The sequence below is a fragment of the Alsobacter sp. SYSU BS001988 genome (assembly GCF_054796215.1).
On the sequence record NZ_JBTAMK010000015.1, the window covers coordinates 1 to 112556 of the forward strand.

Consider the following 112556-nt stretch of genomic DNA (forward strand, 5'->3'; position numbering starts at 1 on the left):
CCGGCCGAGGTCGTGTTCCCGTCGGGCGAACGCACGGCGCTGGAATACATGATCCATCCTCTCAAGGAGGCGTTCGCCAAGGGCTTCCGCGAGCGTTGATTTCGGGGTGAGGGTCGAGTACCCACACCAGGAACCCGGGTGATCGGCCCGCGGCGGGACACCGGACACGCGATGCGCATAGCCCTTGTCACGACCCAAGTGCCCTTCGTGACGGGGGGAGCCGAGCTCCTTGCGCGTTCGCTCCGGAACCAACTCGTCCAGTACGGCCACAAGGCCGAGATCGTTTCCCTGCCGTTCAAGTGGTTTCGACCTGTGACGAGTGGGATTCGGGCGTCAGCGACCATGGGAGCCGCCGGCTCCAGCGCTCCAACAACGGTTGGTCCGAGGCGGTGTACCCGCGCCCTCCCCTGGCCGAGCGCCACGAGTGCAGGGGCTATGGCAACTAAAGGATCTCGGACTCGAGGCTCCGGACGACCTGAGCCGGTTCTTCGACCTGGGCCCGAGCTACGAGGCGTCCGAAGCGCCGCGAGGTCCGCTGCGGACGTCTCCCCCGCCGCGACGGCGCGAGAGGCGGACGCCAGCCCCTCCGCGTCGGGCTCCCTCTTCAGGATCGTCGCGTAGATGGCGCGCCCCAGCGCGGCCGCGTGGTCCGGGGCGAGCATTTTCATCTCCGCAGGCATGCGGTGTTCACTGCCGGGGCGCGCCCAAGCGCGTCCGTCGTCGTTGAGCCGGACCACAATTGGACCGTCGCGCGGACGCCACCCCACCCGGATCACGCGGGAGCTTAGGACGGGGTTTACCATGATGCGCTAGGATCTTGCGCATGTTGAGAGTGCTCATGCGCGTAGTGACCGCCCTGTCCCGCCTTCCGCGTTTCGTCGCCCGCGTTCTCGTCGAGTTGGGCCGCGAGCAGTATCCGGCCGCGATGGCGGTCGACTTCCCCGGCCGGGGTGCTGGGAGCGTCCCGTCGGGCGTCGTCATCGCCAGCCGCTTCGAGGCTCGCCCCTGCGACGAGACCCGCGCGGCGGGGCAGGCGCAGGGCTGAGCTCCGCCACGGGATCGCCGTCCTTCGCCGCTACCCGATCCCGATGAGGCTCACGCATCATCGTCGGACGGCGTCGCTCGCTTTCATCGCGGTTCTGCTGGCGCGCGCCGCGCCCGCGGCCGAGGGCAACTGGCTCCTGGATGGCCGCTGGGTGAGGGAGCCCCTCCCCCGCCAGCAGGAGCAGACGGGCGACATCAACCCCGCCGGCCTGGAGTTCTCGGCGGAGTCGGTGGTCATCCGCGCGCCACCGCTTCAACCGCCCTTGCCCGACATGCGGCTGGAAGCCCGGTAGGAAATCGCGGGAGACAGGATCACGGTGCGCCTCTCGGGCCCGGCGGGAGCCCTGTCGGCCATGGAGTTCAAGCCCACGGGCGACGGCCGCGCCGTGGACACGGCCGTCTACGCTTATCGACGATGCGGCGGGCCGACGAGTTGAACCGTCCCGCCGCCCAGCCCAGCGTCACGCTTACGCTGTTCTCCCAGAATTCGAGGCGTCCTTACGTTGAAATTTTTTGATAACGGTCAATATTTTTGTGACTGCGGCGCCATCCGGTCCAACAATTGCGCATTCTCCCTGAAGAGCAGCGTTCGCGGCGGCGTCGAGACCTTGATCCTTCCGGTCCAGCAGGCGATGTGAGCCCATGGACGGAACCAGTCTCGCCTCGGCGCGCGCTTGGCGCAGCCTGCTCCAGACGTCGGCGACGGTCTTTTCGCTGGGCCTGGTGCTGCTCAGCCTGTTCCTTCTGACCTTCGACCCCTACAGCTCCGGCCTGCTGCGCGCCAAGCCGATCGCGCTGCAGGACGAGAACCGCCGCTTCTCCTACCCGCAGGTGGTGCGGGCCCACATGTTCGATAGCGCCGTCATCGGTACGTCCACGATCCGTCTGCTCAAGCCGGACCGGCTGGACGCCGCCTTCGGGGCGCACACGCTCAATCTGGGGATGAACGCCGCCACGCCCTGGGAGCAATCCAAGGTCGCGGACCTGTTCCTGCGCGAGACCCCGCGGCCGAAGCTGGTGATCGTCGGCCTCGACCCCCACTGGTGCTCGCCGGAGGCGACCCTGCCGTCGCGGCGGCTCACCGCGATGGCCTTCCCGGAAAGCTTCTACGACGACGACCCCTGGAACGACTGGGGCTATCTGTTCAACCTGCGCACGGTGAAGATGTCGTGGCGGCTGGCCATGAACTACCTGCGCAAGAAGCCCAAGCAGATCATCTCGCTCAACGGATACGACGTTTTCACGCCGGACGAAGCCAAATATGACGCGGCCCGCGCCCACGGCCACATCGTGTCGGAGGCCCGCTTCGCGGTGTCCGACATGAACGCTCCGCAGGAGCGCTTCGACCCGAAGGAGTTCACGTTCCCGGCCCTGCCCTGGCTCGAGCAGATTCTGGCACGGACGCCGGACAGCACGACGAAATTCGTGCTGTTTCCTCCCGCCCCCTCGGTCCTGCTCGCCAAGCCGGACAGCCGAACCGGAGCGCTGCTGGACGCCTGCAAGGCCAAGGTCGCCGAGATCGGAGCGACGCATGGGGCCACCGTGGTCGACTTCCGCTATCCGAACCCGGTGACGGACGACGAGACCAATTTCTGGGACAGCGTGCATTACCGCCTGCCCATCGCCGACCGGATCACCGACGCTCTCGCAGCCGCCCGCGCCACGGGCCAGAGCGACCCGGGCGGCTTCTACCGCGTGCTGGCGGCGCCCGGCCGGCGTTCGGAAAAGCCGGAAGGCTGAACGATCGACGGGCCGCGAGGTTCCCCAAAGGCAGAGCGGTAGGCCGGACATCCCACGGTCCACACGCCCTCGGCGTCCCTGGGCCCGGGGATGGGCGACTCCATCCCGGCGCGGAACTCCGGCGCGCTGAGATAACGGGATTCGAAGTCGGCCTGGATGATGTCGCCCGGGCTCGGGCTCCAGCCCGCGAGGTGGAGGGCAAGCCCGTTCAGGACGATCAGGGACGCTGGCATGGACATGGCTCGCCTCCGATCCATGCACTCTAGTCCGTGCTCCCAACCGGGAACGTGCGCCCGCTCACATCCCGCAGACGTCCGGATTGGCGATCGCCTCCCGGCGCGTGGTTCACCCGCCGCCGGACGGAGCGCCGTATCGCAAGCCGTCCATGAGCAGGCGCACGAGGCGGCGGGACCTGTCCCGCCATTCGGGCCCTTCCGAGGCCGAGTAGATGCTCGACAGCGCGTGCAGGACGTCGGCGCTGTCGGCGTCCTGCCGGATCGCGCCCGCCGCCACGGCCCGCTCGACCAGGGTCTTCAGCGCCAGCGGGATGACGCCGGAGGTCTCGGCGAAGAGCGGCGAATCCGACTCGTAGAGGATCTTGAGGCTCTCATGCATGCCGCGCTTGGCCGCGATGTAGTCGACGAAGCGCTGCATCCAGAGCGACAGGGCCTCGTCGGGCCGGTGCTCGCGGAGCAACTCGACCGCGGCGTCGCGCATGGCGGCGACCTCGCGGCGATAGACCACCTCGATCAGGGCCTCGCGGTTGGGAAAGTGGCGATACAGGGTGCCGATGCCGACGCCCGCCTGGCGCGCGATGGATTCCAGCGAGCTGTCCACGCCCTGCGAGGCGAAGACCCGGGTGGCGGTCTCGACCAGCCGGTCGCGATTGCGCCTGGCGTCGGAGCGCAGCCTCTTGCCTCCCCCGCCGCCCGGGCGGTCGCCATGGTCCATGCTCACGTCCGAGGGCCTCCCCTGATGGCGTTGTCCGATCTTCTGGATTCGACTGTCAAGGCGGCTTCGCCGAGGCTGGCCAGGGTCGGCGCCAGCACCTATGACTCGGCCATGACCGGCGCCGGACGCCACAGCATCAGACGAGGTCGCCTTGGCCGAGCTTGAAACCGTCGTGAAGGAGATCGTCGACGAGATGAAGCGGCGGGACGACCGCGGCGTCGTCGCGTCCTACATCCCCGAACTCGCCCGCGTCGACCCGGGCGCGTTCGGGATGGCGGTGATCGACGCGGAGGGAAATCTCTTCGAGGGAGGCGACAGCGACACGGCGTTCTCGATCCAGAGCATCTCCAAGGTGTTCACCCTGACGCTGGCGCTCGGCATGATCGGCGACATGCTGTGGCGGCGCGTGGGACGCGAACCCTCGGGAACGCCGTTCAACTCCATCGTGCAGCTGGAGAGCGAGCGCGGGATCCCGCGCAATCCCTTCATCAACGCCGGCGCGATCGCGGTGACGGACGTGATCCTCTCCGGCCACAAGCCGCGCGAGGCGCTGGGCGAAATCCTGCGGTTCATGCGGTTCCTGACCGACGATCCGAGCATCGTGATCGACGAGGCCGTCGCGGCCTCCGAACAGAGGACGGGCTTCCGCAACCGGGCGCTGGCCAACTACATGAAATCTTTCGGGGTGCTCGACAATCCCGTCGACTACACCCTGGGCGTCTATTTCCACCATTGCGCCATCGCGATGTCGTGCCGGCAGCTCGCGGCCGCAGGCCGCTTCCTGGCCCATCTGGGCCGCAGCCCGGTCACCGGCCACGCCGTGGTCCGGCCGGAACGGGCGAGGCGCATCAACGCCCTGATGCTGACCTGCGGCCACTACGACGGGTCGGGAGAATTCGCGTACCGGGTCGGCCTGCCCGGCAAGAGCGGCGTCGGCGGAGGCATCCTGGCGGTCGCGCCGGGGAAGGCCTCCATCGCGGTGTGGTCGCCCGGACTGGACGTCTCGGGCAATTCCCATCTCGGCCGGATCGCGCTGGAGACGCTGACGCGGCGGATGGGATGGTCGATCTTCGGGGCCTGAGGCCAGCCGGCTCACTTGCGCGGGGGCTGCTCGGAGTCGCGAAGCGCCGCCTCGTGATACCAGGCGCCGACATCCACCTCGGGAGAACGCGCCCCCTCATGCAGGAAGGCCGGCTTGCGGACAGGCCGTTGCTCGCCGGACTTCGACCTGGAAGGGAACGGGTAGATCTTGGCCGACTCGCGGCGGGGCTGCTCGGACATCGTGGGCCTCATCGGTGAAAGCTTGGCGGACACGCGTTAGGCAACGTCGGAGTGTAGCAGACGTTGCGCACACTTTCCCCCTTGTGCCTCCCCGTTCGGCTCTCGCTGCCGAATTATTCGGCGTGGATGCACAAACCTTGTGCAGCTAGGCCGTGACGGCCCGGCGGTCTCACGGCTCTCGCGGCCCCGCGCTCGCCTGAAGGCCTCCGACCCGACCGCTTTTCGCTCGTCCGGGCCGCGATTCGCGCCTGGAGAGCGGGTCCGGGCGCGCCTGCGGCGGTGCCGGGCTGGCATGCAAAATGCTTTCTCCGGACGAGCCCGAAGCGACGCCCTGCGCGGCGGGTCGCCAAAGATCTTGGGCGCCTCGGTGCTTTCATCAGAGCGGGTGAGACGGAAGCGATGACAAAATACAAGCTTGAGTACATTTGGCTGGATGGCTACACGCCCGTGCCGAACATCCGGGGCAAGACCCAGATCAAGGACTATGACAGCTTCCCCACCCTGGAGCAGCTGCCGCTCTGGGGCTTCGACGGGAGCTCGACGATGCAGGCTGAGGGCCGGAGCTCCGACTGCGTGCTCAAGCCCGTCCGCGTCGTCCCCGACAGCCAGCGCATCAACGGCGCGATCGTGCTGTGCGAAGTGATGATGCCGGACGGAAAGACCCCGCATCCGTCCAACAAGCGCGCGACCATCCTGGACGACGAAGGCGCCTGGTTCGGCTTCGAGCAGGAGTACTTCTTCTACAAGAACGGCCGTCCGCTCGGCTTCCCGGAGACCGGCTACCCCGCGCCGCAGGGGCCGTATTACACCGGCGTCGGCTACAGCAAGGTCGGCGACGTGGCGCGCAAGATCGTCGAGGAGCATCTCGACATCTGCCTGGCGGCCGGCCTGAACCACGAGGGCATCAACGCCGAGGTGGCCAAGGGCCAGTGGGAGTTCCAGATCTTCGGGAAAGGCTCCAAGCGGGCCGCCGACGAGATGTGGATCGCCCGCTACCTGCTCGAGCGCCTGACCGAGAAATACGGCATCGACATCGAGTATCACTGCAAGCCCCTCGGCGACACCGACTGGAACGGCTCGGGCATGCACGCCAACTTCTCGACCGCCTATATGCGCGAGACGGGCGGCAAGGACTATTTCGAGCGTCTCATGGCGGCCTTCGAGGCGGCCCGCGAGGATCACATCGCCGTCTATGGACCGGACAACCACATGCGCCTCACCGGCAAGCATGAGACCCAGTCCATCCACCAGTTCAGCTACGGCGTGGCCGATCGCGGCGCTTCGATCCGCGTCCCGCACAGCTTCGTCAACAACGGCTACAAGGGCTATCTGGAGGATCGCCGCCCGAACTCCCAGGGCGACCCCTACCAGATCGCTTCCCAGATCCTAACGACCATCTCGTCCGTGCCTCTCGCCGCCTCCGCGGCGGCCTGAACCACGCAGACGACCACGAACGACGGCGCGGCGCGGGGGCATGCTCCCGCGCCGTTTCGCATGGGGCCCCGCCAAGCGCTCCGCCGCTGCGCGCCGCCCTACGGAGTATTCCGGAGATCGCAATTTCTGCGTGCATCGGCCGTGACATCGCAGCCCGGCTGGACCAAGCTCGCGCCTTCAGCTGACCGGGGGCGGGCGCATCGCACATGAATGACCAGACGATCGACACGGCTCCAGGGGCCGCTCCGCCGGCCGAATCGGAGGTCGCCCAGCTCGTCAGCGAAATCACCAAGCGCCTGACCTACTCGCTCGGCAAGGACCCGAGCGTCGCCCAGAACCATGATTGGCTCACGGCCAGCATCCTGGCCTTGCGCGACCGGATCATCGACGTGTGGCGGCGCTCCACCAAGGAGAGCTACGCCCACGGCCGCAAGCGCGTCTATTACCTGTCGCTCGAGTTCCTGATCGGCCGCTCCTTCGCGGACGCGCTCAGCAACCTGCAGATGACCGAAACGATGCGGCAGGCCCTGGCGCAGCTGGGCGTCGATCTCGACGCGATCGAGCCCATCGAGCCGGACGCGGCCCTCGGCAATGGCGGCCTCGGCCGGCTGGCGGCCTGCTACATGGAGAGCACGGCCACCACCGGCGTCCCCTGCCTGGGCTATGGCATCCGCTACGATCACGGGCTGTTCAAGCAGCAGATCATCGACGGCCATCAGGTGGAGTCGCCCGAGGATTGGCTGTCCTTCCGCAATCCATGGGAGTTCGAGCGCCGCGAGAGCGCCTACCAGATCGGCTTCGGCGGTTCCTGCGCGGCCGTCAACGGCTCGGCGCAGGTGCAATGGACGCCGGGCGAGCGCGTGTTCGCCGTCGCCTATGACACGCCGGTGATCGGATGGCGCAGCTCCGGGGCCAGCACCCTGCGGCTGTGGCGCGCGCAGGCCGTCCACCCTCTCCACCTGGAGATGTTCAACACCGGCGATCACATGGGCGCGCTGACCGAGCGCTATCGCGCCGAAGCGATCTCGAACGTGCTCTATCCGAGCGACACGAGCCCCGCCGGGCAGGAACTGCGCCTGCGGCAGGAATATTTCTTCACCTCGGCGTCGCTGCAGGACCTGCTTCGCCGTCACCTGAAGCAGTTCAAGGATGTGCGGCTGCTTCCCGACAAGGTGGCCATCCAGCTCAACGACACGCATCCGGCCCTGGCCGTCGCCGAACTGATGCGGCTCCTGATCGACGACCACCAGCTCGACTGGAGCGAGGCCTGGTCGATCACCAGCGGGGCCATCTCCTACACGAACCACACGCTCCTGCCGGAGGCGCTGGAAACCTGGCCGGTGTCGCTGGTCGAGCGGCTCCTGCCGCGCCACATGCAGATCATTTTCGCCATCAACGCCCAGTTCCTGGATCTCGTGCGGCGGTCCGACGAGCATCATGCGGCCGATCTCGCATCCCTGTCCCTGATCGACGAGCAGCATGGGCGGCGGGTGCGCATGAGCCACCTGGCCTTCGTCGGCTCCCACACGGTCAACGGCGTTTCGGCCCTGCACACCAACCTGATGCGCCAGACCGTGTTCGCGCCGCTGCACAAGATCTACCCGCAGCGGATCACCAACGTGACCAACGGCATCACGCCGAGGCGATGGCTGTTCGGCGCGAACCCGAAGCTCACGGCCCTCCTCAGCGACGTAATCGGCGAGGACGTGACCGACGACATCTCGCGCCTGTCCAGGGCGCTGCCTCACGCCAAGGATGCGGCGTTCCAGGAGCGCTTCGCGGACATCCGCCGGCTGAACAAGGAGCGCCTGGCGCGGACCATCAAGCAGGAGCTGGGGCTCACGGTCGACCCCACGATGCTGTTCGACGCGCAGATCAAGCGCATCCACGAATACAAGCGGCAGTTCCTCAACATCCTGGAGACGATCGCCCTCTACGACGCGATCCGGGCCGAGCCCTACCGGGACTGGACGCCCCGGCTGAAGATCTTCGCCGGGAAAGCGGCGTCGACCTATCATTCGGCCAAGCTGATCATCAACCTGATCAACGACGTCGCGTCCGTGGTGAACAACGACATCACCACCCGGGACCGGCTGAAGGTGGTGTTCCTGCCCAACTACAATGTCAGCCTGGCCGAGCTGGTGATCCCCGCCTCGGACCTGTCCGAGCAGATCTCGACGGCCGGCATGGAGGCCTCCGGCACGGGCAACATGAAGTTCGCGCTGAACGGCGCGGTGACCATCGGCACGCTGGACGGCGCCAATGTGGAGATCCGCGAGAGGGTGGGCGAGGATAACATCTTCGTCTTCGGCAAAACGTCGGCCGAGGTCGCGCGCGAGCGGGAGGCGCCTCGCGCGGCCGAAGAGGTCATCGCCGAGACGCCCTATCTGGCGGACGTCCTCGAGGCGGTCGCGACCGGCGCCTTCTCGCCCTCCGACCGCAACCGCTACGCCGGCCTGATGGCCGATCTGCGCCGGGACGACAGGTTCATGGTGCTGAACGATTTCAGGTCCTACCGGGACGCCCAGCGCCGGGTCTCCGAGCGGTGGCTCGACCGTCGCGCCTGGTGGGAGACGTCGATCACCAACACCGCCCATTGCAGCTGGTTCAGCTCGGACCGGGCGGTGGGCGAATATGCGGAGCGGATCTGGCGGATCCCGCCCCGAGAGGCGAAGCCGGCCTGACGCGTCGGCTCGCCGCCGGCCGCGCAGGGAGGGTTGGCCGATCCTGCGCGACGTTCAGCGCGAGGCCAACTCGGCCAGCCCCTTGCCGATGCTCACCAGCGCGATGAGGCCGAGGCTGACCACGGACGCCCATCGGTGAAGCGAGGCCGTGCTGCGCCGGAACGCCTTCTGGCCGAGCCAGGTCCCGAGCACCATGACGGGCAGTCCGGCGACGGCGAGGCGCGCGGATTGGCGATCGAAGAGGCCGATCGCGGCCGCGCTGGCGATGGCCAGCATGGACGTGGCCAGGAAGAAGACCAGCAGCGAAGCGCGCGCCGCGGCGCGCTGGATCGGCGCGGACATGTAGTAGGCCACCGCGGGCGGCCCGGGCATCGCGGCGACGCCGTTGAAGAGCCCGGCCAGCAGCCCCGCCGTGGCCGTCACGAGCCTGCCCGGCATGGCCGCGAGGGCGAAGCCCCGCCCCAGCACGACCACCGCGCCCATGGTGATCAGGCCGATGGCGATCCTGGCCGCGGGGGCCGATATGGCGTGCAGCGTGAGCACGCCGACCGGAGATCCCAGCGCAGCGCCGAGGGAGAGCCAGCGCAGCGACGGCCAGTGGCATTCCTGCGAGGCCTTGCGCAGATCCACGAGGCCGCCCAGCAATTGCAGGCCCAACGCCACCGGGACCGCCTGCGCCGGGGCCATCGTCATCCCGAGCATCGGCACGGCGGCCAGCGCGAAGCCGAATCCGGTGAAGCCGCGCAGCAAGGCGGCCAGGAAGACGGCCCCGCCGGCCCAGGCGAGGGTGGCCGGCGCCAATGCGAGCGTGGCGAACCAGCCCTGCGGGTCCCATCCGGCGAACGGCATCGGCTCCACGATCTCACGGCTGCGCGTCGGCCCGGCGCGCGCCGCATCCGCATCGCACGCCCGCGGCGGCGCGCCAAGTCCGACGGGCTGGGCCTCGGGTCAGGCGGGCATAAGTCGGGGCGTCGCGGCGTCGAGAGTCGTCCTGAACCGGGCGAGCATCTCCTCGATCTCCGAACAGGTGATGACCAGCGGCGGCGTGAAGGCGATGCGGTCGCCGATGGCGCGAACGATGAGGCCGGCCTTCTGGCACTCGTCCTGGACCACGAGGCCGGCCTTGGCGGCGGGCGCGAAGGGCGTCCGGCTGGCCTTGTCGGCCATCAGCTCCACTCCGGCGATCAGGCCGACGCCGCGGGCGCGTAGATCTTGAGCGTTTCGAGGGCCACCGCGCAGGCGACCGGGTGACCGCCATAGGTGAAGCCGTGCCCGAAGGTCCCGAGCTTGCCGGATTGGTCCAGCATCGCCTGGTAGATCTTGTCGGAGATCATCAGCGCCGAGATGGGCTGGTCGGCGGCCGACAGCGCCTTGGCGCAGGACACCAGGTCGGGCTGGCGGCCGCAAATCTCACAGTACTACATCGCGCCGGTCCGGCCGAAGCCGCAGTTCACCTCGTCGGCGATGAAGAGGCTGTTTGGCGCGCCCTGCGGGCGGCGGTCGAAGTATGAGTGCTGGAGCCCGCCCGCGTGATCCAGATCGGAATTCGGGCCTGAAAACGCTCGATAGGTGAGCGTTCAGTTTATCGTCCGGCATGCACGTGGTCACGATGGAGGAGTTCGACGACAAAGGCTGGGCCTTTGCGGCGCAGAGTCGCGGCGGGTCGTCAGCGCCGGTTCGGCCTACCTGTCCTATACAGACGATGCGGGAGCGCAGCGGTAATCCGCGCCCTGGGCGAGTTCAACTTCGTCGACCCGGACCGCGTGGAGGTCTCGGCCCTTCGACCATGGCTCGCTCACCTCGCTGACCGGCTCCGCGATCCTGTTCGAGATCCTGTGCGTGCTGGCCCCCGCACGGGCGGCCCGGATGGCGAGAGAGGAAAAAGGCCCCGACAGGGTGAACCACCCCTTCGAAAACACAACCGACTACAACTCTCCAACGCTTTGTTCAGTGTTGCGTCGGATGGTGAGGAGGGTCCGATCGGATTGGTGCTCGCCGTGGCTGCCACGAGACAGAAGAAGGACGGCGGCGCGGTCGTTGTCACCGCAAAGGGCGTCGATGGGCTGATGGCGTCCGTCGGGATCGACCAGGCGACGCTGATGAAGACGCAGGCGCTGCGCCAGGTCGCGATCGACCATGTCGAGAGAGCCGCCTCAGCCTATTGCGACCACATCGACCAGAATGTGCCCGACATGGGCGCGATCGTCCGCGCGCACCGGGCGTCGATGATCGCGACCGAGCGGCGGCACCTCGAGATCCTGTTCTCGGGGACGCTCGGATCCGACTATCTCGACGCCCTCAACGAGGCCACCGCCACCGAATTCGCCGAGGCGCTGGGGGCCCGGACGCGGCTGGGCACCATCGTGAGGCTGGTGGGTCCCCTGTTCGCCGAGATCAGGCGCAGCCATCGCCTCTCGCCGCGGCGGGCCGTCGATCAGTGCGAAGCGCTGATGAAGCTTCTTCTGGCCGACGCCCTTGCGGCGACCGTGACGCACCAGCGCGCGGAGCGCTGGAACCTGTCGGCGCGCAAGCAGAATCTGGAGGAGGCCGCGGCCGCCCTGCAAGGGCAGATCCAGTCCCTGGCGGACGGATTGCGCCACGCGGCGACCGTGCTGCGGACAGCGGCGAAGGCCAACTCGGCCGGCAGCAGGCTGGCCGGCCATCAGGCCGAAACCGCCGAGGAAGCCTCGCGCGAATGCGCCAGGCGAATCGCCGGCGCGGCCGCCGCCACGCAGGATTTCGCTCAGGCGTTGCGCCGGGTGGAGGAAGAGACCCAGCAGTCGCGGGACATCGCCGGAATGGCCGTCGCGAATTCGGCGGAGGTCACGATGGGCATCGCCAAGCTCGCGGACGCCACCCGCCGGATCGGCTCTATCGTGACGTCGATCCAGGAGATCGCGACGAAGACTAACCTCCTGGCCCTGAACGCGACGATCGAGGCGGCGCGGGCGGGCTCGGCCGGGCGCGGGTTCGGCGTGGTGGCCGGCGAGGTGAAGACGCTCGCCCAGCAGACCGCCAAGGCCACCGACGACATCGCCACCCAGATCGCTGCGGTCCAGAGCGCGGCGGACGACTGCGCGTCCTTCGTCGAGGCGATCACCGACACCATCGGGCGCCTGGACAGGTCGTCCGCCACCATCGCCGAGACGGTGCGGACACAGTCGCTCACGACAGCGGCCATCGTGTCCTCTGCGCAGTATGTCGCCACCCAGGCCCAGGCGGGGCTGACCTCCACCCAGGAATCGCGGACCGCGATCCTGGCCGTCTCAGAGCGGTCGGCGGACCTCGACGACGCGGCCCAGCAGGTCGAACTCGCGGCCACGCAGATCACCAATCTTGTGGATCGTTGCTTGGAAGACATCCAAGCGATCTAGCGCAAACGCCCGGACCAAAACACCGCTGCGCCTGCGACGCGACCTTCGCCGACCGATCGTTCACCTTCATCGGCGCCTTTGGGTCCTGCGGGCTTTACCGCAGGGCGTAAGCGCCGTCCGTCTCACGTCAAAGCGCGTCAGGACGCCGGAGCCAGCGCGCCTTGGGCGGCTTCGAGGGCGGAGCGGGCCCAGGTGACGGAGTGGGAATCGGCGCGCATGACGCTCACCTGCGCGCTGGCGCTCAGGGCGAGGGACACGATCCGCTGGACGTCCGCGGCGGTGCGGTCGGTGACGGCGACCCAGGTGTTGGCCGGAGCGGCGCGCAGCGCCCCGATCCTCTCCATCTGAGCGGCCACGAAAGTCTCGGTGATGCGGTCGTCAGGAGTTATACTGATGAGTGCTGTCGCCACTGTGGTCATTCCGCGTTAAAGGCATGCGAAATTAACCATGCCGGACTACGCGTCACTGGGCCGAGCGAAGTTATTCAAGCTATCCACAGGCCGAGCCGAAAGTTTTCGTCGCCGACGATTCCGCTTGCATCAGCGCGAGCTTTGCTGTCGCGCCGGCGTCCTGGTCGGCCCGCGCCGATCCCGCGGACCGGCCGAAGGTCAGTGGATGCCGTCCCAGGTCTGCTCATCGGCCAGGGCGGCCTCTTTCAGCTCGCGCTCGACCTTCGCGCGTAAGACCAGGATCTGGGTGGTGAGCCACTCGCCGCGCTCGACCAGGCTCATGCTGGCCCATTCCTCGTCGGACGCGGCGATGCCGGCCGACAGCAGTTCGGACCGGAACGCGTCGAACAGCTGGCCTTCCTGACCCGGCGCCGTCACGAGCCTCAGCGGCGATTCAGATTGAGCGTCCACGACTTCGCCCTCTTAGCTTGAGCTAAGCGTTTCTGCTTCAAATGCGGTGGGCAGTCAAGCTTATGCTGATGCGTCACTTAGCAGGCAATTAAGTTCAGTCTGTGCAAGTGACGGCGCAGCTAATTGGACGCCGTCGCCTCTGGCCGCGACTTGCATTCCTTCACCATGCCGTCGAATCCCCGATAAGTCTTGGTCTGGGGATTGTAGCTCTTGTAGTTGGCGCAGCCCAGCGACCCACGCCCGCCGGACGGCGCAACGGCCGGCTGAGCCTCCGCGGCTGGCGCCCAGATCTCCGCACTGGCCATCTCGGGCTGCGCCTCAGGCGCGAGAGCGGGACGCGCGGCGACGGTCGGGGCCGACGTCTGGGGCCCGATGGTCGGGACGGCCGGCGGAAGCTGCAGGGGCTTGCCGGTCTGCAGCGCCGGCTGCACCAGCACGTTGCGCGGGCCCGAACGGGCGGCGTCAGGCGCGTTCGCCGAGGGGGCGGCGACCGGCGCGGCTGCGGCGATCGGCTGAGGCCTCGGCGCAGGGATCGAGGGAGCCCGAGCGTCGAGCGCCCGGAAACCGACGACGAGAACGATCCCGAACGCCACGGGGGTCAGCAAAAAACGCAGCATCAGCGACTCCTTCATCGCGCGTGTTGTCTCATATGGCGCAATCTGCGGGAAAAATCGCCTACGCCGCTGCAGCCTTAGGGGGTGCGGTTCAGGCCACCCTCTGGGGCGCCTGCGTCCCCTCGGCCGGCCTCGGCTCGCCGCAAATCTCGGCGACCTCCTGAGCGTTGAGCGTCTCCCGCTCGAGCAGGGCTTCGCACAGCCGCTCCAGCAGGTCCCGCCGGTCCTCGACGATGGCCCGGGCGGCCCTGTAGGCGTCCGCCACGATGTTGCGGACCTCCTCGCGGGCGAAGGCCGGCAGTTCTCCGGCGGCGAGCTCGACGCGCGCCATGCCGAGCTTGGGGCTCATGCCCCACTCCGCCACCATGCGGGTGGCGAGGTCGGTGGCGTGGGCGATGTCGGACGCGGCGCCGGTGGTCACCTTGTCGGGACCGAAGACCGCCTCCTCGGCGGCGCGGCCGCCCATGGCGACGACGAGATCGGCGCGCAGCTTGTCGAGCGGCACGCAGATGCGGTCCCTCTCCGGCAGGCGCAGCACCATGCCGAGCGCGCCGCCATGGGGCACGATCGTAGCCGATTGCACCCGGTCGGCCGCCGGCAGGAGGGTCGCGCACAGGGCGTGGCCGGCCTCGTGGACGGCCACCAGGCGCCGTTCCTCGTCGTCCAGCACCAGGCTGCGCCGCTCCAGGCCCATCAGCAGCTTCTTGCGCGCGCCTTCGAAATGCGCGGCGGTGACGAGGCTGGCGCCGTCGCGCGCCGCCAGCACGGCGGCCTCGTTCACCAGGTTGGCGAGGTCCGCCCCGGAGAAGCCCGGCGTCCCCCGCGCGATGGTCTGGAGGTCGACATCGGCGGCGAAAGGCTTGCTGGCCGAATGAACGGCCAGGATCGCCTCGCGCCCGGCGATGAGCGGCAGGCCGACATGGACCTGACGGTCGAACCGGCCCGGCCGCAGCAGCGCCGGATCGAGCACGTCCACCCGGTTCGTCGCGCCGACCACGATGACCCCGGTGGAAGCTTCGAAGCCGTCCATCTCCACCAGCAGCTGATTGAGCGTGGTGTCGTATTCGCGGTCCGCGGCCGAGGCTCCCGCCCCGCGCTTCTTGCCGATGGAATCGAGCTCGTCGATGAACAGGATGCAGGGCGCGCGGCGGCGCGCCTCCCGGAACAGGCGCGCGACGCGGTTCTTCGACATGCCGACGAGAGCGGCGGAGAATTCGCTTCCCGCGACCGCCATGAAGGCGACGCCCGCCTCCCCCGCCAGGGCGCGGGCCAGCAGAGTCTTGCCGGTCCCGGGCGGGCCGACGAGCAGAACCCCATGGGGCGGACGGGCGCCGACCCGCGCGAAGGCGGCCGGGTCCTTGAGGAAGGTGACGATCTCGGCCACTTCGGCCTTCGGCTCGTCCTGCCCGGCGACGTCGCTGAAGCGGCTCGAGACCGACTTGACGACGGCGGGCCAGGACAGCCGACCACGCAGGTCGAGCTGCAGCGCCATCACGACCGCGACAGCGCCCATCAGGAGAGCGGAGGCGACCGCGCCGAGAACGCCGAGCAGGTCGCCGTCGTGACGGGTGAGGTCCACATCGACGCCGGCGCCGGCCAGACGGTCGAGGAAGGCCGAATCCAGAAGGCCGGTCGGCAGGCGGACGAAGGCCGTCGCGCCGCTTTTCTCCACCACCGAGAGGCCTCCGTCGCTGACGGAAACCTTGGCCAGAACCCCGTCCGCCATGGCGCGCGAGAAGCCTGAATAGGACATCTCGGCCGGCTGGGTCCGGAGCGACCATGCGGCGGCTCCGGCGAGGGCGAGGGCGGCCAACAGAACGGCGGCCAGCGTGCGCGCATGGCGATGAGCGCGCCTGCGCAGAAGAGTGAGCGATCGGATCAAGATGCGTCCAGGTCCATGCGTCGGGGGGCGCGACCCGCGTTCTTCACGCGGCTCGCCTGGCGACTGCAAAAACCATGTCACGCCGGGAGAGGCTAGTCCGGCTCTTTACGAAGGCGAAAGGACGCAGCCCGAGCGGACGAAAAACCGATGGGGCGAGGCCTCTCCGGGGCGGAGGCCCCGGAGCCGGGCCCGCGGCCACGCGCTTCAGCGCAATCCAAAAAACGCCAACACGGCGAGAACCACCACGACCAGCCCGACCAGATAGATGATGTTGTTCATGTCGTCCTCCTTCACGCCCCGGAGCTGAAACATTCTCGATGACGGTTTGGTTCAACCCGGCCGCGCCGCAGGCGCGATCGTCGGGACGGCCGGCACCCGCCCAACCTGAAAAAAAGCGCGCCTTATCAAAGGGCCCTTGCAGTCGCGCCCCTGCTGGCCCACCCTTCGCGCCCGAAACCGATCGCGACCCGGCCGGGCGCTTTCGCGCTCCTTCCCCGGCGGTCATCGCCGCAGCTCTCCAGACAAGGCGCATCCCGTGGACCAGACCGCCGCAGCCGACCCCGCCACGATCGACAGCCTCCTCGACCGGGCCGGGACCGGGCCGTTCCAGGCGCGCCTCCTGGGCGTTTTCGGACTGGTCTGGGCGGCGGACGCCATGCAGGTGCTGGCTGTCGGCATCACCGCGCCGAGCGTGGCGGCCTCCTTCGGGTTGACCATCCCGGCCGCTCTGCAGGCCGGGACGGCGTTCTTCCTCGGCATGTTCATCGGCGCGCCGGCCTTCGGCGCCCTGGCGGACAGGATCGGGCGCCGCAACGTCCTGATCGCGACCGTGGGCCTCGACGCCGTGGCGGGGCTGCTCACGGCCTTCGCGCCCAGCTTCGCGGCGCTTGTCGTCCTGCGTTTCGTGACCGGGCTCGCCGTCGGCGGCACGCTTCCGGTCGACTACGCCATGATGGCGGAGGTGCTTCCGGCCAAGAGGCGCGGCCGATGGCTCGTCGGCCTGGAGGGTTTCTGGGCCGTCGGCACCGTCGCGGTTGCTCTGGCCGCGTGGGCGGCGACGTCGGGGGGCGCGGCCGAACCCTGGCGCTGGATCTTCGCGGCGGCGGGCCTTCCGGCGCTGATCGGCATCGGCCTGCGGTTCTGGACGCCCGAATCGCCGTTCTATCTCCTGAAGGCCGGCCGATCCGACGAGGCCAAGGCCGTGCTCAACCGCATCCTGCTGGCCAATGGACGGCCGGCCTTTTCGGGACGGCTCGACGGCGCGGCCTCGCCGCGGATCGGCTTCGCCGGCCTGCTCACCGGCGACCACCGGCGGCGTACGATCGCCGTCCTGGCCACATGGCTCCTGGTGTCGGTGGCCTATTACGGCGTCTTCACCTGGCTCCCGGGGCGCCTGACCGGCCAGGGCTTCGGCTTCGTCAGGGGCTACGGCTTTCTCGTCCTGCTCGCGCTGGCGCAGATCCCGGGCTATGCGCTGGCGGCGGTCGGGGTGGAGGTCTGGGGCCGTCGCCCCACCCTCATCGGGTTCCTGCTCCTCAGCGCGGCGGCTTGCGCGGCCTTCGTCCTCGCCTCCGACGCGACGGCCATCGCGGCCGCCTTGCTCGTGCTCAGCTTCGCGCTTCTGGGCAGCTGGGGCGCGCTCTACGCCTATACGCCCGAGCTCTACCCCACTGCGGCGCGCGCCTCCGGCATGGGTCTCGCCGGCGCGGCGGCCCGGCTGGGCGGCCTTCTGGCGCCGTCGGCGCTCGCGCCCGTGATCGCGATGGGCTTCGAGCCCGCCATGGGGATCTTCGCCGTCCTGCTCATAGGCGCCGCGGGCGCCACCGCCATGATCCCCAGCGAGACGCGCGGGACGCCGCTGGCCTGATCGGGCCGCGCCCGCGCGCCCGCCGGCCGGACCGGGAACTCTGGACCGTGGCCCTCGTTGCTTTCGCAAGCAACCAGAGGAGACGTTCCATGCGGATGAGCTTGTTTGCGGCGCTGTCCGCTGCCGCCCTCTTGGCGGTTCCGTCCGCCGCCCATGCGGTGAAGCGCTCCACCGTGGTCGGCGCCGGCGCGGGCGCGGTCGCCGGCGGCGCGGTGGCGGGACCGGCCGGAGCGGTCGCGGGCGGCGTCGTCGGCGGATATGCGGGATCGCGCTATCACCGGCACAGGCGCGCCGTTCGCCACCGCTGAGCGGGCGCGGCGCTCAGGCCGTTCGGGACGAACCGCTCTTGGGCAGGAACCACGCCAGCAGGCCCACCGCCGGTAGGAACGCGCAGATCCGGTAAACCGCGTCGATCCCGACGCGGTCCGCCACCTCGCCCAGGATGGCGGCCGCCAGGCCGCCGAGGCCGAAGCTCAAGCCGTAGAACAGGCCTCCGATGAGCCCGACGCGGCCGGGCGCCAGGTCCATGGCGTAGATCAGGATGCTGGCGAAGGCGCTCGACATGATCAGGTTGATCACGACGGTGAGGACGCCCGTCCAGAACAGATTCGCATAGGGCAGCATGAGCGCGAAGGGCAGCGCGCCCAGGATCGAGAACCAGATCACGCGGTTGCGGCCCACCCTGTCGCCGATCATCCCGCCGCCCAGCGCGCCGGCGGCGGCGGAGGCCAGGAACAGGAACAGCATTAGCTGCGAGGTCTGGACGGTCACGCCGAAGCGGTCGATCAGATAGAACGTATAGAAGGACGAGAAGCTGGAAGTGTAGGCGTTCTTGGAGAAGAGCAGCACGACCAGGATGGTCATCGCCCAGAGGATGCGCCCGCGCGAGAGCGCCGGCTGCAGGAGAGGCGCCGAGGTCCTGGCCGCCGCGGGGCGGGCTCTGCGGCTCTGCTCGTGGCGCTGCGTCGTCCACACCATCAGGCCCATGGCGACGAGGGCCGCGACCGAGAACCAGGCGATGCTCCCCTGCCCCCGCGGCACGATGACGAAGGCCGCCAGCAGCGGCCCCAGGGCGCTGCCGGTCTGGCCTCCGACCTGAAAGATGCCCTGCGCGAGGCCGTGCTGTCCTCCGGACGCCGTCCGGGCCATGCGGGTCGCTTCGGGATGGAAGATCGACGATCCGAGCCCGACGCAGGCGGCGGCCGCCAGCAGATGCGGATAGCTTCCCGCGAAGGCGAGCCCGATCAGTCCCACCAGCGTGAATCCCATGCCCACCACCATCGAGTGCGGCATGGGGCGCCGGTCCGTGTAGTGGCCCACCAGCGGCTGGAACAGGGACGCGGTGATCTGGAAGGTCAGCGTGATCAGGCCGATCTGGCCGAAGTCGAGGCGATAGGCCGCCTTGATGATCGGGTAGACTGCCGGGATCAGCGACTGGATCAGGTCGTTGAGCAGGTGCGTGGCGCTGAGCGCAACCAGCACGGGCAGGACGGCGCGATGGGAGACGGCGGGCTGGCTTGCGGCGGTCACGATTCGGCTTTTCGGAAAGGACCGGATGCCGGCTGGCGCCCGGTGGGAGGACACGGCCCTTCAGCCATATCCTCTCCGGCGATCCGAGAAAAGCGCTCGCGCGCCGAAAGGCGTCCGAGGCTCAGGCGGCCTTGCCGACCGGCTCGGCTTCGGCCGCGTCCATGGCGCGCATATAGGTGTCGAGCAGGGAGTCGCGCTCGTCGCGCTCCTCCTGGTCCTGCTTCCTGAGCTTGATGATCTCTTTTAGGATCTTGACGTCGAAGCCTTCGCCCTTCGCCTCCGAGAAGACCTCCTTCTTGGCCTCGTTCAGCTCCTGCAGTTCGGCGTCGAGTTGCTCGATGCGCTCGACGAATGAGCGGATGCGCGCGCCGGGAACGCCGATCGTGTCTGTCATGGTGTCCTCCTCCTGAAGCTGATCGGCTCAAATTGGTCGGGAGACGTCACCAGTCTGTTAACCGGCCGAGACCGGCCGCGGGTCGGAAAGGGACGGTCTAGATCGTTCCGACAGCTTGCGCGGCCCGCGCGCCGGCCGGTACCGTCGTCTCTCGGCCCGACAGTCGACCAACCGCATGTCCTGCCCTCTCACCCCGGAGGCGGCGCGATGATCAAGCCTGTCCTGGCCGTCATCCTGCTTTGGCCCGTCGTCCTCGCGATCGCTTCGGCGAGCTTCCTCTATTCGCGATGGGCGGCGAACGCGTCGGGCGAGATCGTGCTCGAGGAGTCCCCGTTCTGCCCTTTTTCGTGATCCGCACCGCGCGCGGCCACACGCTGGCGGTGGTGGAGCGGGAGGATGTGGCCTTGCTGGGCGGATATCAGGCCACCGGAAGGCTGCATGCGCCCGGACGGACCGTCCTGGTGGTGGAGGGACACGGGGCCGTCCCGGTGTTCATCGAGCGGAGCGGCGCGCCCCTCGAACAAGCCATCGCGGCTTTCGAGGCGCGCTGTCCGGACGCCAGCATTCCGCTGACCATCCTGAAATCCGCGCCGGTGCGCCGGGGGATCTGATCAGTCGGTTGCCAGCGCGGGAGCGGCGCCCACCCGCGTCACGGGAGGCGGGTTCCACTTGCCGGTCAACGCGTCCGCGGCCGGCGCGTAGAGACGCATCGTCAAGGAGAACGGACCCTTGGGCGCGGGCAGCCAGTTCGCCTCCTTGTCCTTGCCCGGGTTTTCGCTTTGGACGAGGAGGTCGAGCGAGCCGTCGGGATTGGTGCGGAACGGCATCCAGCTGCTCAGCGCGAACCGGTTCAGCGGATTGGCGACCTGGAAGCCCTGGTCGTCATACAGCGTGACGGACCAGAACGCCTGGGCGGGGGGCATGTCCGCCCGGTCGAAATGCAGCGTATAGGCGCTGTCGCCCCGCAAGGGCTGGCCGTGCGCGTCGGCCAGATTGAGCGGATAGATCGCGTCCTCCGGCAGGTTCGCCCCGAGCCCTTGCTGGCTGACGATGGCGCGTTTCAGGTAGTAATTGCCGTAGACGCCCATCGTGTCCGTGTTCATGGACCAGCCGTTGACGACCCGCGCCAGGGTGCGGATCTTCCAGGTCATCAGGGCCTGGGCGTCGCGCGACGCCGTCTCGAGCGCCTTCTGCACCGCCGGCGCAACCGCCTTCGGGTCGAAGCTGCGGCCCGCCTCGAAGCCGATCCGCTTCATCCGGGCGACGATCGGCTGGTCCGTGGCGTGCGGCGGATGCAGCTTCATGAGCTCGGCGCCGTAGGCGAAGTAAGCCGGCCCCGGCATGGTGTCGACCTGGATCTTCGGCGGCGTCTTCATATCGACCTTGGGATCGATCGGCGCCGCGGCCGCCTTTCGCTCCTTGCCCCATTCGGAGAGGAGCCGGACGTCGTATCCGTCCTGGATCTTGTGGACGGCGTCGTAATCGGCCGGGCCATCGGTCTTCGTGCGGCCGATGATCCAGACATACGGAGTCGGCGCGTCGATCCGCTGCGTTCCCGGCGGCAGTTTCCACTCGTCGAAGCGGTCGCGGACGTCGGGGCGCCAGCCCGGCGCGGCGATCAGATAGGTCGCCGGCGCTGTCCCGGTGGTGCGCCAGCCCGGAGAGGCGAAGACATCGGTCCACATGTCGAGCATGGGCAGCAGATAATAGCGCCCGCCCGTGTCCGGGGCGGAGAGGACCACGGGCTCCTTGGTGAGGTCGATCCAGGCGCTCGAATACAGCGTGTCGAAGTTGGGGCGGACCACGACCCTCATGTCGGCCGGCGGAAAAGTGAGCACGTTGTTAAAGCGGTTCATCGGCCCGCCGATCGCGCCGGGCCTGGCCTCGACATTGGTGAGCTGGCGCCGGGTCAGGTCCATCGTCAGCAGCGGGTAGAGATAGAGATACGCCTCCACCGCGATCTCGCGCGCCTCGGCCTCGGTGACCGGTTCGGCGGCCCCCGCGGGCTGGACCATGGCGGACGCCGCCATCGCGAGCGCGCCGATGACGGAAGCGAAGGATCCCGCGGACGTCCTGGACAGGGAGGCTCTCGAACACGTCCTCGGCATCGTCGACTCCTTCCGGTGGCGGCGAGGCCAAGCCAGCCTCGTCGATCAGGCCGAAGCATAACGCCCGGCGCCGGGAGGATTCTTGATGCGGATCAGCTTCGGGCCGACACTCCGTCAGACCGCCCAAAGCCCACGCTCACGCCCGACCACGTCAACGGTTGAAGTCGAAGGCCTTCACGAGGCTTTCCACCGCGCCGTAGCGGGCGCTGGGCAGCGGGTCGAGCCGATGGCGCTCCCCGATGAGCTTCAGGATCGAGGTCGTGTCGTAGGAGGTGTGGTCCACCTGCCCTTTTCGGGCGAAAGGCGACACCACGATGGTCGGCACCCGTGTCCCCGGCCCGAAGAAGTCGGCCTTGGAGCCTGCCGCCGGCCCCTGCGGCGGGGCGACGTGGTCGAAGAAGCCGCCATTCTCGTCATAGGTGATCACGACGGCGAAGCTGTCCTTCATGGGGCTTTCTTCCATCAGGCGGACGATGCGGGCCACCTCCTGGTCGGCGGGGACCAGATTGGCGTAACCCGGATGCTGGTTGAGCACGCCGATGGGCTTGTAGAAGGTCACGGGCGGAAGCGCGCCCGACTTGATGTCGGCCTCCAAAGTCGAGGCGTCCCGCAGATGCTCGGTGCGCTGGTCCCGGCCCTTCTGGGTGGTCGGGTCGAACCTCGCGAAATAGGCGAAGGGCTGGTGGTGCCACTGGAAGGACTGGCTCTGGAGCAGCTTGTCCTCATCGGGCGTGCGGTCCGACTTGGCGGCGACGGACCAGCCGCCCGAGTACCATGCCCAGGGCACGCCCTTCTCGGTCAGGCGATCGCCGATGGTCACGGCGCGCTGGGGCGGCAGCACGTTCTCGCCCTGCCGGCCGTTGTTGAGGAAGATGGACTGGGTCGTGTTGACGGCGTAGTCGCCGTCGCTCTTGGCCGTGACGCGGCGCTCCGCGACGACGCGGCCTTCCTCGTCGACCTGCGAGCGCTGGCTGTTCGGGGGATCGGGCCAGGACGGGGCGCAGGAGCAGACCAGCCAGATGTGGTTGAGGAAGGATCCGCCGAACGCGCCCATGAAGAAGTTGTCGAGCAGCGTGTTGTCGCGGGCGAGGCGCCAGATGGCGGTTTCCTTCATGTCGGCCGCGCCGTAGTAGCTCATCGACAGCGCCTTCGCGTCCGAATAGGCCGCAAAGAGGTCGTTCTTGCCCCCGTGGATCTGGGTGCGGTTGGTGTAGAAGGCGTGGATCAGGTCGCGCGTATGGGCGGCGGCCGTGACGCCCGGGCGCACCCCGACGGCCGGAAAGGGCCGGTTCGGCAGGCCCTCCAGGTTCGCCACGGCGCGCAACTCCGGCGGGTTCTCAGGCCGGTCGAACGGCTTGGCGATCGACGGAAGGGTTTCGAAGGGCTTGCCGTCGCGGTCGCGCTGGATCGCGGCGTCGCCGGCCTGGGAGAGGCCATTGGCGCCGGGGAACTCCCCGAAGAGATTGTCGAAGCTGCGGTTCTCCAGATAGAGCACGACGATGTGCGAGAGCCTGTCGACGCCCTTGGCGGAGCGCGACGCGCCGTCCTGGGCCATGCCGGGCGATGCCGCCAGAAGCGAAGTCCCCAGCAACAAGGCCTTGAATGCACCGGCGCGGCTCATGGCGTGCTCCTTCCCCGAACTCTTTCGATGTCTCTTTTGCAGCAGCAAAGCCCTGCCGCCGTGCATTTGCAAGCGGCCCGATCGCGCTTTCCCGGTTGCCTGCGCCTCGCGAGATGGTCCAAGTGGCGCTTTCGCCGCAGGAGCCAGTCCCCGCATGACCTTCAACACGGCCGCCGCTGTCCTGGACTGGTTGGGCGTGATCGTCTTCGCCATCTCGGGCGCGCTCGTCGGCTCGCGCAAGCAGATGGACATCGTCGGCTTCGCCCTGATGGGCACCGTCACGGGCGTCGGGGGCGGCTCGATCCGGGACGTCCTGCTGGGGACGTCGCCCGTGTTCTGGGTGCAGGAGCCGGCCTATCTGGTCGTGTGCGTCCTGGTGTCGGCCTCGGTCTTCTTCGCCGCGCACCTGCCGCAATCGCGCTACCGGCTGCTGCTCTGGTTCGACGCGGTCGGGCTCGCGCTCTTCGCCGTGACGGGGGCGGAGCGCGCCCTTTTGGCGGAGGCCGGCGCCACCGCGGCCGTCGTCATGGGGGTGATCACGGCGACCTTCGGCGGCGTCATCCGCGACGTGCTCGGCGCCGAGATGCCGGTCGTGCTCAGCCGCGAGGTCTATGTCACGGCGGCGCTGTGCGGAGCCGCGCTCTTCGTCGCCATGTCGCTGGCCGGGCTGCCGCGCGAAATCTCGATCCTGCTCGGGTTTGGGGCCGGGCTCCTGGTGCGCGGAGCCGCGCTGCATTGGGGCTGGTCGCTGCCGCGCTACCGCGGGCGGCCCGGACGCACGCTGGAGGAGATCAAGCGGCTGGATTGAAGGGTCGGCGGGGCCGGCGCATTTTCGTCCCAAACAGCCCGTTTCATGCCGCGTCCATTACGTCCAAGGGGGGACCATGTCTGCTGATCCGCACACGTCCATGGCGCAGCGGCTCCTGAGGCTCCGGCCCGGGCTCGGCGCAGAGAGGCTGCAGCCGAACGCGGGTCAGCCGCGTCGCAGGCGCTATGCGCCCGACATCGAGACGGGCCCGCTGGTCGCCGGAGCGATGGTGCTCGGCGTGCCCCTGCTGGTCTGGCTGGCGCTGATCCTCGGCTCGGACGGCGTCCGCAATCTGGGCGTGACCTCCTTCGGGGTCCTGGTCGTCGTGCTGTTCGCGTGGGGCTTCATCTATGAGGTCAACCGCTTGAGCCGGCTGCCTTGAGAGACCTCGATTTGATTGGGAGCGCATGACGTCTTAGGATGCCTCCAGATGCGGCATGTTCCTTCCCCCAAGGGAACCTGATCCGATGCGAAGCTTGATCCTGCTCACCGCCGCTGCGCTGGCCCTTCCGGCGACGGCGCAGGCCCGTCCCGTGTGCGGCCCGACGGAATTCTATCGGCCGAGTCAGAACGCGTGCGCCAGCAAGGCGGCGAACGCGGCTCTGTATCGGCAGCACGGCGTGCGGGCGCCCCAGCACGAGCGCCGCGCCGTCGCCACGGCGGCCGGCGCGCTCGCGGTCGGATCCATCACCGGTCCGGCCTCCGCCAAGCAGGCGGCCAAGACGGTCGTGATCTGCATGACCGAGGAATGCGTGCAGCGGCAGGAGCAGGGCGAATGAGGCGGCCTTCAGGCGCGACGTGAGGGAGGGCCCGCAGCGGCCGGGTCACTGTCTCCGGTCCCGTCGTGTCGCGCCGGTCGTCATCATGTGGCCGGGCGCATAGCCCGACGCGCCGGGACCCTCGAGGCCTGGGCGGAGCTGACCGACGCCGTCGCGAGGGGGACGCCCGCCAGGGTTGGACGGATCGAAAACGCCTGCGGCGCCGGCCCGTTCCGAGGCGCGGCAGGCGCTTAACGGATCAAAAACCTTAACGGACCGCAGCGCGCAACGGATCAGGGACGCCAGGGTTGTTGGCGCATGTCGAAACCGCCCGCGCCTCGACCGACCCACAGATCCCTGCAGCTCCTCTGGAAAGAGGTTTTCGGCGATGCGAGCCCGCCCGCGCCCGAGCCCCTCGTGCTCCATGTGTCACGGGGCCTCCTGAGAATGTCGCCCCTCGGCGAACTGCGGGCCGCCCGCCCCGGGTCGCCCTGGCCCGAAGGGCGGCGGGCGACCAGTTGACGCCAGGCCGGCCGCGCCGCGGGCGTCAATCGATCTCCAGGACGCGGATGACGTCCAGGATGGCGGTCAGATACTCGGCTTTCGATTGCGGCGACAACCGATCCCACAGGTCGTTGGACAGCCCGAAGCCGTAGCGGGCCACGATCTCCAGCCGCATCTCGTCGAAGGTGCGGTCTTCTTGTCCCTTGGCGGTGGTGATGGTCGCTGCAGTCAAAGTCGAGCCTTTCCAAGGTCCGGGGCATGAGCCGCCACTTCGTGGGCCGATTCGGGCGAGGACGAGGCTGAACCTTGGCCTTCCGCCGCGAGATCTCGCAAAGCCGCGCCGGTTTTCTTCCCTCCGGCCGAATCCGCGTCCGGCGGTGTGCTATGGAAGCGTCCGAGACCACGAAAGGACCCATCATGAGCAAGACGCCGAAGTCGAGCGCCCAGGGCGACTCCGAAGCGATGCGGATCTATGAGCGGATGAAGGAGGAAGAACAGCGCAAGGCGGAGGCCAAGGAGAAGGCCAAGGCGGGAAAGAAGGTGACGCTGCCGCGCCTGAAATTCATGGAAGACAAGTAGCGCCCCTCGTCCGGGCGCCGCCCCGGGCCTGGCGCCCTGCTGACCGTGGCGGGCATGAAGGCCGTCCCGACCAAGGACAATGGCCGAAGGCCGCCCGCCCTACGGCGCTCCCACAGCCCCGCAGGCGCGCGCATCATTACGGCGCGCCGCATTTGTCGGCGCGCGGCGACCGGAGCCGGTTCGGCGCCGATCGGGGGGCAGGCGCCGCGACAGACTGCAGGTCCGTCTTGGCCCGCCGAGCCTTGGACGGCGCCCTGCCCCAACTCTTGTGGTCCAGGACTCTCAAGATCGCCTGCGCATCCAGCTCTGTCAGAGACCTGACACGGCGCAGAACGCCTGCGTCGTTGGGATGAACCATTCGGCGGGACCGTCCCAACTCGGCGTCGACGGCGCGCCGCAGCCCGACCCAGGACGGGTGGCCATAGGACCGCATCGCGCGCCTTATCGCGTCAGCCTGGGCTTCCAGATCCTCTCCGGCCAAGCCAGCGTCGCGGGGTTGGCCTTCGTTCTCCTCCTCGCGCGAGGGGTGACGGTGGGATGAGCGGGCGTCTTCAGCCAGGGTCATCACGAGCGCTCCCAGATCGGCGAGTTGAGCCGAAAGCACGTAGAGAACGCTGGCGAGCGCATTCGCCTGCTCCTTCTCCATGTCCAACCTTTCTTGTCGGGGCTTGAAGGAAAACTGAAGGATGGAAGAGTGGCAACGCGCCGCAAGTTCAGGCGGCGATTGTAAATCGTCAATATATCGTCAGATCTAGCCTGAGAGCCGCGCCCATCAAGACGCAGATGCGACGGTTGCTCCAGCCGCGATGTCGGGCGACGCGCCGACAGCCGCTCGTGACGAGGCCAGCAGCATGCTGCACGGGCAGGCGGCCCTAAGGCTTAGGCCAACTGGCCGAGGCGCTCAGCATTGACAATACAGCAAACACAATTCTTTAATCGAGATCACCCGCATCGGTGAGAGAGGATCGCACCATGAGGAGCGTCGGGCCGCCCACCGGCCATCGGTGGCCGAGGACAAGGCGGGAACGGACATTCGGAGCGACCGAACCCCTCCAGGATCGCGACCGATCAGGCGCCGAGCATGAACGCGACGAAGCGCCCCGCCTGCCACCAGAGCGCCGCCCCTAAGGGAGCCAGAGCCAGTACGAGCGTCCGCATTGCGCCACCTGGACTTGCAGAGAGTCCGACTGAGTTACGACCGTTCGCATTCGGCCACATGTGACAGTGCCGGTCGAGACCTTAATAAACCCTGAACACAGAATATCCAAAGCCGGTTCCATCGAAAAATCGGCGTCGGCCAGGCGCGGCGCTCGTCACTCGGCGCCGCCGGTTTTGAGCAAGCCACGTCTTGCGCAGTCGGACGCCAGGGAACGCGGTCGCGACTGGCGGCCAGCTTCGACGCGAACCCCGCTTCGGGCGGGGAAGCCTGTCATGTCAGGACGGACCAGGCCCACTTCATCGCATCCAGGATCAAAGATAGCGCAAAGCTGTAGACAACGATCGCCCAGTCCAGCGCGACTGCGGCGAGCGCGAGCACTATTGCGACCGTTGCAAGCATTCGTCCGCCCCGCTTCAATGAATTGAGCCACTGGGCTGGCGCGTTTCTGGCGTAAAAATCGCGATCCAACATGGCTGACTCCCTGACGGGCCGCGCTTGCGTCCTGACTACTCTTTCTACCACAGCGGCTCATTAATTCAAATACAGCCTTGGTATGCCCGTTTCCGCTCAGTGAACTTGCCCCGCTCCTGGCGGATTTGGGCCGTTACGGCTGTCCATCAATCGGCCGAAACGCTCCTTGACGGAAAGGATGGGGCAGGCGCTCCCCGGCGATCAAACCCCGCAAGCGGATTCCAACAAGGATTGAACGAAGATCCCACATGGGATGATTTACGCCATTCAGGGGCTGCTCATCGCGTGGGCGCCAGAGAGCTTAGTATAAACGGTGTATGAACCTTCCTAGTCAGACCGGTTTATTGACGCTCCCGCTCGTTTATCGACTTATCGACTTTCTCATTGATAGGCATACGAGGGCAGAATGTTACAGGATCCAGACTGCCTTTTTTCAGGTGATCAGATCCGCCCCGAGCGCCTCAAACCCCGATCGCCGGCCTACGACCTGTTCAAGAGGATGGCTGACGTGGCGCTCGTTGTGATCGTCGCGCCTGCAGCCTGTCTCGTCGTCGCCTTCGCCGCCTTGGCCATCCTGCTGCTGATGGGCCGCCCCGTCTTCTTCGTTCAGGACCGGGTGGGGTTGCGCGGCCGCGTCTTTAAGATGGTCAAGCTGCGGTCGATGTCGAACCCCGAGAAGGCGTCATGTCCCGCCAACGCCACGCTGTGCAACGATCCCCGCGTCACGCGGCTGGGCCGGCTCTTGCGCACCAGCCATGTCGACGAGTTGCCGCAGCTGTGGAACATCGCCACGGGCGACATGACTCTGATCGGGCCCCGGCCCGAACAGCCCCATCTCGTGGCCCTCTATGAGTCCCACATCCCCGGCTATGGCTTGCGTCACGAGGTGAAGCCCGGTTTGTCCGGCTGGTCGCAGGTCCGTTACGGATATGCAGCCGACCTGCACGAAACCAGGCAGAAGGTGCAGTACGACTTCTACTACCTCGAGAATTACGGGCTCTGGCTGGACATCAAGATCATGGTCCTGACCTGCCTGGTCTACCTTAACCCCCGTTACGTACGGTAGTCTGCCAAGCGATCAAGGACCGCGGCCGGCCTCCCGCCCCGCCGCGGTCCGTCGCCCGCCGCCCCCCCCCGGCCCCGCCGACCGCAAAGACAGTCCGATTCTGTCCGGTCTAAGCGCGGGCTCCGCTGAAGGCGGCCAGACCCGATCGGTCCGTCCGATGCTCGATTCGGGTGAAAACGCCCTTTTTGTCGCCACGATTTTCGCCGCAAGCGCCAGGACGGCCCGCTGGTGGGGATAGTTTTCCACAGGCTGTACAGCTCGCGCCGGGCGCCCATGTCGGGCTGCGCCAGCGCGCCGGCGAGACCTCGAGGGCGGCGCGGGGCCAGCCCGCCCCCTTCCTAGGCTGTTTGGGCTAAGCCCCCCTCCCCTCTTCGCAAATCCCGAGTTGCTGGTTTGCGGCGCGCCAGTTTTCGGCGCGCTGAGGCCCGCCTGACGCCGCCCCCTGACAGACAGGCAGGCGGACCGCGCTTCATCGATGTCGTTAACCATACGTGGTGCAGAATCAGGCACGGTCTTGCCGGACACATTTCGTTCGACATCTGCACCTAGGCAGTAAGGCGATCGATAAGGATCGGTTTGACCCTCTTAGCCGAGGGTTCAAAGGAGGCACGATGACCTATCTACCGTCAAACTGGACACCCTCGACTTCTTTCAGCGACACATTTGCCGTAGACGGCTCAAACACTTGGAAGGTCGACGCTGACAAAGCGTACCAATTCTCTTCGCCGGACAATAATCTGCATCACTACGAGGTTCACAGCGGGGACGTTTTTTCGAAGCCCGGCTATTCCGACCCGGCGACTGCGGAGCGCGCGGAGGCCTACAACAGCCAATACTGGCAGGACGGCTCCTCGATACAGTTCAGCTACGACTTCATGGTCGATCCTGGCGCGAAGAACACCGCCAAGTGGATGGTGCTCGGTCAGCTTCATGCCGACGTGAACGAGTCGCCTCCGATCGCGGTGGCGTTCGACGGCAATGACCACATGAAGATCACCGGAAACTACACCGACGCCAACGGCAACGTGGTGTACCGCACGCTCTACGAAGACACCGCCGACATCAGCCGCGGCCGGTGGTACGACATGAAGTTCGACATCAAGTTCGATGGAACGAACACCGGACATGCCTATGTCTGGCGCGACGGTGTCGAGATCGTCCATTACGATGGCCAACTCGGCTACGCCAACCAGACCAAGACCTATTGGCGCGAAGGCATCTACCGCGAGGCTTCCGCGGAAACGACGGTCGTGAGCTACAAGAATTTCGACGTCGCCCCGTTCCAGTCGTCGTCCACGACCTCGACAGACGCCACGACCTCGGCGGGAAGCGCGACGTCGTCCGGAAGCACTGCCTCGACGACGACGTCGGCGCCGCCTTCCACCGGCGCAGTGGCCCCGCCGGCGGGCGGCGCCGGGACTTCGACGAGCACGGCTCCCGCCGCGACCGATGCGGCCGCGCCGACCACGATCACTGGCGGCAGCGGTGACGACGCCCTCGTCGGCACATCGGCGAACAACGTGATCAACGGGCTGAGCGGCAATGACCGGCTCATCGGCAACGGCGGCGACGACGTTTTGACCGGCGGAGCGGGCAAGGATACGTTCGTCCTGTCGACGGGCCACGCCCAGATCACCGACTTCAACGGGAACAGCGACTGGCTTGAATTGAACAGCGCGTCGTTCAGCAAACTCGCCAAGGGCGGGCTCAACGCTTCGAATTTCGTGCTTGGAAACCATGCGGTCGACTCGAACGACTATCTGATCTACGACCGGCCGACGGGAAAGCTCTACTATGATGCGGACGGATCCGGATCCGGCGCACAGGTCGAGATCGCGACGCTCGGAAGCAACACGAAGCTGGTGCCCAGCGACTTCTGGATCGCCTGATCCATAGCCGGGCGGATTCTCGCCCGCAGGGCTAACCCATGCGCCGCAGCCAGTGCTGAAGCCTGGCTGCGGCGTTTGCTTGAAGCTGCGATTGCTGTAGAGATAAAGAGCTCGAGTGAATGGTGAGTGACGTCCGTGCGGCATGGGCCCGATCGTCTTATCGAGGCGGCAAGTCGAAACGCCATTGTGTCTTTGGTGCGTGGCCTCAGGACAGCCGGCGCACTCTCGCCTGAACAACTCACCGTCTTCTGTTATCACCGCGTCGGCAGTCCGCAGCCCGATCAATTCTATGGCTATCGCCCGAATCGCAGCGGGTCCGCCGAGCAGTTTCGCGCGCAAATGCGCCTGTTCAAGGCCCTCTTCGAGCCGATCTCGGTCGGCGATCTGGCGCGCTTCGTCTCCACAGGAGAGCGGCTCCCGCCCTATCCGGGACTTGTCACCTTCGACGACGGCTACCGGGACAACGGCGCCGAAGCCTGGCCGATCTTGCGCGAGTTCAACATTCCCGCCGTGATCTTTCTGGCGACCGAGCATATCGGCGGCGCGAAGCCCTTCTTGTGGGACTTCGCCGCCTTTTGTTTTGAGAAGACTTCGCGGCGAGAAGCCCACCTTCCGCTGCTCGGCCCGATCGCCTTGGGCTCCTTGGCCCAGCGGCGACAGGCCACGTCAGCCTGGATCAACGCGACGAAAGCCGCGCCGGCGGCGGAGCGGTGGGGCCTGGCGGACCAGCTGGCTGACGTCTTGGACATCCGTCCGCCCCCAGACGAGTTCTCCCACCTCTATTTGAACTGGGACGAGGTGCGGGCGCTGCATCGGCAAGGTCTCGATTTCGGCGGTCACACGGCGAGCCACCCCATTCTCAGCCGCACCACGCCCGAGGAGGCCCGCACGGAGTTCCAGTCCTGTCAGGCGGCCCTTGCGGGCGCGCTCGGCGAACCCGCGGCGAGCTTCGCCTACCCGAACGGGTCTTCACGGGATTTCGGGCCGGAGCACGAAGCCCTCGCCCGGTCGTCCGGCTTTCGCGTCGCCTTTGCGCTCCACGCCGGCTCATCCATGCTGCCCGCCATCCGGGACCGCCCGACGGCGGTCGATCGCGTCTACATCGGCGAGCGGGATGGCTACGCCCGGTTGGCGGTCAAGCTGGCGCGATTCTACGCAGCCCGCAACGCGGCGCCGGCAAGGCCGCTGAGTTGATCCAGACCTTCAGAAAACTCTACAAGTCGGAAGCCGCGCGAGGCCAGAGCGCGGTCTTCGGCTCGCAGCTCGTCCTCAATCTGTCGTTGTTCCTGGTCTTGCTGGGCGCCTCCGTCAGGCTGGACACGGGCGAGTTCGCGCGACTCTCCCTGGCGCTCGGCTGGATTGGCGTCATTGGCGGCGTCTTCAATTTCGGCCTCGATCAGGCTGCGCTCAAGCTCGCCATCGAGCGGCGGGACGGCGCCTTCATCACGGTCAATTTCTATATGAAGGCGGCGCTGTTCATCGTCACGATGGCCGGCGCGCTGCTGGGCGCGGCGCTCGGCTACGTCACTCCGGCGATCATCGTCGCCTCGGCGGCCGGCGCGGCTTTCTGGACCTCGACCCGTGTCGTGGAGCAATATAGACGGCGGTTCGCGCGTCTGGCTGCTTTGAACTTCGCTCTGGCCGCAAGCCGCGTCGTCATCGGCGGATTGTCGATCCTCAGCCAGAGCTGGGTTTGGATCTCGCTGGGGGTGCACCTGATCGCTCAGGCGCCCATCCACGTCTTCACTCTGACCCGAAGCATCCGCGAACTTGGTCCGCCGGCGGGGCGGTCTCATCTCCGGCCCATGCTGAAGGTGGCGCCGATCATGTTCGCCTCGGGTGCGCTCTTCACGGCTCTGCCGGTGATCACCCAACAGGCGATGTTCAGCCGCGGCGAACTGGCGGCGGCTTCGGCGTTCGGGGTGGTCCAGCTTTTCGTAGCCCCTCTCACGATCATGATCGGCACCGTGCGGATCTATCTCCTGCCCATGGCGCTGGAGGAAAGCCGTCGCGGCTCCTTCTTGGGAAAGCGGGAACTGGCCGTCCTGCTGAGCTTCGGCGCGGCCCTGGCCGCCGGGGTCGCGATCCTCTCCAGCCTCATCCTTCCGGCGGTGTATGGCGCGCGCCTTCCCCTCGCGCCGGTGTTTGCGGGCCTCTATCTCAGCGCCTATGTGGCGATCGCGGTGGTCGGAATCCTCAATTTGCGCTCGCAACGCGGCAATCTCATCCTGGCTGACCTCGGCGCCAATGGGGTTCGTTTCGCTGCGACGTGGGCGCTGTGCACCTGGCTCACGGATCCGCTCCAGCTCGTGGCGGGCGTATCCCTGGTCCTCGTCATCGGGGAGCTTGGGCTGTTCGTGTCGCTCGTTCGGCTGGACCGTCCGAAGACCTAGCCCGCCACGCGCCAGTTCATCACGCCCGCCATGGCTGAAGACCGGCGACGACGCATGTCTCTTTCGAGCTTTCGCCACGCCCAGGATCGACAAATGCGAGCCAATGACGACCAACTCTGCTAAATTCAGCATCGGTCGGATGCTTTCTATTCCAGGGAGAGCGACATGCCGTTGTCGAGCGAGCGCTATACGGGGTCTGACTACATCGACAAGAATCCGCAATGGCACGCTGAGGACGCGCCCTGGAAAGCCGAACAGATTGCGTCCCTGCTCAAAGAGCGAAATATCTCGCCCGAGAGCTTTCTGGACGTGGGCTGCGGAACGGGGCGCATTCTCAGCGCGCTCGTGACGGAGCACTTTCCGAAAGCCCGCGGCGTCGGCTATGACATCGCATCGCAACCCATCATGCAGGCGCAATCGGAGGCGGCTCCGCCCCTTGAGCTGCATGTCGGCGACATTACGCTCACCGAAGAGCGCGGCTACGACGTTCTCCTGTGCATCGACGTCTTCGAACACGTCGAAGACTACATGGGTTTCTTGCGCAAGCTGCGTGGACGGGCCCGTTACTACGTCTTTCACATCCCGCTCGACCTGAACTTCAAGGCCATTCTGCGGGCGCGCCACATGCGGGAACGCGAAGAAGTCGGACATCTGCATTATTTCGACAGCCTCAGCGCGAGAGCGACGCTGGCCGACACCGGCTACCGCATCGTGGCGGAGCGCTTCACCAAGAAGGCGGATCCGCATTGGAAGGCTCGCGTCCTCGAATTGGCTAGCGGCCTCATCGCGCCGATCTCGGGGCCCGACCGGGCCGTCCGTCTTTTCGGGGGCCGGTCGCTGCTGGTCCTCGCCGAGGAGGCTCAACTTAACGTCAATGGCCTATAGAGATTTCAACTTTAGATGTAGTCTGAGTTGCGCGCCCACGTAGAGCGTCTAAGATGAGCAGGCTCCATGTGGGATGCGAACGTGACGGCGCAAGTCGATAGCGGCTCAAAGCTGGTCGAAACGGCTCATCGGCAAACCATTGGCGCTGAGCTAGGGCGGATCGCAAGCCTTTTTCCACTGCGCCCAGCTCTGGTAAGTACAGGCTCATCAGCGCTGACCTTTAATGAATTAAACGAATGCATCGGCCGAGTGGCGACGTCGCTGAGGGCCGACGGTTTCGGACCGAACGCGCGCATCGCCGTCTTGGTGGAGGATCGGCGCACCGCGATCGTGGCGACCGTCGCGATCGCATGCGCCGCGACCGCGGTTCCGCTGGATCCCCGGATGCAGGAGGCGGAGCTCAGACAGACGATCCAAGCCTGCGGCGTCGACGCGATCGTTCTGGACAGCGCGGACGCCTCCACGCGCTTCATCTGCGAGTCCGAGGATCTCTTCACCTGGACGGTCGAGAGCGGCGGCTCTTCGCCCCTGACGCTGAAGCGGGCGCATGGCGAGCCGAAAAGTCAGGAATGGGGGACGCCGAACCGTGACTCCGTCGCGTTCATCCTCCAATCCTCCGGAACGACCGGCCGGTCGAAATTGATCCCGTTCAGCCATGGGAACATGCTGGCGGCCGCGGCCCGGATGCAGGCCTGGTTCTCCCTGTCTGCGGAAGACCGATGTCTAAGCGTCGCCGCTCCCTATTACTCCCACGGCCTCAAGGTGACGGTGTTCACGCCCCTGCTGACAGGGGGCAGCATCGCCCTGCCGTCGAAACCCACGCGGATCGACCTGGAGGAATGGTTTTCCGTTCTCCAGCCGACCTGGTACTCGGCGGCGCCCGCGATGCATCTGTCCATTCTCGACCATGCGAGCCGGGAGAATGCGCACCGTCCCGACCACAGGCTGCGCTTCATTCTGTCCGGCGGAGCTCCGATGCCGCCTGTGAGCGCATCGAGGTTGGAGAAGGCCCTGGGCGCGCCCTTCGTCGAGCATTACGGGCTCAGCGAAGCGGCCCAGATGGCGGCCAATCTCCCCGCGCCCGGCGGCAATCGAAGCGGGACATGCGGGACGCCCTGGCCCGACACTCTGGGGATCTTCGACGAAGCGGGCCGCATCCTCCCGGCCGAAGAACGCGGCGAGGTGTGGGTCCGCGGCCCCACCTTGACTTCAGGCTACCTGAACGACCCTGACGCGAACCGCGCGTCCTTCGTCGATGGCTGGTTTCGCACGGGTGACATCGGAAGCCTGGACCACGACGGCTACCTCACGCTGCACGGCCGGATCAAGGAGGTGATCAATCGCGGCGGCGAGAAGATCTCGCCCCGCGAAATCGACGATCTGCTGTTGACGCACCCCGCCGTGCATGAGGCCGCCGCATTCGCCGTGCCGCACGCCCGCTTGGGCGAAGATGTCGCGGCAGCCGTCGTTCTCGCCCCCGGCTGCCAAGCGCACAGCACGGAGCTGCGACGGTTTCTCTTGAAGAACCTGACCGCCTACAAGGCGCCGCGCCAGATCTTCATCGTCAAGGCGCTGCCCAAAGGCAAGACCGGCAAGATCCAAAGGTCTTCCCTCACGGAGATGTTCGGCGGGCAGGACAAGGCGGACCCGTCTCCAGCGCCGCCGGACGGCTCGGATCCGATGAGTTTGGAAACCGAACTCCTCGGCGTATGGCGCCGCCTGCTGCGGAAAGAGACCCTGACCATCGACGACGATTTCTTCGACTCGGGCGGGGACTCGCTGCTGGCTCTGGAGATGCTGACGGAGATCGACTGGATCCTCGACCCCAACCATGCGAGCGCCTTCTTGCTGGAAGGTCCAACGATCCGCAAGTTCAGCAAGATGTTGGCCCAGCACAAGGCCGCCGCCTCGCCGACGCTCCTGCACTTCAATCCCATGGGGTCGCGCGCGCCGCTGTATTTCTTCCACGGCGACTTCATGGATGGTGGTCTCTACGTCTACAGGTTGGCCCGGCACCTGAGCTCCACCCAGCCCCTGACCGCCATTCCTCCGCACGATCTGGACGGCGGCCAAAACCTTCCGCTCATCGAGGCGATGGCCGAAGAGCGGCTGAAAGCCATCATCGAGGACAATCCCACGGGCCCGTACTTCCTCGGCGGCCACTGCAATGGGGCGCTTGTGGCGTTCGAGGCCGCTCGTCTGCTCAAGAAACGGGGTCATGACGTGCGGGCGGTCTTCATGATCGACCCGCCGACCGTCAATGCGCGCCCTGTCATGCGGCGGCTTCTTGGGATGATCGGGGCCTCCTTCCCCAGCGCGTTGGGCTGGGCCTACAAGAGGATGGTCACCGTCGAGATGGTGAGGAGGCTCCCGCTGCCCACCATCGTCGCCAAGGCGCTGAAGCCTCGACAGAGCAGGCCCAAGCCCCTGTCGTGGGAAGTCTATACGACCGTGATGGCGAGCTATTCGCCTTCCAGGATGGATCTCCCGGTCATCTTCTACTCCGCCGACTTCGACGGCGCGGCTTGGAGGAGCGTCAGCTCGACGGTCACCGTGGTCCAGGTGCCCGGCGGACACTCGGGGTGCGTGACCACGCATGTGGCCGAACTCGCCCGCCACATCGCCGCAACGATCGACGCCTGTTCGGCGGACCAGGGCGCTGCGCAGGCAGCGGCGCAGAGCGCATCCGCCCCGGGCTGAAATGGCGGATGGAGTCGCGCCTCGAGGACCGCGCCGCGAATGCGGCTAAGCGTTCGCCTCTTCCAGCGCCTCCGCATAGACCTTGAGGGTTTGCGCGACGACCGCCGACGCGCCATATCTGAGGCGGGCCGAGCGACTGATCGCATCCCTGTCCAGATCCCGTTCAAGCAGATGCTTGACCCGCTCGGCGTTCTGAGCGGGCCTCTGTTGGTCGATGAAGACGCCGTTCTGCGACGGATCGATCATCGACACCAGGCCGAAGGCCCGCGGGGCCGCCGCGGGCAATCCCCGACAATGCGCTTCGGCGACGACCATCGGCGCTGTTTCCTGCTTCGACGTCAGGAGCAGCGCATCGGACCGATCCATCCAGGCGACGATCTCAGCCGGAGTTGCGGCGCCGTGGAAGGTGACGGCGTTCTCGACGTCGAAAAGCCTGGCCGCCCGGCGGCACTGCTCCTCGTAGACCCGGTCCGTGATGCGCCCGACCACGTCCAGACGAATGTCGAGGCCCAGCGCGATCATCTCGCGGAGGATCTCGATCGCGCCCAGGATGTTCTTGCGAGGCTCCATTACGCCGACCTGGATGAGGTTCAGGTGCGAGCGATCACGGACGAGCGGCTGGACCGGGCCCAGGAAGATGCGGTCCACTGGGTTGGGGATGGCGGCCCATTTCAGATCCCTGACGTCCGGCATGGCGTCGAACACGTAGTCGCTGATGACGATCACTCGATCGAAATTGCGTCGGCTCGATCGCTCGATCTGGCCCACCAACCATGCGCGCATCTTGGTGGACAGAATTCGGAGCGGATCCCGCGCCCGCCCGTGCAGGATGTCGTTCTCGAGCACGCCATGAGCGGTGAAGACGTTCTGGGGACGGCCCAACTTGCGCTGCGGCCACCGGAACGACAGCCCAGCCAAGTCATGGACATGCACGATGTCTGGCTGGATCTCTTCGATGATCCTGTGGACGTCCCGCGAGGCCGAGTTCCAGTAATTCAGGCTGGCGGGCCATGGCGAACGCCGAAGATAGATGATGTCGCCAGCGTCGTCCCTGTGCCGGAAAGCGCTCGGCGCGTTCGGCACGACCAGCGTGACCTTGACGTCCCGCGCCAGCTCGTCCCGCAGGATTTCGACGACGCGCTCGACGCCGCCCGTCGTCGCCTGCGAGGGGACCGGGTATTTGGCTACGAGGCAGACGTGCATCGGCCGGATCTTGCTGTGTCGCGCCGCCTGCGTTCAGGGATCACGTGAATTCCTCGTTTCCAGTGTCCCGCATTTTCTGCACGACCTTGACGGCCAGCGCCCGCGACTTGGTCAGCGGATTGTCGTGGTAGCGCTGCCAACGCTCCACGACCTCGGCGAAGACGCGGTCATATTGGGTGAAGGTCTTCTGCAGCGCCTGCAACTGCGCGATGTGAAGGCGATGATAGAAGGGGCTCGCGATCGTCCCACCCAGATCGTACATCGACCAGTAGCCGCAGTCATATTGCGGCAGCGCCCGGGCTATCGTCGCCACCGTTTCGTCGAGAGCGTCCCGAACGGCCTGGCTCGAACTGACATAAGTGATGTCGTGCAATCCCATGAGACTGAAGATCCAGCCATTCAGAACCATGGTCATGCGGCTTCCGGGATATTCTTCGAGCCACAGGCCGTCGTCATGCCGGGCCACTTCCAGCCCGGAGTCAGCCTGCGTCATGGCCGTTGCGGCGCGTTCGGCCGCCGCCAGGTAGTCGGAATCGCCGGTGGTCGCGTAAGCGCGGGCGAGGATGGAGATTCCTTGTCCCTGAGCCATGGATGAGTAGGGGGTCGAGGTGCCCCGATCGATCAGATGCCAGCATGGCCAGCCGCCGCGCGCGTCAAGGCTTCGAACGGCCCAATCCGCGATCGCGCGAAACGCGTTCCATTCAGACGTGCGTGTCCGATCCGATAGGACCCAGCGGTCCCAATGGCCCAAGCCCTTCTGGAACACCGTGATCGGGAAGCTGAAGCGGTTGCCGCGGTCGGTCTGCACCAGCGGGATCCCGGCGTCGTCGCAGTCGCCGGACCACATCGTCTTTCCGGTCAGATCGTTGAAATATCCTTCCAGGCGATCCGGGCAATAAGCACGACCCTGACCTTGCGGCACATTGTGGAGCGAACGCCCTGTCGCGTATCGGCTCCACTTTTTGACCCGCCATGAGTAGCGGCGGACGATATCCACTTTTGCGGCTTCAAACACCACTACCCCCTGGACGATCCACCGCCCGTTTATTCCAGCCGGTCCATGCTGAACCGCCTGATCCGGACCTGATAAGTCGTCGGACTTGCGCGCCTGTAGAGGCCCATTCGCCAGTACCAGTTCGTTTGCTGGTTGATCCCGATCTGGCCTTCCATCGCGAGAGACGGGACGTCGTCGACCCACGCTCGCAGGAAGCCGCCCGACCCCATTTTGGCCTGGAGCTTGACCTTGTGCCAGACGTCGCGGGCGACCGGCCCTTCGGTGATGGGAATCTCGGTCTCATTCAGTTGCGCGCTGGAGCCGTCACGCAGAACCATGAAAAGCCGGTTCAGTCCGGAGCCGCTGCGGAAGGAGACCTCGAACGGCGGCGACACGTTCAGATCGGCATGCATTTGGCCGATCACGGTCCAGGGCGAGTCGAAGTCGAAGCCCGCAGGCACGAGGAACTCATAGGAGATCTCGACGGCCGTGCCGTTGCGCCATCGGACGGAGCCGAACGACACTTCGGACCGCTCGGCGTTCTCCGGGTCCTGGTAGCCGGTCTCCGGATTGCTCAGACGGTCTCCGGACCGGACCTCGAAGCGCAGTTCGGCGTCGTCAGGAGAACTGAAGCTCCAGGGCCGCATGCCGTCGACCGTGCAGTCAAAGCCCGCGATGACGACGCCGCTGCGGGGCGGAGGCGCCCAGGTGGATGGACGAATGCGGGCACGCGCGAGTTGGACCGGAAGCGCCCGCATCGCTGGACGGTCGCTGCAATCCTCGGAGTCCGCGACACGCCGTGGCGCCAGGCTCACCGGAACGAGATCGCCGCGCTCGGCGCAGGGCGGCTGCAGAGTCCAGACCTGGCCGACATCGGCCCCCTGCCCCCAGGCTGAGTTCGCCGTCGCCCAGAGCATGCCGAGCAGAGCCGCGCACTGCCTCATCGGCTTCCGGATGTCGCGCAGCGCCATGCCCATTCTCATCCTTCCCCGGCCTCGCCCGCTCTAGCGAATGGACGGCGCCGCTTCAGTCCCGAAGCTCCCGCGCGAGACTCTGACCAGATCGCCAGGCTCGAGCGGGGTGTCCTCGGTCGCCACGATCCACCTCGCCTGGCCGGAATTGCGTCGAAGGATTTCATAGCCGTACGCCAACCCCTGATTGTCGGCAACGGCAAGGCTTTTGGGATCCCCCGGGAGGGACAAAGCCGTCAGTTGCGCGCGCAAGCTCTCGAGAGCCATGAGCGCATCTTGCAGTTCTTTCGGCACACGGACTTGACGGTCGTCTACCTTTTCGAGGCGCCGGCGTAATTCTTCGCGATCCTGCCGGGCCCGGGCCAGGCGCGCGCCGGTGTCCATCTGGCGGCTCTTCAGCAATGAGGCCGCCCTCTGCTCCTCCGAGACGCGCCCTGGATTGGACAGTCCCTTGCGGCTGAGCTCCGTCACGCGCTGCAGTTCCGCCGTCTGCTGTTGCGAGCCTTCGATGTCTTCCTTCAAACCGTTCTGAAGAGCGACGATCTGCTCGTCGGCCATGTCGATCGCCCTTTGCAGCGACTGCCGTTCGAGATCGCGTTCGGCCTTCTTGGCGCGCAGAGCCCGGCTTTCCAGTTCTGCGATCTGCTCGACCTGCGGCCCGGGCGCCTGCTGGCGAAGCTGGTTGAGGTCCAAAGCCGGCCGGTCAGCGAGCTCCGCCGTCAAGCTCGCGATCCGCACCTGTTGGCGCAGATATTCCACCCGCAGCGCCGAAATGCGAGACCCCAGGTCCGTCGCAGGATTAGCCGCCTGATCCAGCAAACGCGGGACGCCCCCGCCCAGCGCCACGGCGTGGATCACGGTGAATCCGCTCCGATAGGGATAGGCGCCCGGCTTCACGACCTCGCCGGCGACATAGATCGGCCGGGTCTCCACCAGGTCCAGGATGATGTCGCTCGGGCGGACGGACTGGCTCGGAGCGAACAGACCCGTGATCCGGGCCCGGAGCTCCGAGAGGGACAAGCCCGCGACGTGGATCTCGCCGAACAGCGGCAGAGTGATGTTGCCGTCGGGATTGACGGTGGCCTTCCGGTTCAGGTCGGACCGCCCCATGATCGCCAGATCGATGACGTCGCCGCTGTCCAGCCGATACTCCGCCCGCGCGGCGCCGCCAGCCAGGCAGACGAAGAGCGTGAGCGTCAGCCCGACCAGAAACGCCGCCGTCTTGATCCCTTGTCCGCTCACGCGGGACGTCTGAGGACCGCTGTGAGGCGCAGTGTCTTGCATCTCGGTGCTCCTGTAGCATCGCCGCCGATCAAGGGCCGCGGCGCACATCCGCATGGCTGATGGGGCGGCGCTCCACCTGGCGGAACCGCAGATATGCGGTGCCCCAGGCCGTCCCGAGGCCGAGCAGGAAGCCCAGGACGACGATCGCCAGCCGTGGCGGGAAGCTGGCCACCTCTGGAACCAGCGCCCTGGAGACCACGCGGGCATTCGGACCCAGCAGGGAGCGCTGCTGGCTGAGTTCGGTCAGCTTGGCCAGGCTGTCCCGATACAGGTCGCGAACGCCGATCTGGGCCTCGGAGGCCGACAATTGCTCGTTATACGCCTTCACCCGGCTCGCCGTGGCGGCTTCGGCCTGATCGAGGCGAGCAGCCTTGGCGTCGACCTGCTCCTGGAGATAGACGCTGGCGAACGTGTTGGCGATCTGCGCCGCGCGAGATGGGCTGTTCCAGACAGCCTCGATCGCGATGACGTCGGTCAGGCCCCGCCGGCGGATCGTTACGATTTTCTGGAGCGTCCGCGTCGCCGCGTCGAGAATGACGGCCTCCGGCGCGGATCCGTCCTCCCCGGCCGCACGCTGAGCCGGCGCGTGCCGGCCTGACAGGCCGGCGCGGAGCGAACTGAACAACTCACGGCGAAGCCGGCTTAACTTGCCTTCCTCCGGCGAGAACTCCGGATCGGATTTCAAGTCGAGCTTCTCGGACACCTTCGCGGCCAAGGAGTCGGACTTCAGGATCTCGACCTCGCTGTCCGCAGCCGTCGCGCTCGGGATGATCGGCGCCGACTGTTCGTTGCGTGGCTCCAGAAGCAGCAGGGTCACGGCGGTGAAGCGATCGGGAAGCAACGCCGCGATGACCAGAGCGATGCACCCCACCAGAACGGCGGACGCCAAAATCTGAAGTCGGTGAACCCAAAACACGTGAAGGGAGTCTTGGAAAGGCCGGGACTGATCGACTTCCGTCTTGCTTGCTTCGACCCCCTCCGTGTGGGCCGTCCGGAACCGTCGCGACCAAGACGCGATGCTGACCGCCTCATCCTCTGGCGCCATTGCTGACTCACCTTCTCTGGTCGCCGGGCGGTGCGAGCCTACTAATCATACCCAGTTCACCCAGCTTACTCACTTAACCACCAGTAGGTTATGCGAATGTTTCGGCTCCTACAACAAACTCCAGGCGCAAATTGGCCGCGATTAATCCAGCCCTTTCGCATGATGATATAGTCCATTCGGCTTAAACGTTACGAGCGAGGCTCACCGCTCGTGGTCAGCTTGACCTAGCGACAACCAACACAATACCCTCCGAATAGCGGACCGGCACCATCATGGAACCGAAATGGCCACACCTGCTGATCCAGCTCGGAGTTCTTTGCGCGTCTTATTGGTCACGACGGAATACCCGTCTCCAGAGCGCCCCGGGGGGGCGGCCTATCTGATCCGCCATATCGAGGCCCTAAAGACCCTAGGGGTCGATGTCGATGTCCTCCCCTTCCGGAGCCGGGGCAATCCGCTCAATCACTGGCGGGCGTGGCGCCGCATGAGACGGATGATGCGGGAGAAGAGCTACGACGTCGTCCACGCTCATTTCGGTCATGCGTCCTTGATCGCCCGGATGCAGTGGGCGAAGCCGCTCGTGATCACCTTTCACGGCAGCGACGTCCTTGGAATCGTGAACGCGAAGGGCCGCTACGCCTGGAAGGGTCGCCTGAGCACCGCACTGTCTCAACTGATGTCGATGACGGCCGCCGAAGTCATCGTCGTGGCCCAGCATATCGGCGCCCGGCTTCCGCGCAAGGACTGGACCGTGATCCCGCTGGGCGTCGACCTCGACGCCTTCAGGCCCCTGGACAGGAGCGAAGCCAGAAGGACGCTCGGCTGGGACCAGGACGTCTTCACGGTCGTCTTCGCCGCCCTCCACGCGAAGAACCCCGTCAAGAGGCTGGGTCTGGCGCTTTCGGCCATGGAGAGCCTCCAGGCGCTGGGCAAGGCCGAATTGAAGATCGTCGAGGGTAGCCCGCCCGACATGATGCCGGTCTATCTCTCGGCCGCGGACGCGCTCTTGCTGACCTCGGCCCATGAGGGATCCCCCACCGTCGTCAAGGAAGCGATGGCCTGCAATCTTCCTGTGGTGACGACGGACGTCGGCGATGTCCGCGAGAGGCTGCGGGACGTGTCGCCGGGAGCGATCCGCCCGGCGGAGCCGCAAGCTCTGGCGCTGGCTTTGCACGCGATCGCGCTCTCGGGGCAGCGGTCCAACGGACGCGACGTCATCGAGCGCCAGCTGACGGAAGATCGCGTCGCCGGCAGGGTGATCGGAGTCTACGAGAAAGCCCTGCGACGACGCGGCCGCCTCGAATTGTCTCCTCAGGGTGTCCCCTAAACGTGGTCGACGACAGACGCGACGTCGCGACCGGGACGCCTTGTTGGCCTGCATGCGTATGGGGGAGTGTCAGTAAATGCGTATCAGCGTGTTCGGACTTGGCTATGTGGGCACCGTATCGGCGGCCTGCTTCGCCTCATTTGGGCATTCCGTCATTGGCGTGGACGTCAGTGAGACGAAAGTCCGGTTGGTCATGCAGGGTCAGCCCCCCTTCGTTGAGCCCGATCTCGCGCCGATGCTGTTGCGGGCGAGGCGGGCAGGCCTGCTGACGGCCACCTCCGACTGGGCGGGCGCCGTGATGGAGTCCGACGTCAGCTTCGTCTGCGTCGGCACGCCCAGTTCGGCGACCGGCGATATCGACCTTCGCGCCGTCGAGAATGTCTGCCGCCAGATCGGCGACGCCATGCGGGCGAAATCCAGCCCTCACATCGTGGTCATCCGGTCCACGGTCCTGCCGGGCACCTTCAGGAACGTCGTCGTCCCCGTGCTGGAAAACAGCTCGGGCAAACGCGCCGGGGAGGATTTCGAGGTCGCGTGCAATCCGGAATTCCTGCGCGAAGGGACGGCGGTCGCGGACTTCTTCCAGCCCCCCAAGACCGTGATCGGGGCGGACACCGAGCGGGCGCGCGACATCGTGCGAGGACTCTATGGCGATCTCCCCGGCCCGATGGTGGAGACGACGCCCGAAGTCTCCGAATTCATCAAATATGTCGACAATCCATGGCACGCCCTGAAGGTCGCGTTCGCCAACGAGATCGGGAACCTTTGCCAGAGTTGCGGGGTCGACAGCCGGCAGGTGATGGACGTCTTCCTGCAGGACCTGAAGCTCAACATATCGAAGGCCTATCTGCGGCCGGGCTTCGCATTCGGAGGATCGTGCCTGCCCAAGGACCTGCGGGCGATCACCCATCTGGCGCGCTCGCGCAACGTCGAGACGCCCGTCCTGCGGTCGATCCTGGAAAGCAACCGCAAACAGATCGAACGTGCGTTCAGCACGATCGCGGCCCTGGACCGGCGTCGCATCGGCGTTCTCGGATGCTCGTTCAAGAAGAATTCCGACGACATGCGGGAGAGCCCCTTCGTCGAACTGATCGAACGCCTGATCGGAAAAGGCTTCCTGGTCAGCATCTTCGACCACAATGTTCAGCTCTCGGCGGTTCTCGGAGCCAATCGGGACTACATCAACGCCAAGCTGCCGCACATCGCATCCATCCTGAAAGACTCCGCGGCGACGGTCGTCGACGACGCCCAGGTCGTGCTTCTGACGACCCTGGAGCCCGACTACGTCGCGGCGGCCGAACGATTGCGCGAGGATCAGGTCCTGATCGATTTCGCCGGGATGCCTGACGCGCGAAACACCCGGGCCGCGTATGTCGGCGTGAACTGGTAGGGTGGGCCGCATGAAGATCGTCTATCTCCACCAGTATTTCCAGACTCGGGACATGGTCGGGGTCGCGGGAAATCGGTCTTACGAGTTCTCGCGCCTGCTGGTGCAGGCCGGGCACGAGGTGCATGTCGTGACGTCGTTCCAGAATACGACGTCAGCCCAGCGCGCCCCCTGGACGTCGGTGGCCGACGGGATCACGGTCCACTGGCTGCCGATCCCCTATTCGCAGAAGATGTCCTTCAAGCGAAGGATGCGGGCCTTCGCGCAGTTTGCGCTGCGCTCGGCGACGCTCGCCGGGTCGCTGGACGCGGACGTGGTCTTCGCCACCAGCGGACCTCTCAGCATCGCCATACCGGGGATCTACGCCGCGTGGCGCCAGCGCGTTCCGCTGGTGTTCGAAGTCCGCGACCTCTGGCCAGAGGGCGCCATCCAGCTCGGCGTGTTGAAGAACCCAATGCTGAAATTCCTCGCGCGCAGGCTCGAGCGGCTCGTCTACGCCTACTCGTCCCATGTCGTCGCGCTGTCGCCCGGGATGCGGGACGGCATCATGAAATGTGGGGTGCCTGCCGAAAAGATCACCGTCATCCCCAATGCGGCGGATCTCGATCTCTTTCACCCGACGATCGACGGGTCTGCGGTGCGGCGGCGCCTTGGACTGGAGGGCCGGTTCTCGCTCGCCTATTTCGGCACGATGGGACTGGCGAACGGGCTTGGGTTCGTGCTCGACTGCGCCGCCGAACTGCAGCGGCGCAAGACGGACGGGATCGTCTTCGTTCTCCACGGAGACGGAATGGAGCGCGCCGCGCTGGAGCGCCGCGTCGCGCAAGAGAACCTGCGCAATGTGATCTTCTCCGATCCGGTCCCCGACAAGCGCTACGTCTCCGAACTGGCCGGCGCGGTCGATGTCTGCATGACGATCTACCGCAATGCGCCGGTCCTGCGCACCTGTTCGCCCAACAAGCTGTTCGACGCGCTGGCCGCGGGCAAACCCATCCTGACCAATATGCCCGGATGGCTCGGCGACGAGCTCGCCGTCGGCATGCAGACCGGCGTTCTCGTGCAGCCGGATGACCCGATCGACTTCGCCGACAAGGTGACGTGGATGAGAGACCATCCCGACGACCTCAAGGCCTTCTCGCAGAACGCCCGCGCGCTGGCCGTCCGCGATTTCGCACGGGAAAAGTTGGCTGCGCAGCTCGAGGGCGTGCTCCTGACGGCCGCTCGGAAGCCGGCGCCCGTCTGCGTTCAACCCCGCACGCAGGCAAGCGGCTGATCACCCATGAAGTGGCGCAGCAGAAGACTGGACGGCAGTGGCGCAGACCGACTCTCTCAGTGAACGTCAGAACGCCTCCGCGGCGATCGACCCCTTCGGCCTCGCGATCCTGATCTTCGCAGGCCTGAACCTGAACGGGATGATCTATCTCCTGACAGGCGCCAAGTCGGTTCTGTCGCCCGCCGTGCTTCCGGTCGTCCTGGTCCTGCTGTACCGCTCCTGGCGGCCGGCGGTCGTCACCGACGTCCTTCTCATGTTCTGCGCCTTCATGGGCGCCTATCTGGTGCTCGGGGCGTTCAGCGACATCTGGGCGGAGGCGCTGGGCCGAACGCTCCAGACCTACACGATCACGCTTCTGCTGGTGATCGCCGTCGCCTCCTGGTTCGCGGTGCTGCCCGATCGCGGCGTCAGCAAAGGGCTGCGCGCCTTCAAGTGGATCTGTTTTCTCGCGAGCGTGGTGACGGCGGTCTCGCCTGCGATCTACGACGCCCTTGGCTCGGCCGGGAGCATCGACCGTTACTCGGGATTGTTTGAAAATCCTGACGAGGCGGCGATGATCGCCCTGTATTGCCTGGTGCTCATCCTGATCTACCCGTCGCGCTCGCGGCTGATCAACCTTGTCCAGTTGATCGTCGTGGCGATCGCGCTGGCGCTCACCTTTTCCAAGAACGGCGTTCTCATCGCGATCGCGGTCACGGTGTTTCTCTCGTTCAGGAGAGGATCGGCGGCGTTCAGCGCATGCGTCTTCGCCATCTGGTGCTCCATCGCCTCCTTCATCTGGATCGTCTACGATCAAGACCTGTTCGATCTGACCCGGGAGCAACGGCAACGGCTCGGCGAACTGTTCGGCGTGCTGGGCGGGCAGATCGACTCCCAGACCACGACGGGCCGCACCCTGCTTCTGGATTTCGGCATGCAGAAGCTCGCCAAGGTCTTTCCTGGCGGAGCGGGGCTGGGCGAGTTCCATGCCCTGGAGGGGGGCTACCGAAACCCGCTCGGCGAGTGGCTCGGGATCCACAACACCTATCTGATGGTGCTTGGCGAAGCCGGCCTGGTCCCGTTCCTGCTGCTGCTCGCGCTGGCTTTCCGGCTCATGTATCTGGGGTGGTTCAGGTCCAGCTACGGCGCAGTCGTCGTCGGTTTCGGCATCGTCCTTTTCGGGGACATGATCGCGACCCACAACGCCCTGGTGCTGCGCTTTTCGGACGTCGTCCTCGGGATCATGATCGCTCTGGCGGCCAGGACGCTCCCGCCAGAACGCAGCCGCGACGGGGCGCCGGCGTTCCGGCGCCACCCCGGCGCCGGCGAGACATACGCCGAGCCGTGATGGATCTACGCCCGACCGCGAGCGCCAGTTGAAGATTGTCGAAAGAAGCACGCAGGTTCATGATCGTCTGCGTCTTCGGGAGGTTGCCATGACGATCGAGCGCATGATCCTTCTGGTCGTTGGCGTCGTTGTCCTCGCGTCGGTTCTGCTGGCCGTCTACCAGAGCCCGAAATGGCTGTGGCTGACGGGGCTGATGGGCGCTCATCTGATCCAGGCCTCGTTCACGGGCATGTGCCCGGTCGTGATGGCGCTCAAGCGCCTGGGCCTGCCGTCGCGCCCCGCATTCGGCTGAAGCGATTCAACCGCCGGCTTTGGTCCGGATCTCCGGAGCGCCGCTTTTCGCGCCGCGGCGGCTCGCTGCATGCGCTCGCTTGGGCCCAAGACTCAAGTCTTCGAGGCTCGTTCTGACAGGGGCGAGCCGCTTCCGCCCCCTCGAATTCCATGAGAAGCTGTCCTCAGCATTCCGGAAGACGATCACCGCCGTGTGATGGGCCGCCGCTGGATCCGTGCTTCGCCAAGCGACAGTCGAGTTCGCCTTCAAGCCCGGAACGTCCAGGAGGATGGAATGGCCTTCGTCATGCCGCTGCGGGCCCGGTTCGACCTTGTCGACCGCATCCTGAACGTGTCGCAGAAGGTGGGCGACTCGCGCGACAGTCCCAATCTGCGTGACGACGTCCTGGCCGTCCAGAAGCTGCTCGTGCTGGCCGCCGTCGGTCCCGGCGCGAGGTTTCCGGAGCCCACGCCCACGGGGGTCTATGACCCCACGACGGCCTATTACATCTACCACATCCAGCAAAGGCAGCACGCGGCGAGGCCGGGGTCGACGGTCGATGGGGTCATGAGCCCCGCACGCAACGGCTCGCCCGGCTACGGGCCCGGCCTCCACACCATCGTCATCCTCAACAACATCGCGCGCAACGCCAACCAGTCCGGCTGGGAAACCTTGCTGTCGCAGTTCGCCATCCGGGCGAACTGAGGCGACGCCAGCCGCCGTCGGCCGCTTGCGCGGTCAAAGCCTGTAGAGGGCGACGGTTGCGACGCCCGAGATGCCGAGGACGCGGGCGGCGCCGCGGGACAGGTCGATGACGAACCGGCGCTTGGCCCTGGCGCGCTCATTCGTGCGGTCGTTGATGCGCACGACGACGGACCGGCCATTGTCCCGGTTGACGACGCGGATCCTGGCCCCGAAGGCGAAGCTGGGGTGGGCCGCCGTCAGCCCGTCCGGGCTGTAGACCTCTCCGCTCGCGGTCCGGCCGGGGTGCTGGTACCAGGTGGCTCGGCCCTGCGCTAAGGGACGGGGGCGAGGGACAGCGCCGCCGCCGTCCCCGGACCGGCGCGCCGCCGCATCAGTCCCCGATCCTGCCTGCGGGTTGGGCTCTTGGGGGCCCGTCAACGTCGCCGTCGTGGCCGGCTCGTTGTCGGAGGCCGCCCCGGCAAGCGGCTGCGCCTGAACGGTCGCGGCCTCCGCGGGCGCGATCAGGAGCGCCTTCAGGGAAGAGGCCAGGCTCCGGCGCGGCGCTTCGAACGGGATCGGATCGGGGGCGGGTGCCGCGTTCCCTGAGGCCGAGGAGAGGTCCTCGCCGGGGCTGGGCAGGGCCGCCAGCTGGGCCAGGACGTCAGGACGGGTGAAGGTCGGGACGATGGTCCGCACCATGGCGAAGGGGCTCATCCCGCCCGTGGAGAACGCCTCCTGGCCGACGGCCGCGGCGGGCGCAACGCCCGCCAGAACCGCCACCGCTAAATAAAGGCCAGTGTTCAGCGTCCACTTTGGCGACGTCTTTGAACTGAACATGAATACGCCTGCCAGTGATACCACCCCAGGCCAGTATAAATCTTCATCCTCGTCTTGGTTCCAAGGTCGTCGATCATCGACGGAGAAGAGCAGATCTTCGCGCCTCGCCGGCGCTCCAGGCGCCGGCGCGAGACCAGCGCCAAAGCGCGGCGGTCAGAGGTCGCCGCGGGGCCGACGCCGCCGGATGACGACCTGTCGGGCGGCGGCTCGTCCGGCTCAAGCCTCAGCGGGGTCCGGGCTCGATCACCAGCCTAACCGGCCGAATGTGCCGCGTGTGCCGCGTCTGCGTGTGATCGAAGACCGTGACCCACATATAAAGGGGCCTGCCCGGCTCGAACGGCTGGTCATACTTCGAGTCTGAGGCGAGCTTGCGGGACACCTCCAGCGTCCAGTGTCCATCCGCCCACTTTGCGCCGGCCGTGAGGTCGCCTCTGTCGCCCTCGTTCCCGCCGGACAGGATGACGCCCGGCAGGACCGCGCCGACGGGGATCTTCGCGTCGGCCTCCGCCGCGTAGGGCTCGCTTTCGTTCTCCCACATCCAGCGCACCGACCCTTCCAGGTCCTGGGCCTCGGGGTCGCGGATGTCGACCGGACCCATCGCCGCCTGGAACGCCTTCAGGTCCTTGGGCAGTCGCTTGGGCGTGATCGGGCCCTTGTAGCCGCCCGGTCCCTCGAAGGGAAAATTGTAGCTGTAGATGCCCTTGCCCGGATCGGGCCAGTAGCCGCCCTGGTAGCGGGCGCGGCGCGCCGCCTCGTCGGTGGTGGGGTCCTTGGGCGGTCCGATATACATGTCGTCGACGAAGCCGAGAACGCCGCCGCGGGACGACTTCCATTGCCACATGTCGATGAGGCTGCCGTCCGTCGTGTAGTGGAGGCCGCGGTCGTTCAGGGAGGGCGGCTTCCCCGGGACCGGGTGCGGACCCAGGTGGGTGACGCCCCCTGCTCCCATGTCGTCGCGGGGCGCGAAGATCACGGCGAACTTGTCCTCGTAGAAGTCCACCACATCGGCCGACCCCGCATCGGCTCCGACCAGGCGCCAGCCGTCCGGGCGCTTTTCGATCGGCAGGCGGCGCAGGGACCGGGTCGGGTCCTCCCAGCGGAAAGCGAAGTAGATCCGGTCTGCGGTCCGGACGGCGCGGATGTCGACGACCGACTCGCCGGTCCCGCCGAGATTGGCGCCCTGCATGGTCCGGACCGAAGCCGGCCGGACGGCGCGCCAGGCCGGGTCGTCGAGCGCCCCGTCGAGCCGGGGAGCTTCGGCCACCAGCGGAACGCGCAGCGTATCGCGCGTCCCCCAGTCCAGGGCGACCGCTCCCGCGGCGACGAGCACGCCCGCCGCCGTCCCGGCGAGCAAGGGCGTCCGGCCCGGCTTGAGGTGGGTCGGCAGCGGCGCGGGCCTGAACAGGCGCAGCAGCTGAGCCAGCCCGCCATACATGTAGTGGGTGAAGACGTGCACCACGAAGTAGGCGAGCATGGCCAAGGCCAGGACGGAGTGGACCTCGACCACCCCGCCGCCGATGCCGACATAGAGCGCCGCGCCCGTGGCGCCGAGCGCGAGCAAGGCGGCGTAGACGGCCCAGTGCAGGACCACGTTGACGCCCTGCCACTTCAGCCGGGCGGAGCTCGGCATCGCGAGCACGCGCACGCGGCCCGGAGCGATGCGGGCCGCCAGCCGGGCGCGGGCCATGTAGACCGCGTAGGCCGAGGCCGCGAGGATGAGGATCACGCCCGCGATGAAGTGGGCCGTCCACACCTCGCCCTGCGGGAGGGCCGGCGCCAGGATCTTCGACACCACCGCGGACCGGGCGTCCGAGGCGATGCGCAGGCCCGTAAGGAGGCTCGCCAGGACGGCCGCCACGGTCAGCCAGTGCAGCACGATCGTGCCGGTGTCCGAGCGAGGCGGCGCCGCCTTGTGGCTCCGGGTCGAGTGAGTGGGAGAGTTCGCCCCGCTCCGTTCCGAGACGTCCCAAAATTCAACCGCCATGGCCGTTCCTCAACCTGCAAGAGCAGGTCAGCTTTCGTTCAGGTCGGTTAATTTTCGGTGCGGGGGCCCGCCGGTATTCGCTCGGGACTTTATTGCGCGGTGCGCCACGAGTACATTGAGGCCGTTGAACGCGCCGTGTCAGGAGAGGATGCATGCACGCGACGGCTCTGCTCGTGGTCTGGGCGCCCCAGGACGACATCACCACTCACGAGTTGGCGCTTGCGACTCCGCTCCTGCTCTGGATGAAGGGGGTCCAGGGCGTGGTTTGGGACGACATGCCGCTGTTCTCAGACCTGCCTGCGGCCGTGCTCCGGCACTTCAGGGCGAGCCAGGCCAGCGGCGCTCAGCGTCAGGCCCTTCCTTTTCCGCAAGATTTGCTGCATCGGGTTCCGGAAGCCCGGACCGTATAGGTCGGTGTTGAAGTCGTGGGCGCTCCGAACCGCCTGATGGCCGCCTTAAGCGCCTCCTCGGCAGGATGAGGCTGGGAGACGGGGCGGACCATCCCATTAATGGCGGGGCCCGCCGCACGGGGCGCGAGGGTGTCGCGCATCTGAGGCCGTAATGGGACGTGTCAGAGCGGCGGACTGCAAGATCGTCGAGCGGACCGGAAGATGGTCCGCTACCAGTCCTGCCAGCAGCCTGACACGGAGCTTCACGCCCGTCTGCGCGACCTGGCGAACGAGCGGCGGCGCTTCGGCTTCGGCGGCTGTTCATCCTGCTCAGGCGCGAGGGTGAAGCGGCGGGGGTCAACCGCATCCATCGGCGCTATCGCGAAGAGGGCCTGTCCGTGCGCAGACGGAGCGCCCGCCGCAAGGCCGTCGGCGCCCGGGCGCCGATCCTGGTCTAGGCGAAGCCGAACGCGCGCTGGTCAATGGACTTCGTCCACGACCAGTTCGCCGATGGGCGGCGCTTCCGCATCCTCAACGGCGTCGACGACGTCACCAAGCAATGCCTGGGCGCGATCCCAGACATCTCGATCTCGGGCCGGCGCGTGGCGCGCGAGCTGATGACGATAATCAAGCGGCATGGCAAGCCGGGCATGATCGTCAGCGATCACGGCACGGAGTACACCTGCAAGGCCATGCTGGCCTGGCGCCGCGATAACGCGGTCGACTGGCACTTCACCGCGCCCAGCAAACCAATGCAGAACGGCTTTGTCGAGAGCTTCAACGGCCGCATGCGCGACGAGCTTCTTCTGTAATCGGGGCTTGGGCGTCAAGCACGAACCGTAGTGCTCCGGCGTGGGGTCACGCTTCTGTCCGCGGTCGCGATGCGCCGCATGATGGGTTTCGAAGGTGAGACGGACCAAGCTAAATGGCGGGCTTCATAGCTAGCATCATAGCCCATGCACTCGTGCGGCCTTCGTCTCATCCCCGTCCCTGCCGGGACCACGTCAGGCTGGCTCGCGCCTCGCCCCGATCCTATGACTGCTTCTTCACGCCTCCTTGGCCGTCCACCGGAAGCTCGAGCCGTCACGCCACATCCGGTGCATGATCACGGCAAGCTTGCGTGCTACTGCCACCTTGGCCTTCTTCAGCGAAGTGCGCCTGGCGATCGACACGCCCCAGTGCTTCAGCGCCGTCCACTGGGTCGAGCGGCTGAGCATCACGTTGGCGGCCGCGAACAAGGCGGTCCGGGTAAGCCCATCACCACACTTGGCAATGCGTCCTCTTCGATCGACCTCGCCAGACTGATGCTGTCTTGGCGTAAGGCCGAGATGGGCGCCGACATCGCTGGACCGCCGGAAGCGGTCAGGTCGGTCGACAGCCGTTTTGAAGGCCAGCGCGGTCACCGGTCCAACGCCGGGAATGCCCATAAAGCGTACGCATAGTTCATCGTTCTTGGTGACCCGCAAAAGTTCGCCATGCAGCACCGACAGCTGCTTCATGACCATCTCCCGCGCAGCCAGCAAAGCCTCCATGCACAGCTTCAAACGGGGCCGGTCGTGGACCAGCTCGCGGATGCGTCCGGCGAAGCCCGATGCTGAGACTTGGCCGACCTTGAGGCCGAACGGCCTGAGTTGGCCTCGGATCTCGTTCTCATGGTCGCGCAGCTTGTTGACCAGGAACTCCCGGCTCCCAAGAAGCATGCGCAGCTCCTGGCTCTCGACCGACTTCACATGAACGGACTTGAACCAGCCGGACCTGACAAGCTGGGCAATCGAACGGGCATCGTTGCGGTCGTTCTTGTTCATGCTCATGGCCGCGATTGCCGCCTTGGAGTGGCGCGTCTCGATGCACACGGCCGGATAGCCACCGTCGCGTAGGCCGAAGTAAATCCACTGCGACAGTGGCCCAGCCTCCAGACCCACCCGCTCGAAGGGGGCGGACAACTCCGCGAGCCGGATCATGATTACTTCAGGGTCCGAGGCTTCCTTCGCCTCAAGCACGATGCGGCCATCCGCGTCGACCACGCAGATACTGGTAGTCTCCAGCGATATGTCGAGACCGGCGTAAAGCAAAGACATGGCACGCTCCCTCTTGAGACTCCGGAAGCATGAGCGCCAACGCGGGCCGAGCCCAAGCCCCGATTACCCCATCTCAATGAGACACTGTTCTTCAACCTGGACGACACACGCGCCAACTGGGTCGCGACTACAACACCGCACGCCCGCATTCGGCGCTTGGCTAATTCACGCCCGCCACTTATGCCGCCAACTACACCAGAAGGGACTAGCGGCTGCGTAGCGCGGACCAGCTCCGCCGATCGCCCGTTGCTCCCGCCGCGCCATATGGCGCAAAACCCGCCGAGGCTCAAATCGCCGCTGGATGAAAATTCAGTGGCAGGTCAAGGCGACCCGAAGCCGAACCATGAGGCTGGGCTCATTTCTGGACCGTCTCGAACCCCAACCGGCACGTGAACGGGTCCTATAGGTTTCCTCACAGCCAAAGGGCAGCGCCCATCCGCAATGCGGTAGAAACGCCCGAATCGCGGTGGCCTAAGAGGCCGTCCAGAACTCTGAAACGCCCTTCTGAAAGTTGGAGACGGCTGCCCAGAGGTCAGAATCGCGGGGATCGAAGTCGGAAACGCTTTTCCTGAAATAGGTGGACTAACACCCAGCAAATGCGCGGTCCGAATCGGTCGGAATAGCGACGGCTTCGTCGCTGCGCCTGATCGGCGTGGCCAGCAGCGCCGCCGAGACCGGGTGTCTCGCCCGGTCGAACGCCAGCATCGGCTGCACGAGGTCCAGCGAGGACGGCGTGAAGGACGGCAACACGGCCGGCCGTTGCACGACCGCAGCGTTCGCGACGCAGCTGCCCAGATAGGCACGGCGCCGGCGCACCGAACGCCCACCCGGATGAACCCCGCGATCCTTCGCCGGAGGTGATGCGTCCGTGGAATAAGATGCAGCGAGTGCGTGGACTAACGGAACAGAGTGCGTGGACTAACGGAGCAGCCCCCATCCGGCGTTCAGGCGTCGCGGGAACAAGGCGTCCCCATGCCGGCGAGGTCGTCCCAACAGCACGGCGAGACATGCAGTTCCCTCGCCGGTATCGAAGCGCTCAGCGCCTCCCGGTCGATCTCGATTCCCGAGCCCGGACCGGTCGGGATGGCGACGGCTCCGTCGCTGCGGCGGCACCTGGCCGGCGTCGTCAGCGGCGGCGCCGGAAACGGTTGTCTCGTCCGGTCGAACTCCAGCATCGGCTGCACGAGGTCCAGCGAGGAGCGTGAAGGACGGCAACACGGCCGGCAGTTGCAGCGCCGCAGCGATCTCAATCCGAGGGGCACGGCGCCGGCGCACCACCGCGACGGCGTCATAGGCCTGGTGGCGTCGAACATCAGTCCCGATGAACCTGCCCTCGAAATTCCTCAAGTCGATGTCGATCCCGCTGAGCCCCTGGAGCGCGAGCCTTTCTGACCGGGGTGGCGGGCGTGGATCTCCTGCCAGATCCGACATGGCGGCCGTCGGCACGACGAGGAAGGCGGTCATGCGGGGCGAGCACTACGACAACGGCGGAACCGCCGCCATGCGCGCCTCGTGCGCAATCATGGGCGAGACCGTGCGACGAGCATCGCGATGCTGGTGCTCGCCTCAGCGTCGTCGCTGTCCATCGGCACTCTTTCATGGCCGGACTGCTCCCGGCCGCGGTTATGGCGCCCTGCCTCATGTCCTGATCTACATGCGTTCGCGCAGCCGGACCGGACAGGACGCAGCCATTCAGCCCGCGAAGTCGCCCGGGCGGGGTGTGACGGCCATGCTTGCGCTTGGAGCGCCGGACATTCTGATCGGAGGCAACGTCAGCGGCGCGGCGACGCCGACCAAGGTCTGCTCGACAGCCATCATCTAGCGTTTGTCCTGTCCTTCGCGTTCGACCGGGATGGGTCTTCGCCTGCTGTGGTCCGTGCTGGCGAGCTCGGCGGCGCGGGCCGGCATGGTGGTGTTCATCACCAGCGCAGCCCGCACCTCCTCCTGGTCGCGCACGATCGCCAAGCTGTCTTCAGCAGATCGCCCCCCTTTTCTCCGTGCTGCAGGGCTCGGCCACTCTGTTTCGCCTTTCCCCGGTGGTGACGCTGATCGGAATGGGGGCCCTGCTCATCTTCCGACCGTTGCTGCCGCCATGGCCTCGTATTGGGGCGTCGATCCGCTGCAATAGGGGAGCGCCATGATCATTGCCATGGGCTGCGGCGCCTTCGCGCCCAATCGGGGTCGCCATGCTCGTGACCTGCTCAAATTGCGGGACGTCGATGGAGAACGCGGCCCGGCACATCGGACCTGGTCGTGCTGACGGTCGGACTTTCTGCTGCTCTCACTCGGGCCAGCCTGATAGCTTCGCGGGCGCCTCGGGCTGATCCAGTATGTTCGGTCGGCTGGTCCCGCCGCTCCGGTTGCAAGCTCGACAAAGCGTTCCGCGCCAAGCTTTCTTTTCTGGCGACAGCGCAAGACGTGATTTGCTTATTTGCAAGATGATTGCGCTGCCCGGCCGCTTGACAGCGGGAGCGGCTCCTCACCGCAGCCGCACTTTTTGCGGTTCGCGGCGCCGCATGCAGGAGTCATTCCGTCGAAATTCGAAGGTTCGCGCAGTCGCCGTCCGGGGCCTTCTTGGCCCGTTCGGGCTCGTCCGGGAGCCTTGATCTTTGCTACCGCGTCGCACAGCCTTGCTCCAGGTTCGACATGAATTCGGAGGTCACCATGGCTATCGCCGCTCAGAACACGGGTCTCGACAGCAAGGAACTGGTTCGCACGAAGGTCAGGCTGGAGAAGGAGGGCAAGAGCCATATCGCGATCGCCGCTGAAGTCGTTGACGGCTTCGCCCGCAGGATTCCCAGCAGGGCGGTCGCCGTCGGCCTCGCGGTCACGGCCCTGTCGCGCCTGACGGACATGGAGGAAGTCGCGCGGCTTGACGCGCTTGGTCTGGAGTACCTGGAAACCATCGACGCCGCCGCAGGCGCGGCAGTTGCGCCGGAGCTGCCGGAGATCGGCCTCAACGACTACATCAGGATCGGCAAGTCGCTGATGGCCAAGGGCGTCCTGCCTTCGCCCGACGACTTCGAGCCTCGCGAGATCTTCGACCGTGTCCACCGTGCCGAACGCGCGCGGCCCTCGTCCGCCGAGGTGAGCGAGCAAGCGGCTGCGGGCGCTTTCGCGGCCCCGGCGTCCGCAACCATGGGCGAATATTCAAGCCGGCAGCCGACGCGGGAAGGTGAGACCGGCTTCCTGGCGGAGGCGCCGAGCATGGCCCAGACGGCCGGGGCCGCGACGCTTCGCGCCGAGCCCTCGGAGCTCAATCCGGGCCAGGCGGCTTCTTATGCCGCGCAGGCGAGCCACCAGGCGAGCCGGATCCAGCCGATTACGCCAGCCAAGGAGCCCGGCGGCGAGAGCGTGGACGCTCCCGAGCCGCGCGGCGCCCGGGCCGACGCTCGGACGGACACCGGCCACTCCTTCCACCCCGCGCCCGGCTCGGCGGATGCACATGGGCCTGCGCGGACGTTCAGGTCCACCGCGGAGGCCTCCACCGAACTGGGGGCGAAGCCGAAGTCGTTCAGTCTTGTCGCGCCTGGGGCGATTGGCTCTTCGTCGAACAGGCCGCACGCCTCCGCCAATGCGGGCTCCGCCGAGCCGCACGCCTCCGTCTCGCGCGAGGGCGGCGCCCCGCACGGGTCGAAGCCCAAATAGTCAGGCCGTGCAGCAGCAAGTCCTGGTCACGATCGCAAGGCGCAGGACAACTCAACCCGTAACGAGCGGTCACCGAAGGTCACTGATCCGCTCGAGAAGATAGTCGTGGGCGGCGATCGCGTCTCCTGAGCCAAAGCTGACCTTGTCAGGTGCTGCTTCGGGTTCCGCGCGAAGCGCCCCCAGCAAAGCAGTTGATCGGAATGACAGGGCGCCGCCATGCCGAGACCGACCAGAACACCGCAAACAGAGGCATCCTACCTGGAGCAGGGAAGACGGCATTGCCGGAGGGCTATGCTCCTTCATCCGGACGTGGCCGATCCGATCGAGGCGCTTGTCATCAGCGTCGAAAACGACAAAACCGTGCTGGCCGGGGCGACGGTGCGCCGGTACAAGGCGGAAATGCTCGCCCAGCTGGACCAGTTGACGCTCGAGGCCCTGGGCCGGGCCCTCGCGACGGAGCAGCATGCATCGGTGCGCCTGCGACGCGCAGCCGCTGCGCACCGGATCACTGAGGCTCTCGCCGCTCGGCGCGGCAAGCCCGAACCCCGCACCTCTGCGCGCAAGATCTTCGCGACGAAGCAGCAGGCCCGGATCCTATTCCGCGCGCTCGCCAAGGAAGCGATCGAGACGGGGGATCTTCAAATCGTGCTGCTCGGCTTGCTGCTGTTTTTCGTTCCGCGGGTCGCCTGTCGGCCGGTGGAATGGATTGACGCCAAGGTAGAGGGCGACTCTCTCGTCGTGAACTGCGCCAAGAACACCAACGAACGGGCCGGCTTTCCTAGTCGCTCGATCGGGCTCGAGAATTACAGCACCAAGATCAAGGTGGCCGCCGCGGTCCTGGTGAAGCACCTGCCGCGGGTGCTGGCGGCCTGGAAGGACTACAGGGGGTGGCACGGAGCCATCTCCGAGCTGCTGGCCCGGCGCTGCGCAAGTCTCAACCTGCCGCGTTTCAGCCTCTATTCGTTTCGCCACATCGCGATTGGCACCTGGATCAAGGCGGGCCTGGCGCCTTGGCAGATTGCGGCCCTTGCCGGACACGCGTCGCTGAAGACGGCCCGCAAGCATTATGGCACGCGCGGCGCATGGGACCCGGACGAGCCGCTCGCCACGCCAGACCCGGACCGAGCGGCGGCCCTTCGCGACCGGGCTCTGGACCAACGGAACGCAGTTCAGAAAGCCGCGCAAGAGGAAGCCTGGGATTTCGATTGCCCGAGGCCCGCCAACGCAGAGCAGTCGACCTGTCCCACCCCAAACAACGCCGCCTGGGAAAACTACAAAGCCGCCCTACTCGCCAAAGCGGATGCGTTGGTCAGCGGACATAAACTGGTCCGATCGCCCGCTCCGAATCTTGGCTCGGCTTCTGACCCCTCGACCATAAACCCATAGACGTGGCGCAGTGCGACGCAGCCCCGTCAAGCGCGAAGAGCCCCGCCCCGGTTGGGCCGGTCGCTCGCCTCAACTGAATCGTTTCAAGAGCAGCGGCCCAGCGCAACGCGCATTCGCCAAAGGGATACATTCCGGCTCCGATGAGCGCCGACCGCAGCAGCCAAGCCCGACAGCAAACTTTGCCCACTTGAGCCAAGGCCGCCATGACTTCGTTCGAAGCATTCATTTAGGTTCGGCGGGCTGGCCACACGTTCAACAGGCTCCGGCCGAGGTCGGTTCCTAAAATGTTTCTCTCCCGCTTTCGGCGTAGAGCAACCATCAACGAAAGGATGACCGTATTCGCGTGGGGATGACTTGACCCTGGCGTTTCGCCGTGGGATTGTTCGAGTGTGATCAGTCGCAGCTGCGGCGTCCGCCTTCGAGGGCGGCCGCCGCCGGCGTTCGAGCGCCCGCGGCGGCCTGACCACGCCAACATCTTGTAAGGAGATGTCACCATGGCTGAGCACACTGTTAGCGGCTCTTCGCGCCCCGCGGAAGGTCCTTCGCGCCCCGCGGAAGAGCCTTCCGCCGCGCCCGCCCCCCTGCCCTTCTCTATAGCGTGAAACTTCGGCGTCAGGCTTCGGCCTGCCGCGAGGCCGTCGCAAGTCCCGCGCCGCCCGATCGTTGCCGATGTCATCGGCCCGGATCGGCCACGCCCATGGAGAATCCCATGTCCACCCGGTCGCCATGTCGCGGCCAGACCTCCCGTGTCTGGTCCGCAGTCACCTGCCGTCATCATCCGGCTTCCCCCGAGGTGCGGATCATCGGCAGCCCGACCGCCGGCCTCATGGTGGGCGCCGCCCCCTGGTCGCAAGTCAAGGTTCTCCTCGCCTGCCGCGAGTTCCAGCGCCCGGCCATCTATGTGGTCACTGGACGCCTCGACGGGTCCACGCAGCCCGCCGCCTATATCGGGCAGACGGTGAATCCGCGCGATCGCATGGCCGACCACAAGCGCACGCCGCGTCTCGCTCCCGAGAGGCTGTCGGTCATCACGAGCAGGCCTATCCTTTGCGCGGAGGACAATGAGGGCTTGTCGTCCTCGGCGCTGAACGCCCTGGAGAAGGTCCTGCACGACGCGGTGCTGCTGTCCCGCTCGCATGTGATCACCAGCACGCCCCCGAGCGATCGTCAGATTCAGGCGTCGGATGAAGCGGTGGCGCAGCGCTGGGTCGACGACCTGCGCCATCCGTTGATCGACGCCGGGACGCCCATCCTGGAGGCGGGCGTCGCGAACACGCCCAATCGCGATGCATTCACGCTGGCCCCGGTTGCGCCGGCTCCCGCCCGGCCGGTTCGCGTCGGCTGGTCGCAGGACTGGCCGACCGACCTGCTGCGTCGCCGCGAGGCCGCATTTCACGTCCTGGACAAGGATGGCGTCAAGGCGACGGCCGTCCAGTGCGACGGCTGGACCGTCATCCTGGCCGGCTCTCAGGTCCGCAAGGACCCGGCCGGCTTCATTCAGGATGGCCTCGATAGGAAAAGAATCCTGCTGAGAGAGCAAGCCATTCTCCGGCCGGATGAGCGGCGGCCCGAGGTGCTTGATCTCACCGTGCCGATCGCCGTCCCGAGCCTGACGAATGGCGGGCGCCTGATCCTGGGCGACAACTCCCCCAAAAGCGTCTGGCGGCGCCTCGCCTGACCCTCGTTTTCTGCCGAAGCCTCAAGAGTGCGGCGCCCTGCGGCGGCCGTTGGAGACACACCCATGCCGGTCACCCACACCACCAATCCTGATGTCATCCTTCTCGATCCGCGCACGGCCGCCGAGTATCCTTTGGCGGAGGCCGTCGACCTCCGGCTCGAAGCCGTGCCCGAGGTCCGGGGATGGCGGCCTTCGCCGATGGTCGAGGGACTTGAGCGTCCCCTCGGACTGTCCGGCGCGGGCCTCGTCGTGCGGCGCATCCACTTGCATGCGGGCGCGGTCACTGTCGTCGCCGCCCCCGCTGCGATCTGGCGCTGCGACCCGGCCCGCCACAAGCTGCTGAGCCTCAAGAAGGCGGCCGCGGCGGCTGGCGAGCGTGTCATCCTCGTTCCCGACACCGCCGTCCGCCGGCAACCGCAGTTCGCCACCGCGGCGGTGGTCGCCGCCCACCGTGGCGAGGCGCCGTCGATCGAAGACCGCCGCCGCATCGCCGCGGAGATCGAGGCGCGGGGAGGCGTCGCCCCCATGGGCGACCTTGCTGACTTGGTCAGCGAGGCCTTCCATCCCGTCCGGGCCTTGCTCGCCCTGCTGGGCGAGCGGTTCATCGCGGCCGATCTCGGAGAGCCGATCAGTACCGACACGCCCGTGGCGCTTTGGTCTCGTCGGCATCTGCTGAAGTTGTGATCGCCGGACGCGATCTCTCGCACGATCCCCCGCCGATCCTCTCCCGTAATCTAAGGTGCCTTGTCATGACCAAGTCTGAGCGACAAACCGCCGAGGGCTCCAGCGACTTTGAGGCGAGCGTCGTCTCTCTGGACGACGCCGGCGACGATCTCCTCAATCCCAGTCCTGGCGCGAGCCTCACTTCCGTCGCGCTGCTGGCGGACCAAGCGCTCAAGCGGGCCCTCACGAGACGTGAGCGCCGCCTACTGCGTAAGCGCGGCGCGCTGGTCGTTCTCTGCAAGGCGCCGAGCGTGGAGTGGATCAGGCCGATGACCGACGCCTTCCTTCGCCTGGCGCCGGGCGCAAGGGTGGTGTCGGGCGAGAAGAAGCCGCGCTCCTTCGAGGATCCCGACGGGAACGCGCTCTCGCTCATCGATCTGGGGGTCCCGGTCTTCGCGGTGACGCACGATTTCGACCTTCTCTCGCCGGTGCTCGTGCGGGCCGCCGACATGGTTCTGGAGGTCTCGGGACTGTCGGTCGAGATGGTGGCGGCCGCGATCCGCCGCCTGTCCGGCGCGACGCCGGTCGGCCTAACCGCGGGGCACATGGCAGGTCTCGACCTTTTGGACGTCGCCGCGGCCTTGCGAAGCGGCTCCAGGGCGAAAGACTGCGTGGCTCGGCTGGTTCGGGCCAGCCAGGCTGTGGCCCCCGGCGAGCTTGCCGCTCCCCTTCTCACGCAACTCGGCGGATACGGCGAGGCGGGCGACTGGGCGCTCGGACTCGTGGGCGATGTGGAGCGCGGACGGCGGGACGGAATCGGCGTCCCGCTCGGCTCGGCCCTCTTCTTCGGACCGCCTGGGACCGGCAAGACGATGTTGGCGCGCTCGATCGCCGCCACGGCGGGCGTGCCCTTGCTGACCACCAGCGTCGCCGACTGGTTCTCTCAGTCGGCAGGTTTCCTCGACTCGATCATCAAGGAATACACCCGGTTCTTCGACCGTCTGGACAGCTCCGGATTCATCGTCGGTTTTATCGACGAACTGGACGCCTTGCCGAGCCGCGCCAAGCTGTCTCCGCGCGGGGCCGACTTCTGGACCAGCGCCATCACGGGCTTCCTTCTGCGCGTGGATCGGCTGCGCGCCAGGAACCCCGCCGCGGTGCTGCTGGCGGCGACGAATTACATCGATCGCGTCGACCCTGCGCTTCTCCGGCCAGGGCGGTTTGACAGGCGCTTTGAGATCCTGCCCCCGGACGAGGACGGCCGCGCGGACATCTTGCGCCACCATGCAGGTCCCGGCCTGAGTGAGGCAGATGCGCGCGCGGTCGCCCGCGTGACCGACGGCGCCACGGGAGCGGTCCTAGCCGGCCATGTGAGGGGGGCGAAACGCCGGGCGGAAGCCGCAGGCCGACCCATGGTCGTGGCGGACCTTTTGGCCGAAGCGGCGCCGGAGGATCCGCGATCGCCGCAGGAGTTGCGCGCCGTAGCAATTCACGAGGCGGCTCACGCCATCATCGCGTACCGCCTCGGGTACCAGGTGCCGCGAACCAGCATCATGCGTTCCGGCGACGCCGGCGGGATCACGCATCTGGCCGTCGACGTGGCTCTGTCCACCCGGGCGCTTGTCGAACTGCGGGTCATTGCGGCGCTCGCCGGCCGCGCTGCGGACATGGCGCTCGGAAACGGACCGGATGGGGGAGCGGCGTCGGATCTCGCCTACGCCACGCGCGTGCTGGCCATCATGCACGCGTGTTGGGGGCTCGGCGACACCCTCACCGCCCGCGCCAGTCCCGCCGACATCGACCGCCACCTGACGCTCGATCCCACCCTGGCGCGGACGGTGGAGGCCGACCTGGCGCGATTGCTGGGCGAAGCGGTCCGCCTGGTCGAGGCGAACAGGCGGGCGATCCTGGCCCTGGCCGAGATCCTGCTTCAGCGTCGCGTCGCGGTGGCCGCCGACATCACCGCCGTCGCGGACCGGCACTGCCCCTCGTGGCGGGCTGAGGCCCCAGGGGCGAGGCGTCCTCGGTGAGAAATCGTTTCTCGACCAAAACCCGGCTGGCTCTGCTGAAGGCTTTCGGCCACCGGTGTCAGGGCTGCCAGATTGAGCTCCGGCCTGGCGTGGCCTGGGAGGTGGATCACGTCGTTCCGCTTTCGATGGGCGGGGCGGACGCTGTCGACAATCTTCAGATTCTTTGCCGACGCTGCCATGGCGACAAGACCCGAGACGACGTGAGCGAACTCGCCAGGTGCATCCGGATCGAAGCGAGCCACTGGGGAGCGCGGCGCCCCGATAGCCCCCTGCCCTTCGGCCGGCGTTCACCATGGAAGCGCAAACTGACTGGGGAGATCGTGGCCCGACCCCGAGCCCGCGCAAATTGCGCCGATCAACCGACCGAGTGAACCGCAGAATGGAACACGTCCTGGAGCATGGCCTTGTCGAGCGAGAGGTCGGCGAAGACGAACTCCGTGCCCTGGTCGACCCGGATCATCCTGGGGAGACCGACCTGGCGGCCGACGCGTTCGAGCACTTCGACAACGTCGGCAGCCCAGGCCAACGAAACCTGGGGGATGGACTTCGTGCACGACCAGCTCGACACGGGCCGCAAATCCGGGTCCTGACGATCGTCGACACCACTCGCAGGCCGCCCTTGTCAAGCGCATCGAGGAGATCGCCGAGACGCGCGTGCGCTACGGCTACCGCCGCATCCACGTGCTGTTGAGGCGCGAGGGCTGGGTGGTCAACGCCAAGCGGATCTATCGCCTTTACAAGGAGTTGGGCCTGCAGTTGCGCAACAAGGCGCCTAAGCGTCGGGTGCAGGCGAAGCTGCGGGAGGACCGGCTTCCAGCCGTCTTCAGGATGAAAGCGATCTGCGCCTCCGTGAACTTGGACTGCTTCATCGCTCTCTCCGTCGCCGGCCCGGGCTGCAAAACTTGAATTTTCCAGCTTTCGGCAGTCCAGAAAACGGGAAGCAGGTCAGCCGTTGTGGTGGATCCGCCAAGCCTCGAGGATCCGCCGGGCCGTCGGCAAGCCCCGGAACATGTGCGCCGTGTGCATCGAGACGCGCCACTCCCAAGCCCCGATTACAGAAGAAGCTCGTCGCGCATGCGGCCGTTCAGGCGCTCGACGAAGGCGTTCTAAACCGGTTTGCCGGGCGCGATATAATGTCACTAGCCAAATGGGCCCGTAAACCCGCCCAGCGGCGCAGGCGATTCCGGCGCAGGCGATTCCGATGAGGCTCGGCGCCGGCCCGCCCGGCGTCGGACGAGCCGAAAATCTCTTCGGCGGCCGAACATAGGGTCTAGTCTTGCTTGTCCAGCGCTATCGTCAGCGTCTGTGCCACATAAATCTCCTCGGAGATGAGAAGATGACGAGCCCCGAGGTTTGCCGGCCCCGTCGCCTCTGGGGTCCAATCCTGTGAGAATTCGGCCGCCGATGCTTCAAGGGCCTGACCCGTTAGGGACTTTGAAGCGGGATTGCCCCAGGGTGAATGGCCGCCAAGGATCCGCCATGCTCCGAGCCGTTCTCTCCCTGCGATATGTGATGCTCCTGGCCAGCCTCGGCGCGGCCTTCGGGGCGCTCCTGATGTTCTGGGAGGCGATCGTAAAGCTCGGCAGCGGCTTCAACGCCATCGCGTTCAGCCATGACAGCGCCCAGATGCCCATCAGCGCCGTCATGCGCGCCACCGACGCCTTCCTGTTCGGCGTCGTGCTCGTGATCTTCGCCTATGGGATCGCGATCGGGTTCGTGTTCGACCTGCCGCAGGGCGTGCGGGCGCGCCTGCCCCGGTGGATGCGGATCGAGGAGATCGGCGAGCTCAAGCGGGCGCTGATCGAGGTGATCATCGTCTACCTCGCCGTCGACTTCGTCACCGACATCGCGGAAGGCGAAAGCCATGCGTCCTGGGAGAACCTCGTCCTCCCGCTGTGCATCTTCCTGTTGGCCGGAGCGCTCAGCCTGATGAGCCGCTCACATGCGTCCCCGCATCGGCAGGACTGACCTGCCAGCGCCGGCCGCCTCTGCGCCACAGGGCCCGTCCCCCAAGCGCGCACGACCGGAACGAACGAACAAGCGGCAAGTTGACAGCCGGGGGGCGCCCGAGGACGTGACCATGGCTGCCGACCGACACCACTCGCTTGCGCTTCTTGGCCTGCTCGCCTTCGGCCTGTTCGCCGGACCCGCCGCGGCTGAGACCGTGCCATGGACGGCGTCGCTGTCCAGCAAGGATGTCGTCCCCCCAACCAATAGCGCCGGCAAAGGCCAGCTCGACGCCGTCTACGATACCCTCAGCAAAGAGTTCAGGTGGACCCTCACCTATTCGGGATTGAGCGGGCCCGTGACGGGCGTGAACTTCCATGGCCCGGCCGAACAGGGCAAGGAGGGTCCGATCCTGTTCCCGGCGGGGCCCGCGACGGCGAGCCCGATCAAAGGGTCCCTGCAGCTCTCGATTCCCCAGGCCGACGCCCTCAAGCGCGGCGTCTATATCGAGATCCAGACGGCGAAGTTCCCGGGCGGGGAGATCCGCGGCGAACTGAAATAGCCCGGGCGAGCCCGGCCGCCGCGGCGGCTCAGCGGGGCGCCCCGGTCAGCGCATCTTCGCCGCTTCGGGGCGGCGCATGGCAGCGGTGAAGCGATCGAGCTGAGCCAGCACTTCGCCCAGTTGAGCGCCGTGATCCTGCGCCGCGGCCGCGACCCTCGCGGCGGTGTCGGTGGCCTGCCCGACGCACTGATCGGAGCGGGAGATGAGGTCCGCGACGCCCGCGGCCTGCTTTGCGGACCGCTCCACCCCCGATTTCCATTCCAGCGCGAAAGCTGCCTGCCGCTCCGACGTGTCGGCGAGAGCGGCCGCGATGGCGCGCATCTCGGCCGACAGCGCGCCGACGCTGCCGATCGTTTGGCCTGAATCGGCGACGCCGCGCTGGATCGCTCCGATCAGGGTTTCGATGTCGCTGGTCGCCATGGCGGTCTGGCTGGCGAGATGCTTGACCTCTGCGGCGACGACGGCGAAGCCCCGCCCCGCCTCTCCCGCGCGGGCCGCCTCGATGGTCGCGTTCAGGGCCAGCAGGTTGATCTGCGCGGCGACGGCCTGGATGACGCCGACGATGCGGCCGATGCGCGACGAGGCGTCGGTCAGCGCCGCGACCTCGTCCTGAGCGGAGCCGACATGCGCGAGGTTCTGCGCGGCGATCGCGGCGGCGTGGCGGGCGTCCGCGGCCATGGCCTGCACGGCGCCCAGCATGGAGGCGGCGCCGCCCGCCAGGCCGACCGCGTCCTTGGACGCCGCCGCAGCGGCGGAACGGACCATGGTGGTGGCCACCGCGGCCTCATGGGAGGTGGCGACCAGCGCATCGGTCTCCCCCTGCATGGCCGCCGAGGATTCTGTCAGGTTGCGCAGTGCGGCGCCGATGCCGCATTCGAGCTCGCCGACCGTATCCAGCATGGACTGGCGCCGGGCGGCCTCCACAGCCAGCGTGGCGCCGACCCGGTCGGTGACGTCGACGACCATGCCGTCCCACACGATCTCCCCGCCGCCGCCGCGATGCGGGACCGCCTCCCACCGCAGCCAATGGACGTCGCCGTCGGGGCCCGTATAGCGGGCCTGAAGGGTGGCCGGCGCGAGCGTCGCGGCCGAGTCGCGCAGAACGCGCCGAAACGCCGCCAGGTCGTCGGGGTGGACCAGGCGCATCATCCTGTCCAGATCGCCGGTCATGCGGCCCGGGTCCACCTCCAGCAGCGTCGCCATCGCCGGAGACACATGGCTGAAGCGGACGGACCCCGATGCGCTCTGGGCGAAGCGGAACACGGCCCCGTTCAGCCGTCCGATCACGGCCTGCAGGCGCCGGTCGCTTTCCAGCGCGGCGCGAAGGGCGCGCAGGCGGTCCCGATCCCACAGCAGCAACTCGCCCACCACCAGAACGACCACGCAGTTGGCGAGGCTGGCCACCGCGAGGACCTTCACCAGAGCGGGCGTCCAGCCGGCGGCATGGGTGGGGATGACGGTGATCCCTCCGGCCGTGGCGAGGGCGGCGGCCACGCCGAGCGCGGCCATGTCGGTCCGGTTGAGCGAGCGGACGCGCCAGGCTTCGTGGGCGGACGACAGGACGACGGCGAGCGCGATGCTGACGAGGCCAGGCGCGACGCCGCCCCCGCCGATACCGACCCGGGTCAGGGCCGCGATCGCGCCCGCGATCAGCGCGCCGCGCCACCCGGCCACGGCGCCGGCGAGGATGATCACCGCGTTCCGGGCGTCGAAGATCAGGCCGTCGGCGACGTGAACGGGCTCCAGCATGCTCAAGGAGGCGGCCGCGCCGAAAACCAGACCGATGCCGACCCGACGCAGCTTGTGCTCGGGCGACAGCGCCGCCCCGATCTGCCCGAAGGCGAGAACGCTGAAGATCAGGATGACCGCATTCTGGATGAAAGGCAGGAACAGCTGAGTATCGGTTTGCACAGGACGGCTCTCGGTGACGCGCTACTGTGTCGCGAGGGTCTTAACATGGCTGAAACGAGAGAGTCGGCGCGCCTAATGGGTTCGTTTCGCAACACCGTGCTTGTCTAGGAAAGATTTCTTAGCCCGCGGCTTCGCGGCCGGGTCGTGCTTCCGCGTCCCGCCTCAAGGGGCCAAGGCTCTGGCAGCGAGACCGCCATCCGCGGGGGCGCGGCCCCGTCCGCCCAAGGCGCAAAGACGTCCTACACGGCTTTGGCCTGCTTGGCCGCGGCGCGCGCCGGATCGCCGGATCGCCGGAGACGGGCGCCGTCCCGCGCGCCAGGATGCGGCCGCCCGCTGCCAGAACCGCCGGGCCGCCGAGCCGCCGAGTTTCGCATAGGCGGCCAGGGCGTCGGGATGGCTGACGGATCGATAGGTGGCGATCCAATAGGCTTTGGCCATGGTCCCGGTCGCAAAGGCAAGGGATGCCGCCGGAACGGCTCCTGGCGCGAAACAGGGGGGATGCGATCGCTTCAGGGGCGCAGCAGCTCAGCCGGTCAGCCGGGCCATAGCCCGCCTGTCCGCTTCGGCGCCCCGGATCCCCAGGCCGCGCCGACCAGGCCGGATCCCTGGCTGCTCGTGTCGATCACCGGCGCTCCCCGCAACAGGTCCTGGACCGGCCTGGGCGTCAGCACCATGCGGTCGTCGGGGCCCGTCATCCAGACCAGATCGCCCGGACCGATCACGTGCCGACACGCCATCTCGCGCACGAAGTTCACGGCGGTGCGCAGGGCCGCCCGCGGATTGCGCGCCCGCACGTCGCCCAGCGCGAGGCGGCCCGACGGCGTGTCGGCGACCAGCGGGAAGGTGTTCAACTGCGCCATGACGACCTCGGACGAAAGAGGCCCCCCGCACAGGAGCGCGGGGAGCCTCTGCTGCAGGCTGGAGGGGGCTTCAGACCAAGCGTGAGCGCGTAAACTATGGCGAGTAACTTGATCGTTGTCACCCCGCAGAACTGACATACGCATTCGCACGGATGCGAGAACGCGTCCGGGCTTCTCCCACCTGCAACGTGACGGCTCGTCGCGCTTATTGTTCAGCGCGAGGGAGCCGCCGACGGTGCGAGGTCTGGCGGCTGGGCGCCGCCGCCCGTTCGGGGGAGCCGGAGGTCGTGTTCTGGTGGGACGGCGGCAATGGACGAGTTCGAGACCCGCGCCGGCGCCATCGTGCCGGTGTCCAGGGTCGAGCATGGCGGCGCGCGGCGGGTCGTGCTCGCCGCGACCGATCCTAGCGAAGAGGTCACGTCGGCGGTGCTGCTCTCGGCGGCGCTGGCCCGCAGCATCGGAGCCGCCCTGCTGCGCGCCGCCGACGCGATCGACGGCGTCTCAGGCCGCGGGTGACGCCACAGCCAATGCCGTCGCCGCAGGGCGGCGGCCGGCGTCGCCAGCGCCAGGAGCGGCTGGCCGCAGGTCGCTCCTGGCCAGTCGGCGGAGGCGGGCCGGCCGTCAGGCCAAGCTCCTCATGATCTCCCGGTAGGCCGGTTCGGGGAAGGCTTTGAGGGTCTGCGTCCGCAGGTCGCCCAGCATGCCAAGCTGCAGCATGAAGCGGGCGCCGACGGCGTCGTCCGGCGCCTCATAAACGGCGACGAAGTCGTACTCGCCCAGGGTCAGAAAGAAGGATTTAAAGTCGCCGCCCATCTCGTGCAGCAGCTGCTTCGCCTTGTCGAGGCGGGCGGGCGACTCCTTGACGTTGCGAAGTCCCTGGTCGGTGAATTTGGCCAACATGATATAGGTCGTCATGACACAACCTCTCGGTGGGAACGCCGTCTCCAGCTCGCCGGGACAATGCGCGGGACTTCCCGGACGGCGTTCCACGCTACCACGATCAGCGCGCGTCAGAGGCGCAAGTCGCGTCGGCTCAGATCCGAAAAGAAAAGCCGCCAAGCACGGTCGGCCCGCCGTTCGGCCGCATTGACATTACCGCAGCACAATTGATGCGCGCCGAGATCAACGGCGGCGTTCGACGCGGAACTGCCGCCGCCCTGCCCCCGCGATGGGCTCGGGTCTATGAGCACAGGCGGAACGGGTGTATCCTCTGGCCGCGAGAGGCGTGTCAGGATGCGCTTTGCTCACGCCGTCCAGGCGCCTTAGCACCAGAGGACGCGTGCCATGGCGAAACGCTCGGCGGGCGATCTTGGCTCTTGGAGCCGCAAATTATCCTGGCGCCCAAAGCTGGCCCAAGCGTTGCCAGTGCGAAATATCGGCGTTGTCGATATTCGGATCGCGCTGCGCCGCGGCTTCGACGATTTCTGGGCGAAGCCGAGCCATCTGTTCTTCCTTGGACTGATTTATCCGGCTTTCGGGCTCTTCGTCGGAAACATCGTTCTGGAGTACAGAATCTTTCCGATGCTGTTCCCCTTGGTGGCGGGGCTGGCCCTGGTTGGGCCCTTCGTTGCGCTGGGACTTTATGAGGTGAGCCGTCAACGTGAGCTTGGTCGCGAGCCGACTTGGACCCAGGTCTTGGCCCTGCGGACGCATCCGTCACGGGGCAAGATCTTAGAACTGGGCCTCTTCCTGACCGCCCTCTATTTCGCCTGGCTGGTGGCGGCCATCCTGCTCTTTCGGTGGATCTTTGGGCCGACCATGCCGGCGACGATCCTGGGTTTCGTTCACGACGTGCTGTTCACTCGGCGCGGTTGGGCCCTGATGGTGATCGGCAACGGCGTAGGCTTGCTCTTCGCCGCAGCGGTGTTGCTGGTGAGCGTCGTGTCGTTTCCCTTGCTCCTCGACAGGCGGATCTCCGTCGACGCCGCGATGGCCACGTCGATGCAGGCGGTCTTGGTCAATCCATGGCCCATGACAGCATGGGGCCTTGTGGTCGCCGCCGGGATTTTGGCTGGCGCGCTGACCCTGTTCGTCGGCTTGGCGCTGACCGTGCCCATCCTGGGGCATGCGACGTGGCATCTTTATCGGGCGGTCGTGCCCCCCGTAGGTTGAAAGCGAGACCAGCCATGCCGATCGCGATCGCATTGGTGGTTTTGACTCTCGGCTCGCTGCTTTTCCACGTCGTGAGTCCGTGGTGGTGGACGCCGATCGCCTCCAATTGGCGTTATATCGACGACACCATCACCATCACCTTTTGGATCACTGGCTGTGTGTTCACGGCGGTGGTGCTGTTCATGGCGTATTGCGCCTACCGGTTCCGGCACCGGCCAGGCGTCGTGGCGGTCTACGAACCCGAAAACACCAAACTGGAGCGCTGGCTGGCCATCGGCACAGGCGTGGGAGTCGCCGCCATGCTGGCGCCAGGCCTGTTCGTTTGGTCCCAATTCGTCAACGTGCCGGCGGGAGCGACGGAGGTCGAAATCGTTGGCCAGCAATGGCAATGGGGATTTCGTCTGCCAGGAGCCGACGGCAAGCTCGGCGCATCCGACACGCAGTACGTCAGCGCGGACAATCCACTCGGCCTCAGCCCAAGTGATCCCAATGGCCAGGACGACATCATTCTGGTCGCGGCGGACCTGCATTTGCCAATCGGCAAACCCGTCAAGATCCTGCTCAGAGCCTTGGACGTCGTGCACGACTTTTACGTCCCGGAGTTCAGGGCCAAGATGGACATGATCCCTGGAACGACCACCTATTACTGGATCGTTCCGACGAGGGTCGGCGCATTCGACGTCTTATGCGCGGAGCTGTGCGGCTATGGTCATCCCTATATGCGCGGGCGCGTCGTCGTGGACACCGAAAGCGCCTATCAGGCGTGGTTGAAGGACCAAAAGACCTTCGCCCAGATCTACGGCCCGCCGCACAAGGCGGCTGGGTTGTAAGCGCAAGCCGGCGATGGAGGACTCGCTATGGTCGACGCCTTCCTGGGTGGACAGCCTCCCCCGCGCGCCTCAGAGGTCTGCGACGTTGAGCTCTACCACCCCACAAATTGGCTCACGCGCTACGTATTTTCGCAGGATGCCAAGGTGATCGCAATCCAGTACTCATGCACCGCCCTGGCAATCGGCTTTGTGGCCTTGGTGCTGTCCTGGATGATGCGATTGCAGTTGGGCTTTCCGGGCTATTTTTCGTTCATTGACGGCCCACGATACTATCAATTCATCACCATGCACGGGATGATCATGGTCGTCTATCTGCTGACGGCTCTCTTCTTGGGGGGCTTCGGCAACTATCTCATCCCCCTCATGCTGGGGGCGCGCGACATGGTCTTTCCTTATCTGAATATGCTGAGTTATTGGATTTATCTTCTCGCCGTGCTGGTCTTGGTCTCCACGTTCTTCGTACCGGGTGGACCAACCGGGGCCGGGTGGACCCTCTACCCTCCTCAGGCCATCCTCGCCGGCACGCCGGGTCGCGATTGGGGCATCATTTTGATGCTGGTCTCCCTGATGCTGTTCATCGTGGGCTTCACGATGGGCGGCCTGAACTATGTCGTGACCGTGCTGCAGGGGCGGACGCTGGGCATGACCCTCATGCGCATGCCTCTGAGCGTCTGGGGCATTTTCACCGCCACCGTCATGGCGCTGCTGGCGTTCCCGGCTCTGTTCGTGGGGGCCTTGATGATGCTCCTTGATCGTGTGCTGGGCACGAGCTTCTTCATGCCCTCGATTGTGGAGTTGGGCGAGAAGCTCGCCTACAATGGCGGCAGCCCGATCCTCTTCCAGCACCTGTTTTGGTTCTTTGGGCATCCGGAGGTCTATATCGTCGCGCTCCCGGCCTTCGGCCTGGTGTCCGACCTGATCAGCACCCATGCCCGCCGCAACATCTTCGGCTATCGAATGATGGTCTGGGCCATCGTCGCCATTGGCGCGTTAAGCTTCGTGGTGTGGGCGCACCACATGTATGTGAGCGGAATGAACCCGCAGTTTGGGTTCTTCTTCGCAACGACGACGCTGATCATCGCCATCCCCACCGCGATCAAGGTCTATAATTGGATTTTGACGCTGTGGCGCGGCGACATCCATTTCACCGTTCCGATGCTGTTTGCGCTCGCGTTCATCGTCACCTTCGTGAATGGCGGCCTCACCGGCCTTTTCCTCGGCAACGTCGTCGTCGACGTTCCTTTGTCGGATACGCTCTTCGTGGTGGCGCACTTCCACATGGTCATGGGCGTCGCGCCGATCATGGTCGTGTTCGGCGCCATCTACCACTGGTACCCCAAGGTCACCGGGCGCATGTTCAACGCCCCCCTCGGCCGGGTCCACTTCTGGATCACGTTCGTCGGCGCCTATGCGATCTTCTTCCCGATGCATTACCTCGGCCTGTTGGGAGTGCCCCGGCGTTATTTCGAGTGGGGCGACGCCGCCTTCATTCCGGCGTCCGCCCACACCCTGAACGCCTTCATCAGCGTGGTCGCGCTCGTCGTCGGCGCCGCCCAGCTGGTGTTCCTCGCCAACCTGATCTGGAGCCTGTTCAGGGGCGCTGCGGCGGGACCCAATCCCTGGCGGGCGACGACGCTGGAGTGGCAAACCCCGCAGACGCCGCCGGCGCATGGGAATTGGGGACGGGACCTGCCCATCGTCCACCGTTGGGCCTATGACTACAGCGTGCCCGGGGCGCCGCAAGATTTCATTCCTCAGAACGAGCCGTCGCCTGCGGCTGTCGGCTAGGGAGCCGCCATGGTGGTCGTTTTACTGTTTCTGGTGTGCGCCGCCGCGGTGGCGGGCTGGTGGCTAGCCCACCAAGGGCTGCTGGCGAAGCCTTGGCTGCAGCAGGGCTACGTGGCGTCAGACCACGCCGACGGCGCAACGTCGCCGTGGTCGTCCGCGAAAACGGCGCTGCTGCTGTTCATGGGCGTGGTCGGATCATTGTTCGCGCTGATGATCAGCGCCTACACGATGCGCATGCAGGCGGCCGACTGGCGACCGCTTCCCGTTCCGGCGATGCTGTGGGTCAATACCGGCCAATTGATCCTCGGCAGTCTGGCGCTGCAGTGGACGCGTTCGGCGGCGCGGCGCGGCGATCCGGACGGGGTCAAAGCGGGCCTCGCGGCGGCCTGTGTAACTGCGGCCGCGTTTTTGATTGGTCAGCTGCTTGTCTGGCGGCAACTGAATGCGGCTGGCCATCGCTTCACGATCAACCCGGCTTCGTCGTTCTTCTACCTGCTGCTGGCCACGCACGCCTTGCACCTCGCCGGAGGCCTATTCGTTCTCGGTCGAGCCACCCTGCGCGCCTGGCGAGGGCCATCATTGGTCGAGCTGGAGGAGAGCACGGGTTTGCTGGCCGCCTATTTCACTCTGCTGCTGGCCCTCTGGTTGCTCATCATGGGCCTGCTGACGGGCTGGGCGCAGAGTTTCGCCGTGTTCTGCCAGGGCTTCTTGAGCTAGCGAGGCGATGACCATGATCGACCCCCCGAGAGCCGGATCGCTCACTGTTCCCGCGGGCTGGCGAAACCTCATCGCCGACTGGGCCTCCGATCAACGCGCCTTCAAGGACGTGTCCTGGGGCAAGGCGATGATGTGGATCTTCCTCCTGAGCGACACCTTCATTTTCAGTTGTTTTCTGCTCTCCTACATGACCGTCCGGATGTCGACGACCGTGGCCTGGCCCAATCCCAGCGAGGTTTTCGCCTTGGACATCGCCGGGCGCAAGTTGCCCCTGATCTTGATCGCCATCATGACCTTCATTCTCATCAGCAGCAGCGGGACGATGGCGATGGCGGTCAACCATGGGTACAGGCGAGACAGGAAGAAGACGGCCGCGCTGATGCTGTGCACCGCGGCGTTCGGCGCCGCCTTCGTCGGCATGCAGGCTTTCGAGTGGACGAAGCTGATCCATGAGGGCGTACGGCCCTGGGCCAATCCGTGGGGCGCGCCTCAGTTCGGGTCAAGCTTTTTCATGATCACCGGATTCCATGGGACCCACGTCACCATCGGCGTGATTTTTCTGCTCCTCATCGGGCGGAAAGTCTGGCGCGGCGACTTCGACCAGAACCGGCGCGGGTTCTTCACGAGCCGGACCGGCTCCTACGAAATCGTCGAAGTCACGGGGCTTTACTGGCACTTCGTCGATCTGGTTTGGGTGTTCATCTTCGCCTTGTTCTATTTGTGGTGAGGGCGCCATGACACAGGGGCGATCAGGCCCGATGGCCGAGGGGGCCAGAGCGGATGGCGCGCCAGGAACCCTTGTCGCGCTTCCCGTGGCGCAGCATCACCCGATCCGCCTGTACCTGGTGGTGTGGGGCTGGCTGTTCATCTTGAGCACGGGCTCGTATCTCATCGATTATTTCGGCCTGACGGGCTATCTGCGTTGGTCGCTGATCCTGCTGTTCATGATCGCCAAAGCCGGGCTGATCGTCGCCATCTTCATGCATTTGGCTTGGGAGCGCCTGGCCTTGATCCTTGCGATTCTGCTGCCCCTCGCCGCTGTGCTCATCTTCCTGGCGATGATGACGCTTGAGGCGGACTACACGCATCTGAACCGCGCCATCTTTGTTGGCGCAGGCGGCTAGGCGTCGTTGTCGAACGGCGACCGCGATCGGTCATCGCAGAAGAACGCCAGCGATGGCCCTGGACCCATCGGTCGCGTTCCGGTCCCGTGTGACGGCCGCCACAGCGATCCGAAGGTCCGGCGCGGATCAAGCCGTATAGAGATAGACCATGAAAACCAGAACCACTGCGCCAATCGTCGCAACCTGAACGGCGCGGACGAAAAGTCGATAGGTGTGTTCGTGCTCGTCCAGGTCGGTGTTGGTTTCCGGTGGCTCGGGTCGAATTTCCGGTGTGAGGGACATTTTTCAATACCCCTATCGGATGCACGAGGCCCCCTTGGCGACATTATACACGGCTTCCAGCGCGCTCGCGCATATTGCGCGGGAGCGAGCGATCGACCCCGGCCGGCCCGATCACCGCCAAGCGACGCCCCCTGCGGCGCGCCTGCCGGGGAGTCGTCCCGCACCAATGGCCGTGCGCCCGAGCGAGCCGATTGAAGTCCGGCGCCTGCGACAGGCTGGAGGAGAGCGAGGTTCGGGTGGTCTTGCATCCGCCGAAAACGGGCAAGAGCTGAACCAGATCGTCGGTCGGCACCGGTTGGCCTCGCGTCTGCAAGATCCGCTTCGCGGCTTCGGCCTGCGTCACCCGCAGGGCCAGATCGATCGCCGAAGCAGCGGCCGCCCCGGTGCGGGAGCCCGGGTCATCCGCCTCCGCCCTGCGGATCGCGTCCTCCAGGGCCAGCAGCGTCCGAAAATCGGCGTCCCGTCCGGCGCGTCTTAGGGCGGCGACGATCCCGCAACGGCCTCGAACAGCGCCGTGATTTCGGCGCAGGCCTTGGCGTCAGAGGGGGTGAATTCTACGACGCCGAGCCCGATGGACGACGCGCGCGGATAACTTTTGCGGTTGACCAAAGGGGCGGGGAGATAAGTGAGGCCGGGCTGCGCACGGATGATGGCGGCGGCCCCTTCATTGTCCGCCCCCTGCGCGTCCGCCCGATTCAGGAACGCCAAGGCGTTCAGGCCGGGATTGACGGCGCGGGCCTCCTCGATCGCGTCGGCGGCGCGCTGCAAGGTCCAGACATCGAACGAGCGCGGCCCGAAGGGCAGCAGACAGACATCCGCCAAGGCGAGCGCGCCGCGCTCGCTGGCCTGGTTTCCCCCGCCAAGGTCGATGACGATCCGGTCGTATTTGGGGGCCAGGCGGCGCAGCTCCGTCGCCAGCGCCCGGCCGGTCAGCGACACGCAGGTGTAGCCCGCGCCCTGGGGCAAGGTCTGGTTGCGCATGAGGGTGAAGTCGGTCGCGGTGCCCTGCTCGTCGGCGTCGACGAGCAGCACGTCCGCCCCCTGCAGGGCGGTCATCACCGCCAGGTTGGTGGCCACCGTGGATTTGCCGGTTCCCCCTTTGGCGCCGCCTACGACCGTGATCACCGCCCCGCCCCGTGCTGCCTGCCTGAAGCGTAGCACAGCTTGCGCCTGCAAGGCGGACGATGGAGCGGTTCGCCGCCCCGGCGGCGACCGCCGGCCAGGCGAGCGAGCCGATCGCGCCGCCGGCGACCGCCGCTTCCGACGGGGGATGCTGACGAAACGCGCCGCCGGTGCGCCCGCCGGCGACCGCCCCCTTCACGGCAGGTCGCATCCTGCTAAGCTCTGTTCCCTCTTTGGGAGGGCTGACCACTCTGGACCATGTCGTCCAGGCATGTGGCTTCGACGAGGGCGACCGGCCCAGGTACCTGCCGGATCGGCCGGGCGAGAGGCGGTACCGGACGGAGAGCGTCGTGGGACACGAGCAGGCGCGCAGGGAATTCCTCAAACTGGGCACGACGGGACTGGCCGTGGCGGGCGTCGCCACGGCGGCGAGCGTGGCCCTGACGGCGGAGAAGGCCGCGGCGCAGGCGGTGCCGACCAGCCTGCTGCGGACCGTCCTCGATCGCGGCAAGCTGATCGTGGGCACCGGCAGCACGAATGCGCCCTGGCACTTTGAGAACGAGAAGGGCGAACTCGTCGGCATGGACATCACCATGGGGCGGATCCTGGCCAAGGGTCTGTTCGACGACGCGACCAAGGTCGAGTTCGTGCGGGAAGACCCCGCCCAGCGCATCCCCAACATCACCACCGGCAAGGTCGACATCGTCATCCAGTTCATGACGGTGACGCCGCAGCGGGCCCAGCTCGTGGCCTTCACCCGGCCCTATTACGTCGAGGGCATCGCGCTGCTCACCAGGCCTGACGCCGCCAATAAGAGCTTCGACCAGCTGCTGGCCGGCGGCGCGGCGACGCGCGTCTCGATCCTGCAGAACGTCGATGCGGAAAACTCCGTGCGCCAGGCCCTGCCGCAGGCCCAGGTCATGCAGATCGACACCCAGGCCAACGTCATCCAGGCGCTGGAATCGAAGCGGGCCGATGCGGCGGCGGTGGACCTGTCGACGGTGCGCTGGATGGTGGCCAAGAACCCGACCCGCTACGCCGACAGCGGCAAGAAATGGTTCTCGATGCTCTACGCCGCCGCCCTGCGCCAGGGCGATCCCGACTGGCTGAACTTCGTCAACACGACCTTCAACGTCGCCATGTTCGGCCACCAGAACGAGCTCTACGACGCCGCCTTCAAGGAGTATTTCGGCCTCGACGCCCCCACCCGGACGCCGGGCTTCCCCGCGATCTGACGGAGCCGGCCGGCGCCTCGGCGCGCCGGCCCATCGCGCGCGGCCCATGGGCTATCACCTCAACTTCACGCTGATCTGGCGGCATTTCGACCGGCTGTGGGGCGGCCTCGTGCTCAGCCTCGAACTGGCCGTGGGCGCGATCCTGATCGGCGTCGTCATCGGGCTCGCCCTCGCGGTCGTCCACGTCTCGGGCGGCCGCTGGGTCCGCGCAGCGATCGGGGCTTATGTGGAGTTCATCCGCAACGTGCCGCTGATCCTGCTCGTCTATCTCGTCTTCTATGGGCTGCCCACGGTGGTGGACATCGTCTACAGCCCGACGATCTCCTTCGTCGCCACGCTGGCGCTCTACGCCGGCGCCTATCTGGTGGAGGTGTTCCGCTCGGGCCTGGAGGCGGTGCCGCGCGGGCTCATCGACGCCGGCAAGGCGATCGGCCTCACGCCCTGGCAGCGGCTCGTCCATGTCCGGCTGCCGACGATGCTGCGCATCACGCTGCCGGCCTTGTCCAACACCTTCGTGTCGCTGTTCAAGGACACGTCGGTGGCCTCCGTCATCGCCGTTCCCGAACTGACCTACGGCGCGCAGTGGATCAACTTCAACACGTTTCGGATCGTCGAGGTCTATCTGGTCGTGACCGGCATGTACCTCGTCGCGGGCTACGCCATCCTGCTGCTGCTGCGGCTGGTTGAGCGTCGCTATGCGGTGGGGCGTTGAGATGATCCAGGCGATCGTCTACGCCCTGCCCTTCCTGATGCAGGGGCTCGCCACCACCCTTATCGTGTCGGGGCTGGTGGTCGCGCTGTCGCTCGTCGTGGGTGGCCTGATGGGGCTCGGCCTCGTCTACGGCCCTCCTCCCTTGCGCTGGCTGGTGCGCGGCTTCAGCGACGTCGTGCGTGGCATTCCCATCCTGGTGCTGATCTTCTTCGTTTATTATGGCCTGCCCATCACCGGCGTGAACCTGCCGCCCTTCACGGCGGCCGTCCTCGCCCTGACGGTGTTCAAGGTGGCGCAGGTGATCGAGAATGTGCGCGGGGCCATCGGCTCCATTCCGCGGGGCCAGACCGACGCCGGGAAGGCCATCGGGCTGACCTTCTGGCAGCGGTTTGGATCCGTCATCGCCCCCCAGGCGCTGCGCCGGTTCCTGCCGCCCTGGATCAACGGCGTGACCGACGCCGTGAAGGGGACGGCGCTGGTCTCCCTCCTCGGCGTCACCGACCTGATGCACGCCATGCAGCAGGTGATCGGCCGCACCTATGAGCCGCTACCGCTCTATGTGCTGGGCGCGCTGATCTATTTCCTGATCAACTACACCCTGTCGGCCGCGAGCCGCCGGCTGGAGAAGCGCTACGCCTATGTCCGGGAGTGAGCCAGGGATGACCGTCGAGGACCGCGCGCCTGGGGCGCCCCTGTTGCGGATCACCGGCCTGCACAAATCCTACGGCGGCGCCGAGGTGCTCAAGGGCGTCGACCTGGACGTCGCCCGCGGCGAGGTGGTGACCGTCATCGGCCCTTCGGGAAGCGGCAAGACGACGCTGCTGCGCTGCGTCAATTTTCTCGAGACCTATCAGCAGGGCTCGATCCGCATCGACGACGAGGAGGTCGGCTACCGCGACGCGGCGACCCGCAAGCCCCGCTCGGAGACGGAGCTGGCGCGCATCCGGGCCGAGACCGGGATGGTGTTTCAGTCCTTCAACCTGTTCCCGCACCTCACCGCGGCCGAGAACGTCATGCTGGGCCTGGTCAAGGTGCGCCGCAAGCCCAAGGCCGAGGCCCGCGCCCTCGCCGCTCACTGGTTGGGCCGGGTCGGCCTCGCCGACAAGCTCGACCGGCTGCCCGCCGAGCTCTCGGGCGGACAGCAGCAGCGCGTCGGCATCGCCCGGGCTGTGGCGATGGACCCCAAGATCCTCCTCCTCGACGAGATCACCTCGGCGCTCGATCCCGAGCTGGTCGGCGAGGTGCTCGACGTCGTGCTGCAACTCGCCCGCGAGGGCATGACCATGCTCGTCGTCACCCATGAGATCGCCTTCGCACGCGACGTCAGCCACCGCATCGTGTTCATGGCGGAAGGATTGGTGGCCGACGCCGGCGCGCCGGCGGCGCTGTTTGCGCCCGACCACCCGAACGACAGGCTGCGCGCCTTCCTCGCCCGGTTCGGCGCGCGGCGTTGACAGGCGCGACGGGCCCAGGCCCGCTCAGCCCCAGGCCCCGCGGCGACGGCGGCGTGACGATCGCGGCGCGCGCCGCCATCGCCCGGAGCCGCGATCAGGACAACAGGAGCAGACCATGGCCGATCCCCTTCCCCCGCGCGGGCGCGACATCCGCCGCGAGCTCGGCCTGCGGCCGATCATCAACGTCTCCGGCACCATGACGGCGCTGGGGGCGTCCATCATGGTCCCGGAGGCCATTGCGGCGATGGCCGCCATCGCGCCGGAATTCGTCGAGATCGACCAGCTCCAGCGCCAGGCCAGCCAGGTGGTCGCGCGCCTGACCGGCGCCGAGGCGGGGTTCATCACGGCGAGCTGCGCCAGCGGCATCGCCATGGCGGTGGCGGGGGCGATCACGGGCGACGATCTGCTCGCCGTGGAACGCCTGCCGGACGCGCCGGGGCCGCGCCGCGAGGTGCTGATCCAGGTCGGGCACATGGTCAGCTACGGCGCGCCGGTCGACCAGTCGATCCGGCTGGCCGGGGGCGAGGTGGCGCCCGTCGGCACGGTCAGCGTGGCGCTGCGCTATCACCTGGAGAACGCCATCAGCGAGCGCACCGCGGCGGCGGTCTATGTGGTCTCGCATCACACCGTCCAGTACGGAATGATCGGCCTGGCGGAGTTTTGCGCCGTGTGCCGCGCCCGCGGCGTTCCGGTGATCGTCGACGCGGCCTCCGAATATGATCTGAAAGGCTTCCTGGCGGCGGGCGCCGACGTGGCGATCTATAGCGGCCACAAATTTTTGGGCGGCCCGACGAGCGGCGTCGTCGCCGGCCGCAAGGACCTGGTGCGGGCGGCCTATCTGCAGAACCGCGGCATCGGCCGCGGCATGAAGGTGGGCAAGGAGAGCGTCGCCGGCGTCATGGCGGCGCTCGAGGCCTGGGAGGGGCGCGACCACGCCGGCGTGCGCGCCCGCGAACGGGCGGCGCTGGATCTGTGGGCGGGCGCGCTGGCGCCCCTGCCCGGCGTCGTGGCGGAGCTCGCCCCCGATCCGACCGGCAACCCGCTCGATCGGTTGCGGGTCCAGGTGGCGCCGGAGAGCGGCTTTTCGGCCGCGGGGCTGGCGGCGGCGCTGGCGGCCGGGGATCCGCCGGTGATCGTGCGCGACCACGAGGCCGAGCGCGGGCATGTCCTCCTCGATCCCTGCAACCTGCACGCCGGCGAGGCGGAGATCGTGGCGCGCCGGCTGGTCGAGACGATCCGCGGCTCGAATGCGGGGCGGTTCGAAACCGGAGACCGCAACGCCGGCGTGGCGCGGCTCCTGCGCTGGCCGGATTGAGCGCCGGATCGCCGCCGTCGGCTGCATCTGCGCCACCGCCACTGCAAGAGTCACGGCCTGAAAGCCTTGGCTTGGACGCCGAAAGGGACGAAGACGCACCGCGGCCCCGGGGGAGGTGGCGACCAGCGCTTCCCACGGAACCCGGAAACAGGCCTGGCGCGAGCAGGCCCGCGGCCCCACGGGCCTTGCGACCACGGCCGCTGCCGCGATGGGCGCAAGGTTGCGACGATGCAATAGCAGCCGGACAATACAGCGTTTACCTGCCGCTGCTCGCACGAACACGCTATGGTCGTCCGCCGCCGACGCAAGTTGGATAATTCAGTAGCCCGGCGGCGCTACGCATAAATGTTTATAAATCGGCCTTTATGAGGCGAGGCGGCCTTCGCTTGCGGGAGTAGACCGGCGGCCCTGTCGTCCCCCGCCGCTCCGGCTCGGTGGCCGAGCCCATGGGACCGCGCCTCGGTCCGAAGGTCGATCGCTGCGCCGTGCATCTCGCGCAGGCGGGCCATCTCGGGGCCACATCGGCACGCGACCGGGCGGCGCGGCGCTGTGGTTTATCCTCCGTTTAACCCTCGACGTCCCTCAGCCCCCCGTCCGGTCTAATTTTCAACCCAGCAAAGCGAGGATATCGTGCCGTCGTCAGCCATTTCGCATTAACTGTAGCTCTCGTCGGCGACGCCGAGCCAGAATAGCGGCAGTTCGACACTTCTCCGAAACGGACTCCCACCCGGATCAGGAGGTCTTGATGGTCTCCAAAGCCTTCGGATCGATGGGGCCGTCCCCCTGTCTGTGGCCAGGAGCATGCCTGACGAACGTCGAGGCGGGGCAGGTCGTCTTCGCGCAGGGGGACCACGCTGATGGCGTGTTCCACCTGCGGGTCGGCAAGGTGAAACTCACCACGCTTTCGCAGCAGGGCAAAGAAGCCATCGTCGCCCTTCTCGGCCCCGGCGACTTCTTCGGCGAGGCCTGTCTGGCCGGCCAACGCACCCGGACCACCACCGCCACAGCGATGGTCGCCGCCGCCGTCTCTCACTTCGATCAAGCCGCCGTCCTGCGGCTGGCCCATGACGACGCGGAGTTCGCCAAGACCTTCATCGCGTTTCTGCTCACGCGCAATCTCCGCCTGGAAGCGGATCTGATCGATCAGCTGTTCAATTCGTGCGAGAAGCGCCTGGCGCGCCTGCTGCTGCTTCTCGCCAATTTCGGGACGGACGAAACCCTGCAGCCCAAGCTTCCGAAAATCAGCCAGGAGACGCTGGCGGAGATGATCGGGACGACCCGACCGCGCGTGAACGTCTTGATGAATAAATTCCGGCGTCTCGGCTTGATCGCTTACGACGGAACGATCGAAGTGCGTCCTTCGCTGCTGCAGGCCGTGCTGTCGGATCAGGACGCACCGGCCCGCCGCCCCCCGCGGGCCAACCTTGCAGGCGAAACGGACTTCGGCTTGGGCTAGCGCCAAGGCGTCGCGGTAAGGTCGGCGAATCGCGCCTGCACGCCCACGAGAGCTTTTTGGGGCCGCACCCACCAAAAAAAAGACGCTTGGTGTTTCATTTTGGACAGGCCTGGCCGTCCGGCACGGCGAAAAATGGTCGACCTTCTCAGCTGCGAGGTTCGCCATGACCACCATCAGCGGCAATCTGACGATCGACGAAGCCGTCATCAATCACGGCGCCAACCAGAACGACGTCGACTATGCGACCTGGGCCAGCGCGCATAGCACGCTCGTCGGCCAGCTCGGAACCCACACGCTGGCGACCCAAACCGGCTTTCCCCAGGTGGCTGAACGCGACGACATGATCGATTTCAGCACGGCCAGCGGTCTCGCGCTGTCCATCACCGGCGGGGGCGTCACGGACTTCACCGATCTGGCGGGCCATGCGATCACGCTGACGGCCGATTCGAGCAACCCGAACATCATCCTCGGGGTCGGCTCGGACAATCAGGTCTCCTTCGCCGTCATCCTGGACGTGGTCGACAATGGGGCGACGATCGCCAGCGCCAAGGTGTATGTCGTTCAGTACGAAGCCCTGTACAACAAGGTCGCGGGCCAGATCGACAGTCTCGATACACTGAGCCTCGCTGGCCTGATCTCCCTCGACATCACCACGACGACGTTTGAATCGCATTTCGAGCCTCTGAATTTCGCCGCGATCCCGTCGGGCAGTCCGCAGGAGACGCTGACGGTGCCGACGACCAGCCCCACCGACAATCACAGCATCACGTTCAATGGTCTGGTCTTCCCGACGGGCGCCGTCGCCGATCCGACGAGCGTTGCGATCAATCCTGGGACGAATGACGACCTCAATCCGGACGCGATCGGCTTTGGGGTGAAAGGCGGCCAGGCGTCGCAAATGAACCAGAACGAAGGGTTCTTCGCGCAGGATTCGACCTGGGCGACGACCGGGGCCGAGATCAACGGCCTGCGCTTCGACATCCAGGGCGTGGGCGGCGTCAAGAAGGTGAATGTCGAGTACTGGCTGGTCGACGAAGGGGCGGTGGTGGCTCACGACGTCCAGAGCGTCAACCTACCGTCCGGGAATAACGTCTACGACAATTTCACCATCCAATCAGCGACGAGCTTCGATCAGGTCTATGTCCGTTTCTACTACGATGACAAGATCGACACGTCCGGGGTGCGCATCGAGAATTTCGAGACGCTGGTCACCAGCCAGACGGAGGTCTCCACGACGACGCACGAGGATCTCGGCACGCATGTGATCTTCCAAGACGATGGGCCGACGATCGGCGCGCAAAGCGACAGCCAAGTGGATTTCCATGCGGGGGCGTTCGTCTACACCGCCCTGACCAATGTGTCGCCCGGGGTCGACGGGACGGGGGAAGTCTATCTCACCACTTTGCCCAACGGCTGGACCTATGACGCGAACCCGAACGACCCCACTCCGACCCTCCACAACTCCGCCACCGACAGCACCGGAACCTTCAACATCGCCGTGGACAATGACAGCTACACCTTCACGGTCCTGAAGGATCCCGTGCTCACCTTCCAGCCTCTCGATTTCTCCGCGATCCCGTCCGGGAGCCCTCAGGAGACGCTGACGGTGCCGACGACCAGCCCCACCGACAATCACAGCATCACGTTCAATGGGCTGATCTTCCCGACGGGCGCCGTCGCCGATCCGACGAGCGTTGCGATCAATCCTGGGACGAATGACGACCTCAATCCGGACGCGATCGGCTTTGGGGTGAAAGGCGGCCAGGCGTCGCAACTGAACCAGAACGAAGGGTTTTTCGCGCAGGATTCGACCTGGGCGACGACCGGGGCCGAGATCAACGGCCTGCGCTTCGACATCCAGGGCGTGGGCGGCGTCAAGAAGGTGAATGTCGAGTACTGGCTGGTCGACGAAGGGGCGGTGGTGGCTCACGACGTCGAGAGCGTCAACCTACCGTCGGGCAATAACGTCTACGACAATTTCACGATCCACTCGGACACCAGCTTCGATCAGGTCTATGTCCGCTTCTACTTCGATGACAAGATCGACACATCCGGCGTTCGGATCGAGAATTTCGAAACGCAGGTTCCTAATCCAGTGCCCGACCAGCAGTTCACCTTCGGCGTCAATATGGTCGATGGCGACCTCGACCCCGCGGTGGGAACGAGTTTCAAGGTGAGCGTGGACGGCAATCACGACGGCACGATTTTGCTTTGACGGCGAGGCCGGCCCCTCACGGGGCCGGCCTCCCCGGCCAAAGGTCGGAGCGTTTTCGATCGGTCGTTCGCCTCGTCCTGCGCCCGACCCGATCCCAACCGCCCTGCCCTAGCGCCGTGGGCCCTTTGCGCCAGCAGGCCCGTCCAGGCAGGCGCTTGGCAGGGGGCGTACTGAAGGCGGCGGGGCCGAGTCCGTGCCCAGCGCACCGGCGCGGCGGGTCATTTGAGCCAAATACCCCCGAAATTCTTCGATCGCATTCACCCCTCCTTTCACCAGCGCTGTTAAGCGTTGGGGCGAAGCGGGGGGCCAAACGATGTTTTCCATCATCGAATATGAAGTCAAAGGCGCCGACATCGTCGGGCGGCGGCTGCTGCCGATGGTCGCGCAGAGCCGCGCCGCGGCGCAGATCGAACTGCGCCGCTATCTCAACCTGTTTCGCCGACGCGGGACGCTCGACGGGTCGACCTGGTGGGCGGAGACGGCGACGCAGCGGGTGTATCTGCGCATCGAGCCCGTGTCGGCGCCCGCGGGCGCTCAGGCGCTGGCCGCGTAGCGGCGGATCGGGGCCTTCGCCGACCGGTCTGTCACACGCGAGGCAGCGCAGCCGGTGGTCTGGCGCCGCGAGGCGGAGCGGTCCCGGCTCAGGCCGACGGCCCCTTCGACGCCGGCTTTTTGCGACCGGCGTGCGCCGGCCTGGGCGGAACTGGCCGGTTGGCGAACCACCAATGCGGCCGCCCCTGATAGCGGATATTCACGAAGGCGGCGGACTGCGACAGGCTGGACGAGACGGAGTTCATGGAGGTCGGCACGCCGGCCGCCCTCAGCCGGCGGATGATGTCACGGGTGCCCAGCGGGCCATGCTGGTCCAGCAATGTCCGGACGGCCAGCCGGAGGCCCGGCGACCGGTGTTCCTTGCGGGCGTCGGGCTGCGGCTCTTCGACGGCCTGGATGGCCTCCTCCAGCGCGACATAGATCCGAAAGTCCGCGACGTCGCGCAGCATCCTCTCGCGCAGTTCGTCGCGCAACGCACGCAGCACGGTCAACGGATCTTTCGGTCCCGCCGGCTCTGGGTTCGCGTTCTGAAGCAGCGCTTCGGCATCGCTTTTGTCGTTGGACTGCATCTCTCCGCCCGATCAGTGGAAACTGTTTAGCGAAATCTTACACGGATTTTGCAAACTCCAGAACCGGAACCGCTTCGCAATCCGCAGTGATTGGAAGATGTGCTTAATCTTGAGAATTTTACTCAAATACTTGGAAGAAATGGCGCCCTTGAGCGGCCGCGCTGACGGCAGACTTCTTGCAAGCACGGGTCCGGGACAGCTGATTGTTCCAGAATGAGGCGACGCAGGGGCCCCGATGCCAGAATTTGACATGCCAGAGTTCGACAGGGTGAGCGATGAGGCGCTGATGCTTGGGGTGGTGAAGGCTCTCGCCGAAGCGCACCGGCGCGGCCTCACCGAGGTCAGCGCCGCCGGGAATGCGCCGTCAAAGCCCCTCGAGCGCGCCGACGCCGGGCCGGCGGCCGGTCCCGCGCAGGAGGGCATGTTGCACTGAGCGCGCCGGCGAGCGCTGGATTGAAGAGATGCGGCTGGACAGGGGCTCTGCGGACCGGTCGCCCGAGAGCGGCCATGCGCTCAACCGCTCAGCCCCTTGCCGGCCGCAGCGACACGGCCATGAGGGCGGCGGCTCCTAGTCCTGTTTGGCGCGACGCGGCGGCAGCTGACGCCAGCGGCTGGAGCGGGCGGCGCTCGCCGGCGTGACGCGAGCTTTCGAGGCGTTATCGGCGCCGACGCGCCGGCCGACGAGCCACCAGCACATGCGGCCGCGGTGCCGGATGCTGACGAATTGCGGCGCCTGCGACAGGCTGGAGGACAAGGAGGCGCGCGATCCCGCCGGCCCGCCAAAGGCGGGCATGAGCGCCATCAGCTCGTCGACGGGGACCGGTTCGCCCCGGACCCGAAGGATGCGCTCCACCGCTTGCGCGCGCGTGACCCGCAGGGCGAGAGCGATGGCCGAACCGGCCGGCTCGGCCGCCTCCGCCGTCTTCTCCTTTTCAACCAGGTGTGCTTCGACCCGGTCTGCAGGCCTGGCGCGCTCCAGGCTGCGCATGGTCGACTGCAGGGCCAGCATCGTCCGATAATCGGCGCTCTCGGCCTTGAGGCGCGCATGCAGCTCGCCCCAGTAGGCCCTGAGCGTGTCGAGAGAGGTTTCGCTCATGGCGCACCTCACCGTTTCCACGATTTAGCTTAACATGACGCTGATGAAATCAGCTGACAAAAACCATCGGGGCCGTTGCGGGGGAAATCAGGACGTCGGCGCACGGAGAAGCCCGCCAGACTGGTCGACTGGCGGGCTTCTCGTAATACGCACGGTCTCTACTCTCGAGGCCGAGAGATTTAGCTTAAATCCGCTCAAGGGGCCGTTACGTTGCTCCAGGCGGCGCGGTCGGCGACCGCGCCGCCAGCGGCCCGGTGTGGGGCGGCGTTCCGCTCCGCTCAGCCTGAGTGAATGGCGTCCGGGTCAAGACCCGCATCGGTCATGGCGGCTGCGCCGCCCGGGCCGAAGCGTCGTCCGGACCTGGCCCTGCGCCGCGCCGGCGTCGAGCTCTGCCGCGAATTCGTACGACGCTTACCTTGAAGTCACCGCGCCCTGGCCTCTCGTCGCCAGAACGGAAAAAAGCACGACAGGCTTCGCTCAAGCCGCCTCGGATCGGCGCTCAGGCGAGCCCGCGTCGGGGATCGGCGGGATCGCCCAGGCCGCAAAGCGTTGCCGAAACTCCGCCTCGCTCAACAGCTCCACGCTGTCCATGTCGTCGAAACTGGCGCGGGTCCATGGCAAGTGCTTGCCCGCCAACACAAAGGGGCGGCCAGCGACGACGACGGCCGGCCGTTCAAGCCAGCTCATGAAGCAGGCGTCCACAGCGTCTGTCCCCCAGCGTTTGGCGCACTGACGGCAACCCATAGGCCCATCCGATTAAAGGTTCTCCGTCGACCGATTAAGCTAAATGCGGCGTAGACGTTCTTCAATGAGGCCGATCGACGTAGTCCTCGGCGCACGCCGCCGCGCTTTGGCGCTAAGCGGGGCCGATTTCGGCAGCTCGACCTCCCTTGGGGTGCCCCGATTTGGGCTCGACCGGGGGCGGAGCGGTGGTCAGGACCGAGGCGCTGCTCTGCGCGCGGGTCGCCTGACGTTGCGCTCGCGCTCTGCCACCCCCGGCCTTTGTGGTCCACCACTTCCGCAATCGCCTGCGGGTCCAAGGGCCGAAACGTCGCGTGTCCTGCAGTGATCGGCTGGCGTCAGCGGTGATGGGCTAGGCGACGCGCTGGTCCTGACCGGAAAGGACAGGGCGTCCAGAGTCAGGGCGGTGCTCAGGCTCCGGCGCGCGGCCGACCAGGCCTAAACGCATCGTGAGGCTAACCGCCTCCTCGCAGGCCTCGATCGCCTCTGAACCGCGGCGCAGGATCGCAGCCGTCACCCGTCCGCCAGGCTGTCGGGATCGCACATCCAAGTCCACCAACTTAACCCATGTCGACATCACCTGATACGCACAGGCATAGGCGGGATGCTGCTTTGCAAGGTCGCCGGCCGTGTCGACGAAATGGTCGGCGATGAGGTCCCGCATCTCCGCCTCCAAACCACGGATCTCCGCGGTGATCTGAGCCGGGTCCATCGGGCCTCCGGGAGACAAGGCCGCCTGGGCTGCTCTCAAGCCCTGGGCAATGTCGTGCGCCGAAATCTTTTGATCAGCCAAGTGCTCATCCAAAGTCCGGTAAAGCATTTCGAGGTCTCGTAAACACGCGGCGATCACGCGGGAGTGCAACCAGTTCACGATCCAGCTCCGGAGTCCCATCGCGTCTGATCCTTTATCTCGGCCGCCGCTCGGCATGAGTCTGTCAAGCGTGTTACGGAAAACGGTTCGGATCTCGGTGACCACCAGTCCGCGAAGTCGATCCAGCGTACTGCCAAACATACCAGGCGGATGATCGAATGCCACCAGGGTAATTACGGACTAATCCGAATTTTAGTTAAGGAGGCCCGCCTCCCACATAAATGCTGAAACGAACGCTTCGCTCAGATCACGGGCTGAGCGCGCGCAACTAGCCCTGGCATCGTGACGTCCTTAGCTAGCATGGGCGAGCCCAAGCAGGATGAGAAGTTGAATGACGCGGCGCAGAACGCAGCTGCGTTGAACAGCGCTAAGCTTCAGACCGTATTTCGGCACCTACAAATGCTCGTCGCCCGAGCATTCCCGGGCATGGGGCACGAAAGGTTCCCAAGACCTTTCTAGAGCCGGCCTCAGATCTCGACAGCCCTGGCGGGCCGAGTTCGGGCTGTCGCGCCAAGCCGTCGGGCGCCTGCAGCGCCGTAGGCCGCGCAGGCGTGGCGCGCCGGCGACAGCCAGCCTCCTCTCAATGCTCCTTAATGGGCTTAATGGGCTTAATGGGCACGATCGCTGCCACCCGGCGGGGCCCTGCCATGACGGACACTCCGTTGTCGCCCAATGTTGATGGCAGGTCACGCGTCGCTATTCGGCCCTGGCCTCAGTCTTACAGCTGTCCATGCCGGACACAGCCGGCGCATTTCGACTTCAGCCATCCCTGCGAACGTCCTGACCGATAAGGGCTGTCGCAGGCGCTTGCTGATGATGCCCTCAAGGCCGCGCCAGCAATGGCATAACAGCGCGTCATTGTCCTCATCGGTCGCATCCACAACGCAACGCCGTCGACCGGGCCGGCCTCTAAAGCCAAAGCAGCTCGGCTCGGCGTTCCTCCAGCGGCATAACCAGAATCTGTTCTGGTTGTGGTCCTGTTTGGACCGGGCTGCGAACTCGTTCGGGGTGAGGCCGCCGAGGCTCGTGTGAGGTCGGTGTGAACCGCGCCGGGTTTGTCGGAGGCTCCAACTCCTGAGAAGGTGGAGCTATGACGAGCAAGACGATGAACAAGTTCTCGCCTGAGGTGCGGTCCCGCGCGGTGCGGATGGTGCTGGACCACGAGGGCGAGCATCCGTCCCGCTGGGCCGCGATCTTGTCGGTTTCGGGCAAGATCGGCTGCACGGCGCAGACGCTGAACGAATGGGTCAAGAAGGCCGAGGTCGACAGTGGCCGTAAGCCCGGCCTGACCACGGACATGGCGGCCAAGCTCAAGACGCTAGAGCGCGAGAACCGGGAGCTTCGACAGGCCAACGAGATCCTGCGCAAGGCATCGGCGTATTTTGCCCAGGCGGAGCTCGACCGCCCGTTCAAACGATGATCGCGTTCATCGACGATCACCGTGAAGCCTATGGGGTCGAGCCGATCTGCAAGGCGCTGCCGATCGCCCCGTCAACTTACCATGCCCATCTCTCGCGGCGTGCCGATCCGACCAAACTCTCGATCAGGGCGAGGCGCGATGCCGACCTGTTGCCGGAGATCCAGCGGGTTCTTTGACGAGAACTTCGAGGTGTACGGCGTCCGCAAGGTCTGGCGGCAGATGAAGCGAGAAGGGCTCCAGCTCGCTCGCTGCACCGTGGCGCGCCTGATGAGAAGCGCGGGTCTGCACGGTGTTGTCCGCGGTAAGCCCATGCGCACCACCGTGGCCGACAAGGCGGCGCCGTGCCCGCTCGATCATGTGAACCGGGTTTTCCGTGCGCCGGGGCCTAACATGCTTTGGCTCTCGGACTTCACGTATGTCAGCACCTGGTCGGGCTTCGTCTATGTCGCCTTCGTCATCGACGCCTATGCCCGTCGCATCGTCGGCTGGCGCGTATCGCGGACCGCACACGCCAGCTTCGTGCTCGACGCGCTGGAGCAGGCCCTGCATGAGCGACGCCCCGTCCATCGCGGCGGCCTTGTGCACCATTCCGACCGGGGTTCTCAATACATCAGCATTCGATACACCGAGCGCCTCGCCGAGGCCGGTATCGAGCCCTCCGTCGGCAGCGTCGGCGACTCTTACGACAACGCTCTCGCCGAGACGATCAACGGCCTCTACAAGGCCGAGCTCATCCACCGACGCGGGCCGTGGCGAAGCTTCGAGGCCGTCGAGTTCGCCACGCTGACCTGGGTCGACTGGTTCAACAATCGCCGGCTGCTGGAGCCTATCGGCAACATCCCGCCGGCCGAGGCCGAGGTACGCTACTACGCCATGCTGGACGAGCCAGCCATGGCGGCCTGACTCAAACGACATGGCCTCCGGGAAACCCGGAGCGGTTCAGTGTTGTAGTCAATCGGCCAAGCTTCGGAAGCGATCGTGCGTGCCCGCAGCTTCGGTTCATAACGGGCGAAGTCCTCTGCGCTCCGTTCATGAAGGTTGACCAACCGTATGAACGTGGCGACACATTGATAAGCGGACGATTGCGCCCGATCGTTGGCGGCAAAGCCATACGCCTGACGAACAAAACTATCGGTAGATGTTGGCGAAACGCCGTGTCCTTCTTGGACGCCCGCTGGGTCAGCTGCCAAGGGGCGCGATATTCGCCGTCTGAGGACCCGAGCTGGTGGGCCGCCCTTGCGTAAACCACTAAGGCCTTTTCGGCCAGCGACCAGTCAACGCCAACAAGGTTTCGACACTCCGTGCAGTCTCGGATGCAAGACTTGATCAGTTTAGACGCACCTAATCGCTCATCCAACTGGCAATGCCCATGTGAATCACTCTTGATGCGGAACGTGGTGTTTCAGCTGGCTGCCGACGTCACCTTTTTCGATTCGTGCCAGCATCTGGCATAAGGGTCCGGCTCGCGCCTATTAGGAACAGCACTGAGCACGCGATAGTCGTCGAGTTCGGAGTCGCGCTAGGAAGCGGATGAGCCCTCGCGCAGCCGGCAAGTTCCCCGCCTTCGCGGCTGGTTCCAGGACCGGCTCTCCAATTGCCCCGCCGCGGCCCAGCCAAGGGCTTCGGCGAAGGCCTGACCCGCCGATGAGGACGAACTCATGTTCCCGGAAGCGGCCATATGCGGTAAGAAGTGGGGAGCTAGCGGATGTTCGGCGACCCCGCAGATTGTATGCGAGGTTCAACCTCTCGAATGATGATCTCTAGATCACATTTTGGTTTTTGGGGAAGATTGGTCACTATGAGCTATCCAGTCGTTACAATTCTAATTGGCGTCGCTTCCGCGTACTTGGTAGCAATCCTTATCGCAACTATGCTCTCACGGACTAACTTTCCACTTGCCAAAGGCGAAGGTCGAATTGGCTGCATTGATGGGCTGCGCGGGTATTTGGCAATATCGGTACTTGCCCACCACTTCATTATTTGGATGCAGACCACGCGCCTTGGCGGCACCTGGACCCCGCCAACAATTTTCTTCTTCAATCAGTTGGGAACCGCCGGTGTTGCCTTGTTTTTTATGACAACCGGTTTTGTTTTTTATCCGCGAGTACTCGTTGGTTTCAAGAGATGTTCGTGGGTCGCGATCTACACAACTCGTCTATTTCGCATCGTGCCGCTCATTATAGTTTCCGTATTCATTATCACCGCGGTCATTGCAATGCGAACCGGACGCGGTCCCGACAGCAGCTTTCCCGTGGCAGCTGCAAAGTGGATATCGACCTGGGGCGAGCCACCACTACTTCATTACCCGGATAGTGGACGCCTCAACGCCTATGTGCTTTGGTCACTCTGGTACGAGTGGTTGTTTTATCTATTCGTGCTTCCCGTGTGTGCATTAGCGATGGACCTGATGCGCGGCAGGCTTCCAAGCTGGGTGTTGCCCGTCGCGTTACTAACAATGGCGCTCGCCGCGCGTGTGGTGCAACTGCCCATCTCGATGACACGCTACTTGCCGTTGTTTGCGATCGGCATGCTTGCCTACGAGTGCCAGCGTCGAGAACGAATTGTACGTGTCCTACGAACACCTAGAATTGCAATTGCTGCTGCTTGCGCACTTGGGATCGGCATGGTTGCTGCTCCGACGCCATACGAATATGCTGCACCGTTTTTCGGTTTCTTCTTCGTCTGCGTAGCGTGCGGCAACAGTATGGGTGGACTACTTAGGACCAAGGGCGCCCTTGTGTTGGGTGAGTGCTCCTACGGTATATATCTGTTGCACGGTATCATCCTAAGCGTATTGTTCGTAGACGCTGCGGTGGTAATCGCGCCATTCACGACTGAGCAATTGCCCATGGTACTTCCGTTGGCTGTGATTCCGATTACGCTGATAACGGCCCTCACTTACATCCTTGTCGAACGTCCCGCAATCCGCGCTGGTGGCGTTTTGGCGAAACGCTGGACCGGTCGCCGACTACGATCCGATGCTGCCGAGTTAGAGGTAGCACCCTGAAGATTCAGTTCTCGTTCCCATTTTTAGGTTCCTTAGCCCTGGCTCATCAAGTCGCATGGAAACGAACTGACCTCAGGGTTGCTAACGGTCGAACAGCCTCAACTCGAAATTCGGACAGGCACGCCGCGCAGGCAACCGAGCTCGGCCGCGAATTGTGATGACGATCCCTTGAAGTCATCTTGTCCCCCAGAACGGAAACGTCAGACAGGCTCCGCTCAGGCCGGCTTGGATCGGCCCACATGCAAGCTCGATAAGCCGCGGTCAAACCGTAAGCGTTTGAGCAATCCTTTAGATTTATGTAATTCTGCGTATGGCTTACATCTGATCAAAAATCGGGTTGCACCGACCTTAAATGGAATTATCCTACACGTGTGGTGCGGGGTAGGACCGGCATCGGCCCATTGCTTAGGCTAGAGATCGCCAGCGAAACACGAGGCAGAATTTTGCGTAAATTGCTCATACTCGGAACGCGAGGAGTTCCAGCTCAACACGGCGGCTTTGAAACGTTTGCTGAGCAACTTTCCTTGTACCTCATTAAGTACGGCTGGGATGTGGTGGTCTACTGCCAGGATGACCGCAGTATATTTAGCGAGCGTGTCGAAAGATGGAATGGGGTTACTAGGCATGTATTCGGATCACCTCTAAGGGGGTCAATCGGCTCAGTCCTGTTTGACTTTCGATGCATGAGAGATGCACGTACTCGCGACGGCTACATCTTGGTCCTCGGATATAACACGGGCATCTTTTCGGCTTTGGCGAAGCTTCTCGGTTCGAGAATGGCCATAAATATGGACGGGATCGAGTGGAAGCGCTCCAAGTGGTCTGCACCTGTCAGAGCCTGGTTCTGGGCCAATGAGCGGCTCGCTGCTTGGGCTGGAACAGTGCTCATTGCCGATCACCCCTCGATAGCTCGGCACCTCGAACGCCGGGTTAGCAAGAGAAAGATCGTGACAATTCCATATGGTGCTCCAAGGATTACGTGGGCGCCTACCAAGCCCCTGGAGAATTTAGGACTGGAATCTCGAAAGTTCTCGATCTCGATTTGCAGAATAGAACCTGAGAACAGCGTCCTTGACGTAGTTCGAGCGTTTTCGGCTAAGGAACGAGGATCAAAGCTAGTCGTTCTTGGGTCACTTTCGGAAGCCAACCCCTATCACCAAGCGGTGAGAGCCGCTGCGAGTGAAGAGGTTCTATTTCCCGGGGCCATTTACGAGAAAGAGACTTTGGCGTCCCTGCGGCACCACTGTCTTCTTTACTGTCATGGGCATACGGTTGGCGGCACAAACCCCTCCCTCGTTGAAGCGCTTGGCGCAGGATGCGCCGTTCTTGCGCAGGACAACGAATTCAATCGTTGGACCGCAGGAACTGGTCAGTTTTATTTCCAGAGCGAAGAGAGCTGTTGTAGTCACTTTTCTGACCTATTGAACGACAGCAAGCGATTGGAATTGGCGCGAGCTCAAGCGGTATCTCGCCACGCTCGTGACTTCCAGATGGAACGCATAATGGAGGAGTATAAGACGCTGATTACAACCGCTTACCCGGCGCAATTTGGGGATCAGGAGGTCACGTCTGATCTCGCAGTCCGGAGCTAACTGCCAACTCTGGCGAAATGCTTGGTACCTGCATTAGCCCAGATCCAATGGGCGAAGGTGTCCGAACATCAGCAACATGTTGGTCCCGCGGAGCCTCTCTCGCTGCAGTTCGCACCTTGAATCAATCGTGAACGTGGCCCGTGACCCACGCTGTCAATCGCGAGCCGTGAGCAGATATCGTAGGAATGCGCCCCATTAACAAGGGTAGGCCTGCTAAATGGGACAGCTATGTAGCCATTTGAGACGGCCCCGCCGGCCAGAAAAGCAACATAGGGTACAGCAAAGTGAGTCCCTTGTACCCCTGCACCGAATAGCCAAGCACTAGCCCTGGGCGACAACGATTGGTTTAGGCGCATACTGGGTTCAGGGGACTCCGCCTCAAAATCCTCATCGTGAACGCTGTACTACGCTGGCAGTAGGATCATGCGACTCTGACTATTGAATTCCAAAGCTCGACCCGTTAAAATGTCTGAATGTCAAGATCGATGGCTACCCCACTAGTGCTTACCCCCACGCGTCATGACGATGATCGCGGCTGGTTCAGCGAAACTTATCGAAAAGACCGTTGGGCCGAGGCAGGGATCACGGCCAACTTTTTACAGGAGAATCAGTCATTCTCGGTGCATCGGGGCACGGTCCGGGGGCTACACTTTCAGCTGGCACCATTCGCGCAGGCTAAGCTGGTGCGTGTTCTTCTGGGCAGCATTTTCGACGTGGTGGTCGACCTGAGGCGTTCTTCGCCCGGCTACGGCCAGCATCAAGCCTTTCGACTCGATTCCGCGAAGGGTGAGCAGCTCTTTGTGCCGGCAGGGTTTGCGCATGGGTTCTGCACCCTTGAGCCAGATACAATGGTATCTTACAAGGTCGACGCCTATTACAGCGGCGAGCACGACCGCAATCTGCTGTGGAATGATCCGGCGCTAGGCATCGCTTGGCCGGTCGAAGCCGGAATGGCAATACTCTCCGATAAGGACAAGTCAGCACCGGCCTTGCGGGCGCTCAGCGTAGTCTTCGAATGATCCTGATCCATCAATGCTGATATTTTCTTCAGGGAAGAAGGGCAAGAAGCAATAGATTCCACACAATGTGAGCAGTTTAAAAATGGACCTTCAGCGACTATGATAAATTAGGAGCTCCTGTCCTGCCCCCGCGGCCCCAAAGGGGCAAGACGGGAGTACGGCAAATTATTCGGCTAAGCTTCTCAATGCCTGCCCGTACCTTGTTTTTCCAAATAGGTTTGCCCTGACAAGCAACTGCTCCCGATTGATGAACCCATTCACATACGCGATTTCCTCCAGCGCCGCGATCTGCATGCCCTGGCGTTGCTGGATGGTGCGGACGAATTCGCTTGCCTCTAACAGGCTGTCGTGGGTACCAGTGTCGAGCCAGGCGTAGCCGCGCGACATCAGCTCCACGTGTAGATCGCCGCGTTCCAGATAGGCGCGGTTTACATCGGTGATCTCCAATTCTCCGCGTGGAGAGGGCTTCACCGCCGCCGCTATTTCAAGCACGTCGTTGTCATAGAAATAGAGCCCCGTTACGGCCCAGGGTGACTCCGGCGAAGAAGGCTTTTCGACGATTTTGGTCGCCCGGCCGCACTTGTCCAGGCTGACGACGCCGTAACGCTCGGGATCGGTGACGTGATAGCCGAAAATGGTCGCCCCGGTCTCCCGCGCCCCGGCGCTGTGCAGCAGCTCGATCAGGCCCGCGCCGTAGAAGATGTTATCGCCCAGGACCAGCGCCACGCGATCGTCCCCGACGAAATCGCGGCCGATGACGAAGGCCTGCGCCAGCCCCTCCGGTCGCGGCTGCACGGCGTAAGCGAAGGATACGCCAAACTGCTCGCCCGTGCCGAACAGCAGGCGGTAATTGTCGACATACTCCGGGGACGAGATAATCAGGATCTCGCGGATCCCGGCCATCATCAGCACCGAGACCGGATAGTAGATCATTGGCTTGTCATAGATCGGCAGCAGCTGCTTGTTGATGGCCAGCGTCGCCGGATGCAGCCGGGTGCCGGATCCGCCCGCCAGAACGATGCCCTTCATGTCGTGCCTCGCTTCGATGTCGTCACGCCCGTGCGGGCCCGATGAGTTCGTCCAGCACGTCGCCCAGGGCCTCGCGCCAGGGCCGGGTCCGGACGCCGTACTCCGCTTCGATCCGCGCCGTCGACAGCCGTGAATTGCGCGGCCGCCGCGCCGGCGTGGGGAAGCAGGCCGTGGCGATGCCCTCGACCGGCGCGCTGGGGCCGCCGCGGCGCGCCGACAGTGCCATAATCTCGGCCGCGAAGCCGCGCCAGGTCACCTCGCCCGCGTTGGCGAAATGGAACGTGCCGACCGGCGCCGCCGGGTCCTGAGCCAGCCGCAGCGCGATCGTCGCCAGCGCCGCCGCGAGGTCGGCCGCGACGGTCGGCGTCCCAATCTGGTCGTCGACGACGCGCAGTGTAGGCCGCTCGACGGCCAGCCGCAGCATGGTCCTGACGAAATTCGCCCGGTGCGGGCTCACCACCCAGGATGTCCGCACGATGGCGTGCCGCGGATGGGCGGTGCGCACCGCCTGCTCGCCGCCTTCCTTGCTGGCCCCATAGACGCCAAGCGGCGCCACCGGATCGCCCACCTCATAGGGACGGCCGGCCGCGCCGTCGAAGACATAGTCCGTCGAGACATGCACCAGCGGCGCCCCGGCCCGCGCCGCGACGGCGGCCAGCAGGGCGGGGGCGAGGGCGTTGATCCGCCAGGCGGCGCCGACCTCTTGCTCAGCCCTGTCGACCGCCGTATACGCGGCCGCGTTGACGACGGCCGCGTAGCCTCCCCGTGCGATCGCGCGCTCGACGGAAGCCTCGTCCGTAATGTCGAGGGCGTCACGGCCCGGCGCGTGCAGGCTGACACCCTCCGGCCAGCCGCAGCGCTGCAGCTCAAGGCCGACCTGTCCGCCGCCGCCCAGGATGAGGATGCGCATCGGATCAGCCTCGGGCGGCCGCGAGGCCAAGTCGCTGGCCCTGATAGACGCCGTCGCGGACGGGACCCCACCAGCCGGCATTGTCGAGATACCAGCCCACCGTCTCGGCGAGCGCCTCTTCGAAGCTCTTCTGTGGCGTCCAGCCCGTCTCGCGCTCCACCTTTGTCGCGTCGATGGCGTAGCGCCGGTCATGCCCCGGCCGGTCAGTCACAAAAGTGACCAGCCGCTCATGCGGCGCAGCCTGCGGCCGCAACCGGTCGAAGGCGGCGCACACCGCCTTCACCACCTGCATGTTGGTGCGCTCCGAGCGCGCCCCGACCAAATAGGTGTGGCCGACGCGGCCGCGCTCCAGGATGGCGCAGAGCGCCCGGGCGTGATCCTCGACATGGATCCAGTCGCGCACATTCATCCCGTCGCCATAGACCGGCAGCGGTTTACCCTCCAGCGCGTTAAGGATCATTAGCGGGATCAGCTTTTCCGGGAATTGCCGCGGGCCATAATTGTTGGAGCAGTTGGAGATGAGCACCGGCAGCCCATAGGTCTCGCCCCAGGCGCGGGCCAGGTGGTCGGACGCCGCCTTGGAGGCAGAATAGGGCGAGCGCGGATCGTAGCGGCTCTCCTCGGTGAAGAACCCCTCCGGACCGAGCGAGCCATAGACCTCGTCTGTCGATACATGCAGGAAGCGGAAGGCATCCTTTTCGGCCGCGGGCAGCTTGTCCCAGTGGCCGCGCGCCGCCTCCAGCATCGCCTGCGTGCCCATCACATTGGTGCGCACGAAGGCACCCGGGCTGGTGATCGACCGGTCGACATGGCTCTCGGCGGCCAAATGCATAACGGCCTGAGGTCGGAACTCCGACAGCAGCGCGCGCATCCGCGGCCCGTCGCAGATGTCGGCCTCCACCAGGCGGTGGCGCGGATCGCCGGCCAGCGGCGCCAGCGACAGCGGGTTGGCCGCATACGTCATGGCGTCGATGTTGAGCACCTCGTGCCCGAGCGCCTTTACCAAATGAAGCACGAGTGCGGCGCCGATGAAGCCGCAACCGCCGGTGACTAGAATTCGCATCTTACCCGCCTATTTCTCCAACGTCTAAATGTCGCCGACGCTGCTCAGGACATACCAATCCGCAAAGCGCCTCACATCCATCTCGCGAGATCAACCTGACTTTCATAACGATCGCCCCCAGATCGGCCACGAGCGGGACTTTGACCAGCACAACCGACTTTGAGAAAGCTACACCGACCCGCGCTGAATGTACATCTCGGAATTGAAGCTCACCACGAACGCAAACGGAAAGTCCGGCAGATTAGGCGCGAACGGCAGCGACATTCTCCCCGATCATGCTCGAACAAACCAGCGCAACTTGATACGAAACCAACACCAGCTCTACAAGACACGGACGCCCTCGCGAAATCATCAATGCCGCACACGGAAAGGATGGCCGTGCGTAGTGACGTGACTGTGGCTTAAGTCCGAACTCTCCCTTGCCGTGGACGCAAACTGCATGCTAATCGACTCCGCAAAGTCTGGATCCGCTACACGCAACGGGAAGCAGGAGCCCAGGGTGTATGGGTCACCCCAGGTCAAACACCCTTTGCCCACAACATATCATCAAAGTAAGGCTAATTGGCTTATGCGCATCCTTTGTGTCCACCAAGGATTTGAATTGTATGGGTCTGACCGGACCTTTATTCAAGCCGTCACCTGGCTGCGGTCGGAATACCCTTTCTCAACTATTGATGTGGTGCTTCCGCAACAAGGCTCGATAGTTGCCCATCTAGTGCCACTTGCATCCCAAATAATTTTCGAAAAACTCTTCGTGCTTAGAAAAGCTGAACTACTGAAAATGATTTTTTCTGGTCTCGTTCGGTATCCTATTCGCGTCATGCAGGCTTGGTACCGGGCAAAAGAATACGATTTGATCTATATCAACACTTCGGTTGTGGTCGATTATATTGCTGCCACCCGCTTCATATCGCGGAGCAGCTTGGTACACATACACGAGATTCCAAGCGTAATGACCGGTCCGATATTGAGAGCGCTGATATCGTTCTCAGGCGCCGCGGTCTTATTCAATTCTAACTCCACACGTAACTCTTTTGCGCTCCCCAGCAACAAGAGAATTCATGTTGCCCTGAACGGCGTCGCAATTTGTCCCCCGCACAGGAGTGCGCCTGGGTATAACGGTGAACGGCCTCTTCGCGTATTGATGCTAGGGCGTTTGAACGCATGGAAAGGACAAGACCTTCTGATTGAGGCAATAAGTCGTTTAAGCGTTGAGATTCAAGAAAGACTGGATGTCCGTGTGCAAGGCAGTGAATTTTCGGATACCGGCTTGCGCTCTGCCCTAGAGAGCCGAATCGCTTCATTGGATTTGGCGAAAACAATCCAGTTACGTGCGTTCGATGATAATCCTCTGGATGCTCTTCTCTGGAGCGATGTGCTTGTGGTACCATCACGTCGCCCAGAGTCGTTTGGACTTGTTGCCATAGAAGCCATGGCTTGTTCGCGTCCTGTCATCGCGGCGCAACATGGTGGCCTGTCGGAAATAGTCGAGGACCCGCGATCCGGGTGGTTTTTTCGTCCCAATGATTCAAGTGATCTCGCCCGATGCATACAGTATGCTGTGGAAAATCCGCATGAAGTCCGCCTTCGGGGCAAAGAGAGTGCAACGATTTACGACGACAAATTCACTGAGCAAGCTGCTCGAAGCGCGTTCGTCGCGGCAATACGCGACCTTATCGGACTTGGCCCCTAGGTGATCTTGGGAAGCGATTGGCGCAGTACATGACCGACGCAGATTTGATTTTGTGTGAGCCGCGTGTTAAAATTAAAGATCGCTGCTCGAAGTGCGAGATCCGCCTGGCTCAGGAGGGTTCCCGAAACACGACGGATCATGTCAACCGTAAGTTCAACCGTAATTCCGCGAAGGTGTACAGATGGACGTGCTGGTGGCGGGCGGTGCAGGCTTCTTAGGTTCGCACTTAGTCGATAGGCTCCTGCAAAGAGACGAAATTACACGCTTAGTTGTTTTGGATAATCTCTGGACCGGGACCCGGTGTAATCTTCGGTATGCCGAAAGACGAGGGATCATCTTTGTTCACGAAGATGTTGAACATTTTTCGAGCTCTGTCCTGTTTGACGAAATTTACCACCTTGCATCACCAGCTTCGCCGTCCTGGTACATGAAAGATCCAATCAAAACTGTCACCTCCAATGTACTCGGCGCACTGCGGCTGCTCGATCTTCTCAAGCCGGGCGGGCTATTCTGCTTTACATCAACATCTGAAGTTTACGGGGATCCGCTGGTGAGCCCGCAACCCGAGACATACCGTGGATCAGTCGATTGCACCGGGCCTAGGTCGTCGTACGACGAAAGTAAGCGGTGCGTTGAATCAATTCTGTTCGAGGCGCGCCGTGTACATGGTACGCGTGTAAAGGTCGTGAGGCTATTCAACGTCTATGGACCGAGAACAAAAATCGATGATGGGAGAGCAATTTCGAACTTTATAGCTCAAGCAATGAGAGGAGGGCCACTTACTATTTATGGGAACGGCCTACAGTCTCGAAGCTGGGGTTATGTCGATGACATCATCAGCGGCCTGGAGCGGTATTTCTGGAGAGATAGGACCGAGTATCCCGGCCCTTTAAACATTGGAAATGATCGCGAAGTCTCCGTTATTGACGTTGCGCGTTTTATTCAGTCATGCTTTCCACAATGCGCCATACTCCATGCATCCCCCGCCCCGCAAGATCCGTCAAACCGGTGCCCTGACCTAAGTCTCGCTTCCACCGTGTTGCCCGGATGGTCGTGCAAGGTGCCATTTGAGGAAGGGGTAATCAGAACTATTGCGTGGTTTCGCGATAATCAGATTTCGGATCGAACCTAGATGCACGGGTAAGGAGGTACGAGACGACGGGACGGCACTGAATTTCGCCTTCATCCGGACAACAAGAAAAGAACGACTTACTGCTAACTCCACCGGACCGGAACCGCGCAACTATCCTTCTAACGATCCCAAATAAGATCAACTCCCCAATTAATGCAACAGTTAAGATGGGCGACGTGAACAGGGATTTTTTAAGCAGATACAGGCCTCGGAGGATTCTTAGATTGCTGACTTCCCCAACGGCCATGGAATACAAGTACCGGGTGAGCCCCCACTCGATGAATCTTCTTGTCGCGGGCGTTTGAAACGACCGGAGGACATGCTCGTAAGAGCGGACCATTCGTATCCCGTCATCAGACATCGAGTTCGACACGCAACGATAGCCGACCAACATTCCACGCGTTCTTACAAATTCAAACTTCCTCGCCAACTTCAACTGAAGTAACAGATCCTCACAACCGCCCAGTCCAGCCTCTCGCAATTCCTCGTCGAAGCGACCTAATTCATCCGTCAACACGCAACGACGGAGCAACATCGAACTCCCGTTTCCGATCAAATTGAGCACAAGCATCTGCCCGAAGACATTTCCAGATTGCCTAGGATTTGGATTCGATTTAATAACCATTCCTTTTTCGTCGATTATCCTCGAACCGCAGTAGGCGACGGCGACCTTCTCTGGGGACGATGCGAGACTTCCGGACATCCGTTCTAGGAACTCAGGGTGCCAAACGTCGTCCGCGTCGAGAAAGGCAACATATTCTCCACAAGCGACAGCTAAACCCGCATTCCTTGCGCTCGCGACGCCTCCATTCACCTTGCGTAGATATATGATGCGACGGTCGTCACAAGCTAAGCGCCTAACAACATCACCGGTGCGATCACTTGATCCATCATCAACAACAATTAATTCAAAATCCTCGAGGGTTTGATCTAAAACTGATCCCATCGTGGTCTCAAGTGTCCCGGCCGCATTGAACGCAGGCACAATGACAGAAACAAAAGGGCTGCCTGGGTCCGTTATTCTACACTTCACGGGTTACCTCGTCCAACACGCAGAGAACCCGGTCGGCCCAATTTCTCCAATTCAGGACTGACTCATATCTCGACCTTGCGGCGCAAGACATCGCATAATATCTTTCTCTATCTGACCAGATATCGATTACGGCCTGAGCGAACGCGTTTCCATCGCTTCCTTCAGCCAAAAGCAAGCCCGTCGTCCCATCAGCAACGATGGAAGAAACTCCACCCGTATTCGTCGCGACGACCGGAAGTCCAAAAGCCGCTGCCTCACAGAGGACGATCGGAGACGCCTCCGCCTGAGTGGGGAATATAAACAGGTCCGAATCTTTATAGAGTGAGTTGAAGAACTCCAGCCCCTTTGTGCTCGTCTTGTCGACAAAGTCAATTATTTTCACGCAGTCTGGAACACTTCCCCGGCCGGGTTTACATCCGACGACTGTGAGCGTCACGTCGTATCCCCATCTCCTGATGCAATTAATTGCCTCCACCGCAATATCGCCGCCTTTACGGTCCCAATGTACACCGACCAGCAACAATCGAACCGACTTCTCAGATCTGGGCCGCTGAGCCCGCAGGATTGGCCCGGCAGATATATGCAAATTAGCGCCCATATGAACGATTGCGGTCTTACTTTCTTCGACGCCGTAAGATGTGGAAGCCGATGCTCGGGCCCACTCGTTTGAGTACAACACAGACTTGGCTTTACTTAACGCCAAGCGCTCAAGTTGATCCCACGATCGTTTATTCCGGCGACCCATTGGCCTGAACTCAGGATAGTAATCCTTTATAGCTTCGACAGTTGCATCGGAATAATATAAAATGGGGATTTGCACGTCGAGATATGCAATCTGCTCGCACACTGCGACACAGAGAACGGCATCGAACTCCTCCTGGGCGAGCTTCCGGGAAAGGCATTTACCAATCCATCGGGATATCATTAGAGTCTTGAAAGGATCCCAATCAGAAGACCATTTACGTGAGCTACTCAGCTTCGCAAGGCGGCGCGCAACCCTCAAAATGAATGGTCTTGGGCCCGGAATGTAAGTAGCATCGGCTCTCTTCTGTAACTCGTGATGCATAAACCATGGAATACCAGACCATACCCTTGGATCGGCCGGGTCACCAGGAAACAGTACCGCGATACGGGTTCGCTCTTGCCCCGAAGGCAGTTGCAGCCTTTGTTCGCCCGAGTTTGATGCGTGCGCGACCGCAGGGTACGATTTCCATCGCCAGCGCCACATCCCAATATACCTCTGTAGCCGTCATAGATAGACTTCACTCAGGAAAGCTCCGAATAGGCCCGCCTAAGCTGCCGACCTTTGAAAATAAATATATACAGCAACCAACATACGCACAAGAGAGCGGCGGACACCGATCTGTCCCAGACCAAAGGTGCCACTGCAGTCGTCGACAGGAAGGCAACGCCTATCAGTGTCAACGATGGTACAAGGTTGCGAAGCCCAACACGGAGCAGGCCCGCTGCCGAAAACAGCATCAGCGCATCCACGCAGACCCGCGCCGTCCAGACAACCGCTGCTCCGACCAGACCAAAAAGGAAACATGCCGCAGCTGAACACGCAAAATACGGGACTACCTGGACGAAATTGAGTTTTCCAATTCTCGCTTGTCCACCTGTCGCCTGAAGTCTGGCAAAAGGAACAGTTGCAACGCAGTTAGGCCAAAGCCCAAGCAACATCACTGAAATTATGGGGGCCGTCTCGCGAGCGTACTCCTCCCCTATCCACAACTTTACAATCGGCTCACTTTGTAATGCCAACGTTACGATAACCGGAGTAACGATGACACTTAACAAAAAAATCGCATGCTCCGCAAATTCGACGCTTGCGTCGTAACCCAAAGCTGAAAATCGAGGAAACGCTGTGCGATACACGCTAGTAGGGATTAATCTAATCAGCCTGACGAAGTTATAGGCAATGGACTGATATCCAGCAGCAGTGGCTCCGAGAAGGTAACCGACGATCAGGCGGTCAACCGTCTCCAATAACGGAATAATCAGAGTTGTTGCCGCAATCCAGGATCCCCTTCCGACCATTTCAAACAATGCCACTTTGGAGATTATAGGCCTGACTTGAAGCCCCGCTTGTCTCAAGGCCAGTAGCACAATGGGCGGAGTTGCCACAATGCGAATCAATGCGGACGAAAAAAAGATCCACACTGCCGCGGGCTCTAGCAAATAGAAGAACGCGATTGGCATTAAGTTTCCAACAATCGCATTCGCAATGTTAAAAACGTTTGCAACGTGAAAACGTTCCGATCCCTCCAAGACCCCGAGCGGTACAGTCCCGATATTTATCAGGGCTATAGTGATTGTAAACCAAAAAGCCGACAACTTCCAACTTTCTGACAGGCTCGAATAGTATATAACTGCAACGGCTCCGCCGCCAAGCGCAACGGATACCAGGGACAGAAATAGAAAACCTGTCCAGAAGACTGTTGAACGTCTCGGAACCTCAGCACGCGATGTCGAGGATATCTCCGCTGCAATCACCCTTCCAAAACCAAAATCGAAAAAGGTAAAGTAGCTGATCAGGGTCCACATTAGCGCCACAGCACCGAATGCCGCGCTGCCCAATTCTCTAATGTAGATCGGCGTTGCCACGACCATAATGACAACGGGACAGACCGAACTCAAAAAATTGATTACGATATTTCTTCGGAATGGCATCTTTTTTCCCTGATCTCAGTTCTGAAAACCCTCTTGATATTGGCCTCCTAACGAACCCATATCGCTCATCTTGGATCCGCGCCCGGACCAGCTCCCCAGATAATTTGGTTTCCTTCCACAGATACGTCCGCATCCCGGTCAATAAGGATGCTTCGTTTTGTTTGAGAGCCGGCGAATACGCTACCCTTTACAGCGCCGCTGGACTGCTTCTCAAATCGAATGGCCGCCCCGGTCCTTCCCGAATTGGCAAAACGGCAGCTGTCAATGTTGACTGATACCGACGTTGCATTGACCCTCGCTCCCTCGTCGAGGTTCTCGAACCAGCAATTTCTAAAAGATATATTCTGACAGCCATCGACCAGAACACCCAGACTGCCATTTTGGCACGTGACCGTTTCGAAACTTATCGCAGCCGGAACAGGCCCCCCCACACGACCGCCCTGTACCAATTTGATTACGATACCGCCGGTTTCCGCCCAGAAGTCGAAATGTACCTGCTGAAATACGATTTGGCCGGCTTGGCCTTCTATATGCAATCCGGATCCCAGCTGCGTCGTCGCTGAATTCACAACCGCGATATCGCGAAACGTCAGAAACTGGTTCGGAAGGAGGTAGTCTTCCTTTCCACCGATTAACTCGATGCCGGATTCAAAGTTGACGATCTCCAACCTCTCAAATGAGGACCACCACAAGCCGCCGTGAGCTAAACCAACTGTCGACGGTGTTGCTGTTATGTTGATCGCTCGCATGCCCGATACCGGCCTGGATCCCCATTGACCGGCACTCAACGTAAGGTCTCGTAGACCAGAGAACCGGACGGGACCAGCGGCGACTCTGATCAACGTCGAAGACTCGCCAGTGGCTAGAATCGTACTTACACCTCGTCCCGAGCCGCAGAGAACCACACGATCCCGTAGTGTCAGCCCCTTCACAGGGTAGATCCCAGGTGAAAGCACAACAATACCAAGCTCGTGTTGATTAGCATAATCGATTGCAGACTGGATTTCCACTGTTTTGTCTTTACCGGGGTCCTTGTTCGCAGGTATGCTAAGCGCGAACGGCTTGCCCCCGGGCGTAGCCGTAAGTACTGCGCTAGCAGCAGTCAAGAAAACATCACGACGCCTCATTTTTTCGGCCTCCAAGCGTCTTAGATGGCCCAATTGCCACCGCTCTTTTCAGAAATGCCATTGCATAGTACCAATAAGGGTACCGCACGCGCCGTTCATTTTTGACGGATATCTGCCTGAGACCCGACAACAAAGCGCGCAAGGAAAAACCGATGAACCCAATAATTGAGACTACAAAGGCTGCCAAAGTACCCTGGCGTTCCCCGATCACGACAAGGAGGCTCTCAATCCATTTGTCCGAAAAGAATCTCCCGCCCGTTTTTTGGGTTCCACCTTGAAGATGAAGGACTTCGACATTAGGACAGTACCTAAGGGTGTAGCCTCGCATTCTCATTCTTTCACCCCACTCCACGTCCTCGCCATACATAAAAAACCGTTCGTCGAGACCACCGACTTGCTCGACTACTACCTTCCGAACTAAAAGACACGCTGCGCAAAGCCAATCAACGTCAATGTGATGCAAGGCCAGCAGAGGTGGAGACGACAAGTAGATTGACTTCACTGAGCCAAAAAAGCGATGTATCCCTAATAGATGGGCCGCCGAGTTCATTACAGTAAAGCGCCATCCACAATCGCCGACCTGATGAGACCCATCTTCGTTGATCAGCTTTGGGGAAACAGCCCCGACGTTGACATCTGACTCCAACATCTCAATGAGCGGCTGTATGTCATTGGCGTCCCGAAGGAATGCGTCTGGATTCAATAAAAAAATATAGCTCCCACCGCACAGTTCCATACATCTGTTATTTGCCCGGGCAAACCCTAAGTTCTCGTCGCTAACATAAAGTCTGACCCTTGGAAATTGCGCTCTGATAATATCCTGAAGTTCCGGTTCATTTTGGTTGTCCCAAACAATTATTTCAGCAATTTTTTCGTCGAGAGCCATCAACGGCAGGAGACACCGCTCGATGAGCTTTGCCGACCGGAAGGTAACTATAATGATGGAAATCTTCGGCTCACAAGGGCTCTCAGCCATATCTAGAATCATCCTTCGCCATGGATCGTTTTTGATGTATGTCGGCTTTGGTCGACCGTTGCTGAATGGTCACGAGGCTGCACCATTGATGTTTGCTCCGCCCTGAGCATAAGTCCGAACAGAAAACCAGTGAGGAGATTTAGACCGCCTGGACTGAACCATCCAGATGTAGTTGGAAATGTGAGGACGATAGACCCTATGATAAGGAATTTAGTTGGCATTGTCGGGCCATAAGGCCTGTAGCTAAAGCATAGCTTGTGCATCAAGGCTAGGCAGCGAACAAGTAACAGCACTCCTACAATACCGGCCTTCACCAAAATGTAGATAAAGCCGTTATGAAAGACCGGCACCTCAGTGAAGGTTGACTCCGGATCGGGCCCAAGCTTAATGCCAAGCCCAAGCGGACTTGTAGCGCCACCCCCCCGCCCAAACAGGTGACCAAAAAGGCCCGTGTCGGCCCATGATTTGTAGCCGGCGTAGCCTTCAAAAGCTCTCCAAAAGTCATTAATGTCGCCCAACCCAGAATACGGGTACGGTATCCATTCGCGAAGAAATCCAGGCAATTGCGAAACAATCTCGAGTGCAACTCGCTGGGAAACAAAAACTGTATAAACAGGAAGTGCCAACGCCAAAACAAGTGCGATGATGATAATCAAAAGCAGTGAAAGAGTCTGCGGCCTTCTTCGTAAGCAAAACCCGATCAGCCCGACGGCGAAAATGACCCACTGGGACCGAGAGTCCGCAACATAAATAAGCAGGGGAATAAGCGACAACAAGACACAGGCTAAAACCACACTTACAATTGAGCTTGATTTTCTGAACGAGAGTATGCTCAGGGCGAAAGGTAATAACATGACCGACGGAGATGCGAAGCCGATTGCAGCTCTGTATTCATCTCGGGGCAAGCCCGCCAGCGAAGGGTCCGTAGTGCCCCAGAGAAAAATGCAACCGGCAACGACGCCTGATAACATTAACGGAAGACTTAAATCCCCGGGGATAAGGCCACGTCCTGCGCCGATACCAGCAATTAGAGCTACTGGAAATACCGAAAAGTAAAAAACGTCCTTTGCAATACCATAAATTGAACCAGAACTGAAAATCCCAACCAACAAGACCAGCAATGCCAAGACTATGACACAGTATATGAGCGATCGAACTTCCTGAGGAGGCGTTATCGATGGCCAAAATATCCCAATAATTACAATCATTGACGCGAATACGTACCCTTTAGATGCTAAGCTGGATAGGATGACAACCAGCGCGACTGTAAAAACCCGCACGTTGTGCTCCCAGCGAAGCCTAGCGCTAACCTCCCGTGTACGCGCTGCGAGGCCGAGATTCAAGAGGGCACATCCTTGTAGTATTTATTATAGGCGTCACCTCGATCTGTTTCCAACCGACGCAACTCCCAAACGTTTGCTTTGTTCAAAATCGTCCCCAGCACAAGTCCGTGAAAGGGCAGCGATCTGGATAGTACCTCTGCGACTGCGTCCTTTGATGTCTTTCCCCACTCAACCACCAAAACATATCCGTCGAACAAGTGAGCTGAAGCCTTAGCATCGACAACGGGCAACACAGGTGGAAGGTCAATTATAATCAACTCATAGCCAGTGCGGAGCACATTGATCAAACTTTTGAGGTTTTCCGACGATAACGTCCTTGCGGCATCAGAGTAATCAGGAGTGGATCCCGCCGGCAGGATGTTCAACCCCGTCTTTTCGTCAGTCCAGACCAGGGTCTCTAAGCTTTGCGCCCCCGAAAGTGCGGCCAGAATTCCGCCTTCCATCTCCAACGTTAAGTCACGGGTCAACTGTGGGTTACGAAGATCACAGTCGATTAGCATTGTCCGGCGACCTGAATTTGCGGCCATCTGCGCTAAGTTGAAGGCGACAGACGTCTTCCCTTCTCCCGGAAGGGCAGAGATCAGACCGATCACTTGAACGTCACGCCTCGCGCTTTCTATATCCCGTGATACAACGACGTTACGCAAGGTCTCAGAGAAGCGCGACAATGGGGCACTGATGGCATATCCCATCAGTCCTACTAGCACTTGGTCAGTGGGGGCTACACTGTCACGTTTGACTGGGTTCTTGACCATTGTTAGGCCATTGATGGCAGGAATGACCCCGAAACATTCGATTCCCAGGAACCCTTCAATCTGCCTGCTAGTCCTGAGAACATGGTCGAGCGCGTCTCGCGCTAGCGCTACGGCGACGCCCGCTATGCATCCAATAAGAGTAGATCCAAACAGGAACAACCCAACACGCGGGAAAGCCCTCTTCGTCGGTTCAGCAGCAGCCGAAATAACGCGCGCTTCGGTAAGTGGAATGGTTTGTTGCTGCGCAGTTTCCGTCGCGCGTCGTAGGAAGCTCTCGTAGGTAGTCTTGATTGACTGGGCCGTACTTTCCAACTCGCGTAACTTAACCTGCGCTTGACCGGCTACTTCAGACTTTTCGATCAAAGTGTCGAGGCTTCTTTGCAACGAAATCTGACGAGCGCGCGAAATCTCGACATCACTCTGATAAGTCTCGGCAATTCGGTTAAGCTCCTCTGCGATGGACCGCCTGACATCCTTCATCTGGCCTCTTACAGCTGTGACGGCGGCGTGGTTCGCTCCGTATCTTGTTGACCAGTCGGCTTCCTTCGAAGAGAGATCGAGGTATTGACCACGGAGTCGCGTGATCAACTCGCTTTTAAGCGCATCAGCTACTGAGGCGTCGGGGAGCTCAGAACGGGCTACATCTCGAATTCGCTCAAGGCGGGCCTGCGCCTCCGCCAGCACTGCGTTCGCCTGAACCAGCTGATTGTTCACATCCGCTAGTTGTTGATCATTGATCGTTCCCCGACCGGTTGATACCAATCGATGCTCCGCCTTGAAGTTCTGAACTGCCCTTTCGGAATTTTCCACCTGCTCGCGAAGCTGGCTAATTCTGTCATTGAGCCATAAACTCGCACGCTTGGTTGCGTCGTACTTAGCGTCGAGTTCGCCCACTATGTACGCATCCGCTATTGCATTCGCAACTTTTGCTGATAAGGCAGGGCTATCTGAAGAATACTCAATCTGCAAGACATAGGTAAGGCCTACACGTCTGACCGAAACGCTCTCAGAAAATTTCTTGAGTGCATCTCTTTCCATCGAGCTTACAGGCCCTATTCTCCCTTCCCCCGCGGCTACCTCATTTGCTGCGCCCGCCATCTCAGGTATGTTGGCCAATTTAAGAGCTCGGATGACCTTCAGTGCTAATGCATCGGATCGCAAAACCTCCACCTGACTCTCTACGGCAGCGCCCTCGAGCTGAGAATCTGCATAAGCCGACGTAGCTTGGAATGGTTGGCTTTTACGAGTATCGATCAGAATTGTCGCAATTGAGGAGTAACGCGGAGTCGTCACGAGTAGGAATATAAGGCACAGCGTGAGAGCGGCGCCTGTAACTGCGCCAATTAGCGGCCAATGTCTCTTAACGAGCGAAACCACGTCACCTAAGGTGAACAGGTGGCCTTCCCCCTCCCGAGAACGGAAATAGACATCATCAATCGAACCAGGGCGCGAACCCGATATTTGAAGCATCAATATTTCCTGACTCGCCGGCACCTCGACCACAGTCGGCGCACGGCTTATCCGTCGCCCGCCACTTGCGATGGAGACCGTTCATTATCACGTTCGCTCGGACTCGGCAATCGCGATCAGTTTCCTATACCTCGCGGCATTCATGCGGAGCCGGACAGTTCCGGCCCCTTCGCACGATCGATCTGCAATCGCGGCTTCAAATGAATCTGATGATTTCGTGGTCCAGTACAAGGCATGTGAGGCGGCCAGTTGCGTATGCACCCGTATCGATGTTTATACGGCTAGGTCTAAGATCCGGCCGCTCAACAATGGAATGACCATGTACAACGATAGGCAGCTCGTCTTTGTAGCTTGTCAGGAAAGGCTCACGAATCCAGAGCAAATCGTCTGTGCTTTGGAGATCAATCGGAATCCCGGGCCGCACTCCGGCGTGCACAAAAACGAAGCATCCACATCGAAACAATGTCCCGGAGCGTCGTAGGAAGTTCTGGTGGGCCGCAGGTAGGCACGATCGCAGCTTCCTACGAACTCCGCCTTCGGTCTCCGCAAAAGAGCCCGCGATCCCATAGGATTTAAGCGTTTGTCGGCCACCAATATCTTCCCATTCGCTTAAGCTCCCGGTTCCGTCCAGGAAGTCAAGTAGTGATTGCTCATGATTTCCGCGAAGACAGATCACGTTAAGGCGAGCCCGTTCTCTTGATATGAGTAGCTCAAGGACCTCGCGTGACCAAGCGCCTTTATCAATATAATCGCCTAGATAAACCTCAAACGGGCGCCTTACCGGGTTGCTTGACTCGAACCTATCGATTGCCGCAAACTTCTCTTTCAAGAGGTCTGCCCTGCCATGCACGTCCCCGACAGCATATATTCTTATCTTCAGCGGGGCTAACAACGAACGTCTTTCAATTGCGTACAACGTAGTCCTCGTATCTGGAACGAGCGTCTGCGTTCTTTCAGACATGCATGTTGTAATATCGACTCACACGCCTTAAAATACATGTTTTACGATTCAACTGCCATGAGCGGCGTCGGCCAGAGGAGGACCGAGTGTACGAAATCGTTAAAAATGGACCGTTGTCGATGCTCACGCGTCTGGGCTCTGTTGATGAGCAGAACATCGCGTGGGTATGTCAATCGTTATTTTCGCGAGTTCTGAGGTCTCACCCCCCGCTCAAGGGCACTTTTGTGCTAGATCTTGGCGCGCATATTGGCGCATTCACATTATTGGCCGCTACAACATCGGAATGCCGGGTCTTGGCGATCGAACCAGAACCGATCTCCGGACGGCTTCTACAGATAAATACGTTGTTGAATGGTCTCGAAACCAAAGTCGATATCTTACATGCTGCAGTGGGTCCATCGACAGGAGAAACAACATTGCATAAAGCGTCGGAGACTTGGGGCCATACGACTGTGGTGTCGGGTGGTCCAGACAACGTTCTTACGGGGGAGAAGCTAACTGTACCAGCGATTAGCTTGAAGGACATCTTTGAGAGTCATTCGTCAGGCCAACAATGCGGACTATTGAAATTCAATATCGAAGGGGCCGAGTTTGAGGTATTTGCAAGCTCGGATACAAACGTTCTTAGTCGCATACAGACGATTGTCGGTGAGCTGCATTTTGACTTAGGCTCGGAGGAGAAAGGATTAGGGCTTGTGTCCCGGCTCCGTTCGGCAGGTTTCCATGTAGAAGTAACCGATGAGAGTCGTTTCCGTTCATTTCTAGTGGCTACCCGGTCTTCAAAGACTCAACGGCTTCGTAATCGCTTCGCTAGCCTCTTCTACTAA

107 protein-coding genes, 3 pseudogenes and 1 other annotated feature are annotated in these 112556 nt (G+C 64.2%); of the genes and pseudogenes, 64 read left to right on the forward strand and 46 right to left on the reverse strand.

Going from position 1 to position 112556, the window contains the following annotated elements; all coding sequences use genetic code 11:
* Positions 1–823: 823 nt before the first annotated feature.
* The 3 genes from ACYVO7_RS20740 to ACYVO7_RS20750 all read left to right on the forward strand — a co-directional run bounded on the left by ACYVO7_RS20740 (position 824) and on the right by ACYVO7_RS20750 (position 2784).
* Positions 824–1045, forward strand: coding sequence for a hypothetical protein (locus ACYVO7_RS20740; protein WP_460451692.1), 222 nt, complete (start codon positions 824–826; stop codon positions 1043–1045).
* A 43-nt stretch (positions 1046–1088) separates the two neighbouring features.
* The gene (locus ACYVO7_RS20745) at positions 1089–1337 is read left to right on the forward strand and encodes a hypothetical protein (protein WP_460451693.1); all 249 of its coding nucleotides are present in this window, start codon (positions 1089–1091) and stop codon (positions 1335–1337) included.
* 349 nt (positions 1338–1686) lie between these two features.
* The gene (locus ACYVO7_RS20750; RefSeq protein WP_460451694.1) at positions 1687–2784 is read left to right on the forward strand and encodes a hypothetical protein; all 1098 of its coding nucleotides are present in this window, start codon (positions 1687–1689) and stop codon (positions 2782–2784) included.
* Positions 2785–3129: 345 nt separating this feature from the next.
* Here ACYVO7_RS20750 and ACYVO7_RS20755 read toward each other — a convergent pair whose 3' ends face one another.
* Positions 3130–3735 (reverse strand): TetR/AcrR family transcriptional regulator, encoded by a 606-nt coding sequence (locus ACYVO7_RS20755; protein WP_460451797.1) that lies wholly within the window; start codon positions 3733–3735, stop codon positions 3130–3132.
* A 151-nt stretch (positions 3736–3886) separates the two neighbouring features.
* Between ACYVO7_RS20755 and ACYVO7_RS20760 the strand changes: the two genes are divergently transcribed.
* Entirely contained in the window at positions 3887–4816 is a 930-nt protein-coding gene (locus tag ACYVO7_RS20760) for a glutaminase (RefSeq protein ID WP_460451695.1), read from the forward strand.
* A gap of 11 nt (positions 4817–4827) precedes the next feature.
* Here ACYVO7_RS20760 and ACYVO7_RS20765 read toward each other — a convergent pair whose 3' ends face one another.
* Positions 4828–5016: a DUF2735 domain-containing protein gene (locus ACYVO7_RS20765; RefSeq protein ID WP_460451696.1), complete on the reverse strand. Its 189-nt coding sequence runs from the start codon at positions 5014–5016 to the stop codon at positions 4828–4830.
* A gap of 399 nt (positions 5017–5415) precedes the next feature.
* Here ACYVO7_RS20765 and ACYVO7_RS20770 point away from each other — a divergent pair, with 399 nt between their 5' ends.
* Together ACYVO7_RS20770 and ACYVO7_RS20775 are read left to right on the forward strand one after the other, a co-directional pair.
* Entirely contained in the window at positions 5416–6450 is a 1035-nt protein-coding gene (locus ACYVO7_RS20770; protein WP_460451697.1) for a glutamine synthetase beta-grasp domain-containing protein, read from the forward strand.
* A gap of 206 nt (positions 6451–6656) precedes the next feature.
* A complete protein-coding gene (locus ACYVO7_RS20775; protein WP_460451698.1) occupies positions 6657–9134 on the forward strand; it encodes a glycogen/starch/alpha-glucan phosphorylase in 2478 nt (825 codons plus the stop codon).
* A 54-nt stretch (positions 9135–9188) separates the two neighbouring features.
* Here ACYVO7_RS20775 and ACYVO7_RS20780 read toward each other — a convergent pair whose 3' ends face one another.
* The 3 genes from ACYVO7_RS20780 to ACYVO7_RS20790 form a co-directional block, all read right to left on the reverse strand.
* Positions 9189–9983 (reverse strand): TSUP family transporter, encoded by a 795-nt coding sequence (locus tag ACYVO7_RS20780; RefSeq protein ID WP_460451699.1) that lies wholly within the window; start codon positions 9981–9983, stop codon positions 9189–9191.
* Positions 9984–10082: 99 nt separating this feature from the next.
* A complete protein-coding gene (locus ACYVO7_RS20785) occupies positions 10083–10301 on the reverse strand; it encodes a hypothetical protein (protein ID WP_460451700.1) in 219 nt (72 codons plus the stop codon).
* 17 nt (positions 10302–10318) lie between these two features.
* Positions 10319–10543 (reverse strand): aminotransferase class III-fold pyridoxal phosphate-dependent enzyme, encoded by a 225-nt coding sequence (locus tag ACYVO7_RS20790; protein WP_460451798.1) that lies wholly within the window; start codon positions 10541–10543, stop codon positions 10319–10321.
* A gap of 588 nt (positions 10544–11131) precedes the next feature.
* Here ACYVO7_RS20790 and ACYVO7_RS20795 point away from each other — a divergent pair.
* A complete protein-coding gene (locus ACYVO7_RS20795; RefSeq protein WP_460451701.1) occupies positions 11132–12508 on the forward strand; it encodes a methyl-accepting chemotaxis protein in 1377 nt (458 codons plus the stop codon).
* Between the two features lie 137 nt (positions 12509–12645).
* On the opposite strand, the gene ACYVO7_RS20800 is transcribed toward ACYVO7_RS20795, so the two are convergent.
* The 4 genes from ACYVO7_RS20800 to ACYVO7_RS20815 form a co-directional block, all read right to left on the reverse strand.
* Complete coding sequence (locus ACYVO7_RS20800; RefSeq protein ID WP_460451702.1) at positions 12646–12918, reverse strand: hypothetical protein; 273 nt, start codon at positions 12916–12918, stop codon at positions 12646–12648.
* Between the two features lie 198 nt (positions 12919–13116).
* Positions 13117–13368 carry a hypothetical protein gene (locus ACYVO7_RS20805; protein ID WP_460451703.1) on the reverse strand — a complete coding sequence of 84 codons (252 nt, stop codon included), beginning with the start codon at positions 13366–13368 and terminating at the stop codon, positions 13117–13119.
* 119 nt (positions 13369–13487) lie between these two features.
* Positions 13488–13985, reverse strand: a complete 498-nt coding sequence (locus ACYVO7_RS20810; RefSeq protein ID WP_460451704.1) for a hypothetical protein — start codon at positions 13983–13985, stop codon at positions 13488–13490.
* Positions 13986–14073: 88 nt separating this feature from the next.
* On the reverse strand, positions 14074–15864 hold the full coding sequence (locus tag ACYVO7_RS20815) for an ATP-dependent metallopeptidase FtsH/Yme1/Tma family protein (RefSeq protein ID WP_460451705.1): 1791 nt from the start codon (positions 15862–15864) through the stop codon (positions 14074–14076).
* Between the two features lie 535 nt (positions 15865–16399).
* On the opposite strand from ACYVO7_RS20815, the gene ACYVO7_RS20820 reads away from it, so the two are divergent.
* Both ACYVO7_RS20820 and ACYVO7_RS20825 read left to right on the forward strand, forming a co-directional pair.
* On the forward strand, positions 16400–17731 hold the full coding sequence (locus ACYVO7_RS20820; protein ID WP_460451706.1) for an MFS transporter: 1332 nt from the start codon (positions 16400–16402) through the stop codon (positions 17729–17731).
* Positions 17732–17820: 89 nt separating this feature from the next.
* On the forward strand, positions 17821–18039 hold the full coding sequence (locus ACYVO7_RS20825; RefSeq protein WP_460451707.1) for a hypothetical protein: 219 nt from the start codon (positions 17821–17823) through the stop codon (positions 18037–18039).
* A 13-nt stretch (positions 18040–18052) separates the two neighbouring features.
* Here the strand turns inward: ACYVO7_RS20825 and ACYVO7_RS20830 are convergent, their stop codons facing one another.
* Complete coding sequence (locus ACYVO7_RS20830) at positions 18053–19261, reverse strand: MFS transporter (RefSeq protein ID WP_460451708.1); 1209 nt, start codon at positions 19259–19261, stop codon at positions 18053–18055.
* Positions 19262–19382: 121 nt separating this feature from the next.
* Positions 19383–19655 (reverse strand): DUF2312 domain-containing protein, encoded by a 273-nt coding sequence (locus ACYVO7_RS20835; RefSeq protein WP_460451709.1) that lies wholly within the window; start codon positions 19653–19655, stop codon positions 19383–19385.
* Positions 19656–19862: 207 nt separating this feature from the next.
* Between ACYVO7_RS20835 and ACYVO7_RS20840 the strand changes: the two genes are divergently transcribed.
* Both ACYVO7_RS20840 and ACYVO7_RS20845 read left to right on the forward strand, forming a co-directional pair.
* Positions 19863–20006 (forward strand): hypothetical protein, encoded by a 144-nt coding sequence (locus ACYVO7_RS20840; protein ID WP_460451710.1) that lies wholly within the window; start codon positions 19863–19865, stop codon positions 20004–20006.
* Positions 20003–20266 (forward strand): hypothetical protein, encoded by a 264-nt coding sequence (locus ACYVO7_RS20845; RefSeq protein WP_460451711.1) that lies wholly within the window; start codon positions 20003–20005, stop codon positions 20264–20266. The genes ACYVO7_RS20840 and ACYVO7_RS20845 overlap by 4 nt, the downstream gene beginning before the upstream one ends.
* On the opposite strand, the gene ACYVO7_RS20850 is transcribed toward ACYVO7_RS20845, so the two are convergent.
* A complete protein-coding gene (locus ACYVO7_RS20850; protein WP_460451712.1) occupies positions 20267–21670 on the reverse strand; it encodes a DUF1254 domain-containing protein in 1404 nt (467 codons plus the stop codon).
* On the opposite strand from ACYVO7_RS20850, the gene ACYVO7_RS20855 reads away from it, so the two are divergent.
* Positions 21669–21824 carry a hypothetical protein gene (locus tag ACYVO7_RS20855; RefSeq protein WP_460451713.1) on the forward strand — a complete coding sequence of 52 codons (156 nt, stop codon included), beginning with the start codon at positions 21669–21671 and terminating at the stop codon, positions 21822–21824. The two genes, ACYVO7_RS20850 and ACYVO7_RS20855, sit on opposite strands and share 2 nt — an antisense overlap.
* Before the next feature lie 90 nt (positions 21825–21914).
* On the opposite strand, the gene ACYVO7_RS20860 is transcribed toward ACYVO7_RS20855, so the two are convergent.
* Positions 21915–23384, reverse strand: a complete 1470-nt coding sequence (locus ACYVO7_RS20860; RefSeq protein ID WP_460451714.1) for an alkaline phosphatase family protein — start codon at positions 23382–23384, stop codon at positions 21915–21917.
* A 154-nt stretch (positions 23385–23538) separates the two neighbouring features.
* Here ACYVO7_RS20860 and ACYVO7_RS20865 point away from each other — a divergent pair, with 154 nt between their 5' ends.
* The 3 genes from ACYVO7_RS20865 to ACYVO7_RS20875 all read left to right on the forward strand — a co-directional run bounded on the left by ACYVO7_RS20865 (position 23539) and on the right by ACYVO7_RS20875 (position 24971).
* Positions 23539–24192 carry a trimeric intracellular cation channel family protein gene (locus ACYVO7_RS20865; protein ID WP_460451715.1) on the forward strand — a complete coding sequence of 218 codons (654 nt, stop codon included), beginning with the start codon at positions 23539–23541 and terminating at the stop codon, positions 24190–24192.
* A 76-nt stretch (positions 24193–24268) separates the two neighbouring features.
* Positions 24269–24574 (forward strand): hypothetical protein, encoded by a 306-nt coding sequence (locus tag ACYVO7_RS20870; RefSeq protein WP_460451716.1) that lies wholly within the window; start codon positions 24269–24271, stop codon positions 24572–24574.
* Between the two features lie 85 nt (positions 24575–24659).
* Positions 24660–24971: a hypothetical protein gene (locus tag ACYVO7_RS20875; RefSeq protein WP_460451717.1), complete on the forward strand. Its 312-nt coding sequence runs from the start codon at positions 24660–24662 to the stop codon at positions 24969–24971.
* Positions 24972–25497: 526 nt separating this feature from the next.
* Here the strand turns inward: ACYVO7_RS20875 and ACYVO7_RS20880 are convergent.
* Positions 25498–25686 (reverse strand): hypothetical protein, encoded by a 189-nt coding sequence (locus ACYVO7_RS20880; protein ID WP_460451718.1) that lies wholly within the window; start codon positions 25684–25686, stop codon positions 25498–25500.
* 185 nt (positions 25687–25871) lie between these two features.
* Between ACYVO7_RS20880 and ACYVO7_RS20885 the strand changes: the two genes are divergently transcribed.
* Positions 25872–26033 (forward strand): hypothetical protein, encoded by a 162-nt coding sequence (locus ACYVO7_RS20885; protein ID WP_460451719.1) that lies wholly within the window; start codon positions 25872–25874, stop codon positions 26031–26033.
* Between the two features lie 136 nt (positions 26034–26169).
* On the opposite strand, the gene ACYVO7_RS20890 is transcribed toward ACYVO7_RS20885, so the two are convergent.
* Positions 26170–26679 carry a hypothetical protein gene (locus ACYVO7_RS20890; protein WP_460451720.1) on the reverse strand — a complete coding sequence of 170 codons (510 nt, stop codon included), beginning with the start codon at positions 26677–26679 and terminating at the stop codon, positions 26170–26172.
* A 783-nt stretch (positions 26680–27462) separates the two neighbouring features.
* Entirely contained in the window at positions 27463–27663 is a 201-nt protein-coding gene (locus ACYVO7_RS20895) for a hypothetical protein (RefSeq protein WP_460451721.1), read from the reverse strand.
* A 406-nt stretch (positions 27664–28069) separates the two neighbouring features.
* Between ACYVO7_RS20895 and ACYVO7_RS20900 the strand changes: the two genes are divergently transcribed.
* The 6 genes from ACYVO7_RS20900 (at position 28070) to ACYVO7_RS20925 (ending at position 36596) form a co-directional block, all read left to right on the forward strand.
* Positions 28070–28729, forward strand: a complete 660-nt coding sequence (locus tag ACYVO7_RS20900) for a sugar transferase (RefSeq protein WP_460451722.1) — start codon at positions 28070–28072, stop codon at positions 28727–28729.
* 611 nt (positions 28730–29340) lie between these two features.
* Complete coding sequence (locus tag ACYVO7_RS20905) at positions 29341–30618, forward strand: heparin lyase I family protein (protein ID WP_460451723.1); 1278 nt, start codon at positions 29341–29343, stop codon at positions 30616–30618.
* 126 nt (positions 30619–30744) lie between these two features.
* Positions 30745–31812 carry a polysaccharide deacetylase family protein gene (locus ACYVO7_RS20910; RefSeq protein ID WP_460451724.1) on the forward strand — a complete coding sequence of 356 codons (1068 nt, stop codon included), beginning with the start codon at positions 30745–30747 and terminating at the stop codon, positions 31810–31812.
* Entirely contained in the window at positions 31809–33011 is a 1203-nt protein-coding gene (locus tag ACYVO7_RS20915) for a hypothetical protein (protein ID WP_460451725.1), read from the forward strand. The genes ACYVO7_RS20910 and ACYVO7_RS20915 overlap by 4 nt, the downstream gene beginning before the upstream one ends.
* Positions 33012–33176: 165 nt before the next feature.
* Positions 33177–33896: a class I SAM-dependent methyltransferase gene (locus tag ACYVO7_RS20920; RefSeq protein ID WP_460451726.1), complete on the forward strand. Its 720-nt coding sequence runs from the start codon at positions 33177–33179 to the stop codon at positions 33894–33896.
* A gap of 66 nt (positions 33897–33962) precedes the next feature.
* Entirely contained in the window at positions 33963–36596 is a 2634-nt protein-coding gene (locus ACYVO7_RS20925; RefSeq protein WP_460451727.1) for an AMP-binding protein, read from the forward strand.
* A gap of 45 nt (positions 36597–36641) precedes the next feature.
* On the opposite strand, the gene ACYVO7_RS20930 is transcribed toward ACYVO7_RS20925, so the two are convergent.
* The 5 genes from ACYVO7_RS20930 to ACYVO7_RS20950 are packed head-to-tail and all read right to left on the reverse strand — an operon-like array spanning position 36642 to position 42093.
* Entirely contained in the window at positions 36642–37799 is a 1158-nt protein-coding gene (locus ACYVO7_RS20930) for a glycosyltransferase family 4 protein (RefSeq protein WP_460451728.1), read from the reverse strand.
* 40 nt (positions 37800–37839) lie between these two features.
* Positions 37840–38814, reverse strand: coding sequence for a D-glucuronyl C5-epimerase family protein (locus ACYVO7_RS20935; RefSeq protein WP_460451729.1), 975 nt, complete (start codon positions 38812–38814; stop codon positions 37840–37842).
* A gap of 29 nt (positions 38815–38843) precedes the next feature.
* Entirely contained in the window at positions 38844–39764 is a 921-nt protein-coding gene (locus ACYVO7_RS20940; RefSeq protein WP_460451730.1) for a heparin lyase I family protein, read from the reverse strand.
* A 33-nt stretch (positions 39765–39797) separates the two neighbouring features.
* Positions 39798–41048 carry a polysaccharide biosynthesis/export family protein gene (locus ACYVO7_RS20945; RefSeq protein WP_460451731.1) on the reverse strand — a complete coding sequence of 417 codons (1251 nt, stop codon included), beginning with the start codon at positions 41046–41048 and terminating at the stop codon, positions 39798–39800.
* Between the two features lie 28 nt (positions 41049–41076).
* On the reverse strand, positions 41077–42093 hold the full coding sequence (locus ACYVO7_RS20950; protein ID WP_460451732.1) for a Wzz/FepE/Etk N-terminal domain-containing protein: 1017 nt from the start codon (positions 42091–42093) through the stop codon (positions 41077–41079).
* A 283-nt stretch (positions 42094–42376) separates the two neighbouring features.
* Here ACYVO7_RS20950 and ACYVO7_RS20955 point away from each other — a divergent pair, with 283 nt between their 5' ends.
* The 6 genes from ACYVO7_RS20955 (at position 42377) to ACYVO7_RS20980 (ending at position 48383) form a co-directional block, all read left to right on the forward strand.
* Positions 42377–43420: a glycosyltransferase family 4 protein gene (locus tag ACYVO7_RS20955; RefSeq protein WP_460451733.1), complete on the forward strand. Its 1044-nt coding sequence runs from the start codon at positions 42377–42379 to the stop codon at positions 43418–43420.
* Between the two features lie 76 nt (positions 43421–43496).
* Entirely contained in the window at positions 43497–44810 is a 1314-nt protein-coding gene (locus ACYVO7_RS20960) for a UDP-glucose dehydrogenase family protein (protein ID WP_460451734.1), read from the forward strand.
* Between the two features lie 52 nt (positions 44811–44862).
* Positions 44863–46080, forward strand: a complete 1218-nt coding sequence (locus tag ACYVO7_RS20965) for a glycosyltransferase family 4 protein (protein WP_460451799.1) — start codon at positions 44863–44865, stop codon at positions 46078–46080.
* 37 nt (positions 46081–46117) lie between these two features.
* Positions 46118–47407: a hypothetical protein gene (locus ACYVO7_RS20970; protein WP_460451735.1), complete on the forward strand. Its 1290-nt coding sequence runs from the start codon at positions 46118–46120 to the stop codon at positions 47405–47407.
* An 88-nt stretch (positions 47408–47495) separates the two neighbouring features.
* Positions 47496–47699, forward strand: coding sequence for a YgaP family membrane protein (locus tag ACYVO7_RS20975; protein ID WP_460451736.1), 204 nt, complete (start codon positions 47496–47498; stop codon positions 47697–47699).
* A 273-nt stretch (positions 47700–47972) separates the two neighbouring features.
* Positions 47973–48383 (forward strand): hypothetical protein, encoded by a 411-nt coding sequence (locus ACYVO7_RS20980; protein ID WP_460451737.1) that lies wholly within the window; start codon positions 47973–47975, stop codon positions 48381–48383.
* A gap of 33 nt (positions 48384–48416) precedes the next feature.
* Here the strand turns inward: ACYVO7_RS20980 and ACYVO7_RS20985 are convergent, their stop codons facing one another.
* A complete protein-coding gene (locus ACYVO7_RS20985) occupies positions 48417–49199 on the reverse strand; it encodes a septal ring lytic transglycosylase RlpA family protein (protein ID WP_460451738.1) in 783 nt (260 codons plus the stop codon).
* A 223-nt stretch (positions 49200–49422) separates the two neighbouring features.
* Positions 49423–51183: an ethylbenzene dehydrogenase-related protein gene (locus ACYVO7_RS20990; protein WP_460451739.1), complete on the reverse strand. Its 1761-nt coding sequence runs from the start codon at positions 51181–51183 to the stop codon at positions 49423–49425.
* A gap of 152 nt (positions 51184–51335) precedes the next feature.
* Between ACYVO7_RS20990 and ACYVO7_RS20995 the strand changes: the two genes are divergently transcribed.
* Together ACYVO7_RS20995 and ACYVO7_RS21000 are read left to right on the forward strand one after the other, a co-directional pair.
* Positions 51336–51593 carry a hypothetical protein gene (locus tag ACYVO7_RS20995; RefSeq protein WP_460451740.1) on the forward strand — a complete coding sequence of 86 codons (258 nt, stop codon included), beginning with the start codon at positions 51336–51338 and terminating at the stop codon, positions 51591–51593.
* Positions 51594–51692: 99 nt separating this feature from the next.
* Positions 51693–52378 (forward strand): annotated as a pseudogene (locus ACYVO7_RS21000) (DDE-type integrase/transposase/recombinase); the annotation flags it as partial.
* A 240-nt stretch (positions 52379–52618) separates the two neighbouring features.
* Here ACYVO7_RS21000 and ACYVO7_RS21005 read toward each other — a convergent pair.
* Positions 52619–53650 carry an IS110 family RNA-guided transposase gene (locus tag ACYVO7_RS21005; protein ID WP_460451741.1) on the reverse strand — a complete coding sequence of 344 codons (1032 nt, stop codon included), beginning with the start codon at positions 53648–53650 and terminating at the stop codon, positions 52619–52621.
* Between the two features lie 972 nt (positions 53651–54622).
* On the opposite strand from ACYVO7_RS21005, the gene ACYVO7_RS21010 reads away from it, so the two are divergent.
* Both ACYVO7_RS21010 and ACYVO7_RS21015 read left to right on the forward strand, forming a co-directional pair.
* A complete protein-coding gene (locus ACYVO7_RS21010) occupies positions 54623–55042 on the forward strand; it encodes a hypothetical protein (RefSeq protein ID WP_460451742.1) in 420 nt (139 codons plus the stop codon).
* Positions 55043–55079: 37 nt separating this feature from the next.
* A complete protein-coding gene (locus ACYVO7_RS21015; RefSeq protein WP_460451743.1) occupies positions 55080–55472 on the forward strand; it encodes a hypothetical protein in 393 nt (130 codons plus the stop codon).
* Here the strand turns inward: ACYVO7_RS21015 and ACYVO7_RS21020 are convergent.
* Positions 55469–55615, reverse strand: a complete 147-nt coding sequence (locus ACYVO7_RS21020) for a hypothetical protein (protein ID WP_460451744.1) — start codon at positions 55613–55615, stop codon at positions 55469–55471. The genes ACYVO7_RS21015 and ACYVO7_RS21020 overlap by 4 nt on opposite strands.
* A 609-nt stretch (positions 55616–56224) precedes the next feature.
* On the opposite strand from ACYVO7_RS21020, the gene ACYVO7_RS21025 reads away from it, so the two are divergent.
* The 6 genes from ACYVO7_RS21025 (at position 56225) to ACYVO7_RS21050 (ending at position 63426) form a co-directional block, all read left to right on the forward strand.
* Entirely contained in the window at positions 56225–57298 is a 1074-nt protein-coding gene (locus ACYVO7_RS21025; protein WP_460451745.1) for a hypothetical protein, read from the forward strand.
* A gap of 291 nt (positions 57299–57589) precedes the next feature.
* Positions 57590–58684 (forward strand): site-specific integrase, encoded by a 1095-nt coding sequence (locus ACYVO7_RS21030; RefSeq protein ID WP_460451746.1) that lies wholly within the window; start codon positions 57590–57592, stop codon positions 58682–58684.
* Between the two features lie 709 nt (positions 58685–59393).
* The gene (locus ACYVO7_RS21035) at positions 59394–60362 is read left to right on the forward strand and encodes a GIY-YIG nuclease family protein (protein ID WP_460451747.1); all 969 of its coding nucleotides are present in this window, start codon (positions 59394–59396) and stop codon (positions 60360–60362) included.
* A 63-nt stretch (positions 60363–60425) separates the two neighbouring features.
* Positions 60426–61046 carry a hypothetical protein gene (locus ACYVO7_RS21040; protein WP_460451748.1) on the forward strand — a complete coding sequence of 207 codons (621 nt, stop codon included), beginning with the start codon at positions 60426–60428 and terminating at the stop codon, positions 61044–61046.
* The gene (locus ACYVO7_RS21045; protein WP_460451749.1) at positions 61043–63055 is read left to right on the forward strand and encodes an AAA family ATPase; all 2013 of its coding nucleotides are present in this window, start codon (positions 61043–61045) and stop codon (positions 63053–63055) included. Before ACYVO7_RS21040 ends, ACYVO7_RS21045 begins: the two co-directional genes overlap by 4 nt.
* Positions 63052–63426: an HNH endonuclease gene (locus tag ACYVO7_RS21050; RefSeq protein ID WP_460451750.1), complete on the forward strand. Its 375-nt coding sequence runs from the start codon at positions 63052–63054 to the stop codon at positions 63424–63426. The genes ACYVO7_RS21045 and ACYVO7_RS21050 overlap by 4 nt, the downstream gene beginning before the upstream one ends.
* Here the strand turns inward: ACYVO7_RS21050 and ACYVO7_RS21055 are convergent.
* Positions 63411–63623 carry a hypothetical protein gene (locus tag ACYVO7_RS21055; protein ID WP_460451803.1) on the reverse strand — a complete coding sequence of 71 codons (213 nt, stop codon included), beginning with the start codon at positions 63621–63623 and terminating at the stop codon, positions 63411–63413. The genes ACYVO7_RS21050 and ACYVO7_RS21055 overlap by 16 nt on opposite strands.
* A gap of 29 nt (positions 63624–63652) precedes the next feature.
* Here ACYVO7_RS21055 and ACYVO7_RS21060 point away from each other — a divergent pair.
* The 3 genes and pseudogenes from ACYVO7_RS21060 to ACYVO7_RS21070 all read left to right on the forward strand — a co-directional run.
* Positions 63653–63877 (forward strand): annotated as a pseudogene (locus tag ACYVO7_RS21060) (IS3 family transposase); the annotation flags it as partial.
* Between the two features lie 657 nt (positions 63878–64534).
* Positions 64535–65023, forward strand: a complete 489-nt coding sequence (locus tag ACYVO7_RS21065; protein WP_460451751.1) for a YqhA family protein — start codon at positions 64535–64537, stop codon at positions 65021–65023.
* Between the two features lie 112 nt (positions 65024–65135).
* A complete protein-coding gene (locus ACYVO7_RS21070; RefSeq protein ID WP_460451800.1) occupies positions 65136–65564 on the forward strand; it encodes a CHRD domain-containing protein in 429 nt (142 codons plus the stop codon).
* 45 nt (positions 65565–65609) lie between these two features.
* Here ACYVO7_RS21070 and ACYVO7_RS21075 read toward each other — a convergent pair whose 3' ends face one another.
* Together ACYVO7_RS21075 and ACYVO7_RS21080 are read right to left on the reverse strand one after the other, a co-directional pair.
* Positions 65610–67475 carry a methyl-accepting chemotaxis protein gene (locus tag ACYVO7_RS21075; RefSeq protein WP_460451752.1) on the reverse strand — a complete coding sequence of 622 codons (1866 nt, stop codon included), beginning with the start codon at positions 67473–67475 and terminating at the stop codon, positions 65610–65612.
* Between the two features lie 533 nt (positions 67476–68008).
* Positions 68009–68335, reverse strand: coding sequence for a hypothetical protein (locus ACYVO7_RS21080; protein WP_460451753.1), 327 nt, complete (start codon positions 68333–68335; stop codon positions 68009–68011).
* A gap of 309 nt (positions 68336–68644) precedes the next feature.
* Here ACYVO7_RS21080 and ACYVO7_RS21085 point away from each other — a divergent pair, with 309 nt between their 5' ends.
* Positions 68645–68851, forward strand: a complete 207-nt coding sequence (locus ACYVO7_RS21085) for a hypothetical protein (RefSeq protein ID WP_460451754.1) — start codon at positions 68645–68647, stop codon at positions 68849–68851.
* Between the two features lie 105 nt (positions 68852–68956).
* Here ACYVO7_RS21085 and ACYVO7_RS21090 read toward each other — a convergent pair whose 3' ends face one another.
* Entirely contained in the window at positions 68957–69250 is a 294-nt protein-coding gene (locus tag ACYVO7_RS21090) for a GYD domain-containing protein (protein ID WP_460451755.1), read from the reverse strand.
* Positions 69251–69619: 369 nt separating this feature from the next.
* On the opposite strand from ACYVO7_RS21090, the gene ACYVO7_RS21095 reads away from it, so the two are divergent.
* Genes ACYVO7_RS21095 through ACYVO7_RS21120 form a run of 6 tightly spaced genes read left to right on the forward strand, consistent with a single transcriptional unit; the run spans position 69620 to position 74906 of the window.
* The gene (locus ACYVO7_RS21095; RefSeq protein ID WP_460451756.1) at positions 69620–70447 is read left to right on the forward strand and encodes a DUF2189 domain-containing protein; all 828 of its coding nucleotides are present in this window, start codon (positions 69620–69622) and stop codon (positions 70445–70447) included.
* Positions 70448–70461: 14 nt separating this feature from the next.
* Entirely contained in the window at positions 70462–71277 is an 816-nt protein-coding gene (locus tag ACYVO7_RS21100; protein ID WP_460451757.1) for a cytochrome c oxidase subunit II, read from the forward strand.
* Positions 71278–71304: 27 nt separating this feature from the next.
* The gene (locus ACYVO7_RS21105) at positions 71305–73065 is read left to right on the forward strand and encodes a cbb3-type cytochrome c oxidase subunit I (RefSeq protein ID WP_460451758.1); all 1761 of its coding nucleotides are present in this window, start codon (positions 71305–71307) and stop codon (positions 73063–73065) included.
* A gap of 9 nt (positions 73066–73074) precedes the next feature.
* Complete coding sequence (locus ACYVO7_RS21110) at positions 73075–73782, forward strand: cytochrome c oxidase subunit 3 family protein (RefSeq protein ID WP_460451759.1); 708 nt, start codon at positions 73075–73077, stop codon at positions 73780–73782.
* Positions 73783–73795: 13 nt separating this feature from the next.
* Positions 73796–74509, forward strand: coding sequence for a heme-copper oxidase subunit III family protein (locus tag ACYVO7_RS21115; RefSeq protein ID WP_460451801.1), 714 nt, complete (start codon positions 73796–73798; stop codon positions 74507–74509).
* Positions 74510–74540: 31 nt separating this feature from the next.
* Entirely contained in the window at positions 74541–74906 is a 366-nt protein-coding gene (locus ACYVO7_RS21120) for a cytochrome C oxidase subunit IV family protein (protein ID WP_460451760.1), read from the forward strand.
* A 126-nt stretch (positions 74907–75032) separates the two neighbouring features.
* Here ACYVO7_RS21120 and ACYVO7_RS21125 read toward each other — a convergent pair whose 3' ends face one another.
* Together ACYVO7_RS21125 and ACYVO7_RS21130 are read right to left on the reverse strand one after the other, a co-directional pair.
* Positions 75033–75188 (reverse strand): aa3-type cytochrome c oxidase subunit IV, encoded by a 156-nt coding sequence (locus ACYVO7_RS21125; RefSeq protein WP_460451761.1) that lies wholly within the window; start codon positions 75186–75188, stop codon positions 75033–75035.
* A 474-nt stretch (positions 75189–75662) separates the two neighbouring features.
* Positions 75663–76313 carry an AAA family ATPase gene (locus ACYVO7_RS21130; protein WP_460451762.1) on the reverse strand — a complete coding sequence of 217 codons (651 nt, stop codon included), beginning with the start codon at positions 76311–76313 and terminating at the stop codon, positions 75663–75665.
* Between the two features lie 404 nt (positions 76314–76717).
* Here ACYVO7_RS21130 and ACYVO7_RS21135 point away from each other — a divergent pair, with 404 nt between their 5' ends.
* From ACYVO7_RS21135 to ACYVO7_RS21170, 8 genes are all read left to right on the forward strand, one after another.
* Positions 76718–77545 carry a transporter substrate-binding domain-containing protein gene (locus ACYVO7_RS21135; protein ID WP_460451802.1) on the forward strand — a complete coding sequence of 276 codons (828 nt, stop codon included), beginning with the start codon at positions 76718–76720 and terminating at the stop codon, positions 77543–77545.
* 46 nt (positions 77546–77591) lie between these two features.
* Positions 77592–78257 (forward strand): amino acid ABC transporter permease, encoded by a 666-nt coding sequence (locus ACYVO7_RS21140; protein WP_460451763.1) that lies wholly within the window; start codon positions 77592–77594, stop codon positions 78255–78257.
* A gap of 1 nt (position 78258) precedes the next feature.
* Positions 78259–78909 carry an amino acid ABC transporter permease gene (locus ACYVO7_RS21145; protein WP_460451764.1) on the forward strand — a complete coding sequence of 217 codons (651 nt, stop codon included), beginning with the start codon at positions 78259–78261 and terminating at the stop codon, positions 78907–78909.
* Between the two features lie 7 nt (positions 78910–78916).
* Positions 78917–79711 (forward strand): amino acid ABC transporter ATP-binding protein, encoded by a 795-nt coding sequence (locus ACYVO7_RS21150; RefSeq protein ID WP_460451765.1) that lies wholly within the window; start codon positions 78917–78919, stop codon positions 79709–79711.
* Between the two features lie 115 nt (positions 79712–79826).
* Positions 79827–81026, forward strand: a complete 1200-nt coding sequence (locus tag ACYVO7_RS21155; protein ID WP_460451766.1) for an aminotransferase class V-fold PLP-dependent enzyme — start codon at positions 79827–79829, stop codon at positions 81024–81026.
* A 745-nt stretch (positions 81027–81771) separates the two neighbouring features.
* The gene (locus ACYVO7_RS21160; RefSeq protein ID WP_460451767.1) at positions 81772–82482 is read left to right on the forward strand and encodes a Crp/Fnr family transcriptional regulator; all 711 of its coding nucleotides are present in this window, start codon (positions 81772–81774) and stop codon (positions 82480–82482) included.
* Positions 82483–82645: 163 nt separating this feature from the next.
* Positions 82646–84697 carry a hypothetical protein gene (locus ACYVO7_RS21165; protein WP_460451768.1) on the forward strand — a complete coding sequence of 684 codons (2052 nt, stop codon included), beginning with the start codon at positions 82646–82648 and terminating at the stop codon, positions 84695–84697.
* A 313-nt stretch (positions 84698–85010) separates the two neighbouring features.
* Complete coding sequence (locus tag ACYVO7_RS21170) at positions 85011–85250, forward strand: hypothetical protein (RefSeq protein WP_460451769.1); 240 nt, start codon at positions 85011–85013, stop codon at positions 85248–85250.
* 88 nt (positions 85251–85338) lie between these two features.
* Here ACYVO7_RS21170 and ACYVO7_RS21175 read toward each other — a convergent pair whose 3' ends face one another.
* On the reverse strand, positions 85339–85818 hold the full coding sequence (locus ACYVO7_RS21175) for a hypothetical protein (RefSeq protein ID WP_460451770.1): 480 nt from the start codon (positions 85816–85818) through the stop codon (positions 85339–85341).
* Between the two features lie 250 nt (positions 85819–86068).
* Here ACYVO7_RS21175 and ACYVO7_RS21180 point away from each other — a divergent pair, with 250 nt between their 5' ends.
* The gene (locus tag ACYVO7_RS21180) at positions 86069–86251 is read left to right on the forward strand and encodes a hypothetical protein (protein ID WP_460451771.1); all 183 of its coding nucleotides are present in this window, start codon (positions 86069–86071) and stop codon (positions 86249–86251) included.
* Between the two features lie 135 nt (positions 86252–86386).
* On the opposite strand, the gene ACYVO7_RS21185 is transcribed toward ACYVO7_RS21180, so the two are convergent.
* From ACYVO7_RS21185 to ACYVO7_RS21195, 3 genes are all read right to left on the reverse strand, one after another.
* A complete protein-coding gene (locus ACYVO7_RS21185; RefSeq protein WP_460451772.1) occupies positions 86387–86914 on the reverse strand; it encodes a hypothetical protein in 528 nt (175 codons plus the stop codon).
* Between the two features lie 477 nt (positions 86915–87391).
* The gene (locus ACYVO7_RS21190) at positions 87392–87601 is read right to left on the reverse strand and encodes a hypothetical protein (RefSeq protein WP_460451773.1); all 210 of its coding nucleotides are present in this window, start codon (positions 87599–87601) and stop codon (positions 87392–87394) included.
* A 406-nt stretch (positions 87602–88007) separates the two neighbouring features.
* Positions 88008–88526 carry a hypothetical protein gene (locus tag ACYVO7_RS21195; protein ID WP_460451774.1) on the reverse strand — a complete coding sequence of 173 codons (519 nt, stop codon included), beginning with the start codon at positions 88524–88526 and terminating at the stop codon, positions 88008–88010.
* Positions 88527–89616: 1090 nt separating this feature from the next.
* On the opposite strand from ACYVO7_RS21195, the pseudogene ACYVO7_RS21200 reads away from it, so the two are divergent.
* From ACYVO7_RS21200 to rfbC, 4 genes and pseudogenes are all read left to right on the forward strand, one after another.
* A pseudogene (locus ACYVO7_RS21200) lies at positions 89617–90849 on the forward strand (IS3 family transposase).
* Positions 89901–90017 (forward strand) — a sequence feature (AL1L pseudoknot). Its footprint overlaps the pseudogene before it by 117 nt.
* Before the next feature lie 895 nt (positions 90850–91744).
* The gene (locus ACYVO7_RS21205) at positions 91745–92953 is read left to right on the forward strand and encodes an acyltransferase family protein (RefSeq protein ID WP_460451775.1); all 1209 of its coding nucleotides are present in this window, start codon (positions 91745–91747) and stop codon (positions 92951–92953) included.
* 374 nt (positions 92954–93327) lie between these two features.
* On the forward strand, positions 93328–94545 hold the full coding sequence (locus tag ACYVO7_RS21210; RefSeq protein WP_460451776.1) for a DUF1972 domain-containing protein: 1218 nt from the start codon (positions 93328–93330) through the stop codon (positions 94543–94545).
* A 500-nt stretch (positions 94546–95045) separates the two neighbouring features.
* Entirely contained in the window at positions 95046–95564 is a 519-nt protein-coding gene (gene rfbC / locus ACYVO7_RS21215; RefSeq protein WP_460451777.1) for a dTDP-4-dehydrorhamnose 3,5-epimerase, read from the forward strand.
* Between the two features lie 165 nt (positions 95565–95729).
* On the opposite strand, the gene rfbA is transcribed toward rfbC, so the two are convergent.
* The 3 genes from rfbA to rfbB are packed head-to-tail and all read right to left on the reverse strand — an operon-like array spanning position 95730 to position 98566.
* A complete protein-coding gene (rfbA, locus tag ACYVO7_RS21220) occupies positions 95730–96593 on the reverse strand; it encodes a glucose-1-phosphate thymidylyltransferase RfbA (RefSeq protein ID WP_460451778.1) in 864 nt (287 codons plus the stop codon).
* Between the two features lie 22 nt (positions 96594–96615).
* The gene (gene rfbD, locus ACYVO7_RS21225; protein ID WP_460451779.1) at positions 96616–97503 is read right to left on the reverse strand and encodes a dTDP-4-dehydrorhamnose reductase; all 888 of its coding nucleotides are present in this window, start codon (positions 97501–97503) and stop codon (positions 96616–96618) included.
* A 4-nt stretch (positions 97504–97507) separates the two neighbouring features.
* A complete protein-coding gene (gene rfbB, locus ACYVO7_RS21230) occupies positions 97508–98566 on the reverse strand; it encodes a dTDP-glucose 4,6-dehydratase (RefSeq protein WP_460451780.1) in 1059 nt (352 codons plus the stop codon).
* Between the two features lie 568 nt (positions 98567–99134).
* Here rfbB and ACYVO7_RS21235 point away from each other — a divergent pair.
* Together ACYVO7_RS21235 and ACYVO7_RS21240 are read left to right on the forward strand one after the other, a co-directional pair.
* Complete coding sequence (locus ACYVO7_RS21235; protein WP_460451781.1) at positions 99135–100259, forward strand: glycosyltransferase family 4 protein; 1125 nt, start codon at positions 99135–99137, stop codon at positions 100257–100259.
* Positions 100260–100440: 181 nt separating this feature from the next.
* Positions 100441–101391, forward strand: coding sequence for an NAD-dependent epimerase/dehydratase family protein (locus ACYVO7_RS21240; RefSeq protein ID WP_460451782.1), 951 nt, complete (start codon positions 100441–100443; stop codon positions 101389–101391).
* On the opposite strand, the gene ACYVO7_RS21245 is transcribed toward ACYVO7_RS21240, so the two are convergent.
* From ACYVO7_RS21245 to ACYVO7_RS21280, 8 genes are all read right to left on the reverse strand, one after another.
* Entirely contained in the window at positions 101348–102424 is a 1077-nt protein-coding gene (locus ACYVO7_RS21245) for a glycosyltransferase family 2 protein (protein ID WP_460451783.1), read from the reverse strand. The genes ACYVO7_RS21240 and ACYVO7_RS21245 overlap by 44 nt on opposite strands.
* Complete coding sequence (locus tag ACYVO7_RS21250) at positions 102414–103349, reverse strand: glycosyltransferase family 4 protein (protein WP_460451784.1); 936 nt, start codon at positions 103347–103349, stop codon at positions 102414–102416. The genes ACYVO7_RS21245 and ACYVO7_RS21250 overlap by 11 nt, the downstream gene beginning before the upstream one ends.
* Positions 103350–103690: 341 nt before the next feature.
* Positions 103691–105097: an oligosaccharide flippase family protein gene (locus ACYVO7_RS21255; RefSeq protein ID WP_460451785.1), complete on the reverse strand. Its 1407-nt coding sequence runs from the start codon at positions 105095–105097 to the stop codon at positions 103691–103693.
* Between the two features lie 65 nt (positions 105098–105162).
* Entirely contained in the window at positions 105163–105846 is a 684-nt protein-coding gene (locus tag ACYVO7_RS21260; protein WP_460451786.1) for a right-handed parallel beta-helix repeat-containing protein, read from the reverse strand.
* A gap of 364 nt (positions 105847–106210) precedes the next feature.
* On the reverse strand, positions 106211–107200 hold the full coding sequence (locus tag ACYVO7_RS21265) for a glycosyltransferase family 2 protein (RefSeq protein ID WP_460451787.1): 990 nt from the start codon (positions 107198–107200) through the stop codon (positions 106211–106213).
* A gap of 8 nt (positions 107201–107208) precedes the next feature.
* Complete coding sequence (locus tag ACYVO7_RS21270; RefSeq protein ID WP_460451788.1) at positions 107209–108327, reverse strand: hypothetical protein; 1119 nt, start codon at positions 108325–108327, stop codon at positions 107209–107211.
* A gap of 212 nt (positions 108328–108539) precedes the next feature.
* Positions 108540–110768 (reverse strand): AAA family ATPase, encoded by a 2229-nt coding sequence (locus tag ACYVO7_RS21275; RefSeq protein ID WP_460451789.1) that lies wholly within the window; start codon positions 110766–110768, stop codon positions 108540–108542.
* Positions 110769–110964: 196 nt separating this feature from the next.
* A complete protein-coding gene (locus ACYVO7_RS21280; protein ID WP_460451790.1) occupies positions 110965–111729 on the reverse strand; it encodes a metallophosphoesterase family protein in 765 nt (254 codons plus the stop codon).
* Positions 111730–111815: 86 nt separating this feature from the next.
* On the opposite strand from ACYVO7_RS21280, the gene ACYVO7_RS21285 reads away from it, so the two are divergent.
* Positions 111816–112556, forward strand: coding sequence for an FkbM family methyltransferase (locus ACYVO7_RS21285; protein WP_460451791.1), 741 nt, complete (start codon positions 111816–111818; stop codon positions 112554–112556).

Bases quoted from the DNA above. Each gene is read 5' to 3' on its own strand.
- ACYVO7_RS20740 (WP_460451692.1), top strand. From the start codon at position 824: ATGTTGAGAGTGCTCATGCGCGTAGTGACCGCCCTGTCCCGCCTTCCG.
- ACYVO7_RS20745 (WP_460451693.1), top strand. From the start codon at position 1,089: ATGAGGCTCACGCATCATCGTCGGACGGCGTCGCTCGCTTTCATCGCG.
- ACYVO7_RS20750 (WP_460451694.1), top strand. From the start codon at position 1,687: ATGGACGGAACCAGTCTCGCCTCGGCGCGCGCTTGGCGCAGCCTGCTC.
- ACYVO7_RS20755 (WP_460451797.1), bottom strand. From the start codon at position 3,735: ATGGACCATGGCGACCGCCCGGGCGGCGGGGGAGGCAAGAGGCTGCGC.
- ACYVO7_RS20765 (WP_460451696.1), bottom strand. From the start codon at position 5,016: ATGTCCGAGCAGCCCCGCCGCGAGTCGGCCAAGATCTACCCGTTCCCT.
- ACYVO7_RS20770 (WP_460451697.1), top strand. From the start codon at position 5,416: ATGACAAAATACAAGCTTGAGTACATTTGGCTGGATGGCTACACGCCC.
- ACYVO7_RS20775 (WP_460451698.1), top strand. From the start codon at position 6,657: ATGAATGACCAGACGATCGACACGGCTCCAGGGGCCGCTCCGCCGGCC.
- ACYVO7_RS20780 (WP_460451699.1), bottom strand. From the start codon at position 9,983: ATGCCGTTCGCCGGATGGGACCCGCAGGGCTGGTTCGCCACGCTCGCA.
- ACYVO7_RS20785 (WP_460451700.1), bottom strand. From the start codon at position 10,301: ATGGCCGACAAGGCCAGCCGGACGCCCTTCGCGCCCGCCGCCAAGGCC.
- ACYVO7_RS20810 (WP_460451704.1), bottom strand. From the start codon at position 13,985: ATGCTGCGTTTTTTGCTGACCCCCGTGGCGTTCGGGATCGTTCTCGTC.
- ACYVO7_RS20825 (WP_460451707.1), top strand. From the start codon at position 17,821: ATGCGGATGAGCTTGTTTGCGGCGCTGTCCGCTGCCGCCCTCTTGGCG.
- ACYVO7_RS20835 (WP_460451709.1), bottom strand. From the start codon at position 19,655: ATGACAGACACGATCGGCGTTCCCGGCGCGCGCATCCGCTCATTCGTC.
- ACYVO7_RS20840 (WP_460451710.1), top strand. From the start codon at position 19,863: ATGATCAAGCCTGTCCTGGCCGTCATCCTGCTTTGGCCCGTCGTCCTC.
- ACYVO7_RS20855 (WP_460451713.1), top strand. From the start codon at position 21,669: ATGGCGGACGCCGCCATCGCGAGCGCGCCGATGACGGAAGCGAAGGAT.
- ACYVO7_RS20850 (WP_460451712.1), bottom strand. From the start codon at position 21,670: ATGGTCCAGCCCGCGGGGGCCGCCGAACCGGTCACCGAGGCCGAGGCG.
- ACYVO7_RS20860 (WP_460451714.1), bottom strand. From the start codon at position 23,384: ATGAGCCGCGCCGGTGCATTCAAGGCCTTGTTGCTGGGGACTTCGCTT.
- ACYVO7_RS20865 (WP_460451715.1), top strand. From the start codon at position 23,539: ATGACCTTCAACACGGCCGCCGCTGTCCTGGACTGGTTGGGCGTGATC.
- ACYVO7_RS20870 (WP_460451716.1), top strand. From the start codon at position 24,269: ATGTCTGCTGATCCGCACACGTCCATGGCGCAGCGGCTCCTGAGGCTC.
- ACYVO7_RS20875 (WP_460451717.1), top strand. From the start codon at position 24,660: ATGCGAAGCTTGATCCTGCTCACCGCCGCTGCGCTGGCCCTTCCGGCG.
- ACYVO7_RS20885 (WP_460451719.1), top strand. From the start codon at position 25,872: ATGAGCAAGACGCCGAAGTCGAGCGCCCAGGGCGACTCCGAAGCGATG.
- ACYVO7_RS20890 (WP_460451720.1), bottom strand. From the start codon at position 26,679: ATGGAGAAGGAGCAGGCGAATGCGCTCGCCAGCGTTCTCTACGTGCTT.
- ACYVO7_RS20895 (WP_460451721.1), bottom strand. From the start codon at position 27,663: ATGTTGGATCGCGATTTTTACGCCAGAAACGCGCCAGCCCAGTGGCTC.
- ACYVO7_RS20900 (WP_460451722.1), top strand. From the start codon at position 28,070: ATGTTACAGGATCCAGACTGCCTTTTTTCAGGTGATCAGATCCGCCCC.
- ACYVO7_RS20905 (WP_460451723.1), top strand. From the start codon at position 29,341: ATGACCTATCTACCGTCAAACTGGACACCCTCGACTTCTTTCAGCGAC.
- ACYVO7_RS20920 (WP_460451726.1), top strand. From the start codon at position 33,177: ATGCCGTTGTCGAGCGAGCGCTATACGGGGTCTGACTACATCGACAAG.
- ACYVO7_RS20925 (WP_460451727.1), top strand. From the start codon at position 33,963: ATGTGGGATGCGAACGTGACGGCGCAAGTCGATAGCGGCTCAAAGCTG.
- ACYVO7_RS20930 (WP_460451728.1), bottom strand. From the start codon at position 37,799: ATGCACGTCTGCCTCGTAGCCAAATACCCGGTCCCCTCGCAGGCGACG.
- ACYVO7_RS20940 (WP_460451730.1), bottom strand. From the start codon at position 39,764: ATGGCGCTGCGCGACATCCGGAAGCCGATGAGGCAGTGCGCGGCTCTG.
- ACYVO7_RS20945 (WP_460451731.1), bottom strand. From the start codon at position 41,048: ATGCAAGACACTGCGCCTCACAGCGGTCCTCAGACGTCCCGCGTGAGC.
- ACYVO7_RS20950 (WP_460451732.1), bottom strand. From the start codon at position 42,093: ATGGCGCCAGAGGATGAGGCGGTCAGCATCGCGTCTTGGTCGCGACGG.
- ACYVO7_RS20955 (WP_460451733.1), top strand. From the start codon at position 42,377: ATGGCCACACCTGCTGATCCAGCTCGGAGTTCTTTGCGCGTCTTATTG.
- ACYVO7_RS20960 (WP_460451734.1), top strand. From the start codon at position 43,497: ATGCGTATCAGCGTGTTCGGACTTGGCTATGTGGGCACCGTATCGGCG.
- ACYVO7_RS20965 (WP_460451799.1), top strand. From the start codon at position 44,863: ATGGTCGGGGTCGCGGGAAATCGGTCTTACGAGTTCTCGCGCCTGCTG.
- ACYVO7_RS20975 (WP_460451736.1), top strand. From the start codon at position 47,496: ATGACGATCGAGCGCATGATCCTTCTGGTCGTTGGCGTCGTTGTCCTC.
- ACYVO7_RS20980 (WP_460451737.1), top strand. From the start codon at position 47,973: ATGGCCTTCGTCATGCCGCTGCGGGCCCGGTTCGACCTTGTCGACCGC.
- ACYVO7_RS20985 (WP_460451738.1), bottom strand. From the start codon at position 49,199: ATGTTCAGTTCAAAGACGTCGCCAAAGTGGACGCTGAACACTGGCCTT.
- ACYVO7_RS20990 (WP_460451739.1), bottom strand. From the start codon at position 51,183: ATGGCGGTTGAATTTTGGGACGTCTCGGAACGGAGCGGGGCGAACTCT.
- ACYVO7_RS20995 (WP_460451740.1), top strand. From the start codon at position 51,336: ATGCACGCGACGGCTCTGCTCGTGGTCTGGGCGCCCCAGGACGACATC.
- ACYVO7_RS21005 (WP_460451741.1), bottom strand. From the start codon at position 53,650: ATGTCTTTGCTTTACGCCGGTCTCGACATATCGCTGGAGACTACCAGT.
- ACYVO7_RS21010 (WP_460451742.1), top strand. From the start codon at position 54,623: ATGCCGGCGAGGTCGTCCCAACAGCACGGCGAGACATGCAGTTCCCTC.
- ACYVO7_RS21015 (WP_460451743.1), top strand. From the start codon at position 55,080: ATGGCGGCCGTCGGCACGACGAGGAAGGCGGTCATGCGGGGCGAGCAC.
- ACYVO7_RS21030 (WP_460451746.1), top strand. From the start codon at position 57,590: ATGCTCCTTCATCCGGACGTGGCCGATCCGATCGAGGCGCTTGTCATC.
- ACYVO7_RS21035 (WP_460451747.1), top strand. From the start codon at position 59,394: ATGTCCACCCGGTCGCCATGTCGCGGCCAGACCTCCCGTGTCTGGTCC.
- ACYVO7_RS21040 (WP_460451748.1), top strand. From the start codon at position 60,426: ATGCCGGTCACCCACACCACCAATCCTGATGTCATCCTTCTCGATCCG.
- ACYVO7_RS21065 (WP_460451751.1), top strand. From the start codon at position 64,535: ATGCTCCGAGCCGTTCTCTCCCTGCGATATGTGATGCTCCTGGCCAGC.
- ACYVO7_RS21070 (WP_460451800.1), top strand. From the start codon at position 65,136: ATGGCTGCCGACCGACACCACTCGCTTGCGCTTCTTGGCCTGCTCGCC.
- ACYVO7_RS21080 (WP_460451753.1), bottom strand. From the start codon at position 68,335: ATGGCGCAGTTGAACACCTTCCCGCTGGTCGCCGACACGCCGTCGGGC.
- ACYVO7_RS21085 (WP_460451754.1), top strand. From the start codon at position 68,645: ATGGACGAGTTCGAGACCCGCGCCGGCGCCATCGTGCCGGTGTCCAGG.
- ACYVO7_RS21090 (WP_460451755.1), bottom strand. From the start codon at position 69,250: ATGACGACCTATATCATGTTGGCCAAATTCACCGACCAGGGACTTCGC.
- ACYVO7_RS21095 (WP_460451756.1), top strand. From the start codon at position 69,620: ATGGCGAAACGCTCGGCGGGCGATCTTGGCTCTTGGAGCCGCAAATTA.
- ACYVO7_RS21100 (WP_460451757.1), top strand. From the start codon at position 70,462: ATGCCGATCGCGATCGCATTGGTGGTTTTGACTCTCGGCTCGCTGCTT.
- ACYVO7_RS21105 (WP_460451758.1), top strand. From the start codon at position 71,305: ATGGTCGACGCCTTCCTGGGTGGACAGCCTCCCCCGCGCGCCTCAGAG.
- ACYVO7_RS21110 (WP_460451759.1), top strand. From the start codon at position 73,075: ATGGTGGTCGTTTTACTGTTTCTGGTGTGCGCCGCCGCGGTGGCGGGC.
- ACYVO7_RS21115 (WP_460451801.1), top strand. From the start codon at position 73,796: ATGATCGACCCCCCGAGAGCCGGATCGCTCACTGTTCCCGCGGGCTGG.
- ACYVO7_RS21120 (WP_460451760.1), top strand. From the start codon at position 74,541: ATGGCCGAGGGGGCCAGAGCGGATGGCGCGCCAGGAACCCTTGTCGCG.
- ACYVO7_RS21125 (WP_460451761.1), bottom strand. From the start codon at position 75,188: ATGTCCCTCACACCGGAAATTCGACCCGAGCCACCGGAAACCAACACC.
- ACYVO7_RS21140 (WP_460451763.1), top strand. From the start codon at position 77,592: ATGGGCTATCACCTCAACTTCACGCTGATCTGGCGGCATTTCGACCGG.
- ACYVO7_RS21145 (WP_460451764.1), top strand. From the start codon at position 78,259: ATGATCCAGGCGATCGTCTACGCCCTGCCCTTCCTGATGCAGGGGCTC.
- ACYVO7_RS21150 (WP_460451765.1), top strand. From the start codon at position 78,917: ATGACCGTCGAGGACCGCGCGCCTGGGGCGCCCCTGTTGCGGATCACC.
- ACYVO7_RS21155 (WP_460451766.1), top strand. From the start codon at position 79,827: ATGGCCGATCCCCTTCCCCCGCGCGGGCGCGACATCCGCCGCGAGCTC.
- ACYVO7_RS21160 (WP_460451767.1), top strand. From the start codon at position 81,772: ATGGTCTCCAAAGCCTTCGGATCGATGGGGCCGTCCCCCTGTCTGTGG.
- ACYVO7_RS21165 (WP_460451768.1), top strand. From the start codon at position 82,646: ATGACCACCATCAGCGGCAATCTGACGATCGACGAAGCCGTCATCAAT.
- ACYVO7_RS21170 (WP_460451769.1), top strand. From the start codon at position 85,011: ATGTTTTCCATCATCGAATATGAAGTCAAAGGCGCCGACATCGTCGGG.
- ACYVO7_RS21175 (WP_460451770.1), bottom strand. From the start codon at position 85,818: ATGCAGTCCAACGACAAAAGCGATGCCGAAGCGCTGCTTCAGAACGCG.
- ACYVO7_RS21180 (WP_460451771.1), top strand. From the start codon at position 86,069: ATGCCAGAGTTCGACAGGGTGAGCGATGAGGCGCTGATGCTTGGGGTG.
- ACYVO7_RS21185 (WP_460451772.1), bottom strand. From the start codon at position 86,914: ATGAGCGAAACCTCTCTCGACACGCTCAGGGCCTACTGGGGCGAGCTG.
- ACYVO7_RS21190 (WP_460451773.1), bottom strand. From the start codon at position 87,601: ATGAGCTGGCTTGAACGGCCGGCCGTCGTCGTCGCTGGCCGCCCCTTT.
- ACYVO7_RS21205 (WP_460451775.1), top strand. From the start codon at position 91,745: ATGAGCTATCCAGTCGTTACAATTCTAATTGGCGTCGCTTCCGCGTAC.
- rfbA (WP_460451778.1), bottom strand. From the start codon at position 96,593: ATGAAGGGCATCGTTCTGGCGGGCGGATCCGGCACCCGGCTGCATCCG.
- rfbD (WP_460451779.1), bottom strand. From the start codon at position 97,503: ATGCGCATCCTCATCCTGGGCGGCGGCGGACAGGTCGGCCTTGAGCTG.
- rfbB (WP_460451780.1), bottom strand. From the start codon at position 98,566: ATGCGAATTCTAGTCACCGGCGGTTGCGGCTTCATCGGCGCCGCACTC.
- ACYVO7_RS21235 (WP_460451781.1), top strand. From the start codon at position 99,135: ATGCGCATCCTTTGTGTCCACCAAGGATTTGAATTGTATGGGTCTGAC.
- ACYVO7_RS21240 (WP_460451782.1), top strand. From the start codon at position 100,441: ATGGACGTGCTGGTGGCGGGCGGTGCAGGCTTCTTAGGTTCGCACTTA.
- ACYVO7_RS21250 (WP_460451784.1), bottom strand. From the start codon at position 103,349: ATGATATCCCGATGGATTGGTAAATGCCTTTCCCGGAAGCTCGCCCAG.
- ACYVO7_RS21255 (WP_460451785.1), bottom strand. From the start codon at position 105,097: ATGCCATTCCGAAGAAATATCGTAATCAATTTTTTGAGTTCGGTCTGT.
- ACYVO7_RS21260 (WP_460451786.1), bottom strand. From the start codon at position 105,846: ATGCGAGCGATCAACATAACAGCAACACCGTCGACAGTTGGTTTAGCT.
- ACYVO7_RS21265 (WP_460451787.1), bottom strand. From the start codon at position 107,200: ATGGCTGAGAGCCCTTGTGAGCCGAAGATTTCCATCATTATAGTTACC.
- ACYVO7_RS21275 (WP_460451789.1), bottom strand. From the start codon at position 110,768: ATGCTTCAAATATCGGGTTCGCGCCCTGGTTCGATTGATGATGTCTAT.
- ACYVO7_RS21280 (WP_460451790.1), bottom strand. From the start codon at position 111,729: ATGTCTGAAAGAACGCAGACGCTCGTTCCAGATACGAGGACTACGTTG.